Annotated in this window: 104 protein-coding genes, 2 pseudogenes and 1 riboswitch (1 of these 107 cut by a window edge); of the genes and pseudogenes, 66 read left to right on the plus strand and 40 right to left on the minus strand. The window is 71.0% G+C overall.

The annotated features are described in order from the left end of the window. A protein-coding gene (locus tag OG892_RS37670; protein WP_371631422.1) for an ATP-binding cassette domain-containing protein crosses the window boundary here: on the plus strand, positions 1-2384 show its 3' portion. The gene continues 1 nt to the left of window position 1, outside the view; the window shows 2384 of its 2385 coding nt (coding positions 2-2385); only part of the start codon is in view: it crosses the left edge, with 2 bases visible at positions 1-2; the stop codon is at positions 2382-2384. On the opposite strand, the gene OG892_RS37675 is transcribed toward OG892_RS37670, so the two are convergent. Next, positions 2369-3223, minus strand: coding sequence for a glutathione S-transferase C-terminal domain-containing protein (locus tag OG892_RS37675; protein ID WP_371631423.1), 855 nt, complete (start codon positions 3221-3223; stop codon positions 2369-2371). The genes OG892_RS37670 and OG892_RS37675 overlap by 16 nt on opposite strands. Before the next feature lie 325 nt (positions 3224-3548). Further along, positions 3549-3695, minus strand: a riboswitch (SAM riboswitch). A gap of 554 nt (positions 3696-4249) precedes the next feature. Between OG892_RS37675 and OG892_RS37680 the strand changes: the two genes are divergently transcribed. From OG892_RS37680 to OG892_RS37720, 9 genes are all read left to right on the plus strand, one after another. Continuing rightward, the gene (locus OG892_RS37680; protein ID WP_073733968.1) at positions 4250-5254 is read left to right on the plus strand and encodes an amino acid ABC transporter permease; all 1005 of its coding nucleotides are present in this window, start codon (positions 4250-4252) and stop codon (positions 5252-5254) included. Positions 5255-5337: 83 nt separating this feature from the next. Next, on the plus strand, positions 5338-6102 hold the full coding sequence (locus OG892_RS37685; protein WP_073734686.1) for an amino acid ABC transporter ATP-binding protein: 765 nt from the start codon (positions 5338-5340) through the stop codon (positions 6100-6102). 72 nt (positions 6103-6174) lie between these two features. Beyond that, complete coding sequence (locus OG892_RS37690) at positions 6175-7200, plus strand: ABC transporter substrate-binding protein (RefSeq protein WP_371631424.1); 1026 nt, start codon at positions 6175-6177, stop codon at positions 7198-7200. A gap of 78 nt (positions 7201-7278) precedes the next feature. After that, a complete protein-coding gene (locus tag OG892_RS37695) occupies positions 7279-8004 on the plus strand; it encodes a GNAT family N-acetyltransferase (protein WP_073733966.1) in 726 nt (241 codons plus the stop codon). Beyond that, entirely contained in the window at positions 8001-8162 is a 162-nt protein-coding gene (locus tag OG892_RS37700) for a hypothetical protein (RefSeq protein ID WP_158072218.1), read from the plus strand. The genes OG892_RS37695 and OG892_RS37700 overlap by 4 nt, the downstream gene beginning before the upstream one ends. Before the next feature lie 73 nt (positions 8163-8235). Then, positions 8236-9450, plus strand: coding sequence for an LLM class flavin-dependent oxidoreductase (locus OG892_RS37705; RefSeq protein WP_073733965.1), 1215 nt, complete (start codon positions 8236-8238; stop codon positions 9448-9450). 19 nt (positions 9451-9469) lie between these two features. Next, the gene (locus tag OG892_RS37710; protein ID WP_073733964.1) at positions 9470-10843 is read left to right on the plus strand and encodes an NtaA/DmoA family FMN-dependent monooxygenase; all 1374 of its coding nucleotides are present in this window, start codon (positions 9470-9472) and stop codon (positions 10841-10843) included. Then, positions 10840-11967: an LLM class flavin-dependent oxidoreductase gene (locus OG892_RS37715; protein WP_371631425.1), complete on the plus strand. Its 1128-nt coding sequence runs from the start codon at positions 10840-10842 to the stop codon at positions 11965-11967. Before OG892_RS37710 ends, OG892_RS37715 begins: the two co-directional genes overlap by 4 nt. A 14-nt stretch (positions 11968-11981) precedes the next feature. Further along, entirely contained in the window at positions 11982-13106 is a 1125-nt protein-coding gene (locus tag OG892_RS37720) for an MsnO8 family LLM class oxidoreductase (protein ID WP_371631426.1), read from the plus strand. An 11-nt stretch (positions 13107-13117) separates the two neighbouring features. Here OG892_RS37720 and OG892_RS37725 read toward each other — a convergent pair whose 3' ends face one another. Both OG892_RS37725 and OG892_RS37730 read right to left on the minus strand, forming a co-directional pair. Then, the gene (locus OG892_RS37725) at positions 13118-14032 is read right to left on the minus strand and encodes a serine hydrolase (protein ID WP_371631427.1); all 915 of its coding nucleotides are present in this window, start codon (positions 14030-14032) and stop codon (positions 13118-13120) included. Beyond that, positions 14029-14901, minus strand: a complete 873-nt coding sequence (locus OG892_RS37730) for a LysR family transcriptional regulator (RefSeq protein ID WP_073733961.1) — start codon at positions 14899-14901, stop codon at positions 14029-14031. The genes OG892_RS37725 and OG892_RS37730 overlap by 4 nt, the downstream gene beginning before the upstream one ends. A gap of 132 nt (positions 14902-15033) precedes the next feature. Here OG892_RS37730 and bla point away from each other — a divergent pair, with 132 nt between their 5' ends. The 8 genes from bla (at position 15034) to OG892_RS37770 (ending at position 23263) form a co-directional block, all read left to right on the plus strand. After that, entirely contained in the window at positions 15034-15972 is a 939-nt protein-coding gene (gene bla, locus OG892_RS37735) for a class A beta-lactamase (protein WP_371631428.1), read from the plus strand. A 70-nt stretch (positions 15973-16042) separates the two neighbouring features. Continuing rightward, a complete protein-coding gene (locus OG892_RS37740; RefSeq protein ID WP_328864298.1) occupies positions 16043-16918 on the plus strand; it encodes a glycosyltransferase family 2 protein in 876 nt (291 codons plus the stop codon). Between the two features lie 275 nt (positions 16919-17193). After that, complete coding sequence (locus tag OG892_RS37745; protein ID WP_073733958.1) at positions 17194-17955, plus strand: DeoR/GlpR family DNA-binding transcription regulator; 762 nt, start codon at positions 17194-17196, stop codon at positions 17953-17955. A gap of 113 nt (positions 17956-18068) precedes the next feature. Next, complete coding sequence (locus OG892_RS37750; RefSeq protein ID WP_073733957.1) at positions 18069-19433, plus strand: sugar ABC transporter substrate-binding protein; 1365 nt, start codon at positions 18069-18071, stop codon at positions 19431-19433. Next, entirely contained in the window at positions 19430-20413 is a 984-nt protein-coding gene (locus OG892_RS37755; protein ID WP_327341091.1) for a sugar ABC transporter permease, read from the plus strand. The genes OG892_RS37750 and OG892_RS37755 overlap by 4 nt, the downstream gene beginning before the upstream one ends. Continuing rightward, positions 20410-21303, plus strand: coding sequence for a carbohydrate ABC transporter permease (locus OG892_RS37760; protein WP_073733955.1), 894 nt, complete (start codon positions 20410-20412; stop codon positions 21301-21303). Before OG892_RS37755 ends, OG892_RS37760 begins: the two co-directional genes overlap by 4 nt. After that, positions 21300-22289, plus strand: a complete 990-nt coding sequence (locus OG892_RS37765; RefSeq protein ID WP_073733954.1) for a zinc-dependent alcohol dehydrogenase family protein — start codon at positions 21300-21302, stop codon at positions 22287-22289. The genes OG892_RS37760 and OG892_RS37765 overlap by 4 nt, the downstream gene beginning before the upstream one ends. Next, entirely contained in the window at positions 22286-23263 is a 978-nt protein-coding gene (locus OG892_RS37770; protein ID WP_371631429.1) for a PfkB family carbohydrate kinase, read from the plus strand. Before OG892_RS37765 ends, OG892_RS37770 begins: the two co-directional genes overlap by 4 nt. Here the strand turns inward: OG892_RS37770 and OG892_RS37775 are convergent. Further along, complete coding sequence (locus tag OG892_RS37775) at positions 23241-25553, minus strand: FdhF/YdeP family oxidoreductase (RefSeq protein ID WP_371631430.1); 2313 nt, start codon at positions 25551-25553, stop codon at positions 23241-23243. The two genes, OG892_RS37770 and OG892_RS37775, sit on opposite strands and share 23 nt — an antisense overlap. Before the next feature lie 206 nt (positions 25554-25759). Between OG892_RS37775 and OG892_RS37780 the strand changes: the two genes are divergently transcribed. Continuing rightward, positions 25760-26395: a DUF1345 domain-containing protein gene (locus OG892_RS37780; RefSeq protein WP_371631431.1), complete on the plus strand. Its 636-nt coding sequence runs from the start codon at positions 25760-25762 to the stop codon at positions 26393-26395. 82 nt (positions 26396-26477) lie between these two features. Here the strand turns inward: OG892_RS37780 and OG892_RS37785 are convergent, their stop codons facing one another. Then, entirely contained in the window at positions 26478-26657 is a 180-nt protein-coding gene (locus tag OG892_RS37785) for a hypothetical protein (RefSeq protein ID WP_073733950.1), read from the minus strand. 235 nt (positions 26658-26892) lie between these two features. On the opposite strand from OG892_RS37785, the gene OG892_RS37790 reads away from it, so the two are divergent. Continuing rightward, positions 26893-27720, plus strand: coding sequence for a hypothetical protein (locus OG892_RS37790; protein WP_371631432.1), 828 nt, complete (start codon positions 26893-26895; stop codon positions 27718-27720). 68 nt (positions 27721-27788) lie between these two features. Then, complete coding sequence (locus OG892_RS37795) at positions 27789-28499, plus strand: class F sortase (RefSeq protein WP_371631433.1); 711 nt, start codon at positions 27789-27791, stop codon at positions 28497-28499. A gap of 417 nt (positions 28500-28916) precedes the next feature. Here OG892_RS37795 and OG892_RS37800 read toward each other — a convergent pair whose 3' ends face one another. Beyond that, positions 28917-29570 (minus strand): GPP34 family phosphoprotein, encoded by a 654-nt coding sequence (locus tag OG892_RS37800; RefSeq protein ID WP_371631434.1) that lies wholly within the window; start codon positions 29568-29570, stop codon positions 28917-28919. Positions 29571-30006: 436 nt separating this feature from the next. Continuing rightward, entirely contained in the window at positions 30007-31365 is a 1359-nt protein-coding gene (locus OG892_RS37805) for a hydrolytic protein (RefSeq protein ID WP_242436580.1), read from the minus strand. 315 nt (positions 31366-31680) lie between these two features. Here OG892_RS37805 and OG892_RS37810 point away from each other — a divergent pair, with 315 nt between their 5' ends. From OG892_RS37810 to OG892_RS37890, 17 genes are all read left to right on the plus strand, one after another. Then, a complete protein-coding gene (locus tag OG892_RS37810; protein WP_371631435.1) occupies positions 31681-32403 on the plus strand; it encodes a LuxR C-terminal-related transcriptional regulator in 723 nt (240 codons plus the stop codon). A 145-nt stretch (positions 32404-32548) separates the two neighbouring features. Continuing rightward, entirely contained in the window at positions 32549-35746 is a 3198-nt protein-coding gene (locus OG892_RS37815; protein WP_328864288.1) for a hypothetical protein, read from the plus strand. Next, positions 35743-36447: a DUF4255 domain-containing protein gene (locus OG892_RS37820; protein ID WP_371631436.1), complete on the plus strand. Its 705-nt coding sequence runs from the start codon at positions 35743-35745 to the stop codon at positions 36445-36447. Before OG892_RS37815 ends, OG892_RS37820 begins: the two co-directional genes overlap by 4 nt. Positions 36448-36602: 155 nt before the next feature. Next, complete coding sequence (locus tag OG892_RS37825; RefSeq protein WP_073734683.1) at positions 36603-38618, plus strand: ATP-binding protein; 2016 nt, start codon at positions 36603-36605, stop codon at positions 38616-38618. A gap of 185 nt (positions 38619-38803) precedes the next feature. Continuing rightward, entirely contained in the window at positions 38804-40357 is a 1554-nt protein-coding gene (locus OG892_RS37830; protein WP_328864287.1) for a phage tail sheath family protein, read from the plus strand. Positions 40358-40391: 34 nt separating this feature from the next. Then, positions 40392-40832, plus strand: a complete 441-nt coding sequence (locus tag OG892_RS37835; protein WP_073733942.1) for a phage tail protein — start codon at positions 40392-40394, stop codon at positions 40830-40832. Further along, on the plus strand, positions 40829-41323 hold the full coding sequence (locus OG892_RS37840; RefSeq protein ID WP_073733941.1) for a zinc-ribbon domain-containing protein: 495 nt from the start codon (positions 40829-40831) through the stop codon (positions 41321-41323). The genes OG892_RS37835 and OG892_RS37840 overlap by 4 nt, the downstream gene beginning before the upstream one ends. After that, entirely contained in the window at positions 41320-41478 is a 159-nt protein-coding gene (locus OG892_RS37845) for a DUF6760 family protein (RefSeq protein ID WP_185092612.1), read from the plus strand. Before OG892_RS37840 ends, OG892_RS37845 begins: the two co-directional genes overlap by 4 nt. A 4-nt stretch (positions 41479-41482) precedes the next feature. Beyond that, entirely contained in the window at positions 41483-44572 is a 3090-nt protein-coding gene (locus OG892_RS37850; RefSeq protein ID WP_371631437.1) for a hypothetical protein, read from the plus strand. Positions 44573-44596: 24 nt separating this feature from the next. Continuing rightward, positions 44597-45022 (plus strand): phage tail protein, encoded by a 426-nt coding sequence (locus OG892_RS37855; protein WP_073733939.1) that lies wholly within the window; start codon positions 44597-44599, stop codon positions 45020-45022. 94 nt (positions 45023-45116) lie between these two features. Then, on the plus strand, positions 45117-45839 hold the full coding sequence (locus OG892_RS37860; RefSeq protein WP_073733938.1) for a LysM peptidoglycan-binding domain-containing protein: 723 nt from the start codon (positions 45117-45119) through the stop codon (positions 45837-45839). Then, positions 45836-47650: a VgrG-related protein gene (locus OG892_RS37865; protein WP_371631438.1), complete on the plus strand. Its 1815-nt coding sequence runs from the start codon at positions 45836-45838 to the stop codon at positions 47648-47650. Before OG892_RS37860 ends, OG892_RS37865 begins: the two co-directional genes overlap by 4 nt. A 110-nt stretch (positions 47651-47760) precedes the next feature. Beyond that, entirely contained in the window at positions 47761-48078 is a 318-nt protein-coding gene (locus tag OG892_RS37870; RefSeq protein ID WP_073733936.1) for a PAAR domain-containing protein, read from the plus strand. Then, entirely contained in the window at positions 48078-48500 is a 423-nt protein-coding gene (locus OG892_RS37875) for a GPW/gp25 family protein (protein WP_073733935.1), read from the plus strand. The genes OG892_RS37870 and OG892_RS37875 overlap by 1 nt, the downstream gene beginning before the upstream one ends. After that, on the plus strand, positions 48500-50458 hold the full coding sequence (locus OG892_RS37880; protein WP_371631439.1) for a putative baseplate assembly protein: 1959 nt from the start codon (positions 48500-48502) through the stop codon (positions 50456-50458). Before OG892_RS37875 ends, OG892_RS37880 begins: the two co-directional genes overlap by 1 nt. Beyond that, positions 50455-51018, plus strand: a complete 564-nt coding sequence (locus OG892_RS37885; RefSeq protein WP_073733933.1) for a phage tail protein — start codon at positions 50455-50457, stop codon at positions 51016-51018. The genes OG892_RS37880 and OG892_RS37885 overlap by 4 nt, the downstream gene beginning before the upstream one ends. A gap of 4 nt (positions 51019-51022) precedes the next feature. Continuing rightward, positions 51023-52117, plus strand: coding sequence for a zinc ribbon domain-containing protein (locus OG892_RS37890; RefSeq protein ID WP_371631440.1), 1095 nt, complete (start codon positions 51023-51025; stop codon positions 52115-52117). Between the two features lie 57 nt (positions 52118-52174). Here OG892_RS37890 and OG892_RS37895 read toward each other — a convergent pair whose 3' ends face one another. Further along, positions 52175-52864, minus strand: coding sequence for a haloacid dehalogenase type II (locus OG892_RS37895; RefSeq protein ID WP_371631441.1), 690 nt, complete (start codon positions 52862-52864; stop codon positions 52175-52177). 227 nt (positions 52865-53091) lie between these two features. On the opposite strand from OG892_RS37895, the gene OG892_RS37900 reads away from it, so the two are divergent. From OG892_RS37900 to OG892_RS37915, 4 genes are all read left to right on the plus strand, one after another. Next, complete coding sequence (locus OG892_RS37900) at positions 53092-53523, plus strand: SRPBCC family protein (protein ID WP_073733930.1); 432 nt, start codon at positions 53092-53094, stop codon at positions 53521-53523. Between the two features lie 110 nt (positions 53524-53633). Further along, positions 53634-54458: a FadR/GntR family transcriptional regulator gene (locus tag OG892_RS37905; RefSeq protein ID WP_371631442.1), complete on the plus strand. Its 825-nt coding sequence runs from the start codon at positions 53634-53636 to the stop codon at positions 54456-54458. A 139-nt stretch (positions 54459-54597) separates the two neighbouring features. Beyond that, the gene (gene manD, locus OG892_RS37910) at positions 54598-55812 is read left to right on the plus strand and encodes a D-mannonate dehydratase ManD (RefSeq protein ID WP_371631443.1); all 1215 of its coding nucleotides are present in this window, start codon (positions 54598-54600) and stop codon (positions 55810-55812) included. A gap of 18 nt (positions 55813-55830) precedes the next feature. Beyond that, complete coding sequence (locus tag OG892_RS37915; RefSeq protein WP_371631444.1) at positions 55831-57909, plus strand: prolyl oligopeptidase family protein; 2079 nt, start codon at positions 55831-55833, stop codon at positions 57907-57909. A 15-nt stretch (positions 57910-57924) separates the two neighbouring features. Here OG892_RS37915 and OG892_RS37920 read toward each other — a convergent pair whose 3' ends face one another. The 4 genes from OG892_RS37920 to OG892_RS37935 all read right to left on the minus strand — a co-directional run bounded on the left by OG892_RS37920 (position 57925) and on the right by OG892_RS37935 (position 62481). Then, complete coding sequence (locus tag OG892_RS37920; protein WP_371631445.1) at positions 57925-58116, minus strand: hypothetical protein; 192 nt, start codon at positions 58114-58116, stop codon at positions 57925-57927. A gap of 144 nt (positions 58117-58260) precedes the next feature. Further along, complete coding sequence (locus OG892_RS37925) at positions 58261-58944, minus strand: response regulator (RefSeq protein WP_371631446.1); 684 nt, start codon at positions 58942-58944, stop codon at positions 58261-58263. Further along, positions 58941-60230, minus strand: a complete 1290-nt coding sequence (locus OG892_RS37930) for a sensor histidine kinase (protein WP_371631447.1) — start codon at positions 60228-60230, stop codon at positions 58941-58943. Before OG892_RS37930 ends, OG892_RS37925 begins: the two co-directional genes overlap by 4 nt. Before the next feature lie 7 nt (positions 60231-60237). After that, a complete protein-coding gene (locus tag OG892_RS37935) occupies positions 60238-62481 on the minus strand; it encodes an MMPL family transporter (RefSeq protein ID WP_371631448.1) in 2244 nt (747 codons plus the stop codon). A gap of 591 nt (positions 62482-63072) precedes the next feature. Between OG892_RS37935 and OG892_RS37940 the strand changes: the two genes are divergently transcribed. The 3 genes from OG892_RS37940 to OG892_RS37950 are packed head-to-tail and all read left to right on the plus strand — an operon-like array spanning position 63073 to position 66401. Then, a complete protein-coding gene (locus OG892_RS37940; RefSeq protein ID WP_242436578.1) occupies positions 63073-64611 on the plus strand; it encodes a CDP-glycerol glycerophosphotransferase family protein in 1539 nt (512 codons plus the stop codon). A 3-nt stretch (positions 64612-64614) separates the two neighbouring features. After that, positions 64615-65331 carry a 2-C-methyl-D-erythritol 4-phosphate cytidylyltransferase gene (locus OG892_RS37945; protein ID WP_371631449.1) on the plus strand — a complete coding sequence of 239 codons (717 nt, stop codon included), beginning with the start codon at positions 64615-64617 and terminating at the stop codon, positions 65329-65331. Positions 65332-65360: 29 nt separating this feature from the next. After that, entirely contained in the window at positions 65361-66401 is a 1041-nt protein-coding gene (locus tag OG892_RS37950; RefSeq protein WP_328864279.1) for an NAD-dependent epimerase/dehydratase family protein, read from the plus strand. Positions 66402-66505: 104 nt separating this feature from the next. Here the strand turns inward: OG892_RS37950 and OG892_RS37955 are convergent, their stop codons facing one another. The 3 genes from OG892_RS37955 to OG892_RS37965 all read right to left on the minus strand — a co-directional run bounded on the left by OG892_RS37955 (position 66506) and on the right by OG892_RS37965 (position 69620). Further along, positions 66506-67315: an acyltransferase gene (locus OG892_RS37955; protein WP_073733923.1), complete on the minus strand. Its 810-nt coding sequence runs from the start codon at positions 67313-67315 to the stop codon at positions 66506-66508. Positions 67316-67486: 171 nt separating this feature from the next. Beyond that, entirely contained in the window at positions 67487-68629 is a 1143-nt protein-coding gene (locus OG892_RS37960; protein ID WP_371631450.1) for a glycoside hydrolase family 3 N-terminal domain-containing protein, read from the minus strand. A gap of 106 nt (positions 68630-68735) precedes the next feature. Further along, on the minus strand, positions 68736-69620 hold the full coding sequence (locus tag OG892_RS37965) for a GH25 family lysozyme (RefSeq protein ID WP_073733921.1): 885 nt from the start codon (positions 69618-69620) through the stop codon (positions 68736-68738). A gap of 303 nt (positions 69621-69923) precedes the next feature. On the opposite strand from OG892_RS37965, the gene OG892_RS37970 reads away from it, so the two are divergent. Then, entirely contained in the window at positions 69924-70373 is a 450-nt protein-coding gene (locus tag OG892_RS37970) for a spore-associated protein (RefSeq protein WP_327341064.1), read from the plus strand. A gap of 22 nt (positions 70374-70395) precedes the next feature. Here the strand turns inward: OG892_RS37970 and OG892_RS37975 are convergent, their stop codons facing one another. The 7 genes from OG892_RS37975 to OG892_RS38005 form a co-directional block, all read right to left on the minus strand. Beyond that, entirely contained in the window at positions 70396-70779 is a 384-nt protein-coding gene (locus OG892_RS37975) for a hypothetical protein (RefSeq protein WP_328864275.1), read from the minus strand. Continuing rightward, positions 70779-71705 carry an NAD-dependent protein deacetylase gene (locus OG892_RS37980; protein WP_371631451.1) on the minus strand — a complete coding sequence of 309 codons (927 nt, stop codon included), beginning with the start codon at positions 71703-71705 and terminating at the stop codon, positions 70779-70781. The genes OG892_RS37975 and OG892_RS37980 overlap by 1 nt, the downstream gene beginning before the upstream one ends. A 76-nt stretch (positions 71706-71781) precedes the next feature. Continuing rightward, positions 71782-72825 (minus strand): hypothetical protein, encoded by a 1044-nt coding sequence (locus OG892_RS37985; protein WP_371631452.1) that lies wholly within the window; start codon positions 72823-72825, stop codon positions 71782-71784. Then, positions 72822-74288, minus strand: a complete 1467-nt coding sequence (locus OG892_RS37990) for a phenylacetate--CoA ligase family protein (protein ID WP_371631453.1) — start codon at positions 74286-74288, stop codon at positions 72822-72824. Before OG892_RS37990 ends, OG892_RS37985 begins: the two co-directional genes overlap by 4 nt. 220 nt (positions 74289-74508) lie before the next feature. Further along, entirely contained in the window at positions 74509-75237 is a 729-nt protein-coding gene (locus OG892_RS37995) for a class I SAM-dependent methyltransferase (protein ID WP_371631454.1), read from the minus strand. Positions 75238-75347: 110 nt separating this feature from the next. Beyond that, positions 75348-76610, minus strand: a complete 1263-nt coding sequence (locus tag OG892_RS38000) for a phosphatase PAP2 family protein (RefSeq protein ID WP_079193268.1) — start codon at positions 76608-76610, stop codon at positions 75348-75350. A 373-nt stretch (positions 76611-76983) separates the two neighbouring features. After that, positions 76984-77493, minus strand: a complete 510-nt coding sequence (locus tag OG892_RS38005) for a DUF4232 domain-containing protein (RefSeq protein ID WP_327341055.1) — start codon at positions 77491-77493, stop codon at positions 76984-76986. Between the two features lie 605 nt (positions 77494-78098). Here OG892_RS38005 and OG892_RS38010 point away from each other — a divergent pair. Both OG892_RS38010 and OG892_RS38015 read left to right on the plus strand, forming a co-directional pair. Next, positions 78099-79316, plus strand: a complete 1218-nt coding sequence (locus tag OG892_RS38010; RefSeq protein WP_371631755.1) for an MFS transporter — start codon at positions 78099-78101, stop codon at positions 79314-79316. A 187-nt stretch (positions 79317-79503) separates the two neighbouring features. Next, positions 79504-82422 carry a phosphatase PAP2 family protein gene (locus tag OG892_RS38015; protein ID WP_371631756.1) on the plus strand — a complete coding sequence of 973 codons (2919 nt, stop codon included), beginning with the start codon at positions 79504-79506 and terminating at the stop codon, positions 82420-82422. A 15-nt stretch (positions 82423-82437) separates the two neighbouring features. Here the strand turns inward: OG892_RS38015 and OG892_RS38020 are convergent, their stop codons facing one another. The 5 genes from OG892_RS38020 to OG892_RS38040 form a co-directional block, all read right to left on the minus strand. Further along, positions 82438-83205, minus strand: a complete 768-nt coding sequence (locus OG892_RS38020) for a methyltransferase domain-containing protein (RefSeq protein ID WP_371631455.1) — start codon at positions 83203-83205, stop codon at positions 82438-82440. A 28-nt stretch (positions 83206-83233) separates the two neighbouring features. Then, a complete protein-coding gene (locus OG892_RS38025) occupies positions 83234-84847 on the minus strand; it encodes an MDR family MFS transporter (protein ID WP_328868276.1) in 1614 nt (537 codons plus the stop codon). Positions 84848-84964: 117 nt separating this feature from the next. After that, on the minus strand, positions 84965-85672 hold the full coding sequence (locus tag OG892_RS38030) for a TetR/AcrR family transcriptional regulator (RefSeq protein WP_371631456.1): 708 nt from the start codon (positions 85670-85672) through the stop codon (positions 84965-84967). 37 nt (positions 85673-85709) lie between these two features. Next, complete coding sequence (locus OG892_RS38035; protein ID WP_371631457.1) at positions 85710-86270, minus strand: ATP-binding protein; 561 nt, start codon at positions 86268-86270, stop codon at positions 85710-85712. A 90-nt stretch (positions 86271-86360) separates the two neighbouring features. After that, positions 86361-88337: a discoidin domain-containing protein gene (locus tag OG892_RS38040; protein WP_371631458.1), complete on the minus strand. Its 1977-nt coding sequence runs from the start codon at positions 88335-88337 to the stop codon at positions 86361-86363. A 201-nt stretch (positions 88338-88538) separates the two neighbouring features. On the opposite strand from OG892_RS38040, the gene OG892_RS38045 reads away from it, so the two are divergent. Then, positions 88539-89240: a 2-phosphosulfolactate phosphatase gene (locus OG892_RS38045; RefSeq protein WP_371631459.1), complete on the plus strand. Its 702-nt coding sequence runs from the start codon at positions 88539-88541 to the stop codon at positions 89238-89240. 82 nt (positions 89241-89322) lie between these two features. Here OG892_RS38045 and OG892_RS38050 read toward each other — a convergent pair whose 3' ends face one another. From OG892_RS38050 to OG892_RS38090, 9 genes and pseudogenes are all read right to left on the minus strand, one after another. After that, positions 89323-89802, minus strand: coding sequence for a hypothetical protein (locus OG892_RS38050; RefSeq protein ID WP_073733906.1), 480 nt, complete (start codon positions 89800-89802; stop codon positions 89323-89325). A 138-nt stretch (positions 89803-89940) separates the two neighbouring features. Continuing rightward, positions 89941-90342, minus strand: coding sequence for a hypothetical protein (locus OG892_RS38055; protein ID WP_371631460.1), 402 nt, complete (start codon positions 90340-90342; stop codon positions 89941-89943). A gap of 34 nt (positions 90343-90376) precedes the next feature. Next, a pseudogene (locus tag OG892_RS38060) lies at positions 90377-90574 on the minus strand (IS982 family transposase); the annotation flags it as partial. A 256-nt stretch (positions 90575-90830) separates the two neighbouring features. Next, complete coding sequence (locus OG892_RS38065) at positions 90831-91769, minus strand: MerR family transcriptional regulator (protein ID WP_371631461.1); 939 nt, start codon at positions 91767-91769, stop codon at positions 90831-90833. A gap of 219 nt (positions 91770-91988) precedes the next feature. Beyond that, complete coding sequence (locus tag OG892_RS38070; RefSeq protein ID WP_371631462.1) at positions 91989-92333, minus strand: DUF2750 domain-containing protein; 345 nt, start codon at positions 92331-92333, stop codon at positions 91989-91991. 58 nt (positions 92334-92391) lie between these two features. Then, a complete protein-coding gene (locus OG892_RS38075; RefSeq protein WP_371631463.1) occupies positions 92392-93717 on the minus strand; it encodes a nucleobase:cation symporter-2 family protein in 1326 nt (441 codons plus the stop codon). Positions 93718-93730: 13 nt separating this feature from the next. Further along, a complete protein-coding gene (locus OG892_RS38080; protein ID WP_371631464.1) occupies positions 93731-94762 on the minus strand; it encodes an isopenicillin N synthase family dioxygenase in 1032 nt (343 codons plus the stop codon). A gap of 214 nt (positions 94763-94976) precedes the next feature. After that, positions 94977-95297 carry a hypothetical protein gene (locus tag OG892_RS38085; RefSeq protein WP_242436575.1) on the minus strand — a complete coding sequence of 107 codons (321 nt, stop codon included), beginning with the start codon at positions 95295-95297 and terminating at the stop codon, positions 94977-94979. 52 nt (positions 95298-95349) lie between these two features. Continuing rightward, entirely contained in the window at positions 95350-96276 is a 927-nt protein-coding gene (locus OG892_RS38090; protein ID WP_073733902.1) for an NmrA family NAD(P)-binding protein, read from the minus strand. A gap of 101 nt (positions 96277-96377) precedes the next feature. On the opposite strand from OG892_RS38090, the gene OG892_RS38095 reads away from it, so the two are divergent. From OG892_RS38095 to OG892_RS38105, 3 genes are read left to right on the plus strand one after another with little or no spacing between them, the layout of a single operon-like run. Further along, complete coding sequence (locus OG892_RS38095) at positions 96378-96992, plus strand: TetR/AcrR family transcriptional regulator (protein ID WP_073733901.1); 615 nt, start codon at positions 96378-96380, stop codon at positions 96990-96992. A 9-nt stretch (positions 96993-97001) separates the two neighbouring features. After that, positions 97002-98204, plus strand: a complete 1203-nt coding sequence (locus tag OG892_RS38100) for a DUF1266 domain-containing protein (protein ID WP_371631465.1) — start codon at positions 97002-97004, stop codon at positions 98202-98204. Then, complete coding sequence (locus OG892_RS38105; RefSeq protein ID WP_073733899.1) at positions 98195-99382, plus strand: DUF1266 domain-containing protein; 1188 nt, start codon at positions 98195-98197, stop codon at positions 99380-99382. Before OG892_RS38100 ends, OG892_RS38105 begins: the two co-directional genes overlap by 10 nt. 23 nt (positions 99383-99405) lie before the next feature. Here OG892_RS38105 and OG892_RS38110 read toward each other — a convergent pair whose 3' ends face one another. Further along, positions 99406-99912, minus strand: a complete 507-nt coding sequence (locus OG892_RS38110; RefSeq protein WP_073733898.1) for a cupin domain-containing protein — start codon at positions 99910-99912, stop codon at positions 99406-99408. A gap of 138 nt (positions 99913-100050) precedes the next feature. On the opposite strand from OG892_RS38110, the gene OG892_RS38115 reads away from it, so the two are divergent. The 11 genes from OG892_RS38115 to ssuE all read left to right on the plus strand — a co-directional run bounded on the left by OG892_RS38115 (position 100051) and on the right by ssuE (position 110388). Then, a complete protein-coding gene (locus tag OG892_RS38115) occupies positions 100051-100485 on the plus strand; it encodes an Rrf2 family transcriptional regulator (RefSeq protein WP_073733897.1) in 435 nt (144 codons plus the stop codon). Then, a complete protein-coding gene (locus OG892_RS38120; RefSeq protein ID WP_371631466.1) occupies positions 100482-101402 on the plus strand; it encodes a DsbA family protein in 921 nt (306 codons plus the stop codon). The genes OG892_RS38115 and OG892_RS38120 overlap by 4 nt, the downstream gene beginning before the upstream one ends. A 579-nt stretch (positions 101403-101981) precedes the next feature. Then, complete coding sequence (locus OG892_RS38125) at positions 101982-103556, plus strand: ABC transporter substrate-binding protein (protein WP_371631467.1); 1575 nt, start codon at positions 101982-101984, stop codon at positions 103554-103556. A 54-nt stretch (positions 103557-103610) separates the two neighbouring features. Next, positions 103611-104639 carry an ABC transporter permease gene (locus tag OG892_RS38130; protein WP_073733894.1) on the plus strand — a complete coding sequence of 343 codons (1029 nt, stop codon included), beginning with the start codon at positions 103611-103613 and terminating at the stop codon, positions 104637-104639. 2 nt (positions 104640-104641) lie between these two features. Continuing rightward, positions 104642-105532 carry an ABC transporter permease gene (locus OG892_RS38135; protein ID WP_328864256.1) on the plus strand — a complete coding sequence of 297 codons (891 nt, stop codon included), beginning with the start codon at positions 104642-104644 and terminating at the stop codon, positions 105530-105532. Further along, positions 105529-106419 carry an ABC transporter ATP-binding protein gene (locus OG892_RS38140; protein WP_371631468.1) on the plus strand — a complete coding sequence of 297 codons (891 nt, stop codon included), beginning with the start codon at positions 105529-105531 and terminating at the stop codon, positions 106417-106419. Before OG892_RS38135 ends, OG892_RS38140 begins: the two co-directional genes overlap by 4 nt. Then, positions 106416-107291: an ABC transporter ATP-binding protein gene (locus OG892_RS38145; protein WP_328864255.1), complete on the plus strand. Its 876-nt coding sequence runs from the start codon at positions 106416-106418 to the stop codon at positions 107289-107291. The genes OG892_RS38140 and OG892_RS38145 overlap by 4 nt, the downstream gene beginning before the upstream one ends. Positions 107292-107390: 99 nt before the next feature. Then, positions 107391-108731, plus strand: coding sequence for an LLM class flavin-dependent oxidoreductase (locus OG892_RS38150; RefSeq protein ID WP_371631469.1), 1341 nt, complete (start codon positions 107391-107393; stop codon positions 108729-108731). 91 nt (positions 108732-108822) lie between these two features. Further along, a complete protein-coding gene (locus OG892_RS38155) occupies positions 108823-108972 on the plus strand; it encodes a hypothetical protein (protein ID WP_158072217.1) in 150 nt (49 codons plus the stop codon). A gap of 1 nt (position 108973) precedes the next feature. Next, on the plus strand, positions 108974-109741 hold the full coding sequence (locus OG892_RS38160) for an alpha/beta hydrolase (protein WP_371631470.1): 768 nt from the start codon (positions 108974-108976) through the stop codon (positions 109739-109741). 89 nt (positions 109742-109830) lie between these two features. Further along, positions 109831-110388 carry an NADPH-dependent FMN reductase gene (gene ssuE, locus OG892_RS38165; RefSeq protein ID WP_073734674.1) on the plus strand — a complete coding sequence of 186 codons (558 nt, stop codon included), beginning with the start codon at positions 109831-109833 and terminating at the stop codon, positions 110386-110388. 317 nt (positions 110389-110705) lie between these two features. Here the strand turns inward: ssuE and OG892_RS38170 are convergent, their stop codons facing one another. Continuing rightward, positions 110706-110888, minus strand: coding sequence for an alpha/beta fold hydrolase (locus OG892_RS38170; protein ID WP_242436574.1), 183 nt, complete (start codon positions 110886-110888; stop codon positions 110706-110708). Positions 110889-110911: 23 nt separating this feature from the next. On the opposite strand from OG892_RS38170, the gene OG892_RS38175 reads away from it, so the two are divergent. The 3 genes from OG892_RS38175 (at position 110912) to OG892_RS38185 (ending at position 112414) form a co-directional block, all read left to right on the plus strand. Next, positions 110912-111181 carry a hypothetical protein gene (locus tag OG892_RS38175; RefSeq protein WP_371631471.1) on the plus strand — a complete coding sequence of 90 codons (270 nt, stop codon included), beginning with the start codon at positions 110912-110914 and terminating at the stop codon, positions 111179-111181. A gap of 363 nt (positions 111182-111544) precedes the next feature. Further along, a complete protein-coding gene (locus tag OG892_RS38180; RefSeq protein WP_073734673.1) occupies positions 111545-112135 on the plus strand; it encodes a GNAT family N-acetyltransferase in 591 nt (196 codons plus the stop codon). Positions 112136-112159: 24 nt separating this feature from the next. Further along, positions 112160-112414 (plus strand): transposase family protein, encoded by a 255-nt coding sequence (locus OG892_RS38185; RefSeq protein WP_073733888.1) that lies wholly within the window; start codon positions 112160-112162, stop codon positions 112412-112414. 251 nt (positions 112415-112665) lie between these two features. Here the strand turns inward: OG892_RS38185 and OG892_RS38190 are convergent, their stop codons facing one another. Further along, positions 112666-114189: an aldehyde dehydrogenase family protein gene (locus tag OG892_RS38190; RefSeq protein ID WP_328694721.1), complete on the minus strand. Its 1524-nt coding sequence runs from the start codon at positions 114187-114189 to the stop codon at positions 112666-112668. A gap of 89 nt (positions 114190-114278) precedes the next feature. Further along, positions 114279-114452, minus strand: a pseudogene (locus tag OG892_RS38195) (VOC family protein); the annotation flags it as partial. Positions 114453-114638: the final 186 nt, after the last annotated feature.

Genomic DNA, 114638 nt, shown 5'->3' on the forward strand with positions numbered 1-114638 from the left:
TGGCCACCAGGAAGGACGCGGCGTCGTCCGCGCCGCACGCTGCCGACATCCACGATGTGATCCGCGTGCACGGCGCGCGCGTGAACAACCTCAAGGACGTCAGTATCGAGATCCCGAAGCGGCGGCTCACGGTCTTCACCGGGGTCTCCGGCTCGGGCAAGACCTCGCTGGTGTTCAACACGATCGCCGCGGAGTCGCAGCGGCTGATCAACGAGACGTACAGCGCCTTCGTCCAGGGCTTCATGCCGACGCAGGCACGGCCCGAGGTCGACGTCCTGGACGGGCTGACCACCGCGATCATCGTCGACCAGCAGAAACTGGGCGCCGATCCGCGGTCCACGGTCGGCACGGCCACCGACGCCAACGCGATGCTGCGGATCCTCTTCAGCCGCCTCGGGAAGCCGCACATCGGCCCGCCCGGCGCGTACGCCTTCAACGTCCCCTCGGTCACCGCGAGCGGCGCCATCACCGTCGAGCGCGGCGCGAAGAAGGCGGTCAAGGCGACCTTCAACCGCACCGGCGGCATGTGTACGCGCTGCGAGGGCCGGGGCGCCGTCTCCGACATCGACCTCACCCAGCTCTACGACGACTCCAAATCGCTCTCCGAGGGCGCCTTCACCATTCCCGGCTGGAAGTCCGACAGCTTCTGGACCGTCCGGGTCTACGCCGAATCGGGCCTGCTCGACCCCCACAAACCGATCCGCGAGTTCACCAGGAAGGAGATGCGGGACTTCCTCTACCGGGAGCCGGTCAAGGTGAAGGTCGAGGGGGTGAACCTCACCTACGAGGGCCTGATCCCCAAGATCCAGAAGTCGTTCCTGTCCAAGGACAAGGAAGCGCTGCAGCCGCACATCCGCGCGTTCGTGGAGCGCGCGGTCACCTTCACCACCTGCCCCGAGTGCGACGGCACCCGGCTCAGCGAGGGCGCCCGGTCCTCGAAGATCAAGCGGATCAACATCGCCGACGCCTGCGCGATGCAGACCAGCGACCTGGCCGCCTGGGTCCGTGACCTCGACGAGCCCTCCGTCGCACCGCTGCTCACCGCCTTGCGGCAGACCCTCGACTCGTTCGTGGAGATCGGGCTCGGCTACCTCGCGCTCGACCGGCCGACAGGCACCCTGTCCGGCGGCGAGGCACAGCGCGTCAAGATGATCCGCCACCTCGGCTCCTCCCTCACCGACGTCACCTATGTCTTCGACGAGCCCACCGCCGGCCTGCACCCCCACGACATCCAGCGGATGAACAGGCTGCTGCTGCGCCTGCGCGACAAGGGCAACACGGTGCTCGTCGTGGAGCACAAGCCGGAGACGATCGCGATCGCGGACCATGTCGTCGACCTCGGCCCCGGCGCGGGTACGGCGGGCGGAACCGTCTGCTTCGAGGGCACCGTCGAGGGACTGCGGGCCGGAGACACCGTCACGGGCCGCCACTTCGACGACCGGGCCACTCTCAAGGACACCCGGCGCAAGCCCACCGGGGCGCTGGAGGTTCGGGGCGCGGACGCGAACAACCTGCGGGACGTCGACGTCGACATCCCGCTCGGGGTCCTCGCCTTGATCACCGGCGTCGCCGGCTCCGGCAAGAGCTCACTGATCCACGGCTCGGTCTCGGGACTGGACGGGGTGGTGTCGATCGACCAGGGCGCGATCCGCGGCTCGCGACGGAGTAACCCCGCGACGTACACCGGGCTGCTCGACCCGATCCGCAAGGCGTTCGCCAAGGCCAACGATGTGAAGCCGGCCCTGTTCAGCGCCAACTCCGAGGGCGCCTGCCCCGGCTGCAACGGCGTCGGGGTCGTCTACACGGACCTCGCGATGATGGCGGGCGTCGCCACCGTCTGCGAGGAGTGCGAGGGGAAGCGGTTCCTGGCCTCGGTGCTCGAATACCGCCTCGGCGGACGTGACATCAGCGAGGTGCTGGCCATGTCGGTGACCGAGGCCGAGGAGTTCTTCGGCAGCGGCGAGGCGCACACGCCGGCCGCGCACCGCGTCCTCGACAGACTGGCCGACGTCGGGCTCGGCTACCTCAGCCTGGGCCAGCCGCTCACCACCCTGTCCGGCGGTGAGCGGCAACGGCTCAAGCTGGCTACGCACATGGGCGAGAAGGGCGGAATCTACGTCCTCGACGAACCGACCACCGGCCTTCACCTCGCAGACGTCGAGCAGCTGCTCGGCCTGCTCGACCGGCTGGTGGACTCCGGGAAGTCCGTCATCGTGATCGAACACCACCAGGCGGTCATGGCGCACGCCGACTGGATCATCGACCTGGGCCCCGGCGCCGGTCACGACGGCGGCAGGCTCGTCTTCGAGGGCACCCCCGACGACCTGGTCGCGGACCGCTCCACCCTCACGGGCGAGCACCTCGCGGCCTACGTGGGAGCCTGAGGCAGCGAGTCGACGGCGGCCGCCCCGCCCGCGACGTCCGGAGCCGTCGGAGCCCCTGGTGTCTCCGGCATCTGCGGTGTATTCGGGAAGGCGGGGTGGCCGCAGAGGCGGCGTACGTACTCCCGGAGCCGGGCGCGGTCGCCGAGGGCGTCGACCGGGCCGAGATGGACGAGCGCCACCCACAGGTCCACATCCCCGGCCGTCAGCTGCTCGCCCAGCGCGTAGGGGCGCCGGGCGAGGGACCGGTCCAGGAGGTCCAGGGCCGCAGAGCGCTCCGAGGACCCCGCGTGCGGGGTGACGTCCCGGTCCAGCAGCTCGCGCAGGGCCTCGATGCCGTCGGCGAGCTCCGGCGGGCGCAGCGCCGAGGGACAGGCCTCGTCATGGCCGGAGAGCAGGCCTGCCAGATCGCGGAGTATGTCGGGCGTGTGGTTGCTGACGATGCGTCCGCTCCAGCGGTCGCACAGCGCGGGCGCGGTCAGCGGCCCGTCGTAGTGGTGCAGCGTGGCCTCGTACGCGCCGCGCAGCGAGGCGTACGCCTCGGGTGTCCCGGCGGGGTGCCCCAGGAACGTGGTGGCGACCGAGTCCCGGAGACCGAGCAGGCCGAGGGTGATCGAGATACGCAGCGAGCGCGGACAGCCCGCCGACAGGAACAGCTCGTAGCGGTGCGGAGCGGGATAGAAGCCGCCGGCCAGACCGACGCCGATACGGCTGTGGATACGGGAGGAGGGTACGGCGATCTTGGGACGGGGATGCGTGGCGCACGGACTCGGGCCGGATGAGATCGAGCCGCACGTGAGGGAGTTGCCTGTGCTGGAACTGCGCGAAGCTGTCTCGGGCATGACACTCCTGTGGAGATCCCGGTGGGAACGAGGTAGCCGCCGCCTTGTGGGCACCAGCGGCCGGATGGGGAACGGCTGCGCTCGCGCACCGGTCCGAATCACGACAGCGCGGGCGTGCACGCGTCATCGAGACCGTGCGGACCTGTACGCGTCATCGTGACAGCGCGGACCTGTGCGCGTCGTCGCGAACCGTGCGGACCTGTACGCGTCCGGTGTTCCGGGCTAGTAAGCGCTGGAGACACGCAGCAGGTCGATGTGCAGGCGCCTCGTCAAGCCGTTCCTGGACATGTCCCACCCGTCCCGACTCCGGGGCCCGCGAGACGCGGGACCACGCTTGCCCCGCCGCACCGGCGGGACCCGGTCGTCACCCGGGGCACCCCGTCGCGGTGGAAGGGTTGCCTGCCAGCGGGCCGGGGCCGATGGACCCCGTGAGCAGGACGGATCCCGCACGGGGGCGCTGACAATCGTGACCGTCCACGTCAGTTTCGGTGCGCCGGGTGACGCCGTCAAGGAGGCCACAGGGGCCATCTCGCCTGTTGGTCACCCGCGTTGACATTCCTGTCGGCCCATGCATAACTTGCGGCGCGGAACGGCTCCGGGTAGCGGCGATACGCCCGGCTTGTCGGCCGGCGCCCCAGCACACCGAGGGGTGCCGCAGTTGAGGACCGGACGGTGTCCGGCAGACGCGAGGCCCCGCGGGGCGGATCGGTGACGGTGAGAGCGATGCACGCAGCTGAGGGGATGGCTGCCTGGCGGTCCCGAGGCCGCGTCGTGCTCTGCGCGGACCGCTCCGTCGACCTCCAGCGTGTCAACAGCGCGCTGTGTACCGCCGCTTGTCGCGCTCTTCGTCAAGGCTGACGGCCCTCTGACTCCCTGACGTCCACCGCTGCCGCGGTGCGTCCCCTCCCCGCCCGGCCCCCTGCTCCGCGCTGTGCTGCCCGCGCCCTGCCGCGTCGTTCCCGACGACCGGCGTGGCGAGGCGCTGCCGTCCGCGGTCCGGGCCGTCCGCATCCGCTGGAGCCCTCCGTGAGTGAATCCCCCGGCGTCGCTGTGTCCTCCGGGTCAGCGCCGCCCGCCGAGGCGGCGCCCCGCCCCGGGCCACCCGTCGTGCCGAAACCGCCGGTCCCGCAGCGGGTCCGCCCGCTGCTTCGGCCCGGACGCTGGATCGTCACCGTCGTCGTCCTGGTGCTGGTCGCCCAGATCGTCCACGGGCTGGTGGCCAACCCCTTCTACCAGTGGGACCGGTTCCAGTACTGGTTCCTGCGCCCCACCATCCTTGACGGCCTGCTCGTCACGCTCGAAGTCGCCCTGTTCAGCGCCGTGCTGGGGCTTCTCGGCGGTGTGCTGCTGGCCCTGGCCCGGCTCTCCCCGAGCCCGGTGCTGCGCGCGGTCAGCTGGGTCTACACCTGGCTGTTCCGATCGGTCCCGCTGATCGTGATCCTGCTGTTCCTCTACAACTTCAGCGCGCTCTACCGGACGCTGAGCGTGGGAGTGCCGTTCGGCCCGGCGTTCTTCAGCTTCGACGAGTCACGCCTCGCCACCGACATGGCCGTCGCCGTCATCGGTCTCAGCCTGAACGAGGCGGCGTACGCCTCCGAAGTGGTGCGCGGCGGCATCCTCTCCGTCGACCAGGGCCAGCACGAGGCGGCAGCCGCCCTCGGCCTCCCGAAGCGGTACCGGTTCGCGAAGATCGTCTTCCCGCAGGCCCTGCGCTCCATCACCCCGAACTACGTCAACCAGCTGATCGGCCTGATCAAGGGCACCTCACTGGTCTTCTACGTCTCACTGCTCGACCTCTTCGGCTCCGTACAGAGCATGGGCAGCACCTACCCCGGCGACATCGTGCCGCTGCTGCTGGTCGCCACCGCCTGGTACCTGATCCTCACCAGCGTGGTGTCCGTCATCCAGTTCTACGTCGAGCGGTACTACTCGCGGGGCGCGCTGCGCACCCTGCCGCCCACACCGCTGCAGAGGCTGCGGACCGGCCTGGGCGATCTGCGGGCACGGGTCCGGAAGGAGACAGCGATATGACCGCGGAGGCGACGACCGGAACAGCGGAAGCGGCCGAGCCCGCCGGTACACCGGGTGAGGCCGACGCAGTCGCGGCGCCCCCGGTGCGCCCCGCCGCGGTCGAGGTGCACGACGTGCACAAGTGGTACGGCTCCCAGCGCGTTCTCGACGGCGTGGCGCTGACCGTGCGGCCCGGGGAGGTCACGGTCGTCCTCGGACCGTCCGGCTCGGGGAAGTCCACCCTCCTGCGGGTGATCAACCACCTGGAGAAGCCGGAGATCGGCCATGTCAGTGTGAACGGCGAGCTGATCGGCGTACGCAGGCACCGGGGGCGTCTCAAGGAGCTGAGCGAGCGCGCCATCCTGACGCAGCGCAGCCGGATCGGGTTCGTCTTCCAGAACTTCAACCTCTTCCCGCACCTCACGGTGCTGGACAACGTGGCAGCCGCGCCGGTCGCGACCGGGAGACTCACCAAGCCCGAGTCCCGGGAGCTGGCCCGCGACCTGCTCGACCGGGTGGGACTCGCGGACCGGGCAGCCGCCTACCCCCGCCAGCTCTCCGGCGGACAGCAGCAGCGCGTGGCCATCGCCCGAGCCCTCGCCCTGCGGCCCGGGGTCATCCTCTTCGACGAGCCGACCTCGGCGCTCGACCCCGAACTGGTCGGCGAGGTACTGGCCGTGATCAAGTCCCTGGCCGGCAGTGGCACCACCCTGCTGGTCGTGACGCACGAGATCGGCTTCGCCCGCGAGATCGCCGACCGGGTGGTCTTCATGGACGGCGGCCGGATCGTCGAACAGGGCCCGCCAGAGCAGGTGCTGGACCACCCGAGGCACGAGCGGACCAGGGACTTCCTGAGCAAGGTGCTCTGACCTCGCCGACCGTTCCACCCGCCGACGCCCCGTCTCCGTACACCCTCACCGCACCCGACAAGGACAGCCACCATGCGTACCCCCATCCTCCGCAGCAGACTCCGCCGAGGTGTCGCCGCCTCCGCCGCGTTCGCCTCGCTCGCCGCCGGCCTCGCCGCGTGCGGCGGTGACGGCGACGCCGCGACCAGGACCGGCAGTGCGCCGGCCGGAACGGTCACCGTCGGCGCGCTCTCCAACGGCGCCGCCGAGGAGACCCGGCTCAAGGTGCCGGAGGTGAAGTCGATCAGCGCCGAGCTGCCCAAGTCGGTGGCCGATCGCGGCAAGCTGGTGATCGGCGTGGGCGCGCTGCCCGCCGGATTCCCGCCTCTCGCCTACGTGGGCGAGGACCAGAAGACCCTCACCGGCGCCGAACCCGATCTCGGCCGGCTGGTTGCGGCGGTCCTCGGACTCGAGCCCGAGCTGAAGAACTCGACCTGGGAGAACATGTTCGTCGGCATCGACAGCGGCAAGGTCGACGTGGCCCTGTCGAACGTCACCGACACGGAGGAGCGCAAGAAGAAGTACGAGTTCGCCTCCTACCGGCAGGACAACCTCGCCTTCGAGGCCCTGAAGAAGAACACCTGGAACTTTGACGACGACTACCGGAACCTGGCCGGCCGGACCGTCGCCGTCAGCGCCGGCACCAACCAGGAGCGGATCCTGCTGGAGTGGAAGGCGAAGCTGGCGAAGCAGGGCCGCAAGCTCGACGTCAAGTACTACCAGGACAACAACGCCACGGCCCTGGCACTGGCCAGCGGGAAGATCGACCTCTCCTTCGGGCCCAATCCCGGCATCGCCTACCACATCACGCAGACCTCGAAGACCCCCAACCCGACCCGCAACGCGGGCAAGTTCTCCGGGGCGGGCGCGACGCTCCAGGGGCTGATCGCGGCAACCGCGAAGAAGGACAGCGGACTGGCCAAGCCGCTCGCCGACGCGATTAACCACCTGATCAAGAACGGCCAGTACGCGAAGTGGCTCGCCGCCTGGAACCTCTCCAACGAGGCTGTGCCGTCCTCCCTGGTCGACCCGCCCGGACTGCCGCTCGACAACTCCTGACCCACGTCCGCGCCCCGCTCCGGCCGGGTCCGGACATTTCTCCCGCCCATGTCCCAGATACGGAGACCCCGCGCCGCCATGTCCACCAGCGTCCATCACGCCCCGCCACCGAGAGCGGTACCCCCGCACATCCTGGACAACGCCGCCTGGGCCGCGCTGACCGGTCCGCACGCACACCTCGCCGAGCGTGTCGGCCGGGCCGCCCGCTACCCCACGGACGTCTCCCCGTTCAGCGCCATCGAGGACCCCGCCGACCCGCGGGCCTGGGACGATCTGGCCGCCCTGGTCGGACCCGGCGCCGTCACCCCCGTCTCCGGGGCGCGCACGGTCCCCGACGGCTGGAGCGTCGAACGCGGCGGCGACGGCGTCCAGCTGGTCGACACCGCTCTGTACACAGAACCCGCACCCGAGGCGGAACCGCTGGGGCCCGCCGACGTGCCCGAGATCCTCGAACTGATCGCCCTCACCCAGCCGGGCCCCTTCCTGCCCCGCACCATCGAACTGGGCGGCTACCTGGGCATCCGGGACCGAGGACGACTGATCGCCCTCGCCGGAGAGCGCCTGCACCCGCCGGGCTGGACGGAGATCAGCGCCGTCTGCACCCACCCGGACCACCGCGGCCGGGGACTGGCCACCCGGCTGGTGCGCGCGGTCGCGGCGGGCATCCGGGAGCGCGGCGACACCCCCTTCCTCCACGCGGCAGCGGACAACACCCAAGCGATCCGGCTCTACGAGTCGATCGGATTCACCCTGCGCCGCCGCACCCGGTTCCTGCTCGTCCGGGCCCCGGGGGAGCGAACGTGAGGCAGCCGCGTCCCGCGCTCCGCCGCCCCGCCGCGAGCCCCGTCATGCCGGACCGCCGGCTCCTGTACTCCCCGTTCCTGTACTTCCGGCGGCGCATCCTCCACTCCCGGCACTACGTCGACCTCCTGCGCGTCGCCGGCGCACTCTGTCGCCCCTGACCTGTTGCCCCCGTAGCCGCCCCCGTACCGGGGCCGACTTCATCGTCCGGTCGATCAGGAAGGCACCGATCCCGTGTCCTCTTCACCCACTTCCCTGCATCTCGCCGTGGCCCTGGACGGCGCGGGCTGGCACCCTGCCGCCTGGCGCGAACCCGTCGCCCGCCCCGGTGAACTCCTCACCGCCGCCTACTGGACCGATCTGGTCGCCGAGGCCGAACGCGGACTGCTCGACCTCGTGACCATCGAGGACGCGCTCGGCCTCCAGTCCTCGTCCCGCACCGAGCCCGACGGGCGCACCGACCAGGTCCGCGGACGGCTGGACGCAGTCCTCATCGCGGCCCGGGTCGCCCCGCTGACCCGGCACATCGGGGTGGTCCCGACGGTGGTCGCCACCCACACGGAGCCGTTCCACATATCCAAGGCCATCGCCACCCTCGACTACGTGAGCACCGGGCGCGCGGGCCTGCGGCTCCAGGTCACGGCCCGAGCGCACGAGGCCGCGCACTTCGGCCGCCGGACCTTCCCGCCGTTCGGCCCCGACGACTACCGCACGCCCGCCGGACGGGAGCTGGTGAACGGACTGTTCGACGAGGCCGCCGACTACGTCGAGGTCGTGCGACGGCTCTGGGACAGCTGGGAGGACGACGCCGAGATCCGGGACGCCACCACCGGACGCTTCATCGACCGCGCGAAGCTGCACTACATCGACTTCGAGGGCACGCACTTCCGGGTCAAGGGCCCCTCGGTCACACCCCGGCCGCCCCAGGGCCAGCCGATCGTCAGCGCCCTGGCGCACGCCACCGTCCCGTACCGGCTGGTGGCCCGCTCCGCCGACATCGGCTACGTCACCCCGCACGACGCCGGCGAGGCCCGTGCCGTCGTCGAGGAGATCCGCACCGAACAGGCAGCGGCCGGCCGCGCCGACGAGACCGTGCACATCTTCGGCGACCTGGTGGTCTTCCTGGACGACGACCCCGCGGTGGCCGCCGCCCGCCGGGAGCGCCTGGACGAGCTCGCCGGCGAGCCCTACACCAGCGACGCCCCGGTCTTCACCGGAACGCCCGCCGGCCTCGCCGATCTGCTCCAGGACCTGGCGGCGGCCGGACTGACCGGATTCCGGCTGCGCCCCGCCGTGGCCGGCCACGACCTCCCGGCGATCACCCGGGGCCTGGTCCCCGAGCTCCAGCGCCGTAACGCCTTCCGCCGGGAGTACGAGGCCGACACCCTGCGCGGGCTGCTGGGGCTCACCCGCCCCGCCAACCGCTACGCCGCCACCGCGACCGCCTGAGCCGGAAGGACCCCCGATCATGAGCAAGCCCCTCAAGCAGATCCATCTCGCGGCCCACTTCCCCGGAGTCAACAACACCACCGTGTGGAGTGACCCGGAGGCCGGCAGCCACATCGAGTTCAGCTCCTTCGCGCACTTCGCCCGGACATCCGAGCGCGCGAAATTCGACTTCCTCTTCCTCGCCGAAGGCCTCCGGCTTCGCGAACAGGGCGGTGAGATCTACGACTTGGACGTCGTGGGGCGGCCCGACACCTTCACCGTCCTCGCCGCGCTCGCCGCCGTCACCGAACACCTGGGCCTGACCGGGACGATCAACTCGACCTTCAACGAGCCCTACGAGGTGGCCCGCCAGTTCGCCAGCCTCGACCACCTCTCGGGCGGGCGCGCCGCCTGGAACGTGGTCACCTCCTGGGACGCCTTCACCGGCGAGAACTTCCGGCGCGGCGGCTTCCTGCCGCAGCAGGAGCGCTACTCCCGGGCCAAGGAGTTCCTGGCCACCACGAACGAACTCTTCGACTCCTGGCACGGCGACGAGATCCTCGCGGACCGGCGGACGGGCACGTTCCTGAGCGATGCGAAGGCCGGGGCCTTCGTGCACAAGGGGCAGCACTTCGACATCGAGGGACAGTTCAACGTGCCGCGCTCACCGCAGGGGCGGCCGGTGATCTTCCAGGCGGGCGACTCGGAGGAGGGCCGTGACTTCGCCGCGTCGAGCGCGGACGCGATCTTCAGCCGGTACGCCACCCTCAAGGAGGGGCAGGCCTTCTACACGGACGTCAAGGGCCGCCTCGCCCGGTACGGCCGCCGGCCCGACCAGCTGCTGATCCTCCCGGCGGCCACCTTCGTCCTCGGCGACACCGACGCCGAAGCGGAGGAACTGGCCCGCGAGGTACGCCGCAGCCAGGTCAGCGGCGCCACCGCGATCAAGCACCTCGAATTCGTCTGGAACCGGGACCTGTCCGGGTACGACCCGGACGGCCCCCTCCCCGACATCGACCCCGACCCGGGCGAGCACACCGTCGCCCGCGGCCGCGCCCAGGTGCGGATGTACCGCGACCCGTCGGCCATCGCCCGCGAATGGCGGGAGCGCGCGGCCGCCAACAAGTGGTCCATCCGCGACCTGGTCATCGAGACCGGGAACCGCCAGGCCTTCGTCGGCTCCCCGTCCACCGTCGCCACCACGATCAACGACTTCGTCCAGGCCGATGTCTCCGACGGCTTCATCCTCGCCCCGCACATCACTCCTGGCGGCCTCGACGCGTTCACCGACCGGGTCGTCCCGCTGCTCCAGGAACGGGGCGTGTACCGGACGGAGTACGAGGGCACCACCCTGCGCGACCACCTCGGCCTCGACCACCCCGACGACGCCCGCGACGAGCGTGAGGCGTCATGAAGTTCCTCGCCATCACCCTGATCGTGCACGGCCCGCACCCCGTGACCGGCGTGCGGAAGCCGACCAGCGACCGCTTCCGCGAGGTGCTCGACAACGCGCTCCTCGCGGAGGAACTGGGCTTCGACGGCTTCGGGGTGGGGGAGCGGCACGAGCGGCCCTTCATCTCCTCCTCGCCACCGGTCGTGCTCAGTCACATAGCCGCTCTCACCTCCCGGATCCGGCTGTTCACGGCTGTCACCACGCTCAGCCTCCTCGACCCGGTGCGCGCCTACGAGGACTACGCGACGCTGGACCACCTCTCCGGCGGGCGGCTCGAACTGATCATCGGCAAGGGCAACGGCGCCGCCCAGCGGGACCTCTTCCAGATCACCCCCGAGGACCAGTGGGACCGCAACGCCGAGAGCTACGAGGTGTTCCGGCAGATCTGGCGCCAGGACAAGGTCACCGCCGCCACCCGCTTCCGTCCGGAACTCAAGGACGCCGAGGTCTGGCCCCGGCCTCTTCAGCAGCCCGTCCGGATCTGGCACGGCAGCGCGACCAGCAGGGAGTCCGTCGATCTCGCCGCCCGCTACGGCGATCCGCTCTTCTCCGCCAACGTCAGCAACACCATCGAGCCCTACGCCGAGCTGATCCGCTACTACCGCGAGCGCTGGGAGCACCACGGCCACGACCCGGCGGACATCGCGGTGGGCGCGGGGACGGCCGGCATCTATGCGGCCCGGACCTCACAGGAGGCGCTCGCCGCCTACCGGCCGGTGTTCGAGGGGAACCTCGCCTTCCAGAAAAAGCTGGGCCTGGAACCGGTGTTCACCACCCTGGAGGATTTCGTGGAGCGCAGCTCGGCGCTGATCGGCAGTCCGCAGCAGATCCTGGAGAAAGTGCACCGCTACCACGAGCAGTTCGGTCACACGGTCCTCCATCTGCACGCGGACGCGGGCGGGCTGACGGATGCTCAGCACCGGGACTCGCTCGCGCTCTTCCAGTCGGACGTCGCACCCGTGCTGCGCCGGGAGATCCCTGATCCGCCGTTCGCCTGGGGCCCCGTGCTCGCCGAGACCGAGCCTGAGGCCGCACCCGAGCCCGAGGCCGCACCCGCCCCCGCGCCCGTTGCCGTCGACCGCTGAGGAGTCCTCGCGTCATGTCCGACATTCCCCTCGGGGTCCTCGACCTGGTCCCGGTCCCCTCCGGGTCCACCGCCTCGGAGGCGCTCCGCAACTCCATCGACCTGGCGCGGCAGGCCGAGAGCTTCGGGTACGCCCGGTACTGGGTCGCCGAGCACCACCTCAACCCGGGTGTGGCCGGTACCTCGCCCGCGGTCGTCCTCGCCCTCACGGCCTCCGCGACCACGTCCATCCGGCTCGGAGCGGGCGCCGTCCAGCTCGGCCACCGCACCGCCCTGTCCACGGTCGAGGAGTTCGGCCTGATCGACGCGCTGCATCCCGGCCGGCTCGACCTGGGCCTCGGCCGCTCCGGCGGACGCCCGCCCGGCGGCGCCGCCCCGCGGCCGTCCACGACCCCGGTGGTCGACGGGCGCACGCCAGGCGGCCTCCGCATCCCGCCCCGCTTCTCCTTCGAGCATCTGCTCGGCTCGCCCCGCGTCGCGCTCCAGCGCAAGCTGCTCCAGCAGCCGCACGCCGAATCGCAGGACTACGGCGAGCAGATCGACGACATCCTGGCGCTCCTGGCGGGCACCTACCGTTCCGAGGACGGCATCGAGGCCCATGCCGTCCCGGGGGAGGGCGCCGAGGTGGAGCTGTGGATCCTGGGCAGCAGCGGCGGGCAGAGTGCCCGGGTCGCGGGCCGGTCCGGGCTGCGGTTCGCGGCCAACTACCACGTCAGCCCCGCCACCGTGCTGGAGGCGGCAGAGGGGTACCGCGCCGCGTTCCGGCCCTCCGACGTCCTCGCCGAGCCCTACGTCAGCGTGTCCGCCGACGTCGTGGTCGCGCAGGACGACGAGACCGCCCGCGAACTGGCCACCGGATACGGTGCCTGGGTCCGCAGCATCCGTTCGGCCGAGGGCGCCATCGAATTCCCCACGCCGGACGAGGCTCGCGCCCACATCTGGACGGACGCGGACCGTGCCCTGGTCCAGGACCGCCTCGACACCCAGTTCGTCGGCTCCCCGGACCGGGTCGCCGACCGGCTGGCCGAACTTCAGGAAGCCACCGGCGCCGACGAGTTGCTGATCACCACGATCACCCACGGACACGAGGACCGGGTGCGGTCGTACGAGCTGCTGGCCGAGGAGTGGCGCAAGAGGTGAGGCGGACGCCGTCAGGTGCCCTGATGCCCTCGTAGTTCCTCCACCGCGGCCCGCGCGGCGGCGCCGATCACGGCGTCGGCGCGCGGCAGTCTGCTGTCGGCCCTGGCCGCCTGGGTGAACACCACCGCGGTGTAGGTGCTGCCGTCCGCGAGTTCGACGACGCCTGCTTCGTGCCGGAGCGAGCCGAAGGTGCCGGTCTTTCCGTAGACGGTGACGTCGTCGTAGGGAAAGCCGGAGGCGAGCCGGTGCGTCCACGGCTGCCTGCGCATGACCTCGCGCATGAACGCGCAGCCTTCGGCGGAAGCGGCCTCGTCCGTCCAGATCGCCCGCAGGAGCCGGGCCATGTCCGCCGGTGTGCCGGACGCCTTGGAGGCCGGGTCGTACACACCCGCCGGCACCACGGTGTCGTTGTCCGCCACATGGGCCAGGGCCGCGTCCAGGGAAGGCGCCCCCGTCTCCGCGACGAGCCTGTTGAACGTCGCGACGACACCGCCGTGGATACGGGTGTCCGGCATGCCCAGGTCGCGGCAGAAGGCGTCGACCACATCGGCGCCGACCGCCCGCAGGACGGCGGCGGCCGCGGTGTTGTCGGAGACGGTCATCATCAGCGTCACCAGATCGCGCAGTGACATGGTGACGGGGTCGTGCAGGACGGAGATGCCGGTCGGACCGGGGACCCGGTCGGCCGGCTCCAGGGTCACCCGGTGGCGCGGGTCGAGCCGCCCCGTGTCCGCGAGGCGGCAGAAGGCGGCCATCAGCGGCACCTTGTAGACCGAGCCCAGCGGCAGCTGCTCGCCGGGCTCGATGACCACACGGGCCGAGGGGCGGTGCAGTTCCGCCACGTGCAGCCAGCCCCGGACGCCCGCGTCGTCGAACATCTCGCGGATGGCGCGCTCCACGCCGCCGCCGTGCCGGGGCCGGGTCACGGTGCCACCTTCCGGGCCAGGGCATCCTCCAGCAGCTGCGCCGTCCCGGCGGTCTCCCGCGCACCCGGGCGCCGCGGGTCCCAGGCCACCCGCAGCCGCAGGGGGAGCGGCGGGTCCGTTGCGGCGCGGCGCTCCACACCGGACGCCGTCAGCGCGTCGTCCGCCGTCACCAGTTCCGCCTGACCCGCCGCCACGAGGGCGAGCCCGGCGCGTTCGTCGGACACCACCACCGTGTCCACACGGCGGCCCCGGCTGGCCAGGGTGTCGATGAACAGGTCATGGGCCGCGGGCGCTTCGGCACGCGGGCGTACCGCGACGGGCAGCCGTGACGCCGTCGTCCCACCGGTTCCGCGGGCCCCGGCGGGGGACAGCACCCAGGTCGGCAGCAGGATCACCCGTCCCGCGGCGAGGCCGTGCAGCACGGACGGGTGCCGGATCACGGCGATGTCGACCCGTCCGGCCGCGACGTCACCGAGCAGCGCGGCCGTCGACGCCGTCACCATGCCGATCCGGGCGCGCTCACCGGCCCGGACCGGCGCCGCGGCCACCTCCGCGGCCAGCGGCGCCGGCACCTCCGGGGCCAGCCCGATCCGCAGCCGCCGCCCGTCCGCCCGCTGACGGGCACCGGTCTCGCGGAGCTCCGCGAACGCGGCCAGGGCGCGGCGGGCGTGCGGAAGCAGCAGGGCACCCTCCTCGGTGAGGAACACTCCCCGCTCACGGTCGAACAGACGGACCCCGAGCAGCGCCTCCAGTCTGCGCAGACCCTGCGACAGCGGCGGCTGGGTCATGCCCACACGCTGGGCGGCGGCACCGAAGTGTTCCTCCTCCGCCAGGGCGACGAAGATTTCCAGGTGCCGTTCGGTGAGCACTCCGTACCTCCTGGCATGCTGCGATATGGCTTATGAATGGGCTCAATGCCGAGATGGTATTCGACATGCGGTGCGGCGGCGGACTTGAATCCGGGACAGACACGTCCCATCGGAACAGAAAGCCCGTATGCCATGCACACTCGAACTTCGCTGTCCCGCCGTGCCGTTCTGACCGGCCTCGCCGCCCTCCCACTCGTCGGCTGCACCAGCGGCCCGGAGGCATCACCGAAACCGTCCGGTTCCGGTAGGCCGTCGGCCTCGTCGTCGCCCCCGGCCGATCCCCGTACCGAGCGGGCATTCCGCGATCTGGAGCGGAAGTTCGACGCCAGCCTCGGCGTCCACGCGCTCGACACGGGCAGCGGCCGGACCGTCACCCACCGGCCCGATGAGCGATTCGCCTACGCCTCCACCTGCAAGGCGCTGCTCGTCGGCGCCGTACTGGACAGGAACTCGCTCCGGCAGATGGACCGGCTCGTGCGCTACGGCCGCGACGATCTCGTCAGCGCCTCACCGGTCACCGAGCGGCACGTCGCCACCGGGATGACCCTGCGCGAGCTGTCCGACGCGGCCATCCGGTACAGCGACAACACCGCGGCCAACCTCCTCTTCCACGAGCTGGGTTCCCCCCGCGCCCTCCAGGACGCCCTCCGCGCGCTCGGTGACGACGTCACCCGCTGCGACCGCTATGAGACCGCGCTCAGCGACGCCACCCCCGGCGACCTCCGGGACACCAGCACGCCCCGCGCCCTCGCCACCGGGCTGCGCGCGTACGTCCTCGGCAACACCCTCCCCGCGGACAGGCGGGCCGTACTGACCGACCTGCTCAGGCGAAACACCACAGGTGACAACACGATCCGCGCGGGCGTGCCGGACCACTGGCAGGTGGGCGACAAGACGGGCACGGGCGGCTACGGCACCCGGAACGACATCGCCGTCATCTGGCCCCCCGGCGCCGCCCCGATCACCCTGGCCGTCCTCTCCCGCCGCGACGCCAAGGACGCCGAACGCGACGACGCGCTCATCGCCGGCGCCGCGAAGGTCGCGCTCGACGCCATCGGGGCGCTCGGGTAACCGGCCGTCCGCGTCCCGCTCGGTCCGGCGCTAGCATCAGCATCCTCACCGACCGCTGGAGCAGACTGCCATGCCCTTGCCACGCCTCGGAGTCGTCATCGTCACGATGGGCACTCGCCCCGTGGAGCTGGCCGCCCTGCTCGCCTCTGTGGAGAAGCAGGACGTGCCCGCGGCGCGAGTGGTCCTGGTCGGCAACGCGACGCCCCTCACAGACATCACGGCGGACGTGACCAGGATCCCGCTGGAGGAGAACCTGGGCTGCCCCGGCGGCCGCAACGTCGGGATCGGGGCGCTGAGCGACTCGGGGGAGGTGGACGTCGTCATCGAACTCGACGACGACGGCCTGCTCATCGCCCCCGACGTGTTCCGCCGGGTTCAGCGGCTGTTCGCGAACGACCCCGGGCTCGGCATCGTCGGGTTCCGGGTCGCCGACGAGAACGGGGTGACGGAGCGTCGCTGGGTGCCCCGGCTGCGCGCCGACGACCCGATGAAGGGTGGCCCGGTGACCGCCTTCCTCGGGGGTGGGCACGCCTTCTCGATGCCGATGCTCGACGGGATCGGCCACTGGCCGGCGGAGTTCTTCTTCGGGCACGAGGAGTCCGACCTCGCCTGGCGCGCCCTCGACGCGGGCTGGACGATCCTGTACGAGCCCGAACTCGTCCTCCAGCATCCGAGGACGTCCCCGGCCCGGCACCCGACCCACTACCGCTTCACCGCCCGCAACCGGGTGTGGCTGGCCCGCCGACGACTCCCGGTCCCGCTGATCCCCGTCTACCTCGGTGTCTGGATCTCCCTGACCATGGCACGGATGCGCTCGGCCGCCGGTCTGCGGGCCTGGTGGGGCGGTTTCTTCGAGGGGCTGCGGACGCCGTGCGGGCCGCGCGGGCCGATGAAGTGGCGCACCGTGTGGCGCATGACCCGGCTGGGCCGCCCGCCGGTCCTCTGACCGACCCGAAACGGGCAGCGGCCCGGGGCTCCGGCGGGGGAGTGCCGACCGCCACGGGCGCCGTTCGGGCGCACGCGGGGCCTCGATCGGGCAGGAGTCCGGGCGGAGGCGGCCGGTCCATGCGGCTTGACCAGCCGATACGGCCTCGCGGAAACGGGCACGAACGGGCACAGGTGACGCGGTGAAGAGCCTGGTCGCCGTGGGTCCCCTGCTTGTACAAACGATTCATGAGCCCGAACGGGGCCCGAGTCGCAGCGAACGCAGGGAAGTGTGTCGTGGACACCGACGAGCGCCGACGAGAGATCCTCAAGATTGCCAGACGCGAAGGGTCGGTGGACGTCACCGCACTGGCCGGCACGCTTCAGGTGGCCAAGGAGACCGTCCGGCGTGATCTGCACATCCTGGAGGAACACGGTCTGGTACGCCGCACCCACGGCGGCGCCTACCCGGTGGAGAGCGCGGGCTTCGAGACGACGCTGGCCGCCCGTACCAGCCGTCTCGTTCCCCAGAAGTCCAGGATCGCGGCGGCCGCGGCGGACCTGCTCGGTGACGCGGAGACGGTCTTCGTCGACGAGGGCTACACCCCCATGCTCGTCGCCGAGGCGCTGCCCAGGGACCGGCCCCTGACCGTGGTCACCGCGTCCCTCGCCGTGGCGACCGCGCTCGCGGACGCCGAGAAGACCACGGTGCTGCTCCTCGGCGGCCGGCTGCGCGGTTCCACGATGGCCACCGTCGACCACTGGACGACCCGGATGCTCGCGGGATTCGTCATCGACCTGGCGTATGTCGGGGCGAACGGGATCTCCCGCGAATACGGGCTGACCACGCCCGACCCGGCCGTGAGCGAGGTGAAGGCCCAGGCCATGCGCAGCAGCCGGCGCCGGGTCTTCGCCGGAATCCACACCAAGTTCGGCGCCGTCAGCTTCTGCCGCTTCGCCGAGGTCGGTGACTTCGAGTCCATCGTCACCGACACCGGTCTGGCCTCGGCGGAGGCGCAGCGCTACTCGCGTCTGGGCCCCCAGGTCATCCGCGCCTGACGCACCCTGCGGCACAGCCCGACCGCCCCGCCCCATGCCAGCCGACCGAGACGGCTGACATGACCCTTACAACTTGAAGAAGTCCCTCGATGACGAGTGATCAGGAGAACCACATGCCCCACCTTCAGCAACATCGAAGCAGGCTGAGTGTGCGTCTGGGCACGGGCGCCGCCCTCACGGCGCTGCTCGCCGGGTGCAGCGGCGCCGGCGGCGGCAGCTCGTCCGGTGACAGCGAGTCGATCAACGTCCTCATGGTGAACAACCCGCAGATGGTCCAGTTGCAGAAGCTCACCGCGGCCAACTTCACGAAGGAGACCGGCATCAAGGTCCACTTCACGGTGCTGCCGGAGAACGACGTACGCGACAAGATCACCCAGGACTTCTCCAACCAGGCGGGCCAGTACGACGTGGCCACCATCAGTAACTTCGAGGTGCCGTTCTACGCGAAGAACGGCTGGCTGCACCCGCTCGACTCGTACGCCTCCAAGGACAAGGCGTTCGACCAGGGCGACATCCTCAAGCCGCTCCGCGACTCCCTCACCGCACAGGACGGCAAGCTCTACGCCGAGCCGTTCTACGGCGAGTCGTCCTTCCTCATGTACCGCAAGGACGTCTTCGCGGAGAAGAACCTGAAGATGCCCGCCAAACCCACCTGGCAGCAGGTCGCAGACCTGGCGGCCAAGGCGGACGGCGCCAGGAGCGGCATGAAGGGCATCTGCCTGCGCGGACTGCCGGGCTGGGGCGAGGTCATCGCCCCGCTCACCACCGTCGTCAACACCATGGGCGGTACCTGGTTCGACAAGGACTGGAACGCGAAGCTCGACACACCCGAGTTCAAGAAGGCCGTCCAGTTCTACGTCGACCTGGTGAAGAAGCACGGCGAGGCGGGCGCGCCCCAGTCCGGCTACGCCGAGTGCCTCAACAACATGACGCAGGGCAAGACGGCCATGTGGTACGACGCCACCGCGGGCGCCGGATCACTGGAGGCCTCCGGCTCCCCGGTCAGGGGCAAGGTCGGATACGTGGCCGCACCCGTCGAGAAGACCGACACCTCCGGCTGGCTCTACACCTGGGCCTGGGGCATGCAGAAGGCCTCCAAGAAGACCGACAGCGCCTGGAAGTTCATCTCCTGGGCCTCCGGCAAGGGGTACGAGAACCTCGTCGGGACGAAGGTCGGCTGGCCCGACGTGCCCGCGGGCAAGCGCGCCTCCACGTACTCCAACCAGGACTACCTGAAGGACGCCGCCGCGTTCGCGAGCGTCACCCGGCAGGCCATCGCCGGCGCGAACCCCCGCGACCCCGGCACCCAGCCGAGGCCGACCGTCGGCATCCAGTTCGTCGACATCCCGGAATTCACCGACCTCGGCACCAAGGTCTCGCAGGAGATCAGCGCCGCCATCGCCGGCCGCCAGTCGGTGTCCGACGCCCTCAAGACCTCGCAGACACTCGCCGAGAAGGTCGGCAAGGAGCAGCGGTGAGTGCCCCCGTATCCACCCCGGACGTCTCGTCGCCCGGCGCGCCGGATGACGCCGCCCCGCCCCGCAGGACCGTAAAGGCCCCCGGCCGGGCGCGCGTCTGGGCCACCCGCGCCCCGCTGCTCCCCGCCCTGGTCTTCCTGATCGCCGTCACCCAACTGCCGTTCGTGGCAACCGTGGTGGTCTCGTTCTTCGACTGGAACTCGCTCTCGCCCGACCAGCGCAGCTTCAGCGCGTTCGCCAACTACAAAGAGGTGTTCAGCGACCCGAGCCTGCGCGACTCGGTGGTCACCACGGTCCTGCTCACCGCCAGTGTCGTGATCGTCAGCGTCGTGCTCGGACTCCTGCTCGCCCTGCTGCTGGACCGCAAGTTCATCGGGCGGGGGTTCGTGCGCACCCTGCTGATCACACCCTTCCTGCTGGTGCCCGTCTCGGCGGCGCTGATGTGGAAACACGTCCTGTACAACCCGGAGTACGGGCTGCTGAACGGGGCCTGGGCCTGGTTCACCGGACTGTTCGGCGCCGACAGCCCCGCGCAGCCCGACTGGATCTCCGACATGCCGCTGGCCGCGGTCGCCACCGCCCTCGTCTGGCAGTGGACCCCGTTCATGATGCTCATCCTGCTCGCCGGGCTGCAGAGCCGGTCCGCAGAGCAGATGGAGGCCGCCCGGCTGGACGGCGCCAACGCCTGGCAGATGTTCTGCTTCCTGACCCTGCCGCACCTGCGCCGCTACCTGGAACTCGGCGTGCTGCTCGGCTCGATCTACATCGTGCAGAACTTCGACGCGGTGTTCACCATCACCGCCGGCGGACTCGGCACGGCCAACCTCCCCTACACGATCTACCAGACCTTCTACCAAGCCCATGAATACGGACTGGCGTCCGCCGCGGGCGTGGTCGTGGTGATCGGCACCATCGTCGTCGCCACCTTCGCCCTGCGCGTGGTCTCGTCCCTCTTCAGCGAGGAGGCGAACCGGACATGAGCAGTACCCTGACCGCCGCGCCCACCACCCGGCCGGGCCGCGCGGAACACGCACGAACGGCGCGCAGGGGCAGGCGCCGCTCCACCGCCCTCGGCGTGGTCGCCTGGATCGTCGGCATCGTCTTCTGCGCACCCGCGCTCTGGATGCTGCTCACCTCCTTCCACTCGGAGGCCGACGCCGCGACCAATCCGCCGTCGCTCGGCGCGCCCCTCACCCTCGACGGCTACCGGGTGTTCTTCGGCGCCGGGGGAGGGGCCAGTCCCTGGCCGCCGCTGATCAACTCCGTGACCGCATCGGTCTTCTCCACGCTCTTCGTGCTCGTACTCGCGCTCCCCGCCGCGTACGCGCTCTCCATCAAGCGAGTGGAGAAGTGGACGGACGTGATGTTCTTCTTCCTGTCCACGAAGATGCTGCCGGTCGTCGCGGGGCTGCTGCCGGTGTACCTGTTCGCCAAGAACACCGGGATGCTGGACAACATCTGGTTCCTCGTCATCCTCTACACGTCGATGAATCTGCCGATCGCGGTATGGATGATGCAGTCCTTCCTGGCGGACGTGCCGGTCTCCATCATCGAGGCCGCCCAGGTCGACGGGGCCCGGCTGCCGACCGTGCTGACCAGGGTGGTGGCGCCGGTCGCCGCACCCGGAATCGCGGCCACCTCCCTCATCTGCTTCATCTTCAGCTGGAACGAACTGCTCTTCGCCCGGGTGCTCACCGGGGTGACGGCCCAGACCGCGCCCGTCTTCCTGACGAGCCTCGTCACCAGCCAGGGGCTCTTCCTCGCCCAGCTGTGCGCCGCGTCCGTCGTCGTGTCCCTGCCGGTGCTCGCCGCCGGCTTCGCCGCTCAGGACAAACTCGTCCAGGGCCTTTCTCTTGGAGCTGTCAAATGAGGGCTGCGATCATCGAGTCCATCGGCAAGGTGTCGGTCGAGACCGTCCCCGACCCCACCCCCGGTCCCCGGGACGTCGTTGTCGCCGTCCGGGCCTGCGGACTCTGCGGCACCGATCTGCACATCCTGCAGGGCGAGTTCGCCCCCGCGCTGCCGATCATCCCCGGCCACGAGTTCGCCGGCGAGATCGTGGAGACCGGCTCCGGGGTGACCGAACTGGCCGTCGGGGACAAGGTCGCCGTCGATCCGTCGCTGCACTGCCACGAGTGCCACTACTGCCGCAGCGGGCGCGGGAACCTCTGCGACAACTGGAACGCGATCGGGGTCAGCAAGCCCGGCGGGGCAGCCGAGTTCGCCGTCGCCCCGGTGGCGAACTGCGTGAAGCTCCCGGACCACGTCGACGTGGCCACCGCGGCGCTGATCGAACCGCTCTCCTGCGCGGTACGCGGCTACGACGTGCTCAGCTCCACGCTGGGCGCCAAGGTGCTCATCTACGGTTCCGGCACCATGGGACTGATGATGCTGGAGCTCGCCAAACGCACCGGCGCCGCCTCCGTCGACATCCTGGACGTCAACCCGGACCGGCTGACCACCGCCGTCAGGCTCGGCGTCTCGCGCTCCGCCGCCTCCGCGGACGAACTGGAGACGGTAAGGGGCTGGGACGTCGTCGTCGATGCCACCGGGAACGCGGGCGCCATCCAGGACGGCCTCGGCCGGGTCGCCAAGGGCGGCACGTTCCTCCAGTTCGGCGTCGCGGACTACGCGACGAAGGCCGTCATCGAGCCGTACCGGATCTACAACCAGGAGATCACGATCACCGGCTCGATGGCCGTGCTGCACAGCTACGAGCGTGCCGCCGCGCTGTTCGCCGCGGGGGTCATCGACCCTGCGGTCTTCATCAGCGACCGGCTGCCGCTGGAGCAGTACCCCGAGGCACTGGAGCGGTTCAAGGCGGGCCTGGGCCGCAAGATCGTGGTCGAGCCGTGACCGGTGGTCCCGATGCCGTCCTGGTGATGGGCGAGGCCCTCATCGACCTGGTGCCGTCCGCGGACGATCCGCGGACGCACCGGGCCCAGCCCGGCGGCGCACCAGCCAACGTCGCCGCCGGGCTGGCCCGGCTCGGCACCCCCAGCTGGTTCGCGGGCGGGCTCGGCGGCGACGGATTCGCCCGCCTGATCGAGGAGCGGCTGGCCTCCGCCGGTACGCGACTCGACCTGTGCGCCCGCTCGGTGCTGCCCACCGCACTGGCCGTGGCGGACCCGGGCCCCGACGGCACCGGCTACCACTTCCACCTGGACGACACCGCCACCTTCCGGCTGCCGGAGCGTACGGCCGAGGTGGGCCGCTTCGGCGCCGTGTACGCGGGCGGGCTCGCCGCGGTCGTCGCGCCCGCCGCAGGGGCGGTCGCCGCGACCGCGCGCGCCGGGGCCGAGCACTCCGTCCTGGTGGTCGACCCGAACGTGCGCGAGGACCGCACCCTCGACCAGGCGTCCGCCGTGCGCCGGCTGCGGGAGCTGTGCGGACGGGCCAGGATCCTCAAGGTCAGCGACGAGGACGTGGCCGTGCTCTGGCCGGGCGCGTCCCCGGAGGAGACCTGCGAGCGGCTGGCCGGGGAGAACCGGCTGGTGGTCCTCACCCGGGGCGCGGCGGGCAGCACAGCGTTCACCCCGGACCTGGAGCGGGCTTCGGTTGCCGCTGAGCGGGTCGAGGTGGTCAACACGATCGGCGCGGGTGACGCGTTCATGGCCGGGATGCTCAACTGGCTGAGCGACGCCGGGGCGTTCCGCGCCGGCGGCGCCGTACGGCTGTCGCGCGACAGGGCCGCGGAGATGCTGACGTTCGCCTCCCGGGTGGCGGCCTCCGTGGTCGCGCAGTCCGGGACGGAGCCGTCGCGGCCGCTGACAGCGGGCCCGGCTCAGGAGACGCCCACACCCCCGCTCAGGCCGCAGGCTCGATGGTGACCTTGACGTGCTTCATGATCGGCTGGTCGCTCTGGGTGCTGTAGTCGCTGAGTGCGCAGAGCACGTTCATCTCGGGCATGTAACCGGCCGCGCAGCCACGTGGGATGTCGTAGGGGATGGCGAGGTAGCCGTTGAGGGACCGCGTGCTGCCGTCCTTGGCGGTGCTGGCGATGTCCACCGGGCCCATGTCCGCGATTCCGCGTTCGCGCATGTCGGCCCGGTTCATGAAGACGAGCGTGCGCAGGTTCTTGACGCCTCGGTAGCGGTCGTTGTCCGAGTAGATCGTGGTGTTCCACTGGTCGTGGGACCGCATCGTGCCGAGCGCCAGGGTGCCGGGGGCGGGGACGACGTCGGGCAGGGCGGCGGCGGAGAACTCGGCGCGTCCGGACGGCGTGAGGAAGACCAGTTCGCGGGCGGGCTGCATGATGCGGAAGCCGAGGGGCAGCCGCACCCGGCGGTTGAAGTCCTCGAAGCCGTCGAGCGCCTCGGCCATGGTGTCCCGGATGCGGTCGTAGTCCTCGATGTACCACTCCCAGGGCGTGGCGCTGTCGGGGAGGGCCGCGCGCGCCATGCCGGCGACGATTGCCGGTTCGGAGAGCAGGTGCGGTGAGGCGGGGCGCTTCATGCCGACCGACATGTGGACCATGCTCATCGAGTCCTCGACGGACGTGCTCTGGACGCCCTTGCGCTGGTGGTCCTTCTCGGTGCGGCCGAGGCACGGGAGGATGAGGGCTCGGCGGCCGTGGACGACGTGGCTTCGGTTCAGCTTGGTGCTCACCTGCACGGTCAGGTCGCAGGAGCGCAGGGCCGCGTAGGTGTAGGGGGTGTCGGGTGCGGCGAGGGCGAAGTTGCCGCCCATGGCGACGAACACCTTCACGTCGCCGCTGTGCATCGCCGGGATGGTGCGGACGGTGTCCAGGCCGTGCTCACGGGGCGGTTCGATGTCGCAGGCCGCGGCGAGGCGGTCGAGGAACGCGTCGGTGGGGCGGTGATCGATCCCGCAGGTGCGATTGCCCTGGACGTTGCTGTGCCCCCGCACGGGGGAGGGGCCGGCGCCCTCGCGCCCCAGATTGCCTCGCAGCAGAAGGAGGTTGACGATCTCCCGGACGGTGTCGACGCCGTGTTCGTGCTGGGTCAGCCCGAGACACCAGCTGACGATGGAGCGGTCGGCCTCGCTGTACACGCGCGCGGCCTTCAGGATGTCGGCGCGGCCCAGCCCGGACTGCTCCTCGATCTCGCTCCACGGGGTGGCCTCGCACAGGGCGCGGTAGTCCTCGAAGCCGGTGGTGTGGCGGTCGATGAACACCCGGTCCAGCGCCTTGGGGTCGGATGCGGACTGCTCCAGGACCGCCTTCGCCATGCCGCGCAGGAGGGCCATGTCCCCGCCGATGCGGGGCTGCAGGTTCAGGGTGCTGGTCCGTGTCGCCTTGACGAGGGCCATGTCGGTGAAGTCGTGGGGCACGATGGTGCGGGTGGCGGCGGCCTCGACCATCGGATTGACGTGGACGATCTGGGCGCCGCGACGGTAGGCCTCGGCCAGCGCGGTGAGCATCCTGGGTGCGTTGGAGGCGGCGTTGACCCCCAGGATGAACAGGGCGTCGGCACTCTCCCAGTCCTTGAGGTCGACAGTTCCCTTGCCTGTGCCGAGCGAGGCGTGCAGGGCGCGTCCGCTGGCTTCGTGACACATGTTGGAGCAGTCCGGCAGGTTGTTCGTGCCCAGTTCACGGGCCATGAGCTGGTAGAGGAACGTGGCCTCGTTGCCGAGGCGGCCGGAGGTGTAGAACGAGGCCTGGTTGGGGTCGTCCAGCCCGCGCAGGGCACTGCCGACGACCTCGAACGCGTCCTTCCAGCTGATCGGGACGTAGTGGTCCGTCCCGGGGTCGTAGACCATCGGCTCGGTGAGCCGGCCCTGGTTCTCCAGGTCGTAGTCGCTCCACTCGGAGAGCTCGGTCACCGAATGGGCGGCGAAGAACTCGCGCCCGACCCGCTTGCGGGTCATTTCCCAGGTGACGTGCTTGATCCCGTTCTCACAGATGTCCAGGTGCAGGCCTTTGGTGTCGTCGGGCCAGGCGCATCCCGGGCAGTCGAACCCGCCGTTCTCATGGTTCATCCGCATGATCGCCCGCGGGCCGTCCACGAGCGCGCCCTCGTGCACCAGGAACTGGCTCACACTCTTCGCCGCGCCCCAGCCGGCGGCGGGGTGGCGATAGGGGCGGAATTCCGGACCCGCTTCGGGGGTGGGGCCCACCTCGGGCTCCAGGCGTTCCGGATCGTCACGGTGGGGCCTCATGACTGTTGACCTTCCGCCATTCGGGCAAATGGGTACAGAACATTACTACTGGGAAAAATATGTGGGCCGGTAGGGGCGCGCCACTCGACGTCCAGGACGGTTGGCGAATTCGCCGGGTCTGCCGGACTGCCGCCCGGCTCAGGCGCGGATAGCCTGAGACAGCCCTCGCTTCACCGCGTTGCCGAGGCAGCCCTCCCGAGGTCCCCATGAGCGATTGGCTGGTGCTTTCCGCCCTTCCCCGGCTCGTCGGAGCGGCGGTCGTCGGAGCGGCGGCGGGCGCGGTCGTAGGCGTGCTGACCAGTGCGCAGCTGGGCGTCCTCGCCGCGATCGCGGCGGCGGAGACGGCCTTCGTGGTGACGGGGTGGATCGCCCTGTGGCCCATGACAGCCGCGGCCACCCATCACAACGCCCGGCGCGAGGAGTTCCGGCCCGTCATCGAGGAGCTCGCGGTCGTCGGGTCCGCCGTGTCCGGTCTCGTCGGCATCGTGGCGCTGCTTCTGGTGGGCGACCCGGGTCTGAACCATGCCGCGGCTGTCACGGCACTCTGCGGAGTGTTCATGGCCTGGGCGGCACTGCACCTGATGTACGCCGCCCGGTACGCGTACATCTACTACCTGCCGCCGGAGGGCGGGATCGACTTCAACACCGACGACCCGCCGCGCTACAGCGACTTCCTCTACTTCAGTTACAACCTCGGCATGACCTACCAGGTCTCCGACACCGACGTCTCCAGTCCCCGGATCCGCGCGGTCGCCCTCCGGCACTGCCTGCTGTCGTACGTCTTCGGAGCGAGCATCCTGGCCACGACCATCAACCTCGTCGCCGGAATCGTCACGGGCTGACCCGCGCCGGCCGCCGGAGCCCCGGCGTTCATGAGCTCCGGCGTTCACGAGCACCGGGACAACACGCTCGCCGGGCCTCGCGTCAACGTCTGCGCGAACCGCTACGCCCCCATCCGGTGCCGATGCCGCCCACGTGCAGGGCCAGGGCAGTGAGGCCGAGCAGCATCACATTCACCGAGGAGAAGACGTCGTTCGTCGCGATGTCGGCGGCGTTGATCAGGAAGGCGATGAAGAAGAGCACAGCTGCGACGATTCCCAGCATGGTCGGGACTCCCTTTTTGATTGGGTGAAGTGTGGGTGCAGCCCGTGTGCCCCTGTTCAACACACCCATGTGTCGATAGGGCGTTCGATGCGTCGGATCGTTGGCGGTGACCGCCGGTTGGTTCGGCGACGGGCCCGGACCAATCCGTTACGACGACGGCACCGAATAGACGACATCAGCGACCGAACGCGGTTCCGGTTCTGTGACCGGAACCGCCGGAAGGGGATGCGTCTTCGTGAATGCCCGCCGTTCAACCCGTCTCACCGCCTTGCTGGCCGTGCCCGCCGCGCTCACGCTCTGCGCGGCCGTGCCCGCCATGGCGCACGACGGCCATGTCGCCGGCAGTACGACGAAAGCCGCAGACGGTGACACGTACCAGATCGATCTGAACCAGTTGAACAACTCCGGCGCGAGTGGCACGGCCCTGGTGAGCGTGGAGGGCGACAAGCTCACCGTGAAGATCGAGGCCGAGGGGCTGGTGCCCGGTCAGCCGCACGCGCAGCACATCCACGGCTCGACCGACGGCCATGACTTCCACTGCCCGGACATGAGCGCGGACAAGGACGGTGACGGCATCGTCAGCACGGCCGAGGGGCTGCCGGTGTACGGGGACATCAACATCTCCCTGACCACCAAGGGCGACACGTCCAAGGACAGCGGTCTCGCGGTCGACCGGATGCCCGTGGCGGACAAGGACGGGAAGCTGAGCTACTCCCGGACGATCCCCGTCTCGCACGCCGTCGTCGAGCACATCAAGGATCTGCACGTCGTCCAGCACGGCATCGACCCGAACGGCAACGCCAAGTACGACTTCGGCAAGGGGAAGAGCGAACTCGACCCGAAGCTGCCGCAGGAGGCCACCGCTCCGGCGAGCTGCGGCATGGTCAAGGGCGCCGCGGTCGGCTCCATGCCGACGGGTGGCGTCGAGACCGGAAGCGGGAGCACGGCGGGCGTGGAGTCGCCCGGACTGTTCGCGGCGGGCGGCGCGGCCGTTCTCGCGGCGGGCGGACTGTTCGTCGTACGGCGCCGCACGCGCACGGCCCACGCCCGGCACGACAGCTGAGGCGCTCCGCACCGGCGGACGCACCGTCGGATGCCCCGTAACGGCCGGACGCAGGGACAGGTGAAGCGATGAATGGGACACCCGACGAAGGCGCGCACCGCACGAGGGCCCGGCGGCGCGACGTCACACTCATCGCCCTCGCCGCCGCCCTGCTCCTGGCCGGTGGGCTGCTGCTGGCTCTGGGAACCAGCCGGCAGCAGCCCGCTCCACCCCCTGCCGCAGAGAAGGGGGGCCCGGTCGCCACCGAACAGCCCCCGGCGACGCGGCAGGGGGCGCGGAGCCCGGCACCGTCCGGGAAGCCGCGCACCGAGGCGCTGCCCGCGTCCCGGCCCGTCAGCATCACGATTCCCTCGCTCAAGGTGACCTCCACCCTGGAGGAGCTCGGGCTCGGCAAGGACCGGGCCATGGAGACCCCGCGGGACCCGGACAAGGCCGGCTGGTACCGGCCCGGGGCCACGCCCGGAGCCGTGGGGCCCGCCGTGATCGCGGGGCATGTCACCTGGAACGGGGCCCCCGGGGTGTTCTTCGGGCTCGGCAAGCTCGGTCCCGGTGACCGGATCAGCGTTCGGCGCGCGGACGGGCGGACCGCCGATTTCACCGTCGACCGGACCGCGCTCTACCCCAAGGACCGGTTCCCCACCGTCGAGGTGTACCGCAACCTCGATCATGCCGGGCTCCGCCTGATCACCTGTGGCGGCGACTACTCCAAGAACGACAGCCACTACGCCGACAACGTCGTCGTGTACGCCACACTCACCGGCAGCCACGGCCACGGGTAGGGCAGTCGGGCACTACTTCGGCCGTACAGGTGAAGCCGGTACCGGATCAGCTCCGGTTCCAATCCGGCGGCCCCGTGGCTCCGAATGACTGACGGAGCGGGGCTCACGGCGAGAGGTCCGCCTCAGCCGCTCGGGGCCGGGCCGGCGATCCGGCGGGATCCGGCCCTGAGCGTGCGTCACCCCCACACGTGCACCGGACCCGTCAACGGGACCCAGCCACCGCACGGGCCCGCCGTCCGGAGCCGAGACCATCGGATTCGGACAGCGGGCCGAGGAGCCGGAACTCCTTCGGTGGCCCCGTCGTCCGCTGCGCAGGTCCCGTGCCGGCTCGACAACCTCCACTCGTGAGCCGGAGCGGGACAGGCGGTCTGCCGGTGCCTGCAGCCGGCAGACCGCACCCGCCACCGTCTGCCGTACTCAGCTTCCCCAGCCGCCGCCGACCGCCCTGCTCGACAGGTACGAGTCCCGCAGCGCCGCGCGCAGGCCCGGAACGATGCCGTCGTACCGCGTGGCGAGCCGCTTGAGCGTCTGCTTGTGCTCGCGGCGTTCCTTACCGGTGAACACGCTGGTCACCTCGGCCTCGGCCGCGAACACGGCCATGGTCAGCTCGTCCACCGGGAGCGATGCCGGATCGCCGTCGAGGAGTACGGCGTCGCGAATCCGCCCCTGAAGGGCGCGCACCTGTTCCGGGGCGTTGACGACGACCCGGTCGACGGGCACCAGGCCCAGTCGCTTCTCGTGGTGGACCGTGATCGCGCCCGTCCCGGCAAGCTGCTCACGGACCGGCTTCTCGGCGGTGTGGGCCTTGTTGTGCACGAACCGGAGCCAGCGCTTCGGCTTCTCCGTGGGCAGGTCGCGCCACACCTCGGCGAGGAAGAGATCGCCCGGCGGCGTGGCGGCGCGTCGGACGACCTTGCCTCCCTCGGCGCCGAGCAGGCCGTCGACGGCCAGTTGGGTCAGCGCCCCGGCGCGCAGCAGCTGGCCGCGCCCCTGGAGGTTGGTGAGTTCGAATTTCTCGTCGTCCACGGTGTAGCAGAGCAGGTAAAGGTTCTGGGGCAGTGACCGGCGCATGTGTCTTCCTCTGCCTTCGTCGGAATCGCGTGGGCGCGGCGCGGCGACCCGTGCGAAGCGCCTGCCCGGTGCGAGCGAGCCGAATCATCCCGAAGCGCAGAGCGTGCGGAGTCGAAGCGCTTCCGTTCCCGCTCCAGGTCTCCCGTCCGGGACACGCGCGTTGGCACGGCGAAAGTCGGCCAGTTTGTGATCGGCGCAGGCCGTTCCCGCCGCGGGACGCGGAACCGCCGACACCGCTCGCCGGGGCCGGACCATGTGTCGTGACGTGGGGGACGGCGACCGGATGGCCACCGGTTCCGTCATCCCGCCACGCCGCCCCTGACCCTGCGTCGGACCGCCGGCTTCGATCGCGTCCGGTGTCGATTTTCAGACGAAACGATAAATCTACCGTTTCGGACGACACCGCACTGGTCGATATTGTCCCGGAAGGCCTGGTTCATTGCTTGACGGGACTGAGCACACCGCTCACGTTCAGGACTTCGTGGCACTCCTGCGCACGACGTCCGGTGGCCGGTGTCCCCGGCTTCGCACAGGTCACGTTGACGGTCACGGTGTCGTTCTCGGTGATCTTGATGGGGGTGACCCAGTGGTAGTCCTGGTTGCGGAAGGTCTCCAGCGCGATCGTGGTGATCTTGCGCCCGCCGAACGTGATCGTGAGCACTCCCTCGTCGCCCTGGAAGTTGGCGACGACGATGTCCGTGATCCCGAAGGCGTGGTCCTCGGGCACCTTGTACGTACCGGCGTTGCTCGTTCCGCCGGATGTCTTCAGGTCGATGGTGGCCGAACTCTGCTGCCCGCCGCCCGCCGAGGTCCCGTCGCCGCCCGCGCCGGGCGTGGCTCCGGGGCTCGCTCCGGGCTGCGCACCCTTGTCGCCGCCGGACGGATTGCCCTTCTCGCCGCCCGAACCGGTGCCCGGCGACTGGCTGTCCTGCGCGCCGCCCGGATTGGGGCGCGCCTGGACCTCCTTCGTGGCGGCCTCCTTCGCCGCGCTGCGCACCGCCGGACGGACCAGGGTGAACCAGGCCAGCAGCAGCGCGAGCAGCGCCGCCAGCACGGCGAGCAGCCACTTCGGGAAGACCGGGATCTGGACGAACTCGGCGTTCAGGGGCGGCCGGACGGCGGCCTCGTCGCGCCGTACCTCCTCCTGGCCGGCGGACTCGGCGGACTCGGTGGACTCCGAGGTGTCCACGGTGAACGGCCACACCACCGGGGAGCCGAACCACACCGGCTTGCCCGTGCGGACCCGCAGCCGGATCTCCGCCGTCTCGCCGGGCTCCAGCTTCGGCTTCGCGGGGGTGAACGTGAACCGAAGCTCCTCGCCCGCCTGGCCCGGGACGAAGCCCACCTGCGCCGGGGCGTTGCCCAGGTTGCGCACCGCGAGCCGGTAGCGGCCGCGCAGCCAGCCCCGCCGGCGGCGCGGCGCCAGCTCGGTGTGCAGCTCGCGGAACTCCTCGACGTGCACGGTGGTTTCCGGGACCCGCACCGACTCGGGGTGCTCGGCCGGCAGCACGCGCACGCCGAGAGGTATGTCGCCGGGCCTGGTCTCCGGCGAACGCGGCGGATCCAGGCGGATCGTCACCGTCTCGGACGTGCCGGGATAGAGGGAGACCCGTGGGGGTTCCACGGTGGCCCAGGGGGCGCAGTCCCCGACGACCTCCAGGCTGTACGCCTCGACGATGTCGCTGTCGTTGCGGACGGTCAGGCTGGTGGTGGCGGTGCTGCCCGGTGCCACGGTCACCGCCGGGATGTCGAGGCCGGGCGCGCTGGGGCCGGAAGGGGCTGCAGAAGGCGTCACACCGTCACGCTAGAACCGCCGCACGTCCGCCGCGAGGAGCGCAAGGGCAAGACCCGGGCAGTCGCGGTGCCCGGGGAGTCAAGACCAACTCCACTGAAACGGTGAGCTGTTGATCCGTACGCGCGACTCGCGAGCCCGCCGCCCGTGTCCGTGACGGCCGCTGTCCGTTCTCACGTCCCGCGGCTCCCACGTCCTTCTGCCCACGAAGCACTCCTCACGAACCCTCCGCATTTCCTCTGCTCACGAACCCTCTCCGAACGACCTCTTTCTCCACGAACCCTCTGCCCACGGACTCATGAATCAGGAACCCTGCCCATGACCTGCCCAGAGCAGTACCGTCCGGCCGTGTCCGTCACCGCACCACGTCTCTCCGCCCAGGCACCGGCCGCGCACCGGACCTCCCCGACCGACCGCGCGGACCAGGTGACCATCGCCGTCTACGCCGCCGACCCGGTCCTGCACGTCGGTGTCGTCCAGCAGTTACGCCGACGGCCCGAGGTGAGTCTCCTCGACGACGACGCGGCGGAACAGGCCCAGGTGTCGCTGGTCGTCGTCGACAGCGTCGACGACGACGTGGCAGCCCTCCTGCACCGGCTGCGGCACAACACCGCCACCCGCACCGGCCTCGTGGTCGGCACCCTCGGCGCGGGCGCCCTGCAACGCGTCATAGAGTGCGGCGTCTCCGCGGTACTGCGGCGCGCAGACGCGGGCCAGGACCAGCTTCTCCACCTGGTCCTGGCGATAGCCAACGGCGAGGGCGTGCTCCCTGGCGACCTGCTGGGCAAGCTGCTCACCCATGTGGGCAGCCTCCAGCGCTCCGCGCTCGACCCCCGGAGCCTCTCGCTGTCCACGCTGACCACCCGCGAGGCGGACATGCTGCGCCTGGTGTCGGAAGGCCTGGACACCGTGGAGATAGCCCGCAAGACCGCCTACTCCGAACGGACCGTCAAGAACGTCCTGCACGAGATCATCACGCGGCTGCAACTGCGCAACCGGGCCCACGCGGTCGGCTACGCACTGCGCAACGGGCTGATCTGACGGCGTCCGGGCACCGCGGAACTGCCCGAAAGCGCACCGCACGTTTCCCCCGGGTACGTCCCCGCCGCCCTGCCGCACCGCACGAGGGCCCGGCAGGGTGGCGGGGGACAGCCCGAAACCGCACCAGACAGCGAGGTGGACCGTGATGCGCACCGCCGGCCCCGGTGGGCGGTTCCGCCCGGGAAGACTCGGGGCGTCGTTGCTGCTCCTGATCCCCCTGCTCGCGGTGACAACGGCCGCCGGGGAGGGCAGCGCAGAGCCCAGGCCGCAGGCGGCCGAAGCCGCGGCCACCCGGATCGCCTACGCCGGTACCCGCCACCGCAGCCTCGGCCAGGTGAAGACCGACACCCACAGCGCACCGCTGTTCGGCGAGGGCCCGGCCCACTTCGACCTCCAGCCGTCCGCGCTCGGGGACCAGATGGTCTTCGCGAGCCGCCGCGACGAGAAGGCACCGCAGGTCTACCTGCGGACCGCCGACGGGTCGGTGCGCAAACTGACCAGCGGCCGGTACGCCGGGCACCCCCAGCTGACCCCGGACGGCAGCTCCGTCGTGTTCGACTCCGCGGAGCCAGGGGGCGCGGACGGCGGCAAGCAGCGCGACCTGTGGATGGTGCGCACCGACGGCACCGGCCTCACCCGGCTCACCGACACCCCCTGGGACGAGGAGTGCCCGACGGTCTCCCCGGACGGGCAGCGCCTGGCGTACTCCGGCGGCAACCAGCCTGCGGCCGGCATGCAGATCTACGTACGGCCCCTGGCGGGCGGCGACACCGCGGCTTCCCCGGGCGGCGACACCCTGCTCACAGACCCGGCCAACGGCGCGGCCACCGAGCCGGCCTGGAACCCGGTCGACGATCCCGCGCACCGCGACCAGATCGCGTACACCGCCGCAGGACCGCCGGGACCCCGGCTGCGGGTGACGGACGGGCGTACCGACGGGCCGCTGCTGGGGGGCGTACAGGCAGAGTGGCGTACCCACGGGGCAGCGTGGCTGCCCGACGGGGACGGCGTGCTGTTCCTGAGCCCGGACCGCACCTGCGACTGCGAGGGCGACTGGGACCACGTGTTCCGGGTGCCCGCGCACTCCGACGGCACACCGGACCTGGAGCTCAGCGAGGACCGGGAGGTCGAATCGCCCACCTGGACCGGCACGGTCCAGGACGGCGGTGTGGTGGTCGAGCGGATCTCCGCCGCCGGTCCGCACGAGGTGACGCTCCAGGACGCCCGGTCGGACGGTTCCGACCCCCGCGACCTGGGCCTGACGATCCTCAACGAGGACCCGGCCGCGGACACCGACACCGACCCCACGCACGACCCGCTCTTCCGGCCGGCCACGGGGGACCCGTGGACCGAGCGGCAGAACTACACGCCCGACGGCCGCAGGATCGTGGTGACCCGTTTCGAGGGCGAGGACGACAACCGCGTCGAGCGGATCTTGATGGTGGACGCCGACGGCTCCAACAAGGCGTACATGAAACTCGACGGACGCGGACCGAAGGACTGGGACACCGACCCGACGTTCTCCCCGGACGGCAAGTACCTCGCCTTCACCCGGACTTCGCCCGGAGGAGTCGGCGACGCGGCGGGCCCCAGCAGCATCCTGATCGCGGACGTCGCGACCGGCGAGATCCGCGACCGGATCACCGCGCCGGCCGGGCAGCCCCAGGGCGGCGACGCCCAGCCCACCTGGTCTTCCGACGGCACCACCCTGGCCTTCACCCGCAACCAGGTGATCGACGGGGGCGGCGGCAACAAGCACATCTGGACCGTGCCGGTGAACAATCTGGCCGCGCAGCGCGACCTGAGCGCCACGGCCTGCCCGGGGAGCTGCGAAGTCATCGACGACAGCCCGGCGTTCTCCCCGGACGGGCTCAGCATCGCCTTCAACCGGAAGAACGGCGGCGGCCTGACCGACCAGCGCAACGGCATCCTGCTGACCTCGCTGGCCGACGGCGGCTGCCAGGTACTGCTGCCCGAGGCCGCCCACAACCTCCCCGACGGCTGCCGCCAGGAGCTGCCGGACACCTCGCTCACCGGCCCCTTCCAGCCGCGCGACGCCGCCTGGACGGCCGACGGCACGGGCCTGGTCATCAGCTCCCGCGAGGCGCTCCCGGCCAACAGCCCGGAGAAGCTCTACCACCTGGACATCGCGACCTGCGCCCTCAGCCCGCTCACCACAGGTCTCCCCGGACGCCAGAAGGAACCCAGCGTCCAGCAGTCCGTGGACCTCGCGGTGCACGCGCCCGGCAACGTCCCGGCGGTGGCCGTCGGCCGCTCCACGACGATCCCCGTCGATGTGGTGAACAACGGCCCCGCCGCCTCCCCTGGCACCCGGCTGACCATCGCCCCGCCGCCCGGTGCCCGGGTCACCGGACTGACCTGGCCCGGCGGCACCTGCGACGCGGCCTCCCTCCAGTGCGACGTCGGAGTGGTGCGGCCCGGCACCACGGTCCCGGTGAGCGTCACCCTCGTCGGGGTCACCCCCGGCGACGCGCCGTTCGACTGGTCGGTCACCGGCGCCGTACAGGACCCACTGCCCAGCGACAACGCCGTCCGGACCGTGGTGCCGGTGCGCGAGGACACCCCGCCCCCGACGACGACACCGCAACCCCCGACACCCACCCGCGCGCCTCCCACCACCGAGCCGCCCCCCGCCACCACACCGCCCACCGTGCCCCCGGCGCCGCCCGAGCCCGCCGCAGGACCCGCGGTGCGCGTCACGGCGCAGCCCAACCCCGGCTATGTCGGCGGACGCGTCGTCGTGACGTACACCGTGCGCAACGGCCGTGAGGCGCTGGCGACCGGGCTGCGGCTGAAGGTCGGCCTGCCCCGGGGCCTCCCGAACAGCGGACCGCCGGCGGGCTGCGACCGCTCGTGGGTGTGCGCGCTGCCGGACCTGACCCCCGGCGCCAGCACCGTCGTCCGCGTCGTCCTCAGCCCGGACAAGGCCCTGACCAGCAGCGTCACCGGCCTGCTCACCACCACCGGCACCGACGCCGACAAGAGCGACAACACCGCCAGGCAGCCACTTCGCATCCTCCAGCCCCGCATCGTCGCGGTCCCGCCGATCGGCAAGCCCGGCTTCGTCACCTCGGTGCGCGGCAAGGACTTCCCGCCGGGAGCACCGGTGCGGTTCACCTGGAAGCCGGGGATCACCGCGGCGGCGGCGCCGACCGTCCCGCAGCCCGACGGCACGTTCATCGGCCAGCTGCTCATCCTCGCCAAGGACGAGACCGGACCACGCGTCATCACGGCCAGGGGCCCCGGGTTCTCGGCGGTGAAGACCGACTTCCTGGTCGTCATCGGCAACTGGCAGCCGCCCGGCGAGATGACCCGCCGGTGATCCACGAGGTCGACGAGGCGATGCGCCGCCTGCTCGGTGAGTCCGGACTGGAGGCATCGGGCGTCGAAGTGGCCTTCGACGCCCCCACCAAGGACTGGGCGGCACGCCGCAACGCCCCCACGGTCTGCGTCTTCCTGTACGACATCCGGGAGGACGCCACCCGGCGCGGCAGCGGCGCCGGGGAGGTGTACGACGCGGACGGGCACCTGGTCGCGCGCCGCACCCCGCCGCGCTGGTTCGAGCTGACCTACCTGGTCACCGCGTGGGCGAGCCGCCCGCAGGACGAGCACCGGCTGCTCTCGCAGGTGCTCGCCTGCCTGGTGGCCACCGACACGCTGCCCGCCCGGCTGCTCACCGGCACACTCGCCGAACTCGGCCTGACCGTCAGCCTGGACACCGCCGGGGGCAGGCTCGACGCACCGGCCGCGTCGGACGTGTGGTCGGCGCTCGGCGGCGAGCTGAAGGCATCGCTTGGGGTACTGGTGCGGGCGCCGCTCGCCGGAGTGAGCACGGTCGTCGCGCCGCCGGTCACCGAAGGGCTCGTCGTGCGCTCCGCCACCCGGAGCGAGGACGGCGACGCGGTGCCGGGTCGGCGGCTGCGCTATACGGGGACGAGCGAGGCCGGGCCGGACGGCTTCGCCGGACCGCGCGAGCGGCGGCCCGCCCCCGCACGCCGCCGCCGGGGGGACCGCCAGCCGTGACACACACCGCCGAACCCGCTGTCCTCACCGAGCCCGAGCCCGAGCCCGGTTCCGAGCCCGCGAACCGGCACGACGCCCGGCCGGATGTCCGGCGCGAGCGCCGCCCCGCCGCCCCGCCGGATGCCGAGGAGCCCCAACTCTGGTCCCGGCTCCGCCTGGTCGAGGAGCGGGTGCGGCGCGCCGTGGAGGACCGTCGCGCCGCCGACCCCGATCCCGACGACCCGTACCGGGGCCAGTACTTCACCCCCGAGGCGATCACCCGCATCCTGGACGAGCCCGGCGGCCTCGGCGTACCCGCCCAGGAGGCATGGCAGCCGGCTCCCGGGTCGGTGCTCGAAGGCCTCGCCGTACGGTTCGGACTGTCCCCGCTGGACCTGGACCTGCTCCTGATCGCGGTGGCGCCGGACCTGGACGCCCGGTTCGAACGGTTCTACGGCTACCTCAACGACGACCTGACGCGCCGGCGACCCACGGTCGGGCTCGCCCTGGAGCTGTGCGGGCTGGCCGGCGCCGCGCCCGCCCGGTTCCGGCTCGCCCCCGGGGCACCGCTCGTCGAGGCCGGTCTGGTCCTGGTCACCGAGCCGGAACGGCCGCCGCTCTCCCGCGTCCTGGCCGTCCCCGACCGGGTCTCCGGGCACCTCCTGGGCAACGCCCACCCCGACGCCCGGCTGGCCGGGGTGCTCGGCGACACCGCTGAGGACCCGACCGCGGAGGCGGCGGAGATCCAGCGGGCCGCGGCCGCCGCCGGCAGCGGCACCGGCCTGGTCCACCTGCGCAGCCGGGGCGGCGACGCCGAGGGCCTGGCCACCGCCGCGCTGCGCGCGGCCGGGCTGCGCCCGCTCGTCCTGGACGCGGTGGCGCTCGCCCGGCGCTCCGGCGATGTTCCGGAACTCGCCAGGGTGACCGCCCGCGAAGCCCGGCTGACCGGCTCCGGGGTCGTCCTCGGCCCCGTGGAGGCGCTGCCCGCGGAACCCGTCGAACGGGCCCGGACACTGGCGGCGTTGTGCGCGGCGCTGCGGGGAATCCCGCTGTTCACGCACGGCACCACCGGCTGGGACCCGGCGTGGGCGGGCGACGCCCCCGTCGTCCTGACCGTGCCGGCGCCGTCTCCCGAGCGGCAGGCGGCGCGCTGGCGGCACGCCCTCGACCGGGCCGCCGGCGAAGGCTCCGTGACCGGCGACGCCGAGGCGCTCGCCAGGGCGGTCGCCGCGCACCGCCTGGACTCCGGGCAGTTGCGCCGCGCCGCGGACGCGGCGGTACGCACAGCCGCCCTGGCCGGCGGACCGGTCCGCCCCGAGGACCTGCAGAGCGCCGTACGCGCCCAGAACGGCGCGGGGCTCGACCGGCTCGCCCGTCGGGTGGAGCCGGGCGTCGGCTGGGACGACCTGGTCCTCCCGCCGCTCACCCACCGGCGGCTGCGCGAACTCGCGCTGCGCGCCCGCCACCGGGAGCAGGTGCTGGGGCAGTGGGGGATGCGGCCCGGCGGCGGCAGGGGGCGTGGCGTGATCGCGCTGTTCGCGGGGGAGTCGGGCACCGGCAAGACCATGTCCGCCGAGGTCGTCGCGGCCGACCTGGGGATGGACCTGTACGTGGTGGACCTGTCCACGGTCGTCGACAAGTACGTCGGGGAGACCGAGAAGAACCTGGAGCGGATCTTCACCGAGGCCTCCGCGGTCAACGCGGTCCTGCTCTTCGACGAGGCCGACGCCATCTTCGGCAAGCGCTCCGAGGTGAAGGACGCCCACGACCGGCACGCCAACATCGAGTCGGCGTACCTGCTCCAGCGCATGGAGTCGTTCGACGGGATCGCCGTGCTGACCACCAATCTGCGGGCCAACCTGGACGAGGCGTTCACCCGCCGCCTGGACGTGGTCGCGGACTTCCCGGTGCCCGACTCCGGCCAGCGCCTCGCCCTCTGGGACCGGTGCCTGGGCGACCGGCTGCCCCGGGCCGACGACCTGGACCTCGGCTTCTGCGCGGACCGCTTCGAACTGGCCGGAGGCTCGATCCGGGCCTGCGCGGTGACCGCGGCGTACCTGGCGGCGGAGTCCGGCAGCCCGCTCACCATGCGCCAGGTGGTGACCGCGGTCGTGCAGGAGTACCGCAAGCTCGGACGGCTGGTCCTGGAGGGCGAGTTCGGCCCGTACATGACCGAGGCCGCCGGCGCCTGAGGCGCGTACGGCCGTGAACCGGGCCGTCACCACCTGCCACCTGGCCCGGACGGTCAGCGCGGAGCGTCCCGGAAAGGCAGCGGCCTTGCCCCCGGCCAGGTCCGCGAGTCCCTGTCGCTGTGGCGGGCCGGCAGCGAAGACTCGGCCTGGACACAGGTGACCCGTAAGGACGCGAAGGAGCGAGTATGCCGACGTACCTCACCCCGGGTGTGTACGTGGAGGAGGTGCAGTCCGGTGCCCGACCGATCGAAGGGGTCGGCACCGCCGTCGCCGCGTTCGTGGGGTTTGCCCGCAACGGACCGTTCCACGCACCGACACTGGTGACCACCTGGGACCAGTACACCCAGCTGTTCGGCGGATTCGCCGAGGGCACCTACCTGCCCCACGCGGTCTACGGGTACTTCGCCAACGGCGGGGGCGCCGCGTACGTGGTCCGGATCGGCGGACCCGCCGAGGGCGCCTCCCCGGCCGACGGCGCCCATGGGTCGCAGCCCAGGGCGGCCGAGCCGGTCGAGCTCGGCGGCTTCCTGTTCGCGGCCAGGCCGGGTGTCTCCGGGGTGTCGGTGGAGATCGCCGACGCGGACGGCGACAACCCGCCGGAGGACCGCTTCAAGGTCCTGGTGCGCCAGGGCGACAAGGTCGTGGAGACGTACGAGGCCTCGACCCGCAAGAACGTCAAGGGGTACCTCGTCACCCAGACGCGTTCCTCCACCCTGATCGCGGTCACCGAGCAGCGCAACGCCGCGCAGAGCAGGCCCGCCGCGCAGACCCTGGCCGTACCCGACGCCCCGGCCCCGCCCGCCGCGTCCGGCTCCGGCGAGGTGGTGCGCCTCGACGCGTCCGAGTACGTCGGTGACGCCGCCGCCCGTACCGGCTTCGGCGGCCTGGAGGCCATCGACGAGATCACCATGGTCTCGGTGCCCGACCTGATGAGCGCCCACCAGCGCGGCGACATCGACGCGGAGGGCGTACGGACGGTGCAGCTCGCAGTGATCGCGCACTGCGAGCAGATGGGCGACCGGGTCGCCATCCTGGACACCCCGCCCGGGCTCTCCGCCCAGCAGGTGCGCACCTGGCGCAACGACGAGGCGGGCTACGACTCCCGCTACGCCACCCTCTACTACCCGTGGGTGCGGGTCTTCGACCCGGCCGCCGGACGCAACACCACCGTCCCGCCCAGCGGTCACATCGCCGGTGTGTGGGCGCGCAGCGACGCCGAGCGCGGCGTGCACAAGGCGCCCGCCAACGAGGTGATCCGCGGCGCCGTGGATCTGGAACTCCGGCTCAGCAAGGGCGAGCAGGACCTGCTGAACCCGATCGGCGTGAACTGCGTGCGCGCCTTCTCCGGCCGGGGCGTGAGGGTGTGGGGCGCCCGCACCCTCTCCTCCGACCCGGCATGGCGCTACCTGAACGTCCGCCGGCTGTTCAACTACCTGGAGGAATCAATCCTCCTGGGCACCCAGTGGGTGGTCTTCGAGCCGAACGACGACCGGCTGTGGTCGAGCATCCGGCGCAACGTCACCGCGTTCCTCACCGAGGAATGGCGCAGGGGCGCACTGTTCGGCCGCACCGCGGAAGAGGCGTTCTACGTACGGTGCGACCGCGACAACAACCCGCAGGAGTCCATCGACCAGGGCCGGGTCATCTGTGAGATCGGCGTCTCGCCGGTCAAGCCCGCGGAGTTCGTGGTGTTCCGGCTGGCTCAGTTCTCCGACACCACCAGCCTCATCGACGAGTGACCCGCGGGTCAGCAAAGAAAGGTGACAGACAGTCATGGCAGAGGGCGATGCTCTTTCCACCCACGTCTTCGGCGTGCAGCTCGGCGGCTACCTGGTCGAGTCGATTCAGGAGATCAGCGGGCTGACCGTCGAGGAGGAGGTCGTCGAGGTCCGTCAGGTCAGCGCGGAGGGCAAGCAGATCATCCGCAAGCAGCCCGGCGCCCGGCAGGCCGGCGAGGTCACGATCACCCGTGGACTCGACCAGAGCAGCGAGTTCACCTCGTGGATCAAGGAGACCCTGAACAAGGGTGCCGTGGACACCGCGCGGCAGAACCTCACCATCGAGATCAAGGACTCCGAGGGCAGCACGGTCCGGCGCATCCAGCTGATGCAGGGCTGGGCCTCGAAGTGGGAGGGCCCGTCGCTCAAGGCGGGCGAGTCCGCCGCGGCCACCGAGTCCGTCACGATCGTCTTCGAGGAGATCGTCGTCGAATGAGGCGTCGTACGGTGACCGCGGGCAACCTGGAGGAAATCCTCCAGGCGACGGAGCCCGCCCCGGTACCGGAGCAGGCGGCGGCCGCCCCCGCCCCCGCTCCGGCGCCCCGGGAGGACCACAGACTGCGCACCGAGTTCGAGTTCGAGCTCCCGCGCGGGTACGTGGACGAGGCTGGCACGGTGCACCGGCACGGCTCGATGCGCCTGGCGACCGCCCGTGACGAGCTGCGGCCCCAGATCGACCTGCGGGTCAAGGAGAACCCGGCGTACCTGAGCGTGGTGCTGCTCAGCCAGGTGATCACCCGGCTCGGCGCGATCACCGATGTGCACGCCGGGGTGGTGGAGCGGATGTACGCCACCGACGTGGCGTTCCTCCAGGACTTCTACCGCCGCGTCAACAGCGAGGGCCACACGCGGGCGGCGGTGACCTGCCCGCACTGCGAGGGCGGCTTCGAGGTCGACCTCTCGGGTGGGCGCCTGGGGGAATCGTGACGTACGCCCTTCCCCGGCTCCGGGAGGAGATCGCGTACATCGCCTACCACTTCCACTGGCAACGCGAGGAGATCCTCGACCTGACGCACGGCGAGCGCCAGGAGTGGGTATCCGAGATAGCCCGTATCAACACCCGTGTGAACGAAGGCGGTTGAGCGCATGGCATGGCGGGACAGGCTGCGCCGCCGGACTGCCGGACCCGACACCGCGGACCGCCCCCGGGCTTCGGAGCGCACCGGCCCGTCCGGCCCCTCCGGCGACGACCGGGACCGGGGCGCCTCCGGTGGTCCGGCTCCTTCCGGCGGTCCGGCTCCCTCCGTGCCCGGCGACTGGGACGGCGGCTGGCGCCGCACCCCGCCGCCGCAGCTGACCGTGGCCCGCGCTCCGCTCGGTGTCAGCGACGGCCTCGCCTTCCGCGACGGCCTCGCGGCCTGGCAGAACCCGTCGTTCGACGCCGGGCTCGGCCACGCCCTGCTGCCCACCGCCCCGACCGGCCTGGTGCGCGGCGTCACGCCACCCGCAGCCCCGCAGCCGACCCGTACCGGCCGGGGGCCGCTGCTGCTGCGAGCCCTGCGCACGCAGGAGCCGAACAGCGCGGAGAGCGCCACGCCCCAGGCCGTCGCATCGAACCCGGGGAGCGCGGACGGCGGTACGCGGACGCCGACCGCCCGGACCCCACAGATCTCGCGCCGGACGCGTCCGGGCGCGGCATCGAGCACCGGAACCGGAACGGCGGGTACGGGCTCCGGCCCGGCGCCTGCTGCGGCCCGTCCGGGCGGCGACAGTGCGGCGAGGGGGCGTCGTCCGGGCGGGACGCCCCGCGCCGGCCGTGGCATCACGTCTGCGGATTCCCCCGCCACGCTCCTTCCGCCGGACCCGCCTGTCCAGCGGGCAGCGGACCCGGCGACCGGCCCGGTCGTGACCCCCACAGACACCGGCACCGGCCGGGTGGCGTCCGCTTCGCACATCCCGCTGGTACGACGCGTGTCCGTGGTCCCGGGCACAGCCGCCGCCCCGGCCCGGCCCGCTACCGGTGGACACGCCTCGCGGACGCCGGGCGGCGCGTCCGAGCCGCACCAGGTGCGCGGGTCCCGCCCGACCGCCGGTTCCGCCGGCCGTACGTCGTCCGGCCCGGCCGTCCAGCGCTCCACGACCGGGACGCCGGGGTCCCGGCCCGAGCGGGAAGGCGGCGCGTCGACGGCATCCCGCGCCCCGGAGGCGTCCCGCGCCCCGAGGGTCGAGGGGGTCGCGGGGTTCCGCGAGGCCGTCCGTGTCCGCGCCGTCGGGCCGGTGCCGACCGTCGCCCGGCGTCCGGCCGGACCCGTGCGCCGGCTTCCGGCCCTGCGCCCCGCCACCGTTCGGGCAGCCGACGGCCGGGCCGCCCCGGACGCACCCGGACCCGACTCCGCGGCGCCCGCGCAGGCAGGGGCGGGGATGCGCTCGGCGCCGCTGGTACAGCGATCCGCCGACCGCGCGCCGCTCGGCGCACCGATGAGTGAACTGCCGTCCACGGCAACGCCGTTGGCGGCAGATGCCAAGGCTGTTCCGCCGGCCGCACGTACCGCGTCCGCGCCCGGTCCGGCGCTGCCCGTGGTCCAGCACCACTCGGAGCCCACGGCCGGTGCCCCGGCCCCCGGCACTCCGAGCGCCCCCACGAAGCGGGCGCAGGCCCCGGACCGGGCCCCGGAGCGGACGACTTCGGACCGGAGGACTTCGGGCCGGACGACTTCGGGCGGGACGACTCCGGACCGTACGGCTTCGGACCGTCGCACCGGGGCCCGTGCGCGCGGCGGCCTGGGCGCGCCGTTGTCCGAGCTGCCGCCCACCGCAGGCCTGCCGGGCGCAACCGGGTCCGGTGCCCGTCCTCCCCGTACAGCTCCCGGGCCCGACATCCAGCGTGCTCCGGCCGGCCAGGACCGTAGGTCCGGCGCAACTCCGGCGCATCCCACGGCGGACGGGAACCGGGGACGCGCGAAGGACGCGCCGCTGCTCGGTGCCTCCGCCGGGGACACGGGACGCCCTGATACGCCCTCGGGCGGTTCCGGGCCCGGCACTTCGGGTTCCGGCAGCCTCGGCTCCGGCCGGCAGCGGCCCGGGGACAGCAGCCCCGCCGCTCCGGCCCCGGTCGTCGTCGCCCGTGCCCCCGCGCCAGGCAACGCGAGCATCGCAGGCACCACAACTGCCGCAGGCGGCGCGAGTACTACAAGCAGCGCAAGCACGTCAGGTACTACAAGCACGTCAGGTACCGCGAGCACCACAGGAACCCCGAGAACCACGAGCACCCCGACCATGGGCGCCGTCGGCCCGCACCCCATCACGGTGGCCCGCGCCGGAGCGCACGCCGCCTCTGCGCCGCCGCGCACCCTCTCGCTGCTCGCCGCGCGCCCGCTCGGCCTGAGCACCCATGCCCCGGAAGGCGTGGCGGCCCCCGTGGCCGCCCGCCCCGGAGGCCGTCCTGTGGTGGCGGCGCGCTGGCCCGGCGCACCGGCCCCCCAACGGAGTGGCTCCGCGCCGCCGTCGCAGGGTCCGTCCGCGACGGCCCCTGGCACGCCGCAGGTCCAGCGCGCTGCCACCGGACGCTCCTCCGGGGCCCGGACAGGGTCGGCGGGGCGCGGCGCACGGAGCAACGGTGCTCCGGAGTCCGTCCAGCGCGTCCCGGTCGTCCGGCCCGCGCCACTCACCCGGGGAGCGACCGGGGAAGCGGCACCGGCAGGCCCGGTACCGGCAAGGACGGTACAGACAAGCGCCGCACAGGCAAGCGCCGCACCGGGAGGGCGGCCCGTACCCGTACGGCCCCTCCCGGTGACCGCCCCGCAGGCGCCGGCGCTCGCGGGCCGCCCCCCGGGCACACCGGCACCGGCACGGACGCCGGCAGGCACCGTCCCCGTGGTCCGGCCGAGGTCCACCCGGCCGACAGGCCCGGCGCCCCAGGTCCAGCGCGACGTGACCGGCGCGGGCGACGGCTCCGTACCCAACGGCTCCGTATCGAACAGCTCCGTATCGAACGGCTCCGCGTCCAAGGACCCCTTACCCGCCGCCGCACCGGCCAAGGCTCAGTCGCAGCGGTCGGGCACGACATCATCCGCCACCGGCAACGGCGCGGCCGGGCACGCCGGATCACCGCAGGCCTCCGGGGCCGACATGGACGAGCTGGCGCGCCGCCTGCTCGACCCCGTGGCCCGGCTGCTGCGCACCGAACTGCGGCGTGGCCGGGACCGCACGGGCCGTCCCTACGACGGACGCCGCTGAGAGCACGGAACGGATGACGGAGCAATGACAGACAGTATCTTCGCGACCAGCGTGTTCTTCCGGCTTGCGATCGCCGGGAACGACCTCGGGGCCTTCCACACCTGCTCCGGCATGGGTGCGGAGGTGGAGATGGAGACCTATGCCGAAGGCGGCAATAACGGCTTCACCTGGCAACTGCCCGGACGCGTGAGCTGGTCGAACATCACGCTCACCAGGCCGGTCACCACCGACACGGCGAAGATCGGCCGATGGCTCGACGAGACGCTGCGGCGGGTGGAGCCCAAGGACGGCGAGATCGTGGCGCTGAAACCGGACCTGACCAGGATCATCAGCTGGCAGGTCTTCGGGATCGTCCCGGTCCGCTGGCAGGGACCGTCCTTCGACCCCGCACGGTCGGAGGCAGCGGTGGAGACCCTGGAGATCGCCCACCAGGGGCTGCGCCCTTCCTGACCCCGACCGGCCTCCGGACTCAACCCCCGGACTCAACCCCCGGCCCCCGCCCCCGTATCCGCCCTCGTATCCGCACCGGAAAGGAACTCCAGGCATGTCGCCAGCGGTGCGCTCAAGCCGGGCCAGAGCCCAGCTGACCCTGAAGGAGCCCCCGGCCTCGGTCGGCGCGAAACCCGGTGGGACGGTCGCGCAGCTCGACCTCCAGTTCAACCCCTCCACCCTGGAGCTGCGCAAGACCACCGAGTGGCGGCGCTCCCCGTCCCGGATGGCAGGACAGTCGGCGCTGCCCGAGTTCGTCGGGAGCGGACCCCGCACGCTGAGCCTCGAAGTGTTCCTGGACGCCACCGCCACCCACGACAACTCCGTGGAGCAGGCGGTGGAGAAGCTGATGAAGGCGTGCGTGCCGACACCGGCGAGCCTGGGCCGCAAGAAACCGGCCAGCCCGTGGGTCCGGTTCGAATGGGGCACCGCGCGGACGACCGCGTTCGACGGGGTGCTGTCCAGCCTGTCGGTGAGTTACACCCTGTTCGATGTGGACGGCAAGCCGCTGCGGGCCACCTGCGCGCTGTCCATCGAGGAGGCGAGCGTCGACACGGCGGGCCAGAACCCGACGTCCGGTGCGCGCACCGCCCGCAGTACGCACACGGTCGTGGCGGGGGACAGCCTCGCCATGCTGGCCTGGCGGGAGTACGGCGACCCGACGGCCTGGCGGGTCATCGCGGAGGCGAACGGAATAGACGACCCCATGGAGCTCCCGCCCGGCACCGAACTGGTGGTTCCGGCGCTGCTGGACACGGACAGTGAGGAGGACCGGTGAGCACGACCGAGGCACAGGGCAGCCGCTCGTTCGCGGCGGACCCCGTCGTGGAGACGCCCGCAGAGCTCCCCAAGGTCTGGGCCGCCCAGTTGGTGAGCTGCGTGGTGGACGAGAGTGTGGGCCTGCCCGACGCGGCGGTGCTCACCTTCCGGGACCCCGATCACGAGTTCCTCCAGGCGACCGGCATCACCATCGGCACCCCGCTGCGGGTCTCGGTGGTGACCGCCTCGGGGCAGGCGCGGGAGCGGCTGTTCAACGGTGAGGTGACGGCCCTGGAGCTGGACGCGGACCGTACGGGCTCGTTCACGGTGGTGCGCGGGTACTCCAAGGCTCACCGGCTGCAGCGGGGCCGCAAGGTGGTGGCGTACCGGAACATGACGGCGGCCGCGATCGTCCGCAAGGTGGCCGCCGGGGCCGGGTTGGCCTGCGGAACCGTGCAGGCCGCACCGGTCACGTACCAGCAGCTCTCGCAGGCGAACGTGTCCGACTGGGACTTCCTGCAGTACCTGGCGGGTGAGAGCGGTGCGCAGGTGCGCGTCGACGAAAAGGGCCTGCTCCAGTTCACCAGGCCGCAGAAGGCGTCCGGCGCGCCCGCGCCGTCGACCTCGGCGACCAAGAACCCGATGGTGCTCGAGTACGGCCGGAACCTCCTCGCGCTGCGGGCCTCGCTGTCGGCGGCGGACAGCGCGGCCTCGGTCGAGGTGCGCGGCTGGGACGTCAGGACGAAGCGGCCCCTGGTGGCGCGGAACCCGTCGGTGATCAGTGACACAGCGGTGCCGGGCCTGAGTCCGTCGGCGAGCGCCAGGTTCGGCAAGGCGAAGCTGACCGTCACGGACACCCCGTACCGCACCCAGGCGGAGACGACGGCGGTGGCGGATGCGACGGCCGCCCAGGTCAGCGCCGGATTCGGGGAGCTGGAGGCGGTGGCCGAGGGCAATCCCCGGCTGCGGGCCGGCAAGCCCGTGGCCCTCGGCAACGTCGGGCAGGCGTTCTCCGGCCGGTACACGGCGACGGCCGTACAGCACGTCCTGGAGCCGCACGAGGGCTACCGCACCACCGTCTGGGTCGGCGCGGGCCCGGACCGCTCCCTGACGGGCCTGGTGACCGGCGGGCCGGACCGTGGCCCCCGGATGCCGGGGCTGGCGATCGGCGTGGTGACGGACGTACGCGAGCCGGACGGTGCGGAGCGCGGCGCGGTCCGGCTGAAGTTCCCCTGGCTGGACGAGAGTTACGTTACCGACTGGGTGCGCACCGTGCAGTGGGGCGGCGTCGGCGGGGGAGGGGTGTTGAGCGCGGAGGTCAACGACGAGGTCCTGGTCGGGTTCGAACAGGGCCTGCTGGACAGCCCGTACGTCATCGGGGGGCTGTACAACGGCGTGGACCTGCCGTCGCCCCATGACGTCCCGCTGATCGACCGGACCAGTGGCAAGGTCAACCGCCGCTCGGTGGTGTCGCGTTCGGGACACCGGGTGGAACTGCTGGACGCGCGGGCACCCGGCCCGTCCGGGCTGCGGCTGATGACCGCCGACGAGCGCCTCGAAGTACGCCTCGACGACCGCCGGGACCGGATCGAGCTGACCGTCTACGCGGGGCGTGGCCGCCCCCTCGCCTCCGTGGTGCTCGACAAGGACGGCATCACACTGGACGCGAAGCTGGGCAAGGTGAACGTGCGAGGCAGACAGGTGGACATCGACGGCACCGACGGTGTGCGGATCGGGGGCCGTTCCGTGCAGGTCAACGGCACGACGGATGTCACGGTCGACGGCGGTCTGCTGGGCGTCCTCAAGGCCCGGCTCATCCGGATCAACTGAGAGCCCACCACATGTGGCGCCCCGCCGCAGCCCTCGCAGTTCCCCCCACACCCACCCGACCGAATCCGCGACCGGCCTCCGGGCCCAGGACCTTCCGCAAGGAGTGCCGTATGCCAGCCGCAGCCCGTACCGGCGACCCCACCAGCCACGGTGGTGTGATCGCCACTGCGCCGCCCGGCGCCGCCGCCGCGGTGATGCGGGTGCTGATCGGCGGCCGTCCCGCCGCCGTCGTCGGCAGCCTCCACACCTGCCCGATCCCCCCGCACGCCCTGCTGGGGCCGGCCAACGTGATACTGCCCGACCCGGCCGCGCTCGCCTCGGGCACGGTACTGATCGGCGGGCTGCCGGCCGCGCGGGCGGGCGACCGCACGGCGTGCTCCGGGAACATCCTGACCGGCGCCCAGAACGTCCGCATCGGGGGCATGTGATGAGCGAGCGGTTCATCGGGCGCGGCTGGGCGTTCCCGCTGCGCGTCGGGCCGACCGGCGGGATCGCCATGGTCGAACGCGACCGGGAGATCGAGGAGGCGATCCGGCTCGTGCTCGGGACCGCGCCCGGCGAGCGCCCCATGCGTCCCGAGTTCGGCTGTGGCATCCACGACTACGTCTTCGCCCCGGGCAACGGCGCCACCGCCGGCCGCATCGCGCAGCAGACCCGCGAGGCGCTCGAACGATGGGAGCCGCGCATCGCGGTGGACGACGTGGTGGTCGCCTTCGACGCGGTCGAGGACGGCACCCTCTACATCGACGTGCGCTACACCGTGCGTTCCACCAACGACCGGCGCAACCTGGTCTTTCCCTTCTACACGATCCCCTCCGAGGAGGAGACCGAGGATTCGGTCGCGGACTGATGGCTCTGGACTTCCCCAACCTGGACGACCGGCGGTTCCAGCAACTCGTCGACGAGGCGAAGCGGTACGTGCAGCAGCGCGCCCCGGAGTGGACCGACCACAACGTCTCCGACCCGGGCGTCACCCTGATCGAGACGTTCGCCTATCTCGTGGACCAGCTGCTGTACCGGCTGAACCGTGTCCCGGACAAGAACTACACCGCGTTCCTCGACCTGTTGGGCATCTGCCTGTTCCCGCCGGCCGCCGCCGGAGCCGACGTCGACTTCTGGCTCTCGGCGCCGCAGCCGGAGACGGTGACGCTGCCCGCCGGCACCGAGGTGACCACCGTGCGCGGCGAGACCGAGGAAGCCGTGGTGTTCACCACCGCGGACGAACTCCACATCGTCCCGAGCGAGTTGATGAAGCTCGTCACCTCGCCCCGGACCGGTGAGCAGAGCGATAGGACCAGGACGCTCGCCGAAGGGCTCGACGTGCCCTGCTTCCAGGCGACACCGGAGCCGGGCGACGCGCTGCTGTTCGGCCTGCCGGTGCCGGTCCCGCGCTGTGTGGTCGCGGTGCGCGTGGACAGCAGGGTGGAGGGCATCGGCGTGGACCCGCGCCAGCCCCCGCTGGTGTGGGAGGCGTGGGACGGCGGTGGCTGGCGCGCGTGCGAGACCGGCACGGACACCACCGGCGGACTGAACCGTCCCGGCGAGGTCATCGTCCACGTACCGGCCGGGCACACCGCGTCGGTGATCGGCGGGACCAGGGCCGGCTGGCTGCGCTGCCGCGTCACCGAGCCGGAACCGGGCCAGCCGTTCTACTCGGAGTCACCGACCGTGCGCGAGGCGGCGGTGTTCACCGTGGGCGGCACCATGTACGCCGAGCACGCGGAGACGGTGACCGACGTACCGCTCGGCACCTCGGAGGGGGTGGCGGGGCAGACGTTCCGGCTCGGCCGCCCGCCGGTCCTCCTCGACGGCGACCCCCCGGTGGTGGAGGTGTCCTCCGCCGAGGGGTGGCGCCGCTGGGAGGTGGTCGAGCACTTCGGCCGCTCCGGCCCCGCCGACCAGCACGTCCGGGTGGACGCCACCACCGGCGAGTTCACCTTCCCCCCGGTGCTGCGCGAGCCGGACGGCACGCTGCGCCACTGCGGCGCCGTACCGCCCAAGGGCGCCCAGCTGCGGGTGGCCCGCTACCGCACCGGGGGCGGCCCGGCGGGCAACGTCGCACGCGGCGTGATCTCGGTGCTGCGCAGTTCCGTGCCGTACGTGGCGCGGGTCACCAACCGGGAGGCGGCGCGCGGCGGGGTCGCCGGTGAGACCGTCGCCAACGCGAAGCTCCGGGCACCGGACGCGCTGCGGATGCAGGAACGCGCGGTGACCGCGCAGGACTACGAGATCATCAGCCGCCGGGCGGCGCCGTCGGTACGCCGGGTGCGCTGCATGCCCGCCGGGGACGGTGCGGGCGCGGTCAAGGTCCTGGTCGTACCGGACGCGGTGGCCGACGAGGGCGACCGGCTCAGGTTCGAGCAGCTGATCCCGTCGGACCAGGTGCTCCGGGCGATCACCGCGAGTCTCGACGAGCGACGGCTGATCGGCACCCGCCTCGTGGTGGAGCCGCCGGTCTACCAGGGCGTCACCGTCGTGGCCAGGCTCGCGGCGGCGCCGGGCGACACCGACCGGGTGCGCGAAGCGGCGCTCGACGCGCTGTTCCGGCTCCTCAACCCGCTGCACGGCGGCCCGGACGGCACGGGGTGGCCGTTCGGCCGTCCGGTGCAGTACGGCGAGGTGTTCGGCGTGCTGCAACGCGCCACCGGCAACGCGCTGGTGGAGGAGATCCGGCTGTTCGCCGCCGACCCGACGACGGGACGCCGGGGCGCGCCCGCAGACCGCATCGACGTGGCGGCCGGCGCACTGGTCTTCTCGTACCAGCACCAGGTGGTCGTCACCGCCATCGAACCGGAGGTACGGGGATGAGCCGCGCGGCCGTACCCGGTCTGCCCAGCAGGCATCCGATCGGCGGACAACTCCCCGCGCTGTACGCCGACGACGACTTCGCGCAGCGCTTCACCGAGGGGCTCGACACCGTGCTCGCCCCGGTGTTCGCGACCCTCGACAACCTGCCCTCCTACTTCGACCCCCGGGTGGCCCCGGCGGACTTCGTGGCCTGGCTGGCATCGTGGGTGGGCGCGGTCGACGATCCGCGCTGGCCGGTGGAACTGCGCCGTGAGGCGGTGGTCCGGGCGGTGGAGCTGCACCGCTGGCGCGGTACCCGGCGCGGACTGGTGGAGGGGCTGCGGCTCGGGCTCGGCGTGGACGCCGCGATCACCGGGGACGGCGGTGCGGCGTGGTCGCGCACCGCCGGTGCCGAACTGCCGCCGGAGCCCTCCGCCGAGATCCTGGTCCGGGTGTGGCCGGGCCGCGATCCGGTGGTGGACGTGGGCCGGGTCAACGAGATCGTCCGGGCCATGTGCCCGGTGCACACCGTCTGCCGGGTGGAGGTCCTGCCCGGCCCGCCCGCCGATGAAGGAAGGTGACGCCATGCGCGCGTGTCCCACCTGCGGGGCGTCCAACGGTTCAGCGGACGCCTTCTGCGGCAACTGCGGCGCGTACCTGGGCTGGTCGGACACCGAACCGGCCCCGAGCACGCCGCCCGCGAACACCCAGGCTCCACCGGAGCGGCTGACGGCTCCGGCCCCGGCGGAACCCACCCCGGCGCAGGCCGCCGCCGCACCGGCCACCACCCCCTCGCCCCCGGCCCCCTCGCCCCCGACCCCGCCACCCGCCACACCACCCGCACCCGCGCCCGTGGCGAGTCCCGCCCCGGCCTCGCCCGCCCCCGAGGCGTCGGCGCAGGACCCCGTGCTGCCCGTACTCCCGGCGAAGCCGGTGGCCCCACGCCCCGTCGTACGGCCCGTGGCGGCGCCGGAAGAGGCGGCGGGGGCGCCCTGCCCGGCCTGCGGGACGCCCAACCTGCCGGGTCGCCGGTTCTGCCGACGCTGCGCCGCTCCGCTGCATCCCGAGGAGAAGCCCGCGCCGCTGCCGTGGTGGCGGACCGTGTGGCCGTTCCGCCGCCGGGCGCGGGCCAGTTCGGGGAAGGTGGTACGGGGACTGGTGATCCTGGCCGTGCTGCTGGCCCTGTGCGCGGGCGGCCTCCTGCTGTTGCCGGCCGGTCGCGCCCTGTTCGAGGACACCAAGGACAAGATGGGTAAGCCCAAGGCGGTGACCCCGGTCGGGATCGCGGCCAGTGCGGAGATCCCCCGGCACCCGGCGAAGAACACCACGGACGGGCTGAACAACCGCTACTGGGGCGCACCCGGGCCGGAGGCCTCGGTCACGTACACGTTCAGCAAGCCGTTCCGGCTGGTCGACCTGCTCATCACCAACGGGGCGTCCAAGTCTCCGGAGGAGTACGCCCGGCAGGGGCGCGCACTCCGGGTGGACCTGGAGGTGACGACGCAGGACGGCGACAAGCACACGAAGCAGGTCACCCTCAGCGACAAGGCGGGGTCCCAGACGGTGTCCACCGGGATCAGTGACGTGAAGACGGTGCGCCTGGTCCTCAGCTCGCCGGCCGGCCTGACCAAGGGCCGTCACCTGGCCCTGGCGGAGGTGGAGTTCTTCCAGCGGAGCTGAACCGGCGGCGGTTCAGCTCCGCCCCGTACGGACCGGCACCGGGTCAACGGCGCCCGGTCAGCCGACGCCGAGTTGTTCCGCGAGGTCCGCCAGGCCCTCGGCATACAGATCGAACCGGTCCGAGACCGCGGGCGGATCACCGACGGGACGGGCGACATAGGCGGTGCGCAGGCCCAGCGCCTGCGCACCGCGCAGGTCCCACGCGTGGGCGGCGACCATCAGCAGCCGCTCCGGCGCCCGTCCGGAGACGGTGACGGCCAGCCGGTAGACCTCGGGGTCCGGCTTGTAGGTACGGGCCTCCTCGGCGGACAGGGCCTGGTGCCAGCGCAGTCCCGCGTGGGCGTTGAGCCCGAGCAGGGCCGTCCGGCTCGCGTTGGAGAGCCCGATCAGCGGGTACCGCTGAGCGAGCCGGGCAAGGGCGGCCACGGAATCCGGCCAGGGCGACAGCCTGCTGCCCGACAGCGCCAGCGCCTCCACAGCGGCCGGATCCTCAGAACCGGCCGCGTCGGCGACGAGCCGGGCCGCCTCCAGGTCCAGGGCGTCACTGGGCAGATAGGGCCGGCTGCCGTCGAGGACGCGGCGCTGCTCGCGGTCGATGTGCCGCTGCCACAGCGACAGCAGGCGCTCGGTCCCGGCATCGTCCAGCGACGGGTCGAGCCGGCGAATTCCCGCGCGGATTCCGGCGGGTTCGTCGACGAGCGTGCCGAGCACGTCGAAGACGATGGCGTCGATCTCTGGCTCTGACATGAGGTGAGGTCTCCCGGACGAAGCAGGGCCGTGCGAACGGCTGTTGGACTCTTGGATTCCTGGACTGTCGGTCGAACACGGTGGGAAGGTGCCTGATTCCCGGCGGTCCCGGCGCGGTCCGGGTGTGCCGGGGCCGGACGCGGGTACCCGGGACGATGTCCGGACGCGAGTCCGCACACGTACGGATCCGGCGACCTGCCGGTCTGCCGAATTGTTAAGGAGACCTCATGTCCTCCTCGATCGTCGAGACCGTCGATATCAAGGCCTCGGTGGCCATCAGCTGGGCGCTGTGGCGCGATGTGGAGCGCTGGCCCAGGTTCCTCAGCCATGTCCAGCGCGTCGATCCGCTGGACGAGAGCCGCTTCGCCTGGCAGCTCGCACTGCCGGGGGCCGACAAGGTCTTCGTCGCCGAACTCACCGAAGTCGTCCCCGAGGACCGGATCGCCTGGAAGACGACGGAGGGCGTCCACCACGCCGGCGTCGTCACCTTCCACCGGCTGGACGACGCGTCGAGCCGGGTGACTCTGCAGATCGAATACGAGCCCCAGGGCTTCGTGGAGCACCTGGGAGCGTTCACCAACCTCGACTCGGTCCTGGCCAACTACGACCTGGGCGAGTTCCAGAAACTGGCCGAGCGGACCGCGGCGGGCGGCTTCTGAGTATTCGGGCCGGGCTCGCCGCACACGTCCGCGAGGCAGCGCGGACCGGCACTCCACCCGGCCGGGTCCAGGGGCGGGTACGGGCCGTGACCGGCCTGTACGCTGCCGACATGCAGCCGTCCGACGCCTCCTCCCCGTCCGGTTCCGAGCGGCCCGGCCCGGTCGCGGACCCCGCCAGGCGCGGACTCCTGACGGAGCGCATCGCCCGTCAGCTGGAACACGACATCAGGTCCGGAGAGATCGCCGTCGGGACGAAACTCCCCTCGGAGCGCGAGCTTGCCGCCCAGTTCGGCTCCAGCCGGAACGTGGTGCGCGAGGTGCTGCGGCGGCTGGAGGCCCAGCACCTGATCGAAGTGGCCCCGGGGCGGGGTTCCTTCGTCCGGGAGCAGTCCTCCGGGCAGGCCAGGGGGTACGACGCGCTGTACCGGGCGGGCCGCCCCACCGTCCGGCAGCTCATCGAGGCGCGGATCCCGCTGGAGGTGGAGATGGTCCGGCTGGCGGCCCGCCGGGCAACGGAAGAGGACCTCGCGGCCATGCGGTCCGCACGGGACGCCCTGGAAGCGGCGGCCGATGTCGTCGTCAAGGCCCAGGCAGACATGGACTTCCACGACGCCATCGCGGTGGCGAGCAAGAACCCGGTCCTGCGGATCATGCTGTCCTCGATCAGCGGGATGATGTTCGAGATGATGCTCCGCTCGAACTCCGACCCGTCGATCGGTGAACCCGGGGTGCCGCACCACCCGGAGATCCTCGAAGCGGTCGAGGCACGGGACGTGGACCTCGCCTGCGCACGGATGCGGGAGCACCTGCTGCTCGGGCTGCGCACCTACGGGGCGGACCTCGACCTTCGGGTCGACACCATGGCACGCAACCACATCGAGACGCTGCTGGGGCAGGCCGAAGGCCGCCGGGACGGCAGCAGAACCGGCACATAGCCTCCCTCGCGGGTTTTCCGCCAGGGGCTGGCCGATACACCCTTCCCGCTGTTACGGTCCCGTCTGAACCAACTGGTCCTACCAGTTGGACCACCAGGTCCGAGGCGGTGGACCCGGCATCCGGAAAGGGAACACACGCATGAAGATCGTCGACGCCAAGGTCGTCGTCACCAGCCCCGGCCGCAACTTCGTCACCCTGAAGCTGACGACCGACGAAGGACTCACCGGCCTCGGGGACGCCACCTTGAACGGCAGGGAACTCGCCGTCGTCAGCTACCTCACCGACCACGTCGCCCCGCTGCTCACCGGCCTCGACCCGCACCGGATCGAGGACACCTGGCAGTCGCTGTACCGGGGCGCCTACTGGCGTCGGGGACCGGTCACGATGGCCGCCATCGCCGCCGTCGACGTGGCGCTGTGGGACATCAAGGCCAAGGCCGCGGGACTCCCGCTCTACCAGCTGCTGGGCGGCGCGAGCCGCGAACGCGTCCGCACCTACGGCCACGCCAACGGCCGGGACATCCCCGAACTCCTCGACTCCGTACGGGCCAGGCTCGCCGAGGGCTACCCCGCCATCCGCATCCAGTCCGGCATCCCCGGCCTCAAGGCCGTCTACGGGGTGTCCGACACCGACGAGAAGGGTTCGCAGGTCCTCCACCAGCAGGCGCGCCCCCTGGTGGAGGACTGGGACACCGAGGCGTACCTGCGCCACATGCCCGCCGTCTTCGACGCGGTACGCGCCGAGTTCGGCCCCGGACTGCCGCTCCTGCACGACGCCCACCACCGACTCACCCCGATCCAGGCCGCCCGGCTCGGCAAGGACCTGGAGCCCTACCGGCCGTTCTGGCTGGAGGACTGCACACCGGCCGAGAACCAGGAGGCGCTGCGCCTGGTGCGCCGCAGCACCACCACGCCCCTGGCCATCGGTGAGGTCTTCAACACGGTGCACGACTACCAGGCGCTGATCACCGAGCAGCTGATCGACTACGTACGGTCCGCGGTCACCCACTTCGGCGGCGTCACACCGCTGCGCAAGCTCTTCGACTTCGCCGCCCAGTACCAGATCAAGAGCGCCGTGCACGGACCGGAGGACATCTCCCCGGTCGGCATGGCCGCCGCCGTCCACCTGGACCTGGCCGTCCACAACTTCGGCATCCAGGAGTACTCCGGCCACACCCCCCTCACCCACGAGGTGTTCCGCCACGCCTACACCTTCACGGACGGGTACCTGCACCCGGGCGAGACTCCCGGCATCGGGGTCGAGCTGGACGAGGAGCTGGCGGCCGCCCACCCGTACGCCCAGGCGTATCTGCCGGTCAACCGCCTCCACGACGGGACCGTCCACGACTGGTGATCCTCGTGGCATCGGGTGATGTGGTCCCGCCGCGCGTCCCGGACCTGCACAATTCGGGGTGTGATCGAAAAAGACCCGTACCTGTGGCTGGAAGACATCGAGAGTGGGGCCGCGCTCGCGTGGGTGGCCGAACGGAACGCCGAGACGGCGGCCGCACTGGCCACCGACGAGGGATTCACCACCCTGAAGGAGGGGCTGCGGGAGGTACTCGACGCCTCCGACCGCATCCCGTACACCGTCCGTCGCGGAGCGTTCCTCTACAACTTCTGGCGGGACGCCGCGCATCTGCGCGGACTGTGGCGGCGCACGACGCCGGAGCAGTACCGCAAGGACGCCCCCGAGTGGGAGGTCGTCCTCGACATCGACGCGCTCGCCGCGGCGGAGGACGAGAAGTGGGTGTGGGCCGGCGCACGGGTCCGGCATCCCGAGTACGACCGGGCCCTGGTGTGCCTGTCGCGCGACGGCGGTGACGCCGTCGTGGTCCGGGAGTTCGACCTCACCACCCGGACCTTCGTCGAGAACGGCTTCCAGGTGGCGGAGGCGAAGACGCGGATCGGGTGGATCGACGCCGACACCGTCTTCATCGGCACCGACTTCGGGCCGGGCTCCATGACCGACTCCGGCTATCCGCGGACGGTACGCAGATGGCGGCGCGGCACACCGGCCGAGGACGCCACCCCGGTGTTCGAGGGCCGGACGCAGGACGTGTCGGCCGGAGGCTGGCACGACAGCACCCCCGGCTTCGAACGGGACTTCGTCTTCCGGTCGCTGGACTTCCACCACAGCGAGACGCACCTCCTGACCGCCGACGGCTCACTCGTCAGGATCGAGGTGCCGGACGACGCCGACGCCTACGCCCATCGCGAGTATCTGGTCGTGAGCCTCAAATCCGCCTGGCTCGGACACCCGGCGGGGTCCCTGCTGGCATTCGGCTTCGACGCGTTCCTGGCGGGCGACCGGACCGCAGAGGTGCTGTTCACCCCGGACGAGCGGACGGCCCTGGCCGGGCACTCCTGGACCAGGCACCACCTGATCCTGGAGACGATGCGCGACGTCAGCACCCGCATCGAGGTGCTCACCCCGGCGCCCGGCGGCTGGGCCCGCAGCCCGCTCGCCGACGTTCCCCCGCTGTCCGCCGTCAGCGTCGTCGACACGGACCCGGACGTCTCCGACGAGTACTTCCTCGACGTGTCGGGATTCCTGCAGCCGTCCACCCTGTACTACGGAGAGATCGGCGCCGGTTCGCAGATCCTCAAGCAGGCCCCGGCCCGCTTCGGCACGGCGGGGCTGGCGGCGGAGCAGTACTTCGGGGTCTCCGAGGACGGCACGCGGGTGCCGTACTTCGTGATCGGCCCCGACCGCTCGGCCCCCGGCGCTGGCCCGGGGCCCGCCCTGCTCTACGGATACGGAGGCTTCGAGGTCTCCCTGACCCCGTTCTACGGCGCCACAACGGGCCGCGCGTGGCTGGAACGGGGCGGCACCTACGTGATCGCGAACATCCGGGGCGGCGGCGAGTACGGACCCGACTGGCACCGGGCCGCACTCGGCGCGAACCGTTCACGGGCCTTCGAGGACTTCGAGGCCGTCGCCGCGGACCTGGTGGCGCGGGGCATCACCACCCCGGCCATGCTGGGCGCGGCGGGGGGCAGCAACGGCGGACTGCTCATGGGCGCGATGCTCACCCGCTCCCCGCAGCTGTTCGGCGCGATCGTCGCCCAGGTACCGCTGCTGGACATGCTCCGCTTCCACGAGCTGCTCGCCGGCGCGTCATGGATCGCCGAGTACGGCGATCCGGACGACGAGGCCGACCGCCCCCACCTGCGCGCGCTCTCCCCGTACCACCGGCTGAGTGCGGACCGGGCCTACCCGCCGGTGCTCCTGACGACCTCGACCCGCGACGACCGCGTCCACCCCGGCCACGCCCGCAAGGCGGCGGCACGGCTGCGCGAACTGGGCCACCACGTACTGCTCCACGAGAACACCGGCGGCGGACACGCGGGCGCAGGCGACAACGAGCAGGCCGCCCACAACAGCGCCCTGATGCACACCTTCCTGTGGCAGCACCTCACTCCACAGGAGCGGCCGGCGGCCGGCTGACCGTACGGGCGTCGCTCAGTTCGGTGTCGGGACCTCGATGTCGTAGACGAGCGCATACGTGATGTCCCGGGCCCCGCGCAGGTCGTACCCGGTCGCATCCAGGATCACCTTGAGCGCCCGCATCCTGTCGCCACCCAGCATGAACATGCGCGCGTCCACCTGCGCCTGGGCCGGAACCGGCAGGGCGCGGGCTCGCCGTGGATCCACGCTCCGCGGGATCCTCGGCAGCCCGCCCTCTGTTGTCTTCTTGCCCCCGAACACCTTCGGACCCCACCCCTCACCCGTACGAACAGTTGGTGGAGGACATCCTATGCTGACGGGCACTCAGCCGGCCCGGCTGCCCGGTACAGGTCAAGCGAGGCCGCTGCCGGGAGCGGCGCGGGCCAGGCCCGTCCGGTAGGCGATGACGACGAGCTGCGCGCGGTCGCGGGCCTCCAGCTTCGTCATGGCGCGCTGCACGTGGGCGCGGACGGTGAAGGGGCTGAGGAACATCCGCTGCGCGATCTCCTGGTTGGACAGACCGGTCGCGACCAGGGCCACCATCTCGCGTTCGCGGGGGGTGAGCAGGGCGAGCTGTTCCGGGTGGCGGGGCTCGGGTTCGTCCGGTGTCGCAAGGAAGCGCGCGACCAGGGAACGGGTCGCGGCGGGGGACAGGAGCGTGTCGCCCGCGGCGATCGTCCGGACTGCGTCCAGCAGGTCCTCCGCCCCGATGCCCTTGCCGATGAAGCCGCCGGCCCCCGCGCGCAGCGCCTGAGCGACGTACTCGTCGGTTTCGTACGTGGTGAGGACCAGGATGCGGCTGAGACGCAGCTCCGGGTCCGCGCAGATCTCGGAGGTGGCGGTCAGACCGTCCGTCCCGGGCATCCGGATGTCCATGACCACCACGTCCGGGCGCAGCTCCCGGGTGAGCCCCACCGCCTCCCTGCCGTCGGCGGCCTCGCCGACCACGGTGATGTCGTCGGCGCTGTCGAGCAGCAGCCGGAAGGCTTCGCGCAGCAGGGCCTGATCGTCGGCGAGCACCACTCGGAGTTTCACGGTGTGTCCCCGGCCTTTCCGTCGTCCGTCGATTCGCCGGCCGCCGCCCCGTCGGCCGGCCGGGTCCTGTCCTTGGCGGGCGGGACGGGGAGCTGGGCGCGGACGAGGAAGCCGCCTTCCGGGCGCCCGCCCGTGGAGAGGTGTCCCCCGACCGCCGTGGCACGTTCACGCATCCCGATCAGACCGTAGCCGGGCGGCGGGCGGTCCGGCGGATCCAGCGGGCCGGTCGGCCTCGATGCGCTGCGTGGACCGCCTCCGTCGTCGGCGACGGTGAGGGTGACACGTTCGCGACTCCAGTCGAGGCGCACCCGGGCGCTGCCGCTCCCGGCGTGCTTGGTCACGTTGGTCAGGGCCTCCTGGACGATGCGGAAGGCGGTGAGGTCCACCCCGGGAGGCAGCGGCCTGGCCGTGCCCTCCTGGTGCACCGACACCTCCAGGCCCGCGCGGCGGAAGGACTCCAGGAGGACGGGCAGCCCGGACAGTCCCGGCGCCGGTTCCGCGGGCACCGCCGCGTCCCCGGACTGGCGCAGCAGACCGACCGTGGCCCGTAGCTCGTCGAGCGCGTGGCCGGTGGTCTCGACGAGTTGCCCCAGGCTCTTGCGGGTCTGCTCCGGGCGGCTGTCGAAGAGGTGGGCGGCGACCGTGGCCTGTGCGTTGGCCAGGGTGATCTGGTGGGCCACGAGGTCGTGCAGTTCCCGGGCGATGCGTACCCGCTCCTCCGCCACCCTGCGGCGCGCCTCGCTGTCCCGGCTCTTCTCGGCCCGCAGGGCCCGCTCCTCCACCGCCGCCAGATAGGCCCGTCGGTTCCGCACCGAGTGACCGAGCACGCCGGCCACCAGTACGGCCGCCGCCACCGACGTCATCCTGCTCGCGTCCTGCCACGAGAGGCCCCCGGACAAAGGGGTGGAGGCGGCCAGCAGCACCAGCGAGGCGAGTGCCACCGCGCCCACCGCGCGCCGTTCGGTGCGCGCGGTGAGCGAGTAGGAGTAGGCGGTGATCACTGCGGGGGCCACGATCGGCGGGCTCAGCAGGAGGCCCAGGAGCGGAACCAGTACGCCGCTCGCGGTCGTGGCCGCCAGCGCCGCCAGGGGCGCCCGGTGACGCGCTGCCAGCGCGGCACAGGAGACCACGGCGATGACATAGGCGTTGGCGGGCGGCGCCGAGAACGTGTCGTCGACCTGCGCCACGCCACCGAGCAGACAGAGCACGAACGCCGTCGCCGTGACCGCACCCTCCCGCCACCACGCGCTTCGCGGTCGCGGACCCGCGCCACCCGTGCCCGTCATGGCCGGCTCAGCCCCGGCCGGCGGGAAGCCGCCGCCCGGCCGGCGCGTCCGGCCCGCTCGCAGGGGCCGGTGCGTGACTGTTCAGTGCCTCACCCTCGACATCCACGTTCGGCAGCACACGGTTCAGAATACGGGGCAGCCACCAGGCCCGGTCCCCGAGCAGCGCCAGTACGGCGGGCACGATCGCCATCCGCACCACGAAGGCGTCGAAGAGGACGGCGGCGGCCAGGCCGACGCCCATCGTCTGGATGGTCGGGCTGCTCATCCCGATGAACCCGGCGAACACGCTGATCATGATGACCGCCGCCGCGGCCACCACCCGACCGCTGTGCCGGAAGCCGTTGACGATCGCCTCGCCGGGGGAAGCGCCGTGGACATGGGCCTCCCGCATCCGGCTGAGGAGGAAGACCTCGTAGTCCATGGCGAGGCCGAACACGATCCCGATGATGAGGATCGGCATCAGCGACATGACGGGGCCGGTCTGCTCGATACCGATCAGGTCCGCGGCCCATCCCCACTGGAAGACGGCGACGAGGACGCCGAAGGCCGCACCCACCGAGAGCAGGAATCCGAGCGCTGCCTTGACCGGGACCAGTACGGAGCGGAAGACCACCAGCAACAGGAGTACCGCCAGGCCGATCACCACCGCCAGATAGGGGAGGAGGGCGTCGGCCATGGCCTCGGAGATGTCGATGTTCAGCGCGGTGGTGCCCGTCACCAGGACGCGGGCGTCCGTACCGGCCCCGACGCCGGAGACCGCGTCCCGGATCTCGTGCACCAGGTCCTTGGTCGCGTCGCTGTTCGGCGCTGTCCGGGGTACGGCGGTGAGGACGGCCGTGTCCGCGTTCTTGCTGAGGACCGGATCACCGACCGACGCGACCCCGTCCACGGCTCGCAGGGTCTTGGCCACCCGGTCCGTGGTGGCCCGGGTGACCTGGGAGTCCTGGGTGTCCACGACCACGGTCAGCGGGCCGTTGAAGCCGGGGCCGAAGCCCTCCGACAGCAGGTCGTAGGCGCGGCGCTCGGTGGTCCGCACCGACTTGGACTCGTCCCCCGGCAGCCCGAGCTCAAGGCTCAGCACCGGCAGGGCGACCGCGCCCAGACCGAGTCCGGCGACCACCAGCACGGCCACCGGCCGGCGCAGCACGAACCGCGCCCAGCGGGTGCCGAGACCGGCCCGGCCGGCGGCGACGGGCACCGGACGGCGCCCGCTTCCCGGCCGGAGGGCCCTGCGGGCGGCGCGGGGCAGTACCCGATGGCCGAAGAAGCCGAACAGCGCGGGAACCAGGGTCAGGGCGACGAGCACGGCAAGGCCCACGGCGCCCGCACCGCCCATCCCCATCCTGGTGAGTTCGGGGATCCCGACGACCCCCAGCGCGGCCAGGGCGATGAAGACGGTCGCGCCCGCAAAGACGACGGCGGATCCGGCCGTGCCCACCGCCCGGCCCGCGGCCTCCTCCGGCTCGGCTCCCCGGGCGCGCTCCTCGCGGAAGCGGGAGGTGATGAAGAGCGCGTAGTCGATGCCGACGGCCAGCCCCAGCATCAGCGCGAGGATGGCGACGGTGGAGCTCAGGCCGAGCGGTACGGCCAGCGCGGAGACCAGGCCGAAGGAGATGGCCACGCCGATGAAGGCGGTCAGCAGCGACAGTCCGGCCGCGGCCGGCGATCCGAGGGCGAGGACCAATACCACCGCCGCCACCGCGACGCCGATGATCTCCGTCGTACCGCCGGGTTCCTCCTCGGAATCCAGGGCCGAGCCGCCGGTCTCCACGGTCAGCCCCGCCTCCCGTGCCCGCTCTGCGGCGTCCTGGAGGGCGTTCCTGGCGGACTCGGTCAGATCGACGGCGGCCGCGGTGTAACTGACGGTGGAGTAGGCGATGGTGCCGTTCTCGCTGACGGCGCCGCTCCGGTAGGGGTCGGTGGCCGACGAGACCTGACCGCCCCCGCCCAGCGAGTCGAGCGCCTCCTCGACGGCCGCCTTGTTCTCCCCGGCCGTCACCCGCTGTCCGTCCGGGGCCCGGAAGACCAGCCGGGCCTCCGCGCCCTGGGAATTGCTCCCGGGGAAGCGCTCGTTCAGTAGGTCGAACGCCTTCTGAGATTCGGTCCCGGGCATGGAGAGGTCCTCCTCCTGCCCCGCCGGCGCCACGGCGGCGGCGATCCCGGCCAGTACCAGGGTGCTCAGCCACAGACCGGTCACCAGCCGGCGCCGTCGGAAGGCCCACCGTCCGATCCGGTAGAGAATTATCGCCACTTTTCGATCACTCCAGACACCGAGAGGCAAGGGGAACGCGCATGTTGAGCGCGCCTTCCACACTTCCCTCCGGCGCCCCGCCGGTCATCGTCCCGAGACGCTGTCCTCTTCTGGTGCAACCGGACCAGCCACTCACGCGTCCTAGTACGTGCGCACCACAGGCCCACCCGGTTCGACGGGGCTTTGTATGGAGTGGCGGACAGGCTTACCGGCGCTCCTGGCTCCGGCCGGTTCACGTTCTGCGGGAGGGCCCAAGGGCGCGCTCGACCGCAGCCCCCGGTGACGGGCCCCCGTCTCGACTTGGGGCTCGTGTGACTCGGTAAGCTATGCTCCGGCAATCGTCTCACCTGGCGCTGGCAGGCTCTGTGGCCGTCGCACATGCCTCGTAGAAGGCGTAACGGTTCACAAATTGGAAGGACGACGATGGCGCGTTGCTCAATAGCGACGATTTCCTGGGAGCGTGTGCACCTCAGTCTCGTTGTGGAGGTCACCGACTTTACTGGAGATGCTAGTGCTCTCAGCTTCCTGATTGTTGACAACGGGCGCGAATTCCCGGTTAACTCTCGGCAAATCGGCGCCGAACAGCACCGCTTGGATATCAACGTCACCAACTTCGAGAACCGGCGCCAAGTGCCCAACGGCACGTGGCGGATCGTTCCGGTGCTCGGTGACGAGCGCCTGCCGGGGGCCACGTTCGACCTCAAGGCGACGGAACAGCTCGACGTCAGTTCCCGTGTCTTCCTCTACGACCGCAATCGCTCGGTGTACGTGATCTCGTTCGGTCTTTCCGACGATGACGAGAGCCCCGAGTTCCTCATGCGGACGTACCAGTTGTTCCGCGGTGCGGGTGGCGGCAAGAAGAGCAAGACGAAGAAGCCCATGGGCAAGCGAATAGCACTGAAGGTGCTGCCGCGGGCCCGGCGACGCAAGCTCGCCAACCGTTTCTACTGGGCCGCTCGCCGTCTGAATCCGCCGCGTGGGAACAAGATTCTCTTCGCCTCCGAAATGCGCACCGGCCTCGGCGGCAACCTGGCACGTGTCCACGACCGGATGATCGAGCGGGACCTCGACAAGAAGTACAAGTTCAGCCACTCGTTCCGAATACCGTCGACGGCGAACAAGTGGAGCACGCTCCGCCTGATCTATCGGCTCGCCACGTCGGACACCGTGCTGATGGACGACTACTTCGGGCTTCTCGGAAACCTGACCATTTCGCCGGAAACCAAGATAATCCAGCTCTGGCACGCGGGCAGCGGTTTCAAGGCGGTCGGCTACAGCCGGTTCGGGAAGTACGGTTCGCCGAAGCTGTCCAACGCCCACCGCAAGTACACCTACGTCATCACCGGGTCCAAGCACCTGGTGCCGGTGTACGCCGAGGCGTTCGGCGTCGAGGAGTCGGCGGTCGTGCCGACCGGTCTTCCCCGCATCGACACGTTCCTCAACGAGGAGCACTCCCAGAAGGTCACGGACGACTTCTTCGCCGCCTACCCGCAGTTCCGGGGCAAGAAGATCGTGCTGTTCGCGCCGACCTTCCGCGGGAAGAGCATCAGCGACGCGCACTACGACTACGACCGCATCGACTTCGAGAAGCTCCACGAGGTCTGCGGCGACAAGTACGTCGTGCTCTTCCGGATGCACCACTTCATCTCGGAGGCCCCGCCGATCCCCGAGGAGTACTCGGACCGGCTGGTCGACTTCGCGTCGTTCCCCGACACCAACGACCTGCTGCACGTGACCGACGTGCTGGTCACCGACTACTCGTCGGTCATCTACGAGTACACGCTGCTCGACAAGCCGATCCTGTTCTACGCGTACGACAAGGACACGTACTCGGTGATCCGCGGGTTCCACCGCGACTACGACAGCGTCGCCCCCGGCACGATCTGCGTGACCTTCGACGACCTGCTCAAGGCCTTGCAGGACGAGGACTTCGACCTCTCGAAGGTCGAGGAGTTCCGGCGGGAGAACTTCGACTACGTCGACACCAACTCGGCGGACCGCGTGATCGACTGGCTTGTGGTCGGAGATCACGGAGGCCGCGAAACGGGCGGTCAGCACCAGTGGCTGGACACCGTCCCGGACAACACCGCGGTGGGCGACCAGCCGCTCAGCGACCAGTCGGAGGAATGACCTGTGAACGTTGCCCTGCTTTTCGCCGGCGGCATCGGGTCGAGGATGAACAGCCGTGCTCTCCCGAAGCAGTTCCTGGAGATCCACGGCAAGCCGATCATCATCCACACCCTTGAGCACTTCGAGGCGCACCCGGAGATAGACGCCATAGCCATCGCGATACTCCCCGAGTACCGCGAACTGATGGAGAAGCTCCTCAAGCGGTACGAGATCCAGAAGGTCAAGTGGGTCATCGACGGTGGCCGGACCGGTCAGGAGTCGCGGCACAACGCGCTCAGGACCGTCGCCGCGGAGTGCCCCGACGACACCGTCGTGCTGGTGCACGACGGCGTGCGGCCGCTGATCGACGCCAAGTTGATCTCCGCCAACATCGAGACGGTCCGCGAGCACGGCTCGGCCATCACCTGCACCAAGTTCAACGAGACCGTGGTGTCGAGTGAGTACGAGCACATCGACGACGTGATCCCGCGCGACCACATCTACGCCGCACAGGCCCCGCAGAGCTTCCGGCTCGGCGAGATCCTCTCGCTGTACGACCGGGCGGTCGAGGAGGGCGAGCACGACACCATCGACTCCTGCTCCCTCATGCACCGCTACGGGCGCAAGATCTACCGGGTCGTCGGCCCCCGCTCGAACATCAAGATCACGACGTCCGAGGACTTCTACCTGTGCCGGACGTTCTTCGAGATCCTCGAAAACCAGCAGATCGTAGGTACGTGATTCCATTGACCACTGTTTCCAGTCCGGTCGTGGCGCACGACCTCGACGAGATCCTTGACCGCGACCTGCCGTGGAGCGAGCTGTCCGGCCGCACCGTGCTGGTCACCGGCGCGAGCGGCATGCTGCCGTCGTACGTCGTCTACACGCTGCTCGCACTGAACGACCGGCACGGCGCGGGCATCACCGTGCACGGCCTGGTGCGCAACGAGGAGAAGGCCAGGCGGCTGCTCGCGGACGTGCTGGACCGCCCGGACTTCAACCTGGTCGTCCAGGACGTGTCCGTCCCGCTCGAACTGCCCGGCCCGGTCGACTACGTGATCCACGGTGCGAGCGCGGCACGCCCCGCCCTGCACGGCAGCCAGCCGGTCATGACGATCAAGGCGAATCTGCTCGGCACCTTCAACCTGCTCGACCTCTGTGTCGAGAAGGCCAGCCGCGGATTCGTCCTGATGTCCTCCGCGGAGGTCTACGGGGCTCAGGCCCCGGAGACCGAGCTGATCGACGAGCAGAGCTACGGCGGCTTCGACATCCTCAACCCGAGGGCCTGCTACGCCGAGGGCAAGCGCGCCGCCGAAACGATCTGCGCGACCTACCAGGCGCAGTACGGCATCGACAGCCGCGCTGTCCGGTTCGGTCACGTCTACGGTCCGGGGATGGCGCTCGACGACGGGCGCGTGCAGGCCGACTTCGCCGCGAACGTGGTGGCCGGCAAGGACATCGTGCTCAACAGCGACGGTTCCGGCGTACGGACCTACACCTACGTGGCCGACGCCATCGCGGGTCTGTTCTACGCCCTGCTCCGTGGCGACGAGGTGGCCTACAACGTCGCGGACCCGGCCGGGCTGGTCTCGATCCGACGGCTGGCCGAGCTGTTCACCGAGGTGCGCCCGGAGCGCGGGCAGCAGCTCCGGTTCACCAACGAGTCCGACGCGCGCGCCTACAGCCTGACCAAGAAGCAGGGCCTGGACAGTGCGCGGCTCTCCGCACTCGGCTGGAGCCCGGTGGTCGATCTGCCGACCGGGCTGAACCGCATGGTGACGCATCTGGAGTCGAGCGTCTCGGCCCAGTAGCGGAATCGGACCCCGCTCGCACGCGAAACGGCCTCGGGCCCGGACGGAAGTCCGGGCCCGAGGCCGTTTCGCGCGCTGTCACCCGAGCGCCGCAGGCGGGCGCCTCAGGCGGAGCGGAACTTCTTGGCGAGCCGTCGCACCGGAGCCGGAAGGATCCGGGCCGCTCCCCGCCGCTGCGCCTTGGGCTGCTGGCGGATCACCGGCTTCGCCGGGACGTCGTCCTCGACCGTGGGATTCCAGTACTGCTCGGACTTCTCGCCCTTGCGCGGGTACTGCTCGTTCGGGCGGCGCGAAACGACCTCGGGACGCTCCCAGGCGATGTCCCGCCGTACCACCCGCGCCGGTGCTCCCACCGCGATGCAGTTGTTGGGTATGGACGAGGTGACGATCGAACGGAAGCCGATCACCGAGCCGTTGCCGATGGTGACGCCGCCCATCACGACCGCGTGCTTCGCGATCCAGACGTGCTCGCCCACCACGATCGACTGCGACGGGTTCGCCCGCTTCTCGGTGTGCACGTCGAAGATCGGGTGGGTGTCGTCGCCGCGTACCTCGATGTTCTTGGCGAACATCACATCGGCCCCGATCGTCACGGAGACGCCCTCGACGGCGGAGAGGAAGGTGCGGCCGGCACAGCCCACGTTCTCGCCGATCCGGATCCGGGACTCGTGCCCGCAGCGCAGCTCGAAGCGGAGACCGGCGCGCTTCTTCGTGGTCTGCTCGATGTCGATCTGGCCGTTGTCCCCGGTGAAGGTGACGAGCAGGTCCTTGACGTCAGCCTTGGGGCTGATGACGAGCCTGTTGTTCGATCCCTTGAACCGGATGTCGATCTTGGCGTCACGGATCTCGCCGTCATAGACGATCTCGTTTCCCTGATCGTCCTTGTAGCGCTCAAGCTTGTGTACTTGCAGCATCGTGATCTGAGGGGTGTCCTTGCCCGGGTCAGGGTCGGACCTGCCCCTCGTACCTCCGTTCCGGCCTGCGATTCGGCCTAAGCTATCAGGTGACTGTATTACTGGCTCTTGGCCGGACCTTGGCGTGATCGAACCGATAGCGGCCGTGCTGCCGGCCGCCGTACCCAGGGCTCAGGCCAGGCCGCCGCGGAGTGCGTTGACGCGCTTCACGCCCGCGTCGAAGGCGGCCCCGTCGAGGGTGCCCGCCGTCAGCGCCTCGCTCAGGGCGGTCACCGCGGCGTCCCCCTGGGCGGCGTCCCGGGCCGAGCACAGGATCAGGTCCATACCGGCCGCGGCGGCCAGCACGCTGCGCTTCGCGGTGGAGCCGTAGGCCTTGAGGGCCCCGGCCTCCAGCGCGTCGGTGACGGTCACGCCCCGGAAGCCGAGCCGGTTCCGCAACTCGCCGATCACGGTGGGGGACAGGCCTGCGGGCCGGTCCGCGTCCAGTGCCGGGTAGACGGCCCAGGACAGCATGACGAGCTTGGTCCCGGCGGAGACCGCCGCCCGGTAGGGCGCCTCGTCGACGCCCCGGAGGGTGGCCGCCGACGTGGTGAGGGTGACGGGGCCCAGGTCGGTGTTCTGGTTCGCGGAGGCGGGGCCGAGCCCGGGGAAATGCTTGGCGGTGGCCGCCACCCCCGCGGCCTGCTGTGCGGTGATGAAGGCCGAGCCGCAGGACGCCACCGCATCCGGGTCCTCGCTGTAGGACCGCTCGTACTGGTCGGTGAAGTCGCCCGGCGTGCGGTACACGTCGAGCACGGGCGCCAGGTTGACGTTCATTCCGACGCCCGCCAGGTTCATGCCCGCCCCGCTCCCGGTGAACTCCGCCTGCCCCTGCGGATCCGTCGAGGCACCGACGTCCTTCGCGGACCACACCGGCTCACCGGGCAGGCGGCGCACCAGGCCGCCCTCCTGGTCGGTCATCAGGAGCAGCGGGGCACTCACCGGGGCGTCGGCGTGCGCCGCGTTCATCTCCTGGATGACACCCTCGATCTGGCTCAGGCTCTTGATGTTCTCGGTGAAGAAGATGACCCCGGCCGTACGCCCCTCGCTGATCGCGTCCATCAGCCGGGCCGGAGGCGTGAGCCCGGGGTAGGAGTGGATGACGCACTGCCCGGCGCGCTGCGCCGGGGTCAGTGCGGCGAAGGGGGAGCGTGCACCCTCCGGCACGCGTACGGCCGCTTCCGTACGGCCCGCCAGCCCCAGCCCGCCGGCCACGGCCGCCGTTCCGGCGAGCAGAGCGCCGCGCCTGCTGAGGGGGCGTGGTGTCGAGCTCATGAATCTCTCCTTCGCGAAATGTCGTTGCGCCCGGTGCCGGTCGCGCCGTGGCCGGCCCCGGGGTGCGGTCACCGTTCCTGCGGTCACCGCACCCCGGGGCCCGCTGTCACGGCGTGTTGTTGGCCAGGGCCAGCAGGCGGGAGCGGTCACCGCTGAAGCGGTCGCGGTCGACGTTGCCGGAGATCCCGCTCACCGAGCCGGTCGACGAGTACTGCCAGACGGTCCAGAAGGGGAAGCCCGTCGGGATGCTCGGGCTGCCCGCGGACGTCCAGTGGGCCACCCACAGCGGACTCCTGGCGGACATGCCGCTCCAGCCGCCGGTGCACGAGTTCCACCAGCTCGGGCTGGTGTAGATGACGACGTCGCGGCCGGTGCGGGCCTTGTACGTGTTGTAGAAGTCGAGGATCCAGGACTGCATCGCGGCGGGCGTCTTGCCGTAGCAGGTGCCCTCGATGTCCAGTACGCCGGGGAGCGTCAGGTTGTCGCGGGACCAGGCGCCACCGTTGTCGGCGAAGAAGTTCGCCTGCGCCGCGCCACCGGACACGTCGGGCCGCCCGTAGTGGTACGCGCCCCGGATCACCCCGGCGTTGTAGGCGCCCAGGTAGTTGGTGCTGAACGTCGGGTCCTTGTACGTGGTGCCCTCGGTCGCCTTCATCCAGGCGAACTCGATGCCCGCGCCCCGGACCGAGGTCCAGTTGATGCTGCCCTGGTAACTGGAGACGTCCATCCCCACAGGGTTCGCCAGGAGGTTCGCGTCAGGTGTCGCTTCGAGGCCCAGCTGCCGGGTGTCCGGCTTGAAGTCCTTGCTGTCCTGGACGTAGCCCACGCCCATGTAGCCCTTGCCCAGTGGCACGGTGCTGTCGGAGGGCAGCGGCGCCGAGGCGGCGGTGCCCGACATCAGGCTGAGCGTCAGCGCGGCGCTCACGCCGAGGACACCGGCCACGGAGAGTCTGCGCTGCGCGGATGTGAGGGAGAGACGGCGGGGAAGCATGGATTCCTCCTGCTTGGTGGGGGGAGAGAGGCAGAGGATCTACGCGCGTCCACATGACGCGAACACGACACAGTGAGCCACAGGGGGATGCGGCTGGTAAATAGTTTTCCGATTCATTAGTGGTATAGACCTCTTCGCGCTCCGGTGAGCTGCGGAAACGGAACGGCTCCGGCGGAACTTTCTCCAAGTGGTGCCGGGTGCGGGCTCTTTGGCATCTCGGGGTGCATCCGGCACAACCATCCTTGTCGTTCGAGGGTCACATCAAGTGGGAGTAATCCGCTCTCGGAACCACAAGGGGGATATATGCGAAGCGTACGTAATGTCGCGACTGTCGGAGCGTTGGCCACGCTGACGCTGGGCGCCACCGTCGTACTGAGCACGACCGCCTCGGCCGCGCCCAACGTCACACCGCAGGGGGTCTGCGGCAGCGCCTACAAGACCGTGAACTCGGCGCCCATCGGCTCGCAGGGCACCGTCTACCTGACGTACAACTCCGCGAACGGCAAGAACTGCGTCGCGACCATCCGCGCCAACCCGGGCACGGCCAAGGCCATGTCCGCGTCCATCTACGTCTCCGACACCGACGAGTGGGCCGGTGACGATGGCAACTACACCTCGTACGCCGGGCCCGCGTACGTCTACGGCAAGGGCCACTGTGTGAGTTGGAGCGGCAGCATCGGCAACGTGTACGTGTCGGTGGACAACTCCAACTGCGCGAAGCTCAAGGAGCACCGGGTCACCGAAGTCCGCTGACCCGGCGCACCGCCGGGCGGTATCAGTGAGGTGAAGCGCCCTCGGCACGGGCGACCTTGCGGGCCCACATGACCAGGGGAATCTGCAGGGGCAACCGGCCGAGGGCCGCGGCCCTCGGCACGGCGGGGGAGTGCCGCGCGTCGAGGGCCATCTGGACGTTGGCGGGAAAGACGGCGACGAAGAACCCGGCCGTCGCACGGGCCGCGATCGGGCGCGTCCTGGGGTGGACCAGTCCGGCGGCGAGCGCGAACTCGACCACCCCGCTCCCGTACGTCCACGCACGCGGCGAACCGGGCAGGATCCTCGGAACGGTCCCGTCGAACACCTTCGGCACCGCCAGGTGGAGGGCTCCGGCTCCGGCCATCAGCCCGGCGAGGAGGAAGGGGGAACGGCTCGTCCGGGACATCAGTCTCCTTCGACAGCGGGTTCGCGAGGTGCCGCCGCGGCGTCCTCGACGGGGACGCCCAGCCGGCCGGCCACCGCGGTGAGGGCCGTTCCCAGCGGGAGCGCGACGCGGGTGACGGCGTGCCGGTCGCCCCGGGTCGGGTCCCGGTTGACGATCAGCACCGGCACTCCGGCCTGGGCCGCCTGCCGGACGAACCGGAGCCCGGACATCACCGTCAGCGAAGAGCCCAGGACCAGCAGCGAGGACGCCGCTGCGACCAGTTCGCGGCAGTGTGCGACCCGGCGGGCCGGCACGGCCTCGCCGAAGAACACCACATCCGGTTTGAGGATGCCGCCGCAGACCGCGCAGGGCACCACGTGGAAGTCCCCGACCTGCTCGTCGGTGAGGTCGGCATCGCCGTCCGGGTTGATCGCGGCGGCCACCGGCCGGAAGCCCGGGTTGGCCTCCTCCAGCCGCCGCGCGAGGTCGCGGCGCGAGCCGATCGTGCCGCAGGAGAGGCAGACGACCCGGTCCAGGCTGCCGTGGAGTTCCACCGCGTCCTCGCTCCCGGCGGCCTGGTGCAGACCGTCGACGTTCTGGGTGATCACCCCCGAGAGCAGGCCCTGCCGCCCGAACGCGGCCACTGCCCGGTGCCCGGCGTTGGGCCGGGCGCGGCCGAAGGTGCGCCAGCCGAGATGGCTGCGGGCCCAGTACCGGCGCCGGGCCTGGACGCTCGCCGTGAAGTCCTGGTAGGTCATCGGGGTGTGCCGGCTCAGGCTCCCGCCCTCGCCCCGGTAGTCGGGGATGCCCGATTCGGTGGAGATTCCGGCCCCGCTGAGCACCAGCACACCGCCGGCGCCCAGCGCATCGGTGACCGGCTCCAGGTCGGTGGTGGCGGGCGGCAGGTCCTCTGTGGGGGCCCAGCTCAGAGTGGGGCGCATGCGCATGCCTCAAGAGTACGTAACCGGCCGCGTCCGCCCGCCCGCGCCGTCGACAGCCCCGGGCGACCCGGGGCGGACCGGGTCACCTCTGCCGAACCACGGGCACCGACGCGCAGCCGCGGAGCCGCGCGTCCCCGCGGGCCAGGCCCGGCGACGCCCCGGCCCCCACCACCCGGCCGTCGAGGACCGCGAGCCAGCCGCCTTCGGGCACGGTGGCCCCCAGCCCTTCCGGATCGGCGGGTTCGAGGGCCCTGAGCAATTCCGGGTCGGGGCCGGCCGGAGCAGCGGCGGCCGCCGCCACCGGGATTCCCGAGCTCCACTCGGCGACGGTCCGCTCCGCTCCCCGGGCCCGTACCCACAGCACATGCTGGAGCACGATCAGCGGGCCGAGCGCCGTGAGCAGCGGAAACGCCCCGGTCAGCGTCCCCAGGGCGAACAGCACACTGACCGCCGCCGACACCGCCAGGCCGATTCCGGCCGCGAGAAGACCGGCGGCCCGTCCGAAGGCCTTCAGCGCCACCAGCGGGAAGAGCACCAGGAGCAGCAGGTCGCCCAGCCCGAGCGCCACGGGCGGATCGCCCCGGGTGACGGCCAGCAACGGGGCGAACGGCAGCCCCATCACCTGGACGGCGAACCGGTCCATGACCGACGTGAGCCCCGTCGCCACCAGGTCGTAGCAGGCGAGCGCGCCCGCGAACCACGCGGCGTGGGCGGAGCGCATGCCGCTCTGCGCCCACATGTTGGCCACCCCCACGACGGCGACCGCGAGCAGCACATCGGTGAGTACCAGCACGGCGAGTGTCTTGTCCGCGAACGCGCATCCTGCGGTGGCCGCGACCGAGCCCAGCGCGGCGACCCAGGCCCGGCCCCCGCCGAACAGGGGCGCGAGGGTGAACTGGAGCGCCGCGCAGAGGACCAGACCGAACACGACGGCCACCGCGGCACGGGGCAGTTCCAGATAGACCAGGGGAGCGGCCACGACCACGGCGGACACCACGGCGACGTCGGGCAGTTCGTACCGGCCGACCGGCGGGCGGGGCATCCGGACCCGGCCGAAGTAGGCGGCACCGGCCGCCGTGATCGCGGCGACGCAGACGTTGAGGCCCACCAGGGCGACGCCGCTCATGCCGGACTCACGGCCCGCACCTCTGCCGGGCGCACCGACTCGAAGGTACGCTCACGCAGATCGGCACGGACCGGGCCGGTCCGTGGCATCGCGGCCGGGTCGTCATGGAGCACGACGGCGTCCAGCGCGAGGCCCGCCGCGGTGGCCCGGTCCTCCAGCCTGCCGAGCAGACCGGCTGCGGGCAGTCGGCGGACCAGGACGTGGAGGCGCGGGCCCGGGTCCTCGTCGACCAGGGCGTAGCGCGCGGGCAGCGGGATGTCCGGCTCCGCCTCCAGCAGGTTCAGCACCGACCAGGTGGTGATCTCGCGGCTCAGCGGACCCGTCCAGCGGCCGAGCACCGGCGAGGTGGCGGGCAGGTGGGCCAGCTCGCACTCGGTCGTGCTCCCGGGCAGCCGGACCAGGTCGCCCGTCGCGTACCGCAGGAGCAGGGTGCAGTCCCGGTAGGGCACGTACGGGGTCTGCACGATGATGCCGACGTCGCCCGGTGGCGTGGGCGCGTGGGTCACGGGGTCGAGTATCTCCAGATGCCCGAACTCGGTGGTGTGGTGCAGATGCCCCTTGGTACACGGCGTCCCGCCGGACGGCACGGTCTCGGTCATCATGTACGAGGTGGAGATCTTCGCGCCGAGCGCCGCCGACGCGCGTTCCTTGAGCGGTTCGGAGAGCACCTCGCCGCCGACACCGATGGACTCCAGGCCGAAGTCGGAGGGCAGCCGGCCGCCCCGCTCCGCCTCCTCGACGAGGGCGGAGAGGTAGGACGCGGAGACGGTCAGGTGAGTGATCTGCGGGGCCTTGCCGCGCAGCCCGAGCGGGGTGGCCAGCCGGTCCAGCGCCACGGCCGGGTCCACGGTGCCGATCTGGACGAAGGAGGCGCCGATCCGGGTCACCGACTCCTCCACGTTGAGCAGCGGCAGGGTCGCCCGGGAGCACCCCGCGTACGCGACGGTGTGGCGTGGGCGCAGGCCGAGGCCGAGGACGGCCGAGACGGTGCTCATGGCCACCGCGATCTCGACCTCGGCCCGGGAGTACCAGACCGTGGTGGGGGTGCCGCTCGTGCCCGTGGTGAGCGCCATCAGCGCGGGAGCGGAGACGGCGGACACGAAGGCGGCCGGCAGTCCGCGCAGGGCCGCCTTCGGTGTGACCGGCACCTGGTCCCAGGTCTCCGGTGTGAGGGTGCCCGGGTCGAGCGCCAGGCTGTCGAACGTTCGGCGGTAGTACGCCGTGTGCCGGGCCGCGGCCCGCGCCGTGGCCCGCAGGCTGCGCTCGGTCACGGTCCGCCGTACAGCGGGGTCGACGGCCCCCGCCTGGCCGGGCAGCAGGGCCGAGTCCGCGCCCGGCTCCCCGAATTCCGCGAGGGTCGCGACCAGGTCCCGGGCGATGCGCTCCAGGTCCTGCGGGCGGATGCGGCGGTTGCGCAGGATCGCCGCGCCGTACCGGAGCTGGCTGAGCGCGGTCGCGAACAAGGGAGCCTCCTGACGCCTGGACCGGGACTGAGATCCCGGTCCAGGCCGGGGCTGATCCGTCAGACCATGCTGGCGAACATCGCCGCCGTGAGCGTGCTGAACGCGTACTTGATGTAGTGCTTGACCATGGTGGATCTCCCTTCTCCGGGCCGCCCCTCAGGGCGGCTGGGCTCCATGTGGCGCACTCCCGGCCGAGGACGGCCGGTCGATGAACGAGACATTAGAGGAGCGGAGTTGATCCATCAACGGATCCTTCCGACTTGCCCGGAGCAGCAGGAGTTCCGCTCCGGGCATCGGGCCGCCGGCGAGCGAGGAGGAGGCCCCCGAGCTTGCTCTCGGCCGAGGTGAGGGTGCGCTGCACCTCGACGTCGAATCCGGCCTCTTCGAGCCGGGCGGCCAGCTGACCGGGCCGGCGCCGGTGCACGTACACCTTCATCGGGTGGCCGCCGTACCCCTGCGTCTTCAGCTTCCGCTCGTCCCCGACGTGGAAGCTGAGCAGCAGCGGGCCGCCGGGCCTCAGCACACGGCGGAAATGCGCCAGGACCGGATCGATCTCCTCGTCGGGGACGTGGATGAGCGAGTACCAGGCGATCAGCCCGGCCACAGAGCCGTCGGTGAGACCGAGCTCCGTCATCGACCCGGGTTCGAACCGCAGGCCGGGGTGGTCACGCCGGGCCACCTCGATCATCCCGGGGGACAGGTCGATCCCGAACGCGTCCAGGCCCAGCCCGTGCAGGTGGGCCGTGATCCTGCCCGGCCCGCACCCCATATCCGCGACCGGGCCTTCGCCGTTCTCGCGCACCCGGGCGGCGAACAGCGCCAGTACGGCGCGTTCTTCAGGCGTGTCGTCCAGGAGGTTCCGCACCTGGTCCGCGTAGCTGTCGGCCACGGTGTCGTAGGACTCCCGGGTGTCCGCCAGCCAGTTGTCAGTGTTCGGTTCGAGTTCCACGGGCGCAGGCTATCCGGGAGCATCCGGCAGGAGGGGCATGCGTCCCGATGGAGACGGTCCGGTGGACTCCGCCCCGGCCGGGGCGGAGTCCACCGGACCGTTCACAGGTCTCAGACCGGTTCCGGCAGTGGCTCGGGTTGCCGCGCCGGGGCGGTCTTCGGTTCCCACTGTTCGGTGGTCCGCACGTAGCCGTGGATCACCGAGGCCATCGCGAGGACCAGAAGCGGGCCGAACACCCAGGGATGGTGGGCCATCGGCAACGACAGATAACGGTACGACAGCAGGAGCGCGGCGAAGACGGCGACGCCGTAGGCGACCAGCTTGACTCCCGACCGGTCCCAGCCGCGGTCGAACGTGCGCAGACCCGCCTCGATCGTGAGCGTGAACACCACGCCCGCGATGATGTCCGCGCCGTAGTGATAACCGAAGCCCAGCGTCGCGCAGAGGGTGGCGATCAGCCAGAACGTGCCCGCGTACCGGAGGGTCCGGGGGCCCTTGCGGGAATGGATGAAGATGCAGGTGGCCCATGCCGTGTGCAGGCTGGGCATGCAGTTGCGCGGAGTGATCTCGTCGAACGACATGTGGTGCGGAGCGGTGATCTGCGGCATCGTGTTCGGCCACATGTTGGCCACCGCCCAGTGCCCGCCGTCGGCACCGTAGGCGAAGACCGGCCCGACCACCGGGAAGAGCACGTAAATGCCGGGCCCGAGGAGACCTATGAGCAGGAAGGTGCGCACCAGATGGTGGCCGGGGAAGCGGCGGTCGGTCGCCACATTGCGCAGCTGGTACAGCGCGACGACGACCGCGGCGACCGCGAGCTGCGTGTAGACGGAGTCGAGGAACGCGTCCCCGACCGGGCCGGTGGCCTGGATCATCCGGCCCACCAGCCATGAGGGGTTGCCCAGTGCGTGATCGGCGGTCGCGACGTACTGGTCGAGCACGGCCGGGCGCGTCTTCGAAGTGATGAGCAGCCAGGTGTCACCGGTCTTGCGGCCCGTCACCAGCAGCAGACCGAGGCCGACGCCCTTCAGCAGCAGGATGCGTTCCTGGCCCGTACGGCGTGTGACGGCGATGACCCCGCAGCCCACGATCACCCACAACGCCCCGTTGCCGAAGGGGTGGCCGTGGGTCACCCTGGCGTCGGCCGCCCAGCGCACCAGCAGAATGACGAGATCGATTCCTATCGCGGTACCCATCGCGATGAACCGTTGCCGCCAGGTGAGCACCACCATCATCAACGCCATGCTGGCGTAGAGCAGGAAGCCCGACTGAGGGGCGACTATGACCTCTTGGGCCTGGGTGGTTATCGGCCCCGGCAGTCCGTAATGACGTGCGGCGATCTCCAGCGCGACCAGGAACCCGAGGGTCGCCACGGCCGCCGTGCCCCACAGTATCGCTCTTGGCCGACGCCACGGGGCGGTCGTGGTTCTGCTCGTTATTCGCGAAAACACCCGCGATACTATAGGTATCAATTGTTTGGCCGATTTGTTAGATGTTGGCTGAGTAAGACACTCTTCACACCGGAAAGCCCGATTTTTCGGTGATTGGCGAGCGATGGGGACGCTCGTCGTGAGTTCGAACATGCTAACGGAGGCGTGCGGGTGCGTTCGCTGGTCACGGGTGGTACGAAAGTCGGCTCGATCCAGCCCCTGGCCGGTTCTCCGTCGGCGGGGAAAGGGCGGCGCGAAGAGCTGTGCCCTCACCGCGGGCGGCGAGGGCACAGGCTCGGAGTTCCACGGAAGGAACTCAGGCGCCGCTGCGCACCGGACCGACGAGAGTGCCGGCCGCCACCCTGAGCTTCCCGTCGGCCACGGACGTGCCGGGGATCTCCCCGTCGGGAGCCCGGAGCGTGAAGGACGCCTCGTCCGCGGGGACGCCGCAGTCGTTGTTGGGAACCTGGATGTCGAAGTGCACCGGGTGCCCCGGACCGAAGGTCACCGCGGTCCGCCGGCTGCCGTAGCGGCCGGCGGTGATCCCGCTCTCCGAGCCGTGGTTGGAGAACCGCACATCGGTGGGCGAACCCGCGAGCCGGCACGGGTCGTAGCCGCGCGGCGCGGTGAGCGTCACGCGGTAGTGGCGGTGCCCCGCGCTGCTGGACGCGTTGGAGATCTTCGCCAGGTGGTTGGCCGGACGGCATGCGGAGGGTGCGGTGCCCACGGCCGCCACGGACGCGGCCTGTGCCGTGGTCCCGCCCGTGGCACCCAACAGTGCGGTGGCGGCGATGGCGACGGCGATCTTCCGGGTGGTACGCATCATGAACACTCCCTGCTGTGCTTGGCGGGCCCTGCGGGTGATCTCCCGTCAGGAGCGCGGTCACGGAGGGCTCCTGCCTCCGTTCTCACCCTCACGGGGGTAATCCCTGGGCTATCACGGCGGCGCCGCCGATCTGTGTAACCCGCACGGGTCGCCGTCCTGCGTCCACGCACGCGGCGCAACAGCGACTCCCACAGGGTCTTCTCCGCGCCCGGCATCGAGGCTAGTGTCGTGCCCTGCGAGATCGGCTTCCCGCTCTCACCACTCGATATTCCTGCCGGCGCTGGAGCCGACGCCGACGCGGACCGTGATTCCGTCCCGTCCGCGTCACCATGGACGACTCCTGGCGGCCCGGGGACGGCTCCCTCGGCGGGGCGCCGTTGCCCCGGACCGTCCCACCGTGCAGCGGAAGGTTCGCCGTGACACCGCGGCACTGGTTCCGTCGTCGCACCACACGTCTCCGCACCACACGATTCCGCACTACATGTCTCCGTCGCACCACACGTTTTCGTCGTCCCGGACGGGCGGTTCACCATCCGGGGGCGGCCGGGCCGGGGACCGCCTCCTACCGCTCGGCCCTGCGGACCCCCGGCGCCGCGGCCTTCTTCCTGGCCGCGGCGCCCGCCCGGGTCGGGGTGGCGATGGCCGGGCTCGGCATCGTCTGGCTGGTCCACGCCGAGACCGGGTCCTTCGCGGCGGCCGGCCTGGTCACCGGCTCGTTCGCGGTGGCGGAGACCCTGGTGGGTCCGCAGACGGCCCGTCTCATGGACCGGTTCGGACAGCCGCGCGTCCTCGTTCCCCTCCTGTGCGCCCACGCCGGGGCGATCACCGGCCTCGTCGCGCTGGTCCTCACGGGCGCGCCGGTGCCGCTGCTGATGGCTGCCGGTCTGGCCGCCGGGGCGACGGTCCCGCAGATCGGTGCGCTCTCCGCGGCCCGCTGGTCGGCCCTGCTGCACGGCAGAGCCGAACTCGCCCCGGCCTTCGCACTCGAAACGATGAGCAACGATGCCGCCTTCCTCCTCGGGCCCGCCCTCGCGGTGCTGACGGCGACCCGGCTGCACCCGGCCGCGGGTACGGCGCTGGCGGGGGTGCTCGTCGTCGGGGCCGGACTCGTCTTCGCGGCACTGCGCCGTACCGCCCCGGCCCCCGCCGCACGGGCGGTCCGGGGCGGTAGCGTCGACCGGGGACCGGGCCGCCGGCTGTGGACCCGGAACTTCGGCACGCTGCTGGCGGTCAACGTGGCCCTCGGCGTCTTCTTCGGCTCGATGCAGGTCTCGGTGAGCGCCTTCGCCGAGGTCCACCACGCCGCCTCGGCGGCCGGGTTGCTGTACGGGCTGATGAGCGCGGCGAGCCTGCTGGCCGGTCTGGTCTACGGGCGCTACCACCGGCGCACCCCGCCCGGCCACCGGCTGCCCCCGATCCTGACCTTCCTGGCCTGCGCGTCGCTGCTGCCGATGCTGGCCGATTCCCCCTGGCAGCTCGGCCTTGCCCTCCTGCTGCCCGGCGCCGGCGTCGCCCCGTGCGTCATCGTCGCCTCGACGCTCGTCGAGTCCGTCATGGACAGGTCGGTCCTCACCCAGGCCTTCACCTGGACGAACTCCGCGTGCGCGGCCGGCATCGCCGTCTCCGCCGCGGTGGTCGGCCGGCTCGTCGACGGTACGGGAGCACGAACCGGCTTCGCCGTCCCGCTGCTCGCGCTGACCGCAACGGCGGCCCTGACCTGGTCCAGCCGCATCGCGCTCACCTCGGCCACGGCGTCCACCTCGGCCACGACGACTTCCGGCCGATTGCCGGAACAGGCCGATTCGGCCGGTGCCGCGCCCTGACGGGTTGTGGCGGGCGCCCGGTCCGTCCGCTGTTCGACCCCGGCGGGTGCGAACACGACACCCGGTCTCCTGAGCGTTGACATGTCTCCTGCCGAACCCTCAGGCTCGGCTGGTGACAACGTTGTCCGGAGAGAAGAGGCGAGTCGTGCGGGTGTTCAGCAGACGTGGGCAGGACGCGGGCGCCGGTGTGGTCGTAGCCGTGCTCGTGGCGGCGTCGCTCGTGGCGGGGACGGGCCCGGCCGCCCCTGCCACCTCCGCCACTTCGGCCGGACGGACGGGCGCGGCCCCGGAGGTGGGCGGTTACTGGGCCACCTCCTACGAGCCCGGTACGCCCCGGCCCGCAGGCTTCCCGGCCCGTGGCCAGGCGCGGAATCTGCGCGGGGAGACCACAGAGGTCACCACCACCGTGCGCGACGTACGGTCCGGCCACCCCAATGACACGAGCGCGCAGGAAGGCGTCACCAGCCTCGCGGATCAGGACTCCGGCACCAAGTGGTACGCCCGCGACAGCGGACGGCCCACCGGGGAGGAGCCCGTGTACGCGATCTACACCCTGCGTACCCCGGCGGCTGTCACCGGCTACTCGCTCACCTCCGCGAACGACGCACCACCCCGCGACCCGGCCGCGTGGACCGTGCTCGGCAGCGACAGCGACTCCGCCGCGCCGGACGCGGACGACTCCTCGTGGCACGTCCTGGACCAGCGGAAGGAGCAGCGCTTCGGCGCCCGTGGCCAGACCGATTTCTATCCGGTCACCGCCACGCACGCCTACCGCCACTACCAGCTCCGCATCACAGACAACTGCGCCGACCGGTGCCAGGGTTCGACCGCCGACCGCTCGAAGCTCCAGCTCGCCGACTGGACCCTGCGCAGTTCTGCCGGATCCACGCCCTCCGGGCTCGGGGCCCGGGTCGAGAACGCCGACTCCGTCGGAGCGGCGGACGGCTCGGCCGCGCTGCGGTACGCGGGCCGGGTCCTCGCCACCGGACCGGCCTCCTCCACGGTGGTCCTGCGCTCCGGTCTCGACGTCCCCCTGGTGCGCGGGTCGAAGCTCAGCTACGCGATCCGCCCGGACGACGCCGCCTCCGTCCACGTCGCGCTCGACGTCCTCTACACCGACCCGGACGGCCGCCACCCCCGAACCCGCGAGGTGCGGACGGCGAACAGGAAACCGACCCCGGGGGAGTGGAACACCGTCTCGGCCGACCTCGGCGCGCTCGCCGGGAAGCACGTCAGCGAGATCCTGCTGCGCTACGACGACGCGCATGCCAAGTCCGGCTCCGGGCCCAGCGGCTGGATCGACGACGTCAGCATCGGCAGGGCCGTCGTCGACGCCTCGACCAGCTGGAGCTACCTCGACACCCCCGGCGTCGACCCGGCGCGCGGCAACGCGGACCGCACGGCGTGGACCCGGACCGGCTTCGACGCGGGGGACGTTCCCTGGAAGACGGCCACCGGTCCCTTCGGCGCGAAGAACGACGGCACCGACCTCGGGGACGGCTTCCCCGTCCGCACGAAGCTGAGGCTCCGCAAGGACGCGGGCAACGGCACGGGGGACAGTACCGAGGCGTACTTCTTCCGTACCTCCTTCTCGATGGACCGCGCCTCCCTGGACGCGATCAGCGGGCTCGTCGGCACGGTCGTCTACGACGACACCGTCACCGTCTATCTCAATGGCAGGCGCATCGCCGGCCACGGCGACGGAAAGATCACGAAGAACCTCCAGTACGAGACCCCGGACGGGACTTCGGGCGAGGGCGACCCGGCTACCGCCCGGTTCGGCGTACCGGTCTCCGCCCTGCGCGCGGGGACCAACACCCTGGCCGTCGAGGTCCATCAGTGCAACATCTCCAGCTCGGACATCTACTTCGGGCCCGGCCCGCTCGCGCAGACCACCGGCTCCCTGCCCTTCACCGACGAGCAGCTGGGCACCTCGTACGCCTCCGACACCCAGCCCGCCGCGCCCGGTGGCGGTGACTACTTCACCTGGCTGCTGCGCTCGTTCGACGCCGCCAGGAACGAGCCGTCGCTCATGGGGGCCAACGAGGTCCTGCCGAAGGGAACGACGTACGAGGAACTGACCGCGATCGACGACCGGACGGTCGTCGACATCAACAACGCCCCCTCCGGGCCCGCCGACCCCCAGGTCCACAAGGCACTCGTGGACGGCGCGAACAGTCCCTACCGGACTATGGCGGACGGACTGGGCACGGCCCTCGGCGGGCTGTACGGGCAGGCGCTGAAGAACGGCGAACTCCCCAAGACCGAGGCGCTGCTGTCAGGCCGGGTCGAACACACCGCGGACTCGTCGGCCGACTGGTACCAGACAGCCAAGAACAACTACCAGTACAAGCGCCCCTTCGTCCGGATGGGGTTCACCGAAGAGCAGGGGCTCATCAAGCCGTGGGACAGCCCCGGCGGCTACGCCGGTCTCGCGGGGGACGGCTCCTTCCCGAGCGGGCACACCAGCCACGGCTACGCGCAGGGCATCGTCCTCGCCACCCTGCTGCCCGAACTGGCACCGCAGATCCTGGCGCGCGCCTCCGAGTACGGCAACAACCGCATCCTGCTGTCCTTCCACTACCCGACCGACATCATGGGCGGCCGGATCGTCGGCGAGAAGACCGCCCAGCTGCGCTGGTCCGACCCGGAGTTCCGCACGCTCCTGGAGCAGGCGAGGACGGAGCTGCGAGCCGTCCTCGTACAGAAGTGCCGTGAGACCGGAGCGGGCGGCTCGCTGACACGGTGCTCCGGCCGGGGGACGCCGTACCTCCCCACGGCCGAGGCACTCAAGGTGTACGAGCAGCGGATGACCTACGGTTTCCCGCACATCGGCGCCGAGGGCCGGCCGCCCGCCGTTCCGGAGGGGGCGGAGGATCTGCTGCGTACGTCGCACCCGAAGCTCACCGGCGCCCAGCGGCGTACCGTGCTCGCCGCCACCCAGATCCCCTCCGGCTCTGCCCTGGACGAACAGGGCGGCGGGGGCAGCTGGCAGCGGATCGATCTCGCGGGTGCGATGACCGCGAAGGTCACCGCACACCACGACGGGACGCTGACCGTCGACGGGGTGCGGGTGAACGCGGGCGGAACCCGGACCGGAGAGTAGCGACCCCGTCCCGCGCTACGCCTCGTGCCGCCGACGGGCGAGGTGGAGGACAGTGGCGGTGGAGATCTCGACCGTCTCGGGCAGAACCCGCAGGATCCGGCCGAAAACCTCGGCCTGCTGCGGCTGCGGCAGGATGATGTAGGCCGAGACGGTCGAGAGATAGCCGATGAAGTCGCCCGCACTCATCGTCAGGCGACTCTCGATCACGGACTGCTGGACTCCGTCGAACCACTCGGACCGTTGGAGTTCCGTGCCCGGCCACTGCATGTCGTGCTCCGGAGGTGTCCCGTCCGGGGACGGGACACCGTCGTCCTCCAGGAACGGTGCCCGTGCCGCGCGAACGGCCTCCTCCACAGCCGGGTCGGTCAGTCCCACCGGCCTGCCGAACGAGGCGAACACGCCGCCCGGCTCCAGCAGCCCGGCCATGCGGGACCACCGGCCCGCCGGCTCCGTCCAGTGCAGCGCCGATGCCGCGTAGACCAGCCCGTATCGTTCGCCCGGCCGCAGCTCCTCGAAGGCGGCGCGTGCCGTCCTGACGCCCGGCGGCACGTGCTTGCGCAGCTCGGCGAGCATGGCCGCGTCAGGATCGGTCGCCGTGACCGGCACCCCCCGCCGAGCCAGCAGGCGGGTGGCCTTGCCGGTCCCGGCGCCGATCTCCAGGGCGTTGGAGACCGGCTGAGCGGCGTACGCCATCACCACGTCGAACAGTTCGGCGGGGTACCCCGGCCGGAAGCGTTCGTACGCTTCCGCCATCGTTCCGAAGCTCAGTGCACGACCGGACATGCCGAGCATCCTTGCACGGGGTGCCTCGTCAGTGCCTGGTCGTTTCTGGCGACCCGGCCTCCCCCTGCCGGGGAGCGGGAGGCCCGGGGAGCAGCGGCTGCTCTGCCGCGTCCTCGGGGCCGGGGGCCGCCTCCGCGGCCAGCCGCTCCATGCCGCTGGTGGTCTTGAGGGGCTTCTCCCTGATGAAGAGCACCGCCAGCAGGCCGAGGAAGGCGAAGGGCGTGGCGATGAGGAAGAGGTCGCCGGTGGCGACTCCGTAGGCGTGCTCGACGATGTTCTTCATCGGTTCGGGCAGCGTGGTCATGTCGGGTACGGCGCTGCCGTGGCCACCGGCAGGCGCCGGGAGGCCGTTCTCCGAGAGGCCCTTGGTCATCTCGCTCGCGACCCGGTTGGCGAGCACCGCGCCGAGCACGCTGGTCCCGACGGTGCCGCCGAGGCTGCGGAAGAAGGACAGTACGGAGGTGGCCGCGCCCAGTTCGTGCGCGGGTACGTCGTTCTGGGCGGCGAGCACCAGGTTCTGCATCAGCATGCCGACGCCGATGCCCATGAACGCCATGTAGAGGCTGAGGAGTCCGAAGTGGGTGTCGGCGTCGATCGTCGACAGCATGCCGAGCCCGGCCGTCATGATCACGGCGCCCGAGACGAGGTACCGCTTCCACTTGCCGGTCGCGGAGATGATCTGCCCGGCGACGGTCGAGGACACCAGCAGACCACCGATCAGCGGAAGGCTCATGAAGCCCGCGACGGTCGGTGACTTGCCCAGGGAGATCTGGAAGTACTGCGACAGGAACACCGTTCCGGCGAACATCGCGATGCCGACGAAGAAGCTGCCCAGGGTGGTCAGCGTGACCGTGCGGTTGCGGAAGATGGCCAGCGGGATGATCGGCTCGGCCGCCCGCGACTCAACGAAGACCGCGGCGGTCAGCAGCACCACGCCGGTGATCACCAGGGCGGCGGTCTGCCAGGAGGCCCAGTCGAAGTTGTTGCCGGCGAGCGAGGTCCAGATCAGCAGCGCGCAGACGCCCGCGACGATCAGGAAGGCGCCCAGCCAGTCGATCCTGACCTGACGGCGTACGGTCGGCAGCTTCAGGGTGCGCTGGAGCAGCAGGATTCCGGCCAGCGCGAACGGCACGCCTACGAAGAAGCACCAACGCCAGCCGAGCCACGAGGTGTCCACGAGGACACCGCCGATCAGCGGACCGGCGACCGTGCCGACGGCGAAGACGGCGCCGAAGATGCCCGCGTACTTGCCGAGCCTGCGCGGCGGGATGATGGCCGCCATCACGATCTGGGCGAGCGCGGTGAGGCCACCGGCGCCGATGCCCTGGATGACACGGCTGACGATCAGCGTGTTGACGTCCTGCGAGAACCCGGCCACCAGCGAACCGACCACGAACAGGCCGAGCGAGAGCTGGAGCAGCAGCTTCTGGTTGAACAGGTCCGCGAGCTTGCCCCAGAGCGGCACGGTCGCCGTCATCGCGAGGAGTTCGGACGTCACGACCCAGGTGTACGCGGACTGGCTGGCGCCGAGGTCCGCGATGATGCGCGGCAGCGCGTTGGCGACGACGGTACCGGCGAGGATGGCGACGAACATGCCTGCCATCAGGCCGGACATCGCCTGGAGTATCTGCCGGTTGGACATGGAGGAAGGCGCCTGTTCCGGCGCCTCGATTGCGGTCACGGTGTCCTTCTTCGGTGCTGGAGCAGAACAGAGGTCGGCGGTGAGGAGGGGGCGGCCGTGCCGGTGGGGCGGCGGGGGCTACCCGGGGGGCCGCGGCAGTCCGCGGGCGAGCTGGACGAACACCTCCTGGAAGGTGTCCGCGAGTTCCACTTCTCCGGGGTGGTCGCACCAGTGCTCGATGGCGACCCGTACCGCGGTCTGCGCGATCGCGGCGAGCAGTTGGGGGAAGAGGCTGTCGCCTGCCGTACGGGGCCCGGCCGGAGTACCCCCCGGATCCCGGGCCGCGTCGGTGGTCCCGGCCCCGGTGCCGAGCCAGTCGGCGATGGCGGCGGCCAGGGCCCGTTGGTCCGCCACCTGGGCCTGGAGGCCGCGCTGGATGAGGTGGGGGGAGCGCTGGAAGACCTTGGCCTGGAGGGCCCAGAACTCCTTGCGCTGCTCGAAGCCGCCGAGCTCGTCGGTGAGCGCGTCGCGGACCACGTCGAGCGGCGGACGATCGGCAGGGGCGAGACGCACCGATTCCCTGATCCGCTCGCCCACCGCCTCGTCGATCAGCACGAACGCGTCGTCGTGGCTGGGGAAGTAGTTGAAGAACGTCCGGGGTGAGACCCCGGCGGCCTCACTGATCGCCTCGACCGTGACGTTCTCCACGCCGTGCTCGGCGGCCAGGCGTACGGCTGCTTCCGCGAGGGCGTTGCGGGTCGCCCGCTTCTTGCGCTCCCGAAGCCCGGGTGAGGACGGCTTCTTGGGCTCTGGTGGCCCGGATGCGGAGGGCTTCTTGGTCGGCACATCTTGCATAGTAGGCAAAAATGCAGGACCTGCAAAATTATTCGCTGCTGTTGGCTGACGGACCGCCCGGCAGCCCTCGGCCGTTGACGGCCTCCGCGATCTGCTGGGCGGCCTGAGCGGGCGTGAGCCGGGTGGTGTCGATGACCTCCGCCTCGCGGTGGAGCCATGTGCGGGCCGCCTCCGCGTAGGGCTCGAGGTATGTGAGGCGGAAGGTGGAGGGGCCGAGATGGGCGTCGCCGTCGATGCGCCCGCGGAGGGTGTCCTGATCGGCGTGGAGGACGAAGTGTTTCACCGGAATGGAATGCTGGGCGAGGCCCGCGCTGATCTCGCGCCAGTACGGCTCGACCAGGACGGTCATGGGGATCACCAGGGTGCCGCCGGTGTACGCGAGTACATGGCGGGCGGTCTCGACCACGAGCGGCCGCCACGGCGGCCAGTCCTGGAAGTTGCCCGTCCAGGGCAGCCCCGGTGTGATGTCCATCAGCATCCCGCCGACCTGCTCGGCGTCGAACACCCGGGAGTCCGGGATCAGCCGCTGCACGAGTGCGCTGGTCGTCGTCTTGCCCGCGCCGTGGGTGCCGTTGAGCCATACGATCATGGGATCCGATAGTAAGGGCTGTACGGGCCGCGACGGTCATGGCCGGCCCGTACAGCGTCGGGGGATCCACCGGATCCCGCCCCCGGCGGCTCAGGCCGCGTAGACCTTGAGGCCGGAGATCTGGGCGGCCGGCCAGCCGGTGTTGGCCGTGACGGTCAGCCGTACGTACCGGACGGGTGAGCTCGTCGGCAGGGTGAGGGTGGCGGTGTTGCCGCTCGCCGGGTCGAACCGGTGGTCCGCCGCGGCGAGCAGCTGACCGGAGGCGCCGCTGTCGATGCCGCCCTGGACCGAGACCGTCTGGGTACGGGCGCCCCAGGCGCTGGACGGGGGCAGGGTGAGCACGATCCGCCGGACGGTGGTCGCGGCGCCGAGATCGACCTGGATCCACTGCGGGAAGGAGTTGTTCGCGGACTCCCAGTAGCTGTTCGGGTCATCGTCCACCGCGTTGCCGGAGCCGTAGCCCTGGGTGTGACCGCTCTCCGCGGTCGGCCGGCGCAGGGCCAGGTCCGTGGTGCCGCCGGCCGTTCCGGTCGTGGCGGTGACCTGGTTCGACGGGAGCGAGACGCCGCCGGCCGCGTCGAGCGCGACCACGTGGAAGACGTAGTCCGTGGACGGGGCGAGACCGGTGACGGTGAACGACGTGCCGGTGACGGTGCCCACCTGGGTGCCCGACTGGCCGTCCATCCGCAGCACGCGGTAGCCGGTGACACCGACGTTGTCGGTCGCCGCATCCCAGGCCAGCGTCACCGAACTGCCGGTGCGGCCGGTGACCCGCAGCCTCGCCGGGGCGGTGGGGGCGGTGGTGTCGGATCCGCCCGCGGTCGTCGGCGGGGTGGGGCGGACCGGGGTGAGGCCGATCTCGCCCTTCAGCATCCGGCCGCCGTCGCCGGTCAGTCTCAGGTAGTAGTCGGACGAGCAGGCGGTGCCGTCCTCGTCCAGTGCCAGGAGTCCGGACCCGGTCGGAACCCAGGCCTGGGTCTCGGCGGTCTTGGCGATCTGATTGCCCTCGTTGTACTCGTCGAACATCGAGATGTAGATGCCCTGCACCCCGGCCCGGCACATGTTGTAGAACTGCCGCCACATGAAGTCGCCGTGCGCGCGCTGGCGGCCGGACACGTCGCCGGGCAGCACGCACGGCTGGTAGTCGATGCCGTGCGCCGAGCAGTCCGCCTCGTCGCCGACCGTGTAGGTGGCGTAGGCGTTGTCGGAGTCGCCGGCGTTGCCGATCGCGCCGACCATCCACGGGGAGATCATGTGGAAGGCGTGGTAGACGTCCGTGTACCCGGTGCGCGTTCCCGCGCCACCCGTACGCCACTCGCGCGGCACCCCGCCGATGACGTAACAGCCCTGTTCCTTGAACCAGTTGATGACGTCCAGGCAGGCATCGGTGGAGAACGGGTGGTTGTCGTCGTTGAAGCCGAAGCCCCAGATGCACACCACCGGTTGCCCGTTCTGGGTGGCGTACTGGGGTGACGCCGTGTGGGCCTTCATCTTGTCGGTCCAGTCGGCCTTGATCTCCGACCGCATGCCGGTCCAGCCGGTGACGTCGTACATCACGTAGAACTTCACGTCGTGCGACTCGGCGGCGGACCGCACCTTGACGGCCATCGCGTCGCGGGTCGGGCCCTCGCCGCCGGTCGGGTTGAAGCGTTGCAGAGCCGCCGTGTCGATGCCGTACTGCCGCATCCACAGGAAGTGGGTGTCCACGGTCTGCTGGTCGTAGGAGGAGAACAGCGCCGCGGGCTGCCCGTTGCCGAGGTTGCCGTAGGCCGTGGGGTAGCTGTGCGCGTACTCCCGCATGTCGGGCCAGCACTTGGTGCCGGTGTTCGACGGGGACGGCGGCCGGCTCCAGTCCTGGGTCCAGTGCCACCAGCCGTTGATCGGGGCGCCGTCGCCGGTACACGCGAACCAGCCCTGATAGCCGACGGTGACCTTCCCCACCACATCGCCGGGCGGACTGCCGGCGGCCACCGCGGCCCCGGCCAGGGCGGTCTGCGTGCCCCCTGCCGCGCCCACGGCCGTGACCGCGATCACCGCTTGCATGAATGTCCGGCGTGTGACGCCCATCTGGAAACTCCTCGACTAGGTCAACTCCAGCGTTCCCAGGGCTAGTTGGGAAGCCAGTGGGTCAGGATTCCGCTGCGGGGATCGTAACGACACGGTTACGTATCAGCAATAGTGCGTGTGCATGGCGAAAATATCGACGGAGATGACGCAAAAAATGTTCCGTCCTGGACGACGGGCGGATGTCTGCGCGATCATGAACGGATGGACGCTCATTTCACCGGCATCGCAGAAGTGCTCGAAGTGCCGTCCGTGGCCGTGGTGGTGGACCATATGCGCGCCTACACGGTGGCTGCCTGGGCCTTCGCGCGCGGGGCGGAGAAGATCGTCCTGGCCGATTCGCCGGCCGAGGCGCTGGCGCTCAAGGCCCGCCACCCGGACTGGGTGACGCTCAAGGACGGTCCACCCGCGCCCGGATTCGACATGGTCAACTCGCCGGGCCTGTTGAGCTCCGCCGACCTCGGTGGACTGACCATCGTGCAGAAGACCACCGCGGGCACGGTCGGCGCCCTCGCGGTCAAGGACGCGTCACTGGTGCTGTGCGCCGGCTTCGTGGTGGCGGAGGCGACGGCCCGGTTCCTGCGGGCACGCGAGTGCGCCGGTGTCACCTTCGTGGTCACCGGTGAGGACGGGCGCGCCGAGGAAGACCTGGCGTGTGCTCAGTACATCGCCGGGAGGGCCACCGGGGCGGTGACGGAGCCCGCCGAGTTCCTCCGCCGCGCCGCTGGGTCACGCGCCGCCGCCGAACTGGGATCGGGGGTGCGTGAAGGGGCGCATCCCGATGACGTCGCGCTCTGTCTGGAGCTCGACCGGTTCCCCTTCGCCATGGTGGCGACATGGGAGGACTCGCTCATGGTCCTCCGCCCGTGCGCCGTACCTTCACCGGCCGACGGGGCTCCGGTCTGACGGCCGGCGGCGCCTGTACGCGTGCCCCTGGGTGCCGCTCCCGGCAAACAGCGCGGAAGACGTCGTCAGGACCTGGATCAGGTCAGCTGGGCCGGTCCCGCTGCGGCAGCTGACGGCCTGCCGCGTTTCGGGTGCGACGGGTCCGTCCGTGTGCTGCCAACAGTCCGAGGGACTCGGACGAGGTCGCGATCTGCGAGGTCGCGGCCATGCGCTGGAGCCAGTTGGTTGCTCCGGTGAGCTCCTCGGCGGTCCACGGTTCGCCCAGGGCGATGGCTCTGAGCAGGGCCCATTCGCGCAGACGGAGGGCCAGGAAGTCGCGATCCGCGATCACCTCGGTCATGGCGTGGGCCCAGGCCGTGAACCGGGGGCCGGTCAGTAAGTCGGCGGCCCTGCGGTCCAGATGGCGGCCCACCGCGCTGTCCGCCATCGTCGCGTCCTGGTCGCGCAGGACGGCGGCCACCAGGTCGGCCTCGGCCGCCTCGGTGACAGCCTCCAAGGTCTCCAAGTAGTGGGCGAAGCGCCGATGCTCGGCGGGCTCGTCGTCGAGGTGGGGGCCGACCATGCCGCGAACCCTAACCGGCACACCGCTCGTGGACAGCCTGACCGGCGGCAACCGCGACGACGTTACTGGGGCTGTCGGACAGGGTGCCCGCAGACCTGAGGTCAGCCACGATCCGTCCGAGTCCAACCGAAAAGGCGTTTACCCCCGAGTCACCCATCCGTGCCTGGACCCAGTCCCCCGGCGGAGCCGGCCTGAGAAGTCCTCCACAGGCCCCTCCTGGAGCGGCACCCACGTCTCCATGGCCGTCACGATCTCTGCCAGCCGGGACTCCAAGGCCACCACACCGACCTCGCCGGCTCCGTATTCGTGCCACAGTCCGACGAGCTGATCCTCCCGCTCGCCGAGGTCGATCAACTTGTCGGCGAGTGCGAAGCCGTCCAGAGATGACTTCCCGACCTCAAAGCCCCAACGGCTCGCGGCCGCATCCGCGGTGATACCGCGGCCCGCCAGCTCGACGACCCCGATCGGCACCCCGGGGTCAGCGGCCACAGCCAGAAATACAGCCAGCGACACTGAGTTCCGCACGGCCTTTTCCGCCACCCGCCAAACCCTCCCTACACGTGTCGCGCAGCGTTTCGCGCTCGTCGGCCTTGGCCCCGGTGAGCGCGAACAGGACCGGCAGTCCGCCGAGTGTGCACACCAGGTGCAGACGCAGCCCCCAGAAGTATCGCGAGTGTGACGCGCAGTAGCCGTACTGGGCCCAGCCTGCCAGGTCTGAGCGGTTGGCCGTCTCGCGGGGGCAACCGCAACCGACCGGCGTGGAGTCGACCAGGTGTATCCGAGCAGCGCTGACATGACCGCGAGCGTGATCAGCTCGGCGTCGGTGAGCTTGGGCGTGATTCCGACAGCAGGCCTCCACGGCGCGAGCCACGGCGAAGCCTTCAGCTCGTCGTCAATCCGGGCATGGAGTGCCGTTGCGAGGGTGTCCAGGTCGTTAGTCACATATCGACGTTGGACCCCCTCGTCTCATGTCCGCAGGCGATATCTGGGACTCATTCAGGGATCCGGGGCGGTGCCCACTGCGGTGACTACGCGTCACGGTCATTTCGCAGGGCCTGGATGAGCCAGGGGTACACCGGGATCAGGTTCGGTACTACCTGCCAGCCGTTGACGACCCACACCAGCCGCCAGTATCGGTCCACCCGGGGATCGTGCGCCTTTTCGAACTGCTGGGCCATCCAGTCCCGGAATTCCGTGTCAGGGGTGCGCGCGAACACCTCGGCGAAGCGGTCCACGAGGTCGTCGATGACGGGTGCGCCCCTGTCGCTGCGCGGGTCGATGCCCGACTCCGTGGCCTCGGCCACCTTCTGACGGGTGAACTCCATCAGGTCCTCGCCGGCATCGCGTTCGATGTCGAGCGGGCGCCCGGCGGCCTGGCGTACGGCGGTTCGGCGCATCCGGGCACGGAAATCCTCGTCGCTGACCAGCTCGGCGAGTTCCACCCACGCGGCGACCTGCTCTCTGGTTGGATCATCGGGGAGGTCGGGAGTGGCAGCGTGAACCATGGCCATCGCGGTCGGGTCGGCATCCACTGTGCCGAAGGTGCCATCGATGAAATCGTCGATCAAACGGCGGCGTTCTTCGCCGGACAATTGCGTAAGCCTGTGCATGAGCTTGGTCTCCTCGGGACTGGACCCGCGTCTGGCCACGACTCGCAGAACGCTCCGACGCAGTTGCAGCATCCGGATCTGGACGTCCATGGCGTCGGCGTGCGCCGCGGCGACTTCCGCCACCGAGAGCTCGCGGTCCAGTACCCGTTGAATCGTGGCCAGGTCTATGCCCAGCTCGCGCAGTGTGCGGAGGAGTTCCAGACGAAGCAGTGCGTCGAGGTCGTAGAGCCGATAACCGGCGGGACTACGGGTGGTCGGCGCTACCACGCCCGAATCGGAGTAGAACCGGATGGTCCTCACAGACAAGCCGGTCCGCCGGGAAAGCTCCCCGATCGAGTAGAGGGTCGTAGCGTCCATGCCCCCACTCTGCTGTCTCCAGTCACTGGAGACTCAAGGCCGTTCCCCAGCGGTGCCGTGTCCCAGACGTCCACCGAGTGGCTGAAGCATGCGTCGCGTACTCTCCGCTGACCTCCGAAATGAAACGGGCACGCCTTGCACATGCTGGGCGGGCGATGGCAGCGAGAGGCGACACCACTCGCTGCCGGCCTACGGCAACGAGCCCTTGGACTCAATCATCTAGTTGACAGCCGCGAGTCGGTTGAGAACCTCTTTGGCGGTGAAGCTCCAGCCGACCATACGCGGCCCGCTCCAGTTGATGCCGATCACCAGACCATCCCGGGCGGCATCGGGCAGTACGAGATCGCACCAGGTGTCCAAAGGCATGGACTCGGCGCGGAGGCCGCGCCCCCAGACCTTCGCCGCCCTCCGGGCGCGGGGTGAGGTCGACCAGAAGGGGAGACTTCGCGTGCCGTCTGCGGAGAGGTGAGTCGGGCTTCCCTCGTCATTCCGGACAAGCCAGACGGCCGTGCTTTCGCGGACATCCCGGAAGAATGCCGCCGCTTGCGAACCGCTCTGACTCATGGCCACAGAGGCTACCGTTTCCCCAACACCCTCTCGTGGGATCAGGTCACGGACGGATTCAGGCCGGTACGTCGACCGGTTCCACGCGCCGAACGCGCGTCGGCCCCCTTCCGTTGAACGCCAGGTTCAGCCCGAACGCCACCAGCGTCGCGCTCGTCACCGGCGAGCCCAGCACGATCCCCACCCCCTCCGGGAGCCTGCTGTACAGATCGGGAGCCACCTCCGGGGCCATGCCCGCACCGATCGAGACGGCCACGATCAGCAGGTTGTGCGTGCCGTCGAAGTCCACCGTACGGAGCGTGCCGATGCCGACGGTGGCGACCGTCGCGAACATCACCAGGCCCGCCGCACCGACCACCGGCTGCGGCAACCCGGCGACCAACGCGCCCAGTTTGGGAATCAGCCCGAGTACCAGCAGCATGCAGCCCGCCACGGTGGCGACGTGCCGGCTTCGTACCTTCGTCATCGTCACCAGTCCGACGTTCTGCGCGAACACGGTGTCCAGGAAAGCGTTCATGACGCCGCCCAGGACACCGGAGAGGCCGTCCGCCGCCAGGCCACGAGCCATGTCCGCGGTTGTCAGCTTCCTGCCGGTCAGCTCCGCGACCGCGAGGAGATCCGCCGTGGACTCGGCGAAGAGCACGAGCATCACCACGCACATCGAGATCACCGCTACTGCGGGGAACTGCGGCGCTCCGAAGTGGAAGGGGGCACTGACGCCGATCCAGTCCGCCGTCCGCGCGGCCGTGACGTCCACCAAGCCGAGCGGCACCGCGACCGCCGTCCCCGCCACCACGCCGAGCAGGACGCCGGTCTGGGCGAGGAATCCACGGCCGAAGCGGGCGACGAGGAGGATCACGATCACGACGAAGGCGGCGAGTGCGAGCCGCGAGGGCGCGGCATGGTCGGCGGCCTCCGGATCGCTGCCGACGATCAGGTTCACCCCGACGCCGATCAGGGCGAGCCCGACCACCGTGATCACCACACCGCTCACCAGCGGTGGGAAGAAGCGCACCGCCTTCGCGAACGGGTAGGCCACCAGTAGGCCGAAGAGTCCCGCCGCCAGCATCGACCCGTACACCGCCTGCAGGCCGTACTCCCCGGCGATCAGAATCATCGGCGTCACCGCTGTGAACGCCGCGCCCGCCATCACCGGCATTCGCACCCCCAGGATCCGGCCGACCCCGGCTCCCTGGATGATCGTGACGATGCCCGCGACGAGCAGGTCGGCGTTGATGAGCACGGCGACCGCCGCGGCGTCGAGGCCGGCCGCCGCGCCGAACACCAGCGGCACCGTCACACACCCGGTGTACATCACGATCACATGCTGCAGGCCGAGCACCGCGAGCCGTCCGGGGCCGGTGCTCCTCGTGGACATCGTCATGTCACCCTCCCCTCTAGCGTGTGAAGTTGGCGGCGATGCGCTGCTGGATGTAGTCCGCGGCCGTGATCGCCGGGTAGCGGCCCGCGGGTCCCTCGATCACCACGTCACGGTCGGCCTGTGCGAAGAACGCGATGCTGTGGCGGGCCGAGCGGTCGTCGCCGGGGCCGGGCGACTTCACCCGGTGGAAGTTGGACGGCAGCCGGTCGTCGCTCCACCGCGTCAGCATGTCCCCGATATTGCAGGTGATCACGGTGTCGGCCGGTTCGACCGGCGTCCACTCCTGTGCCTCGGCCTCCTTGCCGGGGCACACCTGCAGCCCGCCCTGCCCGTCGCGCTGGAACAGCAGCGTCAGACAGTCGAAGTCCGTGTGCGCACCCGCGCGCCAGACATCCGCCGGGCTCTCGACATCCGCGGGGACCGCGAAGTAGTGCAGCATGCGCAGCGTCGACTGGTACTGCTCACTGCCCGGGTCGTGGGCGCGCGTGAAGAACCCGTCGGGCAGCCCCAGCTTGTCGGCGAAGCAGGACAGTACGCGCATCGCCAGTTCCCTGCACCGCGCTTCGAAGCCGAGCGTGCGCTCCCGGAAGCCGGGCAGCTCGTCGTCCGGCCACAGCCCGTCCATGTGCGGCCGGGTCAGCTGGTACGACTCCTTCTGGTCCGGTGTGCCGATCGACGGGCGGACCTGGGTCATCGACTCCCAGCCCGAGTTGAGCCCCTTCTTCAGGGCGTGCCGGGCCTTGGTCTCCTCCGGCAGTGCGAAGAACCGCTCGGCGTCGGCGAACGCCTCGTCCACCGTGCTCTGTCCGATGCCGTGCTGCACGAGCTGGAAGAAGCCGATATCAGTGGCGGCAGCCCACAGCTGTTCGGTGATCTCGGCCTTGCGGGCGTCGAAGTCGCTTATGTCGATCCTGCGGATCTCCCGGCCGGAGGTCTCCGTCCCGGCCCCGCCCATACGAGTCTCCTTGGCCAGCTCGGCCAGGCTGTACGTCGTCTCAGGAGTCTCAGCCGTCTCGGCAGTCTCAGCCGTGTTGGTCGTGTCAGTCATCGCGGTTGTCGCTCCTCGAAGCGATCGTGGGCTTCCGGGATGCAGTCACCGCCCCTGCACTCCCCACCGCGGACACGCAGAGGCCCGCGGGCACGGTCGCGGCGGACCCCTTCGCGGGTCCGGCGCCGTGGGCTGGTGCGGGCCCCGTCGATCCGGGGCCCGCACGCGATGCGTTCAGCCTGCCCGGCGGGTGTTTCCGCCGGGGACCACGGTGTTACGCCGCCGTAAAGCTCAGCCCGGCCGCCAACTGGGCCGCTGAGAGCCGGACATGCTCCCCGTTCCGCACCAGGACCTCGCCGTCGACCATGACCGCTGCCACGGTCCGGCTGCCCGCACACGTGAGCAGCGTGGCCCCCGGATCACGTACCGGAAGGCAGGCGTAGTCCCTGTCGAAGCGGTGCAGGACGAGGTCGGCCTGCATGCCGGCGCGCACGCCGTCCGGGCGCTCCTCCAGGCGAGTACGCGGTTCGCCCCGTTCGGGGCCGGCGAGAACATCTCCTTGCAGGTACGCGCCGATGCGCAGGGCCTCCCTCATCCGCAGGACCGCGTCGTGCACCCCGGGCGACGGGTGCGGCGTGTTCCGTGACCTACGCGGTGGGGCTCATGTATGTGCGGGCCCACGTCTCGAAGGTGGTGAGGGGGATGCCGAGGTCTCGCGCGTACTGGGGGCGGCCGGGCTGTTCGGCCACGTTGAGGTACTCGTGACTGGCGCCCGGCCCCGGCATTCCGGCCGCCTTCGCCTGCGTCTCGGTCATGTCGGGTGCGGGCAGGTGCGTGCCCAGTGCCCGGGAGAGGACCTCGGCGATCTGCGTCATCGACAGGTGGTCGCTCGCCAGCTCCAGTTCGACCCTGTTGAAGGTGGACGGGTCCGCGACGGCTGCGGCGGCTGCCGCTCCGATGTCGTCGACCGCGACCAGGGACAGGCGGGTCTCGGGGTGCAGAACGCTGACCAGGCCCCCTTCGATGCCACGGGGGAAGAGGAAGGCGCTTGAGGGGAGGAAGTTCTCCATGAAGAAGCCCGGCTTGAGGAGCGTCCAGTACGGAAAGCCTGCCGCCCGGACCAGCTCCTGGATCGCGGCCTTGGCCCCCAGAGTGCCTTCCATCGAGGCCCAGCGGCCCTCGGCCCAGCCAGGGGTCTCGATGTGCTTTCCGGCCCCGGTCACGGAGGTGTGGACGAAGTGGGGCACGCCGGCCTCCCGGGCGGCCTCGATGAGGTTGCGCGCCTGAACCACTTCGCCGTCGAAGTCGAAGCCGTCCCCGGTGAAGGCGGGCATCTGTACGGAGAACACCGCACGGGCTCCCGCGGCGGCGCGAGCCAGGGACGCACGGTCGTCGAGGTCGCCGGTCACCAGTTCGGCGCCCAGCTCCTCGACTGCTCGGGCCCGTGCTGCCGCGGCATCGCGCACCAGGGCACGGACGGGCGTTCCTGCGGCGAGCAGGGCGCGTGCGGTCGCACCACCCTGCTTGCCGGTGGCGCCGGAGACGAGCACGGGCGCTGCGGATGAGATCGACATGTCACTCCCGGAACGATTAAACGGCGGGGGTCGCCGTTTCGTGTTGGCTACAATATGGCAGACCCCGCCGTTTAGCGGAAACGAGTCTGGAGATCGCAGCCATGTCCGCACAACGCGCCGACGCCCGGCGCAACTACCTGCGCATCCTCGCGGTGGCGGAGGAAGAGGTCGCCGCACACGGTGCTGACGCGTCCTTCGAGCAGATCGCGCGCACTGCGGGAGTCGGCTCGGCGACGGTGCGCCGGCACTTCCCCTCACGCCTGGCGCTGCTGGAAACGGTCTCCCGAGAGCGGGTCGAGGCCCTGCGCGCGCACGCCGGCGATCTGGCGGGCAGCCCTGGCGGCGACCGGTATGCCGTTCTGATGGAGTGGCTCGAAGAGGTCGTCGTCTACTGTGTGCGAGCCCGCGGACTGGCGGTCGCACTCTCCTACGACGGTTCCGTGCACGACAACAGCTGCTCGACGACACTCCAGGAAGCCGCTGGACCACTGCTGGGCGACGCCGCGCGGGACGGTTCCATGGACCCGGACGTCACAGCGGCCGACCTGATCACACTGGCCGTCGGCCTCGCGATGGCCACAGAACACCATCCCGACCCCACCGCTTCGGCAAAGAGGCTGCTCCGGCTCATGGCCATGGGACTGAACCTGCGGAACCCGCCGTGCGCAGGGGGCATTTCCCACGTCACCGTGCCGGCCGCCGGAGGCGTTCCGTAGGATCCGACCGTGACGACGGGAACAGGGACAACGGGAACAGGTGTGCCGGGAGCGGGGGCGCAGTGGTCCGGGTGGGGGCCGCCGACCGAGACCGAGCGGCTGCTCCACGAGACGGCGGCGGCCGGCGACCGGGACGCGATGCTGGACGCCCTGGCCCGGAGCAGGCTCTACGTGCTCGTCGCCCGACTGCACGCGGACACTCCCGGCTACGCTCCCTTGCTCACCGCCCACCCGGACCCCGTGACGCCGGGCCGGAGATGTGTCACCGCGCATACCTCCGGCACATTGCCGCCCTGGCACCCGGAATGGGTGTTCGAGACGATCGACCTCGACGAGCTGAGGCGCCGCTGGCCGGACGGGGTGCGGTGGCTGGTCATCAATCCGGGTACGCCCTATGCCGTCACCGTCGCGGCCGGCCCGGGACGTCGCAGGGCATGGCAGAAGGCCCATGAACGGTCCGCGGGGCCGCAGAGCGACCTGCTGGTGACACACCGGGCCGGACCGCTGCACGGCCCGCTCGCGCACGGACTGGCCCTCGGCGCCCATCTCGCCGTGAACAACGGCATCGTCTGGAACGACCTGGGAGCCACCTACCAGGGTTACTCGACGGATCGCGCCCGGCTTCGTCATCCCTGGGGAGTGCTGGACCGCGCGGCCTACCGGGAGACGCTCGAAGCGCTGCTGACCGCCCGGCTCGTCGGCCGTACCTACGAGTCGGTGCTCCAGATCCGCAGCACCCTCGCGGGGCGCCTGGGCCGGACCCCCACCGTCCCGGAGTGGTCCGCCGCGCTCACCGATGCGCTGACGCGCCGCCGGACCCCACCGTCCGAGGCGGCCGAGGCCCATGAGGCACTGCGGCTGGCTGTCACGTACGAGGGCAGGCTCCGCGCGGACGGCGCCCTCGGCGTCGACGAACGGGTCGACACGCTGGCCGCCTTCGACTACGGACGGGCCGTCAACGTCGTGCGGCTCGCACTGGGCGCCCGCCTCTGCGATCCGCACGAAGCCGAACAGGCCGTGCTGCGGATCGGCGCCCTGGCCGGGCAGGCATACAGCTCCTGGGCGCAGTTCTCGCTCGGCTACTCGCTGGCCCGCGCGATGAACTTCGACGAGGACGATCGGTCCGGGGTGATGTACGAGCAGTCACTCGCCCAGCACAGGGTCCTGACGCAGGACCCCAACAGCCCCTACCGGAACATCGCATGGTCATGAGTCCGCTGCCCTCCTATCCCAGCCACCCTGCCCACGGCGTCCCCTGGGTGTCGCCGTCGATGACGGAACATCTGCTGTACGAGGCCGGAGCACGCGGTGACGCGGAGGCCCAACTGCGTGTGCTGGCCGGCGAGGAGCTGTACATCGTCGCGCCGAAGTCCGAGGCGGACGCCGCTCCCGACATGATCACCTGGCGCTCGTACCGGGACGGGACCGGCCGGAACTGCCGACCGGTACTCACCCGTGGGATGCTGCCGCCCTGGCACCCGGAGTGGGTGTTCCACGGTGTCTCCCTGAAGTGGGTGGCGGAGTCCGACTGGCGCGACCCCCACCAACTGCTGTCCGTCAACACGGGCACACCCGCCCAGAGCCTCTTCCCGGCGACGCCCCCGCACCGTGCGATGTGGCTGCGCTACCACGCGGAGAACGACCGCCCGAGAAGCGACCGGCTGATCGCGTTGCGCCACGGGGCGCTGCACGGCCCACTGGCGTACGGGCTGGCGTGCGGGGCGCATCTGGCGGTCGGCAACGGCGTGCCCTGGAACGAGGTGGGCACCGTCTACCACGAGTACTCGTGCGAGCTGGAGCTCCTCCGCGACTCATGGGGCATCACCGAACCGACCGGCTGGCGAGGGCAGTTGGACGCTCTGCTGGAGGCGCGCAACAGTCCGGCCGAGCCCGATTTCGTACTCCGGGTGCGTGAACAGCTCAGGGCCGGGCTGGGCGAGCAGCCGTCCGCGGACCTGTGGCGTGAGACGGCCGCCGGGCACGCCCAGGACATCGGGGTGGGCCACGACACGGTCAGGGACATCGAGGAACTCGTACGGCGCATCGTCAGGTACGAGGCCCGGTTCCGCGCGGACGGGCTGCTGCCGCCGGACGGCCGGGTCACCACGACCGTCGCCTACGACTACGGGCGGGCTGTGAATCTGGCCAGATGGGGGCTGTCCGCCCGATTCTGCGTTCCGCACGAGGCGGAGCAGGCCGTCGTCCACGCCGGCGCGCTGAGCAGGTCGGCCTACCGCTCCTGGGAGGACTTCTCGGCGGGGTACGCGCTGGGCCGTGTGCTGCGGTTCGACGGCGAGGACTACGGCGACTACTACCGGAGCAATGTCACTGCGCACCAGCTGCTGACGGAGAGCGAAGGCAGCCCGTGGCGGAACATCCCCTGGCGCTGAGTCCGCAGGCCTCATCCCGGCCGTCAGGCCTGCGGGTCTCCGAGCGCGTACAGCCGGGGGAGATTGACGACGATCGCCTCCTGCGTGCTGCGGGCGATGACGACCACGGCCTCCTCTGCCGGGTCGGGGTTCTCCTCCCGGTGCGGCACGAAGGGCGGGACGAAGATGTAGTCACCGGGTGAGGTGCGCAGCCGTACCTCCTCCGGTTCGCCGCCGGAGTCGTCCAGGAAGACGAACTCGGGGTGTCCGCTGACCACATGGATCGCGGTCTCGGACTCACCGTGGTGGTGGTCGGAGGAGGAGGTCGCGGGGGCCACGTGGGTCTGGCCCATCCACAGCCTCTCCGCTCCGACGGTCTTTCCGCTGACGGCGGCGAACCTGCGCATGCCTCCGCTCTGGGCGGTGTCGCCGTCCAGGGCGTCCGCACGGATGTGGTGCACCCGGCTGCGCAGCGGCGCGGCCGACTGGTCCGGGGCGTCGTGGAGGTGAGGGTGGAAGCCTTCACCGGGGGTTGTCAGCGGCTCACTCATGGCAGGGACGCTAGAGCGGCACTGAAAAGGATGTCAAGAGGTGTCCATTGCCCTTCACCTGCGGCAATGTTGCCGCAACGTAGGGGTGGGGTGCCGCGAAGCCCTTGTCGCGGAAGGGCCGTCGGGCATGATGTGGGCATGCATATCTCCGCGAAGGCGGACTACGCCACGCGGGCCCTCCTGGAGCTCGCCCGTGAGCCTGGCCGTCCGCTCACCTGTGAGGCCATCGCTTCCTCGCAGGAAATCCCGTTCCGGTTCCTGAAGTCCGTCGTGGGCGAGTTGCGCAGAGCCGGCCTGGTGCGCAGCCAGCGTGGCTGCGAGGGCGGTTACTGGCTCGGCAGGCCGGCCGGCGAGATCGCCCTGCTGGACATCGTGCGTGCCGTCGACGGCGAAGTGATCACCCTGCGCGGCGAGTCCCTGGCCGCGCTCGACTACCCCGGCCCGGCTGTGGGCCTGCCCGGTGTGTGGCGGCGGGTCGAGGCGGAGGCCACGGCGGTCCTGGGCGGACTCACCCTGGCCTCCCTGCTGCCCGCGGGCGCGCTGGAACGGCAGTCCGGGGTCGGAGTCTCGTGACGGGCACCCCGCAACCGCCGCCCCTGGTGGAGGTGGTGGAGTACACCGATCCGATGTGTCCCTGGGCCTGGGGCTCCGAGCCGGCATTCCGCCGTCTGCGGGCGGCCCTGGCGGACCGGGTCCGCTGGCGGCGCTCGTACGCCATCCTCTTCGACGTCGACGACGATCCGCCGCCCGACCCGGCGGCCGAGACGGCCTGGTACGCGAGCTACGTGGAGGAGATCAGCTCGCACACCCTGGCGCCCCGCGCGGTCCGGCTGAGCCGGGTCGCGGCGAGCTCCTGGCCCTCCTCGCTCGTGGCCAAGGCCGCTGAGCTCCAAGGGGCCGACGTGGCCGAGCGGGTGCTGCGGCGGCTGCGGGAGACCGTGTTCGTGCTCGGGGAGCCGGCCGACACCAGCGCGCTCGCGCTCGCCGCGGCGCGAGGCGTGCCCGGCCTGGATCCGGGGCGGCTGAGGTCCGACGCGGCCTCGGACGAAGTGCTCGAACGGGTACGGGCCGACCGGGCGGAGGCGCGCCGCCCGGTGCCCGAAGTGCTGTCCGTGCGCGACGGATCGCCACACCCCGGTGCGGCCAGGCCGACCCCCGACGACGGGTTCCGGTACGCGCTCCCGACCCTCCTGTTCCGTTCTCCGGCCGGGTACCGGGCGGTGCCTGGCCTGCGGCCCTTCGCGACCTACGCGGCGGCGGTCGAGGAGGTCCGCCCCGGGCTGCTGGAGACCCCTGTGACCCTCTCCCCGGCCGAGGCTCTGGAGCGTTATCGGAGCCTGACCGGACCGGAGGCGGAGCTGCTCACTGAAGGGGGCCGGCCACCTTCGGACGCGGTCCGGGTGGATACCGGGAACGGGCCGCTGTGGCTGCATCCCGGGGAGGCCGCGGTGCACCCGGCCACCAGCCTCCGGCCTCCGGCGGGGCCCTGATCTGCGGTCAGGGACCGTTCCACCGAATGAGACACCAATTGGTGTCCATTGACAGACGCCGACGGCTGCCAGCAGGATGTGCACCATGTTCACGACGCACCCCGGTGTGGTGTGCCGATACGTGGATCTTCGGCGCACCTCCAGCGCACTCTGTCGCTGACCGGCCACCGCTCCGATCCACAGGCCCCGCCTGACGCCCGCCGGCAGCACTGACTGCCCGCTGCAGCGCCGAGCCGCGCCTGTCCCCGCGCTTCCTGCCTCTGGGCTCCGCCGCGCACCGTCGCGCACCGGATCCCGCACCCCGGCCCGCCCCTGAGCCCCGGCGCTCCTCATGGAGCGTCGTCTCACGCACGGCCGGGTTTACCCCCTCCTCCCCGCCCGGCCCCTGGCCGAGGGCCGGCCTGCCCGCGTGCCCGAAGGCCTGTCCCGGTCCCCGCTGTCCGCACGCCCCCTGTGCCGGCCGGCGGTCCGGCGCGGGTGCCGAGCTGCCTCCCCTTCCCCGACCTCCCGCCCTGATCCGTCCCGCTCCGTCCCCGATCCGGGGCCGGAGCAGGGCGGGACTGTCACAGAGAGAATGAGATGTCCCCTCGACTCACGACGCTCCGCCCCGGACGCCACGTCCGGTCGGCCCGACGGGCCGGCGGCCTTCGGTCCGCGGCCCTGGGAACCGCCTTCGTCGCTCTTCTCGCCCCTGCCCTGAGCGCCTGCGGCGGCGACGTCTCCGCCTCGTCCGGCAGTGCCGCCCTGAAGTGGGCCTCCTCCTACTTCCCCGCCCACTGGGACCCGGTGGTCTCCGGCAGCGGGGCCCAGTTCCGTGAACTCGCTCTGGTATACGCCTCGTTGACGCGGACCGACGAGTCCGGCAAGGCCGTGCCCGACCTCGCCGAGAGCTGGGAGTACAACGCCGCCGGCGACCGGATCACCTTCCACCTGCGCCCCGGTCTGAAGTTCAGCGACGGTGAGCCGGTCGACGCCACCGCGGTCAAGGCCGCAGTGGAACGGGCCAAGAAGCAGAAGAACTCCGCTCTCTTCGGCGACCTGACGTCGATCAAGTCCGTCGACGCCAACGGACTGGACGCGGTCCTCCACCTTACCCAGGTCGACTACCAGATACCGCAACTGCTCGGCGAGCGCGTCCTCCAGATCGCCAGCCCCAAGGCGGCCGAAGACCCCGCCGAACTGGACCAGCACCCCGTCGGGGCAGGGCCGTTCATCGTCAAGCAACTGGTCCCGGGCACCAAGGCCGTCCTGACCAAGAACCCCGGCTACTGGGACGCGAAGAACATCCACATCGACGACGTCGAGCTGAACTCCGCCCCCGACACCTCGACCGTCGTCTCCGGCCTGCAGACCGGTGTCTACAACTTCGCGGACCTCGATCCGAGCCAGGCGGACGCCGCGAAGAAGGCCGGGCTGGACGTCTTCTCCCAGCCGGGGTTCAACGCCTCCAACATCAGCCTCAACGTCAACAAGGCACCGTTCGACGACGACCGGGTCGTCGACGCCGTCCGTTACGCGGTCAACCGGAAGGAATTCGTCGACAAACTGACCTTCGGCTACGGCGAGGTGACCAACCAGCCCTTCCCCAAGGGATACGTCGCCTACGACCCGAAGTCGGAGAACGCCTACCCCTTCGACCCGGACAAGGCCAGGCAGCTGCTGGCCGACGCCGGACACAAGGCCGGCGACATCAAGCTCAGCCTCGTCGTCCCGGCCGAGGACCCGCAGGCCGAGATCGTGCAGTCGCAGCTGGCAGCGGTGGGCATCAAGGTGACCATCAAGATCGACAAGAACTGGGCCACCCCGTTCTTCGCCAAGAACCTGACGTTCTCGCTGTACTCGACCACGGGCCGCGACTCCGCCGTGCAGACCCTCACGGCCCACTTCGGCCCCAACGGCCCGCTCAACCTCAGCACGCCGTACGAGCCGGACGGATTCGACGAGGCCGTGGCCAAGGTCCGCCGGACACCGCTGGACTCGCCGAAGTACACCGAGACCCTTCAGAAGGCGACCCGGGCCGGCCTCGGGAGCAAGGCGCTGGTCTTCACGTACTCCGCGCCGAACCTCTTCGCCAAGAGCAAGCAGATCTCCGGACTGCCGAAGAACCCGGCCCACATCGACTGGACCGGTGTGACCGTCAACGGCGCCAACTGAGCCGCCGCCCAAGGCAACTGACATGCATTCGATGAAGAGAGAGGGGCAAGCCCCATGACGACGAGCGCTCCACCGGTGGCTCCTGCCCGCCGTCGCGGGCTCGCCGCGGCCGGCGCCCGGCACGCGGCGGGCCGGGTCCTGGCCGCCCTCGGCCGGTCGGTCGCGATCTTCGTACCCGTGTTCCTGGTCGCGACGTTCGTGACGTTCGCCCTGCGGTCGCTGAGCGGCCTCAGCCCGGCGCGCATCCAGCTGGGCGAGGAGGCGACGCCCGAGGCGATCCACCGGATCGAGGCACAGTGGGGCCTCGACAAGCCCTTCCTGACCCAGTACTGGGACTGGTTCACCGGCGTACTGCACGGACAGCTCGGCACCAGCTGGGTCAACGGGGCCGACATCTCCACCCTGATCGGTCTCGGCCTGGGTGTCAGTCTGTCGGTCGCCACGTTCGCGCTGATCATCGGTGTGGTGGCCGGGTTCGGTCTCGGCACCCTGGCCGCCCTCCGGCGCACCACCCTCGTCGACCGTGCGATCACGGGGTTCGTCACCGTGATCTCGGTGATGCCGGCCTTCGTCGTCGGCATCGTGCTGGTCGCGGTCCTCGCTGTCGGACTCCACCTCTTCCCCTCGGCCGGCTACATCCCGGCGGAGCAGGGCTTCGGTCCCTGGCTCGCCCACATCACCCTCCCCGCGCTCGCGCTGAGCTTCGACGTCATCGCCGACGTCGCCCGCCAGCTGCGTACCAGCCTCATCTCGGCCTACGACGAGAACTACGTGACCGGCGCGGTGGTACGGGGACTGAGTCCCCGGCGGATCTTCTTCGGCCACGTGCTGCGCAACGGTCTCGGGCCGGCGCTCGCGACGCTGGGCCAGAAGTTCCCCGCACTGGTCGGCGCCTCCGTCGTCACGGAGTGGATCTTCGGCCTCCAGGGCTTCGGCAGATTCGCCAACGACTCCGCCCAGGCCGGTGACGTACCCGCGGTGCAGGGCGTCCTCGTGGTCTCGATCGTGCTGGTCGTCTCCTTCAACCTGATCATCAATCTGGTGCTGGCACGCGTCATGCCGGCATCGCAGCGGGGGGTGTGACCATGGTGCGCCGCGTGCTCGCGCTCGTGTCCGGCCGGATCGCCGTCGTCATCCTCGTGGTGATCGCACTGCTCGCGGTACTCGGACCGTGGCTCGCCCCGCAGAATCCCCTGGCCACCAGCGACAACCCGCTCGCCGATGTCTCGGGCGCCCACTGGCTGGGCACCGACTACCTCGGCCGTGACGTGCTCAGCCGACTCCTGGCCGGCTCACGCGTCAGCGTGCTCGGCTCGCTGGAGGTCGCGCTCATGGCCCTGGTCGTCGGCGCCGTGCCGGGCATCCTGTCGGTCTATCTCGGCCGGGCCTTCGAGTGGTTCACCCTCCGCCTGGCGGACACGCTCGTGGCCCTGCCGTTCCTGCTGTTCGCCATCGCCGTGATCGCCCTGCTGGGCAACGGCCTCACCCAGGCCATGCTCGTCACCGGAGCGCTGGTCTCGCCCCTCTTCTACCGGGTGTCCCGCGCGGCGACACTGGCCGTCGCCCGCTCCCCGTACGTGGAGGCCGCGATCATCTCCGGCGCCTCGGTCGGCTGGGTCGTACGCCGTCACGTCTGGGTCAAGGTGCTCCCGCCGATCGCGATCGCACTCGCCCAGACCATCGGTGTCGGCTTCGTCATCGTGTCGAGCCTGACGTTCCTCGGCATCGGCGTCCAGCCTCCGGCGCCCACCTGGGGCGGGCTGCTCGCCTCCGACCTGGGCTACCTCAGCCACCAGCCATGGGCACCGGTGGCGCCCGCCCTGCTGATCATGGTCACCGTCTGGGCCTGCAACCTCCTCGCCGACGCCATCCGCGATGTCTCCGGCGAGGCCGGGCGGGCCCTGGTCAACAACCGCAAGGCCCGTGCCAACCGCCTCGGGCGGAGCGGTCCCGTCACCACCGGAGGTTCCCTGTGACGACCGTGTCCCAGAACATCGCTCCCGGGCAGGCCGAGCTCCATGTCACCGCCGACCGGCCCGGCCCGGCGCCCGCGCCGGTGCTCTCCCTTCGCGACGTACGCATCAGCGACCGCGTCACCGACCGGGAGATCGTGCACGGCGTCACCTTCGACCTCACATCCGGCAAGGCGGTCGGCATCGTCGGCGAGTCCGGCAGCGGCAAGACGCTCACCTGCCGGGCCGCGCTCGGCATCCTTCCCGCGCACTTCGAGGTCTCCGGCGGCTCGATCGAGATCGCCGGCACCGACATCGCGACCCTCACGTCCCGGCAGTGGACGGCCCTGCGCGGCGCCACGATCGGCGCGGTCTTCCAGGACCCGGCGTCCTACCTCAACCCTTCGATCCGCGTGGGCGCCCAGATCGCCGAGGTCCTGCGGGCCAAGCAGGGGCTGAAACGGCGCGAGGCACGGCACCGCGCCGTCGAACTGCTCCGGGCGGTGCGGCTGCGCGACCCGGAGCTGGTCTACAGCCAGTACACCTACGAGCTGTCGGGAGGCATGCTCCAGCGCGTCCTGATCGCGGCGGCCATCGCCGTCGAACCGCGCACCCTCATCGCCGACGAGGCCACCACGGCCCTCGACGTCACCGTCCAGGCCGAGATCCTCGATCTGCTCGCCGAGCTTCGGGAGCGGACCGGACTGGCGCTCGTGGTCGTCTCCCACGACCTGGCCGTCGTTGCCCAGCTGTGCGACGAGGTCCTCGTGATGAAGCAGGGCGACGTGGTGGAGCACGGCCCGACACGGGCGGTGCTCCACGACCCGCAGCACGAGTACACCCGGCTGCTCATCGCCGAGCACAACCAGTACGGCCTGGAGAAGTTCCTCGCACCCAAGGAGCCATCATGAGCACCGAGTTCGCCGAAGCGGAGACAGCGACAGCCGGTCGTGGGGGAGGCGCCGGGCCGGTGCTCGAGGTCAGCGGGCTGGACGTGTCCTACGGACGGGGCCGCCGGCGCCGCCGCGCCCTGCACGGAGTCTCGCTGAGCGTCGCACCCGGCGAGACCGTGGGGGTCATCGGCGAGACGGGATCGGGCAAGTCCACCCTCGCCCGCGCCGTACTCGGCCTGGTGCCGGCCTCGGCCGGATCGGTCCTCATCGACGGTGAGGACGTGACCCCCTACTCCCGCCGCCAGTGGCGCACCCTGCGCCGCCGCGGCGTCGTCCAGTACGTCTTCCAGGATCCGCTGCGCAGCCTCGACCCGGATCTCACCGTCGAGGACTCCCTGACCGAACCCCTGCTCGTCCAGGGCGTCACGCGTAAGGAGGCAGCCGCGCGCGCCCGGTCGTTCCTGGACCGCGTCCACCTCTCAGGAGAACTCTTCGAGCGGTTGCCCGGCGAGCTCTCCGGCGGTCAGCGCCAACGCGTCGCCGTGGCCCGGGCGCTGGTCACCGAGCCCCGGCTGGTCATCCTCGACGAGCCGGTCAGCGCACTGGACTCCGCCAACCGCGTCAAGGTCCTGGAAATCCTGAAGGAGCTACGAGCCACCGGCGTGGCCCTCGTCCTCATCTCCCACGACCTCGGGTCCGTGGCGGGGACCGCAGATCGCATCGCGGTGCTCTACCGGGGCGAACTCGTCGAGGCCGGTGCCTCCCCGGACGTCATCAACCGCCCCCGGCACGCGTACACCCGACTGCTCGTCAGCTCGGCGCCGACGCTGCGCACGGGCGCGGCGGACCGGTCGGAGCGCGAGGCGCTGCGCGCGCTGTTGAACGCCTGAGCGCGACGTCACCCGTACGGCCCGGCCCCCGACAAGTCTGCCGACCCCGCGAACTCCTTGAACTCCCTGAACTCCTTGAACTCTTTGAGAGGAACAGCCATGTCCCGCACGATCCACCTCGCGCTGCACCCCTACGGCGTCGGAGGCCCCGGACAGCACGGTCTGTGGAAGGACCCGCGCGTCGCCAAGAACGCCAGTATCGACATCAACTACTACATCCAGCAGGCCCAGGCGGCCGAGCACGCACTCTTCGACGCGCTCTTCATCGTCGACAGCCAGTTCATCAACAGCACCTACCCGTCGCACTACCTCAACCGGCTGGAGCCCCTCACCCTCCTGTCCGCGGTGGCCACCCACACCAAGCACATAGGCCTGGTCGGCACGGCGAGCTCGACGTACAACTCGCCGTTCAACCTCGCCCGCCGCTTCGCCTCCCTCGACCACATCAGCGGCGGGCGCGCCGGATGGAACGTGGTGACCAGCTTCGACACCGGCACTTCCAGGAACTACGGGCTGGACGAGCACCTGGACTACACGACGCGGTACGGCCGGGCGCTGGAGTTCGTCCAGGTCGCCAGGGGACTGTGGGACTCCTACGAGGACGACGCCTTCCCGGCCGACCCGGAACGCGATGTCTTCCTCGATCCGGCCCGGCTGCACGCGCTCGACCACGCCGGGGAGCACTTCAAGGTCGCGGGCCCGCTCAACATCTCCCGATCGCCCCAGGGCCAGCCGGTCATCTTCCAGGCCGGGGTCTCGCCCGAGGGGCGCGATCTCGCCGCGCGGGTGGCAGAGGGCATCTACGCCCCGGGCGGCTCCCTGGAACAGGCACAGGAGTACTACGCCGACATCAAGCGGCGCACCGCGGCCTACGGCCGCGATCCCGACCACATCAAGGTGTTCATCCACGGTGGCCCGGTCGTCGGCGCGACCGACCAGGACGCCAGGAGCCGCGAACGGGAGATCTTCGAGGAGGACAACGACTTCCCGAGCAACCTCGCGCTCCTGGGCCGCTCCTTCGGGGCGTACGACTTCGCCGGCCACGACCTGGACGCGCCCTTCCCGGACGTCTCCCACCTCGCGGAGAAGGGCGGCCGTACCGGCGCCGCGAAGATCATCGAGCGCGCCCGCGCAGAGAACCTGACGCTGCGCCAGGTCGCCGATTCGGTCAACGCGTTCCGTCGCTCGCCGTTCGTCGGCGCCCCGGAGACCGTCGCCGACACCATCGAGCAGTGGTTCGACGCCGGTACCTTCGACGGCATCAATCTCGCCTTCCGGAACAACGACGACCTCAGCCTCTTCGTCGACGGCGTGGTTCCCCTCCTGCAGAAGCGCGGTCTGTTCCGCACGGAGTACGAGGCCGACACCCTGCGGGGCAATCTCGGCCTCCCGTTCGCCGCCAACCGGCACACGCTCGATCGCGAGCTCGTCCGCGACTGAGTACGCCGAGCGCCCTGAGCTCCGGCCGGCCCCGGGGCCCGCCCGCGGACGGCTGTTGATCACCGCCTGATCCCTGAAAGGCATTCACCTCATGACCGACGAGACACCGCGCTTCGGACTCGGCTTCCTCACCATGTCCAGGGCCGGGGCGGCACCGGCCCTCGGCGGGAAGCCCAGGGCCGCCCCCGCCCCCGCGGTCGGACCCGCCACCGAAGCCGCCACCGAACCCGCTGGAGTCTGAAATGCCCGAGTACAGCGACCACTTCGGCCCCGAGGGCCTCCGCATCCGCGGCACCGTCCTCGTGGTGCCCGGCCGGGGAGAGACCCGGGCGGCCTACACCCGGTTCGGCAGGCGCCTCGCCGCCGACGCCTACCGGGTCCGGGTCATCGACGCACCGGAGATCGACGCCGACGACCTGAACGGCTCGCTGGCCGGCTTCGGTGCCCAGCTCGCCGCGGCGCTCGAAGGGACCGCGGCACAGGACGGTGTCGTCCGTCCCGTCGTGCTCGTGGGGGCCGACACCGGCGCGGCCGCGGTCGCCGCGCTGCTCGGCCTGGAGGAGACCCCTGCCGCCTGGCGGCCGGAGGCCGTCGTGCTCGCCGGGCTCCCGGGCCACACGGCCACCGAGGCAGGCGACTGGGACGAGGAACTCGACGTACGCACCTTCTGTCCCGCGCACCGGAGCACTCTCACCGAGGACGCCGGGGTCCGGCGGGGCTCTCTCCAGGACGCGGTGCCGGACGCCCTGCTCACGGCTGCGTACGGCGGCGACGTGGGCGTCCCGGCGCTGATCCTCGTGGGCGACGCCGATCCGCTCGTCGACCGGGATGCCGTGACCCGTACGGCGAAGTCCCTCTCCCGGGCCCGTCTCTCGGTGGTCAGGGATGCCCATCACGATGTCCTCAACGACCTCCAGCACCGCTCGGTGGCGGCCGAGATCATCACGTTCCTGGAGACACTGCGCAACGAACTGACCTCCGTGATCGCGGTCGAGTCCAGCGCGTGGTGAGTGCCGCCGTCCGGTCGCACCGTCCGAAGCCGCGTCCCGCCGGACCCGACGTCCGGCCCATCCGAACCACCGACCCGAAGGGTGCCCCCATGGCCACCGTCCTGTCCGTCTCCGGAAGCCCCTCCCCGACGTCCCGAACCGCACGGCTCCTGCGTGACCTGGACGACCGGCTGAGGGACCAGGGGCACGAGGTGATCTCGCTGGAGGTCCGCACCCTGCCCGCGGACGCGCTGCTCGGCGCACAGTTCGGCCATCCTGCGATCCTCGCGGCCACCGAGCTGTTCGCGCAGGCGGACGGGGTGGTGATCGGCACCCCGGTCTACAAAGCCGCCTACTCCGGGCTGCTCAAGTCACTGCTCGATCTGCTCCCGCAGTACGCGCTGACCGGCAAGACCGTCCTGCCGCTGGCCACCGGCGGCAGCATGGCCCACGTCCTGGCGATCGACTACGCGCTGCGCCCCGTGCTGAGCTCCATGGGCGCCGCGCACATCGTGCCGGGGTGGTTCACGCTGGACAAGGACATCAGCGTCGGCCAGGACGGCGAGTTGACCGTCGCCCCGGGCTCCGCCGAGGCCCTTGCCGAGGTGACCGACCGCTTCTCCGCGGCGCTGGGAGCCCGTACCGCGCACCTGGCAGCCGCGGAGTGAGCGGGCGCGCGGCGATCGGCGGCTGACAGAGGGAACGGTCGTAGTGGATGACCGGGCGGCGGCAGCTTCTCGACCGGCGCCTCCTCGGTGGGCACGCGCCCACCGAGGAGGCCAGGCGTGTGGCGCAGGATCTGGGCCACTTCCAGGAAGCCGGTGGTCGGGCCGCGGGCGTGACGGTCGCGCGACAGCCCCGGTGCGTCGGTGTCGGTCCAGTCGTCCTCGGTCTACCCGGAGCCCGGCTCGGGCACGGGCATCCCACGGGGCCGCCTCCTCCCTCAGCCGCCGCGGACCGCCCCGATCCGTGAGAAGCGGTGCGCTCATGCCGCAGTGGCGGGAAGCTCGGTGAGGAACTCGCGTACGTGGCGGAGCCAGATCGCCCGGTCTGCCGGGTTCAGAACGTGGGCGGCGCCGGGCAGTTCGAGCAACTGGGCGCCAGGAATGCCGGCCGCCAGACGGTACGAGCTCTCGGGCAGCACCAGCCGGTCGCCGGTCGGCGCCACCACCAGGGTGGGGAGTCGAGACGGTGCGCCGCATTCGCTCTCTGCTCGCGGCAGGCCTTCCGACCGCTCTGATCGCCCAGGTTCTGCCGTGCATCAGGACGAACGACGAGCACCTCGTGCCCACCTGCCCGGACCTGGTCGCCCAACTGTGCCGGGAGGGCGAGCGGATTACTCGCGCCATCGAAGGTCTACAGGCGTCGCGCGCGATTCTCGACACCATCATCACCGCCGCGCCCTCAGGGGACGCCGAGACACTGAGGCCGCCTCAGCCTGCCGCTGCCGCGGCAGACTGACAGGAAGAGCCCCTGATCGAGCCGCTTGCCCCTGCGAGGCGGAAGGTGCCGTACGGGTCGATGTTCGACCAGAACATGACCAGAACTTCACTGGCGTCACCGCCCCGCCTGATCGCCCTCCCGAGCCGGCAGTTCGACCAGTCGGCGTCCTTCTGTTCGTCAGCGAGAGCGGTGAAGACCACCTTGTCAGGCGCGAGGTGACTGTTCCCATTCCTGGGTGAGCCAGGTAGATCGCGTCTGTGAGTGTCGTCTTACCCGCGCCGTTCGGCCCTTCTCATGGCCCGGCCGACCGGGATGCTCACCCTGTCCGCCGAGGCCGTAATGCGGTGGACAGCCCTCCGGCCCTGGGCGACCATCTCCGTGATGAATAGCGAACCTCTCTCCACCCGCAAACATGTCCGTTTCGTCGAGCTCGGCGCGAAGGCGCTGCGGGCGCTTGCCGACGGTGACCTCGCCGGCGGCAGCGCCGAGGCTGGGGTCGCCCTTGACGAACACTTCGTCGGCGACAGGGCCCGCTGGATCTTCGGCTATCGCGCTGACCAGCTCGCCAAGGACCCGTCTGCCGCGCCCTGGATCACGCGGGCCGCGGTGTCCGAGCCGGACGAGATCGTCGTCGGCGACGCCGGGTTCCACGGGCCGCCGGATGAGGCCGGCATGGTCGAGGTCGGCTTCACGGTCGTGCCCGGATACCGTCGCCAGGGCTATGCCCGCGCCATTCTGATGGCGCTACTCGTCAGGGCCGCCGCCGAACCCGATGTCAGGACCGTGCGGGCCAGGATCAGCCCCGACAACACCGCCTCCCTGGCCACCATCGCGGGCTTCGGCTTCACACGTGTCGGCGAGCAGGGCAATGAGCGCGACGGGCTCTCGATCGTCTTCGAGGTCCCGGCAGACGCGATTCAGGCCAAGCTGTCGGCCTCGGGGGACAGTGCGAGCGTCCCGGCCGGGCCGTGACATAACAAGGGCCGAACGGGTTGGGTGAGTTGTGAAGCTGACCTGGGTCTGTGCGACCTGTTCCGGGGCGGGGAGCGTCGACGGGCGGAAAGTGCCCGTCGAAAGCCCAAGCTGGTCTTCCTCGATCGGCTGCTGGTCACCCTCGTTCATCTGCGCCATCAGTTGCCGCACATGGTGCTCGCCGAACTCTTTGACGTGGATCGCTCCATCATCTCCGCGGCCATCCGCCAGGTCCGCTCGCTGCTGTCCGGCCTGGTTCTCCCGGGCCGGATGCCATGACCAGACCGCCGTGCGTGCCGAGGGCGTCGCCGAGCAGTTCGGCACCCCGCCCCGGCGTGAAAGCGAAGGTCGACTCCGGTTACCTCGGGCTGGCCAAGCAGTTCTCCGCCACGTCAGCGCCCCGCCGAGGAAGCCCAAGGACACATGAGCCGGGCCTTGGCCCGGAAATGCCCCGGAACAGCTGGTCAGAGGCACGCCGGAAAGGGCACCTGACAGGTTAAACGCCTGGTCAGGCGCCCTTCTTTTGGCGTCTAGAAGAAGCCGAGCTTCTTCGGCGAGTACGACACCAGCAGGTTCTTCGTCTGCTGGTAGTGCTCCAGCATCATCCGGTGGTTCTCCCGGCCGATACCGGACTGCTTGTACCCGCCGAACGCCGCGTGCGCCGGGTACGCGTGATAGCAGTTCGTCCAGACCCGGCCCGCCTGGATGGCGCGGCCCGCCCGGTACGCGGTGTTCGTGTCGCGAGTCCACACGCCCGCCCCGAGCCCGTACAGGGTGTCGTTCGCGGTGCGGATCGCGTCGTCGAAGTCCGAGAAGGACGTGACGGCGACGACCGGGCCGAAGATCTCCTCCTGGAAGACCCGCATCCGGTTGTCGCCCTCGAAGATCGTCGGCTGTACGTAGTAGCCCCCCGCCAGTTCCCCGTCGTACTCGATCCGCTCGCCGCCCGTAAGGACCTTCGCGCCCTCCTGCCGGCCGATGTCCAGGTACGAGAGGATCTTCTGGAGCTGGTCGTTGGAGGCCTGGGCGCCGACCATCGTGTCCGTGTCCAGCGGATGACCCGGCACGATCTGTTCGGTACGCGCGATGCCCGCTTCCAGGAACTCGCTGTAGTGGCCGCGCTGGATCAGCGCGCGCGACGGACACGTGCAGACCTCGCCCTGGTTGAGGGCGAACATGGTGAAGCCTTCCAGAGCCTTGTCGCGGAAGTCGTCATCGGCCGACCAGACGTCGTCGAAGAAGATGTTCGGGGACTTGCCGCCCAGCTCCAGGGTCACCGGCTTGATGTTCTCGGAGGCGTACTGCATGATCAGCCGCCCCGTCGTGGTCTCCCCGGTGAACGCGATCTTCGCGACGCGCGGGCTGGAGGCCAACGGCTTGCCGGCCTCCGCACCGAAGCCGTTGACGATGTTGACGACACCCGGCGGCAGCAGGTCGGCCACCAGGCTCAGCCACACATGGATGGAGGCCGGGGTCTGCTCGGCCGGCTTGAGGACCACCGCGTTGCCCGCCGCGAGGGCCGGGGCCAGTTTCCAGGTGGCCATCAGGATGGGGAAGTTCCACGGAATGATCTGCGCGACCACGCCGAGCGGCTCGTGAAAGTGGTACGCGACGGTGTCCTCGTCTAGCTGGCTGAGCGAGCCCTCCTGGGCCCGCAGCGCGCCCGCGAAGTAGCGGAAGTGATCGATGGCCAGCGGAATGTCGGCCGCCAGGGTCTCCCGTACCGGCTTGCCGTTCTCCCAGCTCTCCGCGACCGCGAGCTCCTCCAGATGAGCCTCCATCCGGTCCGCGATCCGGTTGAGGACCGAGGCCCGGTCGCCCGCCGACGTGGCACCCCAGGCCGGTGCCGCGGCGTGCGCCGCGTCCAGGGCGTGCTCGATGTCCTCGGCGGTTCCTCGGGCGATCTCGGTGAACGGGCGGCCGTTGACGGGGCTCGGGTTCTCGAAGTACTGGCCACGGGCGGGCGGTACGTACTCGCCACCGATCCAGTGGTCGTAGCGCGACTCGTACGAGACGATCGCACCCTCGGTGCCCGGCGCAGCGTAACGGGTCATCTCTGTGGCCTCCCGGATCCGGTGCCGCCCGCCGTTGGGCGGCCCTCGGCGCGAGGCTAAACAGCGCGACGTTGCAACCCCGTTGCGTACCGCCCGACGTCCGCGTAGCGGGCGCCGAGGGCCGGGAAGCGCTCGACCTCCGCGTCCCGGCCGTCGGGGCGAAAGTCCAGGTGGAGGTGGTTCTTGCCGGTCATTTCCTCCGCGCCGGGCCCGAAGAGCAGGCCGGGCAGTCGGTTGAGCTCCGGCCTGATCTCGCTTTCCTCGGGCGGTCAGATGATCCGCAGGGAACGGCCCAGTGGCCTTCATCCGGAGTAGCGTGGTGCCGCTACGGCCCCTTGTGGGCTTCACCCCGGACCGGGCAACTCCCGCGCGCCCGTCCGCGGCCGTGATGTGCGCTTGCAGCGCGTAGCCAGCGACCTTTTGGCGCAGCCTGCCGTTCGCGTCCCACC

Source organism: Streptomyces sp. NBC_00341, from assembly GCF_041435055.1.
Lineage (GTDB): Bacteria > Actinomycetota > Actinomycetes > Streptomycetales > Streptomycetaceae > Streptomyces.

Bases quoted from the DNA above. Each gene is read 5' to 3' on its own strand.
- OG892_RS38105 (WP_073733899.1), top strand. From the start codon at position 98,195: ATGGTCATGAGTCCGCTGCCCTCCTATCCCAGCCACCCTGCCCACGGC.
- OG892_RS37850 (WP_371631437.1), top strand. From the start codon at position 41,483: ATGGCATGGCGGGACAGGCTGCGCCGCCGGACTGCCGGACCCGACACC.
- OG892_RS37885 (WP_073733933.1), top strand. From the start codon at position 50,455: ATGAGCCGCGCGGCCGTACCCGGTCTGCCCAGCAGGCATCCGATCGGC.
- OG892_RS38050 (WP_073733906.1), bottom strand. From the start codon at position 89,802: ATGGTCGGCCCCCACCTCGACGACGAGCCCGCCGAGCATCGGCGCTTC.
- OG892_RS37765 (WP_073733954.1), top strand. From the start codon at position 21,300: ATGAGGGCTGCGATCATCGAGTCCATCGGCAAGGTGTCGGTCGAGACC.
- OG892_RS38150 (WP_371631469.1), top strand. From the start codon at position 107,391: ATGTCCCGCACGATCCACCTCGCGCTGCACCCCTACGGCGTCGGAGGC.
- OG892_RS37830 (WP_328864287.1), top strand. From the start codon at position 38,804: ATGCCGACGTACCTCACCCCGGGTGTGTACGTGGAGGAGGTGCAGTCC.
- OG892_RS37840 (WP_073733941.1), top strand. From the start codon at position 40,829: ATGAGGCGTCGTACGGTGACCGCGGGCAACCTGGAGGAAATCCTCCAG.
- OG892_RS38145 (WP_328864255.1), top strand. From the start codon at position 106,416: ATGAGCACCGAGTTCGCCGAAGCGGAGACAGCGACAGCCGGTCGTGGG.
- OG892_RS38110 (WP_073733898.1), bottom strand. From the start codon at position 99,912: ATGAGTGAGCCGCTGACAACCCCCGGTGAAGGCTTCCACCCTCACCTC.
- OG892_RS37795 (WP_371631433.1), top strand. From the start codon at position 27,789: ATGAATGGGACACCCGACGAAGGCGCGCACCGCACGAGGGCCCGGCGG.
- OG892_RS38065 (WP_371631461.1), bottom strand. From the start codon at position 91,769: ATGGACGCTACGACCCTCTACTCGATCGGGGAGCTTTCCCGGCGGACC.
- OG892_RS37970 (WP_327341064.1), top strand. From the start codon at position 69,924: ATGCGAAGCGTACGTAATGTCGCGACTGTCGGAGCGTTGGCCACGCTG.
- OG892_RS38020 (WP_371631455.1), bottom strand. From the start codon at position 83,205: ATGTCCGGTCGTGCACTGAGCTTCGGAACGATGGCGGAAGCGTACGAA.
- OG892_RS37890 (WP_371631440.1), top strand. From the start codon at position 51,023: ATGCGCGCGTGTCCCACCTGCGGGGCGTCCAACGGTTCAGCGGACGCC.
- OG892_RS38160 (WP_371631470.1), top strand. From the start codon at position 108,974: ATGCCCGAGTACAGCGACCACTTCGGCCCCGAGGGCCTCCGCATCCGC.
- OG892_RS37775 (WP_371631430.1), bottom strand. From the start codon at position 25,553: ATGAGGCCCCACCGTGACGATCCGGAACGCCTGGAGCCCGAGGTGGGC.
- OG892_RS37715 (WP_371631425.1), top strand. From the start codon at position 10,840: ATGAAGTTCCTCGCCATCACCCTGATCGTGCACGGCCCGCACCCCGTG.
- OG892_RS37835 (WP_073733942.1), top strand. From the start codon at position 40,392: ATGGCAGAGGGCGATGCTCTTTCCACCCACGTCTTCGGCGTGCAGCTC.
- OG892_RS37895 (WP_371631441.1), bottom strand. From the start codon at position 52,864: ATGTCAGAGCCAGAGATCGACGCCATCGTCTTCGACGTGCTCGGCACG.
- OG892_RS38085 (WP_242436575.1), bottom strand. From the start codon at position 95,297: ATGAGGGAGGCCCTGCGCATCGGCGCGTACCTGCAAGGAGATGTTCTC.
- OG892_RS37915 (WP_371631444.1), top strand. From the start codon at position 55,831: ATGTGGTCCCGCCGCGCGTCCCGGACCTGCACAATTCGGGGTGTGATC.
- OG892_RS37815 (WP_328864288.1), top strand. From the start codon at position 32,549: ATGCGCACCGCCGGCCCCGGTGGGCGGTTCCGCCCGGGAAGACTCGGG.
- OG892_RS38180 (WP_073734673.1), top strand. From the start codon at position 111,545: ATGAATAGCGAACCTCTCTCCACCCGCAAACATGTCCGTTTCGTCGAG.
- OG892_RS38190 (WP_328694721.1), bottom strand. From the start codon at position 114,189: ATGACCCGTTACGCTGCGCCGGGCACCGAGGGTGCGATCGTCTCGTAC.
- OG892_RS38070 (WP_371631462.1), bottom strand. From the start codon at position 92,333: ATGAGTCAGAGCGGTTCGCAAGCGGCGGCATTCTTCCGGGATGTCCGC.
- OG892_RS37750 (WP_073733957.1), top strand. From the start codon at position 18,069: ATGCCCCACCTTCAGCAACATCGAAGCAGGCTGAGTGTGCGTCTGGGC.
- OG892_RS37900 (WP_073733930.1), top strand. From the start codon at position 53,092: ATGTCCTCCTCGATCGTCGAGACCGTCGATATCAAGGCCTCGGTGGCC.
- OG892_RS38005 (WP_327341055.1), bottom strand. From the start codon at position 77,493: ATGATGCGTACCACCCGGAAGATCGCCGTCGCCATCGCCGCCACCGCA.
- OG892_RS37905 (WP_371631442.1), top strand. From the start codon at position 53,634: ATGCAGCCGTCCGACGCCTCCTCCCCGTCCGGTTCCGAGCGGCCCGGC.
- OG892_RS38115 (WP_073733897.1), top strand. From the start codon at position 100,051: ATGCATATCTCCGCGAAGGCGGACTACGCCACGCGGGCCCTCCTGGAG.
- OG892_RS37980 (WP_371631451.1), bottom strand. From the start codon at position 71,705: ATGCGCATGCGCCCCACTCTGAGCTGGGCCCCCACAGAGGACCTGCCG.
- OG892_RS38075 (WP_371631463.1), bottom strand. From the start codon at position 93,717: ATGACGATGTCCACGAGGAGCACCGGCCCCGGACGGCTCGCGGTGCTC.
- OG892_RS37985 (WP_371631452.1), bottom strand. From the start codon at position 72,825: ATGAGCGGCGTCGCCCTGGTGGGCCTCAACGTCTGCGTCGCCGCGATC.
- OG892_RS38095 (WP_073733901.1), top strand. From the start codon at position 96,378: ATGTCCGCACAACGCGCCGACGCCCGGCGCAACTACCTGCGCATCCTC.
- OG892_RS38025 (WP_328868276.1), bottom strand. From the start codon at position 84,847: ATGTCCAACCGGCAGATACTCCAGGCGATGTCCGGCCTGATGGCAGGC.
- OG892_RS37860 (WP_073733938.1), top strand. From the start codon at position 45,117: ATGTCGCCAGCGGTGCGCTCAAGCCGGGCCAGAGCCCAGCTGACCCTG.
- OG892_RS37960 (WP_371631450.1), bottom strand. From the start codon at position 68,629: ATGAGCTCGACACCACGCCCCCTCAGCAGGCGCGGCGCTCTGCTCGCC.
- OG892_RS37955 (WP_073733923.1), bottom strand. From the start codon at position 67,315: ATGCTGCAAGTACACAAGCTTGAGCGCTACAAGGACGATCAGGGAAAC.
- OG892_RS38045 (WP_371631459.1), top strand. From the start codon at position 88,539: ATGGACGCTCATTTCACCGGCATCGCAGAAGTGCTCGAAGTGCCGTCC.
- OG892_RS38040 (WP_371631458.1), bottom strand. From the start codon at position 88,337: ATGGGCGTCACACGCCGGACATTCATGCAAGCGGTGATCGCGGTCACG.
- OG892_RS38035 (WP_371631457.1), bottom strand. From the start codon at position 86,270: ATGATCGTATGGCTCAACGGCACCCACGGCGCGGGCAAGACGACGACC.
- OG892_RS37695 (WP_073733966.1), top strand. From the start codon at position 7,279: ATGTCCACCAGCGTCCATCACGCCCCGCCACCGAGAGCGGTACCCCCG.
- OG892_RS38130 (WP_073733894.1), top strand. From the start codon at position 103,611: ATGACGACGAGCGCTCCACCGGTGGCTCCTGCCCGCCGTCGCGGGCTC.
- OG892_RS37780 (WP_371631431.1), top strand. From the start codon at position 25,760: ATGAGCGATTGGCTGGTGCTTTCCGCCCTTCCCCGGCTCGTCGGAGCG.
- OG892_RS37760 (WP_073733955.1), top strand. From the start codon at position 20,410: ATGAGCAGTACCCTGACCGCCGCGCCCACCACCCGGCCGGGCCGCGCG.
- OG892_RS37880 (WP_371631439.1), top strand. From the start codon at position 48,500: ATGGCTCTGGACTTCCCCAACCTGGACGACCGGCGGTTCCAGCAACTC.
- OG892_RS38135 (WP_328864256.1), top strand. From the start codon at position 104,642: ATGGTGCGCCGCGTGCTCGCGCTCGTGTCCGGCCGGATCGCCGTCGTC.
- OG892_RS37975 (WP_328864275.1), bottom strand. From the start codon at position 70,779: ATGTCCCGGACGAGCCGTTCCCCCTTCCTCCTCGCCGGGCTGATGGCC.
- OG892_RS37800 (WP_371631434.1), bottom strand. From the start codon at position 29,570: ATGCGCCGGTCACTGCCCCAGAACCTTTACCTGCTCTGCTACACCGTG.
- OG892_RS37785 (WP_073733950.1), bottom strand. From the start codon at position 26,657: ATGCTGGGAATCGTCGCAGCTGTGCTCTTCTTCATCGCCTTCCTGATC.
- OG892_RS37870 (WP_073733936.1), top strand. From the start codon at position 47,761: ATGCCAGCCGCAGCCCGTACCGGCGACCCCACCAGCCACGGTGGTGTG.
- ssuE (WP_073734674.1), top strand. From the start codon at position 109,831: ATGGCCACCGTCCTGTCCGTCTCCGGAAGCCCCTCCCCGACGTCCCGA.
- OG892_RS37930 (WP_371631447.1), bottom strand. From the start codon at position 60,230: ATGACGGGCACGGGTGGCGCGGGTCCGCGACCGCGAAGCGCGTGGTGG.
- OG892_RS38090 (WP_073733902.1), bottom strand. From the start codon at position 96,276: ATGTCGATCTCATCCGCAGCGCCCGTGCTCGTCTCCGGCGCCACCGGC.
- OG892_RS37740 (WP_328864298.1), top strand. From the start codon at position 16,043: ATGCCCTTGCCACGCCTCGGAGTCGTCATCGTCACGATGGGCACTCGC.
- OG892_RS37710 (WP_073733964.1), top strand. From the start codon at position 9,470: ATGAGCAAGCCCCTCAAGCAGATCCATCTCGCGGCCCACTTCCCCGGA.
- OG892_RS37675 (WP_371631423.1), bottom strand. From the start codon at position 3,223: ATGCCCGAGACAGCTTCGCGCAGTTCCAGCACAGGCAACTCCCTCACG.
- OG892_RS37720 (WP_371631426.1), top strand. From the start codon at position 11,982: ATGTCCGACATTCCCCTCGGGGTCCTCGACCTGGTCCCGGTCCCCTCC.
- OG892_RS37965 (WP_073733921.1), bottom strand. From the start codon at position 69,620: ATGCTTCCCCGCCGTCTCTCCCTCACATCCGCGCAGCGCAGACTCTCC.
- bla (WP_371631428.1), top strand. From the start codon at position 15,034: ATGCACACTCGAACTTCGCTGTCCCGCCGTGCCGTTCTGACCGGCCTC.
- OG892_RS38080 (WP_371631464.1), bottom strand. From the start codon at position 94,762: ATGACTGACACGACCAACACGGCTGAGACTGCCGAGACGGCTGAGACT.
- OG892_RS37855 (WP_073733939.1), top strand. From the start codon at position 44,597: ATGACAGACAGTATCTTCGCGACCAGCGTGTTCTTCCGGCTTGCGATC.
- OG892_RS38155 (WP_158072217.1), top strand. From the start codon at position 108,823: ATGACCGACGAGACACCGCGCTTCGGACTCGGCTTCCTCACCATGTCC.
- OG892_RS37875 (WP_073733935.1), top strand. From the start codon at position 48,078: ATGAGCGAGCGGTTCATCGGGCGCGGCTGGGCGTTCCCGCTGCGCGTC.
- OG892_RS37810 (WP_371631435.1), top strand. From the start codon at position 31,681: ATGACCTGCCCAGAGCAGTACCGTCCGGCCGTGTCCGTCACCGCACCA.
- manD (WP_371631443.1), top strand. From the start codon at position 54,598: ATGAAGATCGTCGACGCCAAGGTCGTCGTCACCAGCCCCGGCCGCAAC.
- OG892_RS38125 (WP_371631467.1), top strand. From the start codon at position 101,982: ATGTCCCCTCGACTCACGACGCTCCGCCCCGGACGCCACGTCCGGTCG.
- OG892_RS37690 (WP_371631424.1), top strand. From the start codon at position 6,175: ATGCGTACCCCCATCCTCCGCAGCAGACTCCGCCGAGGTGTCGCCGCC.